99 protein-coding genes and 4 tRNA genes (2 of these 103 running past the window's edge) are annotated in these 113579 nt (G+C 68.0%); 52 read left to right on the top strand and 51 right to left on the bottom strand.

Features of this window, described 5'->3' with window-relative positions; translation table 11 throughout:
- Positions 1–937, bottom strand: partial view of a Bug family tripartite tricarboxylate transporter substrate binding protein gene (locus ACODTB_RS15870; RefSeq protein ID WP_291117212.1) — the 5' portion only. 50 nt of this gene lie to the left of the window's left edge; the window shows 937 of its 987 coding nt (coding positions 1–937); the start codon lies at positions 935–937; the stop codon falls past the left edge of the window.
- A 132-nt stretch (positions 938–1069) separates the two neighbouring features.
- Here ACODTB_RS15870 and ACODTB_RS15865 point away from each other — a divergent pair, with 132 nt between their 5' ends.
- Positions 1070–1972, top strand: a complete 903-nt coding sequence (locus tag ACODTB_RS15865) for a LysR substrate-binding domain-containing protein (protein ID WP_291117209.1) — start codon at positions 1070–1072, stop codon at positions 1970–1972.
- A gap of 13 nt (positions 1973–1985) precedes the next feature.
- Here the strand turns inward: ACODTB_RS15865 and ACODTB_RS15860 are convergent, their stop codons facing one another.
- Positions 1986–3032 (bottom strand): LacI family DNA-binding transcriptional regulator, encoded by a 1047-nt coding sequence (locus tag ACODTB_RS15860; RefSeq protein ID WP_291117206.1) that lies wholly within the window; start codon positions 3030–3032, stop codon positions 1986–1988.
- 50 nt (positions 3033–3082) lie between these two features.
- Between ACODTB_RS15860 and ACODTB_RS15855 the strand changes: the two genes are divergently transcribed.
- The 11 genes from ACODTB_RS15855 (at position 3083) to ACODTB_RS15805 (ending at position 13188) form a co-directional block, all read left to right on the top strand.
- Positions 3083–4072 carry a Bug family tripartite tricarboxylate transporter substrate binding protein gene (locus ACODTB_RS15855; protein ID WP_291117203.1) on the top strand — a complete coding sequence of 330 codons (990 nt, stop codon included), beginning with the start codon at positions 3083–3085 and terminating at the stop codon, positions 4070–4072.
- 142 nt (positions 4073–4214) lie between these two features.
- A complete protein-coding gene (locus tag ACODTB_RS15850) occupies positions 4215–5603 on the top strand; it encodes an ATP-binding protein (protein WP_291117200.1) in 1389 nt (462 codons plus the stop codon).
- A gap of 22 nt (positions 5604–5625) precedes the next feature.
- Positions 5626–6006, top strand: coding sequence for a response regulator (locus ACODTB_RS15845; RefSeq protein ID WP_291117197.1), 381 nt, complete (start codon positions 5626–5628; stop codon positions 6004–6006).
- A gap of 2 nt (positions 6007–6008) precedes the next feature.
- Positions 6009–7349 (top strand): ATP-binding protein, encoded by a 1341-nt coding sequence (locus ACODTB_RS15840; protein ID WP_291117241.1) that lies wholly within the window; start codon positions 6009–6011, stop codon positions 7347–7349.
- Entirely contained in the window at positions 7346–8143 is a 798-nt protein-coding gene (locus ACODTB_RS15835; protein WP_291117194.1) for an anti-sigma factor antagonist, read from the top strand. Before ACODTB_RS15840 ends, ACODTB_RS15835 begins: the two co-directional genes overlap by 4 nt.
- On the top strand, positions 8140–9036 hold the full coding sequence (locus ACODTB_RS15830; protein ID WP_291117191.1) for a patatin-like phospholipase family protein: 897 nt from the start codon (positions 8140–8142) through the stop codon (positions 9034–9036). Before ACODTB_RS15835 ends, ACODTB_RS15830 begins: the two co-directional genes overlap by 4 nt.
- Positions 9017–10225, top strand: a complete 1209-nt coding sequence (locus ACODTB_RS15825) for a PP2C family protein-serine/threonine phosphatase (RefSeq protein WP_291117189.1) — start codon at positions 9017–9019, stop codon at positions 10223–10225. The genes ACODTB_RS15830 and ACODTB_RS15825 overlap by 20 nt, the downstream gene beginning before the upstream one ends.
- Positions 10222–10725 (top strand): GNAT family N-acetyltransferase, encoded by a 504-nt coding sequence (locus ACODTB_RS15820; RefSeq protein ID WP_291117186.1) that lies wholly within the window; start codon positions 10222–10224, stop codon positions 10723–10725. Before ACODTB_RS15825 ends, ACODTB_RS15820 begins: the two co-directional genes overlap by 4 nt.
- 121 nt (positions 10726–10846) lie before the next feature.
- Positions 10847–11377, top strand: coding sequence for a hypothetical protein (locus tag ACODTB_RS15815; RefSeq protein WP_291117183.1), 531 nt, complete (start codon positions 10847–10849; stop codon positions 11375–11377).
- Between the two features lie 6 nt (positions 11378–11383).
- On the top strand, positions 11384–12433 hold the full coding sequence (locus ACODTB_RS15810) for an OmpA family protein (RefSeq protein ID WP_291117181.1): 1050 nt from the start codon (positions 11384–11386) through the stop codon (positions 12431–12433).
- The gene (locus tag ACODTB_RS15805; protein ID WP_291117178.1) at positions 12430–13188 is read left to right on the top strand and encodes an FkbM family methyltransferase; all 759 of its coding nucleotides are present in this window, start codon (positions 12430–12432) and stop codon (positions 13186–13188) included. The genes ACODTB_RS15810 and ACODTB_RS15805 overlap by 4 nt, the downstream gene beginning before the upstream one ends.
- A gap of 6 nt (positions 13189–13194) precedes the next feature.
- On the opposite strand, the gene ACODTB_RS15800 is transcribed toward ACODTB_RS15805, so the two are convergent.
- Genes ACODTB_RS15800 through ACODTB_RS15785 form a run of 4 tightly spaced genes read right to left on the bottom strand, consistent with a single transcriptional unit; the run spans position 13195 to position 16426 of the window.
- Complete coding sequence (locus tag ACODTB_RS15800; RefSeq protein WP_291117175.1) at positions 13195–14898, bottom strand: sulfatase-like hydrolase/transferase; 1704 nt, start codon at positions 14896–14898, stop codon at positions 13195–13197.
- Positions 14895–15512 carry a YceI family protein gene (locus ACODTB_RS15795; protein WP_291117172.1) on the bottom strand — a complete coding sequence of 206 codons (618 nt, stop codon included), beginning with the start codon at positions 15510–15512 and terminating at the stop codon, positions 14895–14897. Before ACODTB_RS15795 ends, ACODTB_RS15800 begins: the two co-directional genes overlap by 4 nt.
- A 3-nt stretch (positions 15513–15515) precedes the next feature.
- Positions 15516–16295, bottom strand: a complete 780-nt coding sequence (locus ACODTB_RS15790) for a CDP-alcohol phosphatidyltransferase family protein (protein ID WP_291117169.1) — start codon at positions 16293–16295, stop codon at positions 15516–15518.
- The gene (locus ACODTB_RS15785) at positions 16292–16426 is read right to left on the bottom strand and encodes a hypothetical protein (protein WP_488929473.1); all 135 of its coding nucleotides are present in this window, start codon (positions 16424–16426) and stop codon (positions 16292–16294) included. The genes ACODTB_RS15790 and ACODTB_RS15785 overlap by 4 nt, the downstream gene beginning before the upstream one ends.
- Positions 16427–16515: 89 nt before the next feature.
- On the opposite strand from ACODTB_RS15785, the gene ACODTB_RS15780 reads away from it, so the two are divergent.
- The 6 genes from ACODTB_RS15780 to ACODTB_RS15755 all read left to right on the top strand — a co-directional run bounded on the left by ACODTB_RS15780 (position 16516) and on the right by ACODTB_RS15755 (position 21046).
- On the top strand, positions 16516–17520 hold the full coding sequence (locus ACODTB_RS15780) for a zinc-dependent alcohol dehydrogenase (RefSeq protein ID WP_291117166.1): 1005 nt from the start codon (positions 16516–16518) through the stop codon (positions 17518–17520).
- A 31-nt stretch (positions 17521–17551) separates the two neighbouring features.
- A complete protein-coding gene (locus ACODTB_RS15775; RefSeq protein ID WP_291117163.1) occupies positions 17552–17974 on the top strand; it encodes a 6-pyruvoyl trahydropterin synthase family protein in 423 nt (140 codons plus the stop codon).
- A gap of 3 nt (positions 17975–17977) precedes the next feature.
- Entirely contained in the window at positions 17978–19033 is a 1056-nt protein-coding gene (locus ACODTB_RS15770; protein WP_488929466.1) for a glycosyltransferase family 4 protein, read from the top strand.
- The gene (locus tag ACODTB_RS15765) at positions 19030–19902 is read left to right on the top strand and encodes a class I SAM-dependent methyltransferase (protein ID WP_291117157.1); all 873 of its coding nucleotides are present in this window, start codon (positions 19030–19032) and stop codon (positions 19900–19902) included. Before ACODTB_RS15770 ends, ACODTB_RS15765 begins: the two co-directional genes overlap by 4 nt.
- A gap of 120 nt (positions 19903–20022) precedes the next feature.
- Entirely contained in the window at positions 20023–20667 is a 645-nt protein-coding gene (locus ACODTB_RS15760) for a LysE family translocator (protein ID WP_291117154.1), read from the top strand.
- A 19-nt stretch (positions 20668–20686) separates the two neighbouring features.
- Positions 20687–21046 (top strand): hypothetical protein, encoded by a 360-nt coding sequence (locus ACODTB_RS15755; RefSeq protein WP_291117151.1) that lies wholly within the window; start codon positions 20687–20689, stop codon positions 21044–21046.
- Between the two features lie 310 nt (positions 21047–21356).
- Here the strand turns inward: ACODTB_RS15755 and ACODTB_RS15750 are convergent, their stop codons facing one another.
- The 14 genes from ACODTB_RS15750 to ACODTB_RS15685 form a co-directional block, all read right to left on the bottom strand.
- Positions 21357–22067 (bottom strand): ABC transporter ATP-binding protein, encoded by a 711-nt coding sequence (locus ACODTB_RS15750; RefSeq protein ID WP_291117148.1) that lies wholly within the window; start codon positions 22065–22067, stop codon positions 21357–21359.
- Positions 22064–22828: an ABC transporter ATP-binding protein gene (locus ACODTB_RS15745; protein ID WP_291117146.1), complete on the bottom strand. Its 765-nt coding sequence runs from the start codon at positions 22826–22828 to the stop codon at positions 22064–22066. Before ACODTB_RS15745 ends, ACODTB_RS15750 begins: the two co-directional genes overlap by 4 nt.
- Positions 22825–23817, bottom strand: coding sequence for a branched-chain amino acid ABC transporter permease (locus tag ACODTB_RS15740; RefSeq protein ID WP_291117143.1), 993 nt, complete (start codon positions 23815–23817; stop codon positions 22825–22827). The genes ACODTB_RS15745 and ACODTB_RS15740 overlap by 4 nt, the downstream gene beginning before the upstream one ends.
- Positions 23814–24677, bottom strand: a complete 864-nt coding sequence (locus tag ACODTB_RS15735) for a branched-chain amino acid ABC transporter permease (RefSeq protein WP_291117141.1) — start codon at positions 24675–24677, stop codon at positions 23814–23816. Before ACODTB_RS15735 ends, ACODTB_RS15740 begins: the two co-directional genes overlap by 4 nt.
- A gap of 97 nt (positions 24678–24774) precedes the next feature.
- Positions 24775–25962 (bottom strand): ABC transporter substrate-binding protein, encoded by a 1188-nt coding sequence (locus tag ACODTB_RS15730; protein ID WP_291117138.1) that lies wholly within the window; start codon positions 25960–25962, stop codon positions 24775–24777.
- A gap of 110 nt (positions 25963–26072) precedes the next feature.
- Positions 26073–26546 (bottom strand): flavodoxin domain-containing protein, encoded by a 474-nt coding sequence (locus tag ACODTB_RS15725; protein ID WP_488929465.1) that lies wholly within the window; start codon positions 26544–26546, stop codon positions 26073–26075.
- Between the two features lie 66 nt (positions 26547–26612).
- Positions 26613–26689, bottom strand: a tRNA-Arg gene (locus tag ACODTB_RS15720).
- Positions 26690–26748: 59 nt separating this feature from the next.
- Positions 26749–26825: transfer RNA gene (locus tag ACODTB_RS15715), tRNA-Pro, on the bottom strand.
- 47 nt (positions 26826–26872) lie between these two features.
- Positions 26873–27577, bottom strand: a complete 705-nt coding sequence (locus ACODTB_RS15710; protein ID WP_291117132.1) for a glutathione binding-like protein — start codon at positions 27575–27577, stop codon at positions 26873–26875.
- 90 nt (positions 27578–27667) lie between these two features.
- Positions 27668–28927, bottom strand: coding sequence for an acyl-CoA dehydrogenase family protein (locus tag ACODTB_RS15705; protein ID WP_291117129.1), 1260 nt, complete (start codon positions 28925–28927; stop codon positions 27668–27670).
- Positions 28928–28966: 39 nt separating this feature from the next.
- The gene (locus ACODTB_RS15700; protein WP_291117126.1) at positions 28967–30052 is read right to left on the bottom strand and encodes a phosphotransferase family protein; all 1086 of its coding nucleotides are present in this window, start codon (positions 30050–30052) and stop codon (positions 28967–28969) included.
- 64 nt (positions 30053–30116) lie between these two features.
- On the bottom strand, positions 30117–30836 hold the full coding sequence (locus tag ACODTB_RS15695; RefSeq protein ID WP_291117123.1) for a Crp/Fnr family transcriptional regulator: 720 nt from the start codon (positions 30834–30836) through the stop codon (positions 30117–30119).
- An 85-nt stretch (positions 30837–30921) separates the two neighbouring features.
- Complete coding sequence (locus ACODTB_RS15690; protein ID WP_291117120.1) at positions 30922–31701, bottom strand: oxepin-CoA hydrolase, alternative type; 780 nt, start codon at positions 31699–31701, stop codon at positions 30922–30924.
- 26 nt (positions 31702–31727) lie between these two features.
- The gene (locus tag ACODTB_RS15685) at positions 31728–33248 is read right to left on the bottom strand and encodes a 3-hydroxyacyl-CoA dehydrogenase (protein ID WP_291117117.1); all 1521 of its coding nucleotides are present in this window, start codon (positions 33246–33248) and stop codon (positions 31728–31730) included.
- Positions 33249–33516: 268 nt separating this feature from the next.
- Between ACODTB_RS15685 and ACODTB_RS15680 the strand changes: the two genes are divergently transcribed.
- Entirely contained in the window at positions 33517–35448 is a 1932-nt protein-coding gene (locus ACODTB_RS15680; protein WP_291117114.1) for a type IV pilus assembly protein FimV, read from the top strand.
- A gap of 70 nt (positions 35449–35518) precedes the next feature.
- Here ACODTB_RS15680 and ACODTB_RS15675 read toward each other — a convergent pair whose 3' ends face one another.
- From ACODTB_RS15675 to lexA, 3 genes are all read right to left on the bottom strand, one after another.
- Positions 35519–36526 (bottom strand): D-2-hydroxyacid dehydrogenase family protein, encoded by a 1008-nt coding sequence (locus ACODTB_RS15675; protein WP_291117111.1) that lies wholly within the window; start codon positions 36524–36526, stop codon positions 35519–35521.
- A 114-nt stretch (positions 36527–36640) separates the two neighbouring features.
- On the bottom strand, positions 36641–37006 hold the full coding sequence (locus ACODTB_RS15670; RefSeq protein WP_291117108.1) for a hypothetical protein: 366 nt from the start codon (positions 37004–37006) through the stop codon (positions 36641–36643).
- A 141-nt stretch (positions 37007–37147) separates the two neighbouring features.
- Positions 37148–37825, bottom strand: a complete 678-nt coding sequence (lexA, locus tag ACODTB_RS15665) for a transcriptional repressor LexA (protein ID WP_382163966.1) — start codon at positions 37823–37825, stop codon at positions 37148–37150.
- 141 nt (positions 37826–37966) lie between these two features.
- Between lexA and ACODTB_RS15660 the strand changes: the two genes are divergently transcribed.
- Genes ACODTB_RS15660 through ACODTB_RS15650 form a run of 3 tightly spaced genes read left to right on the top strand, consistent with a single transcriptional unit; the run spans position 37967 to position 39843 of the window.
- A complete protein-coding gene (locus ACODTB_RS15660; protein ID WP_488929464.1) occupies positions 37967–38926 on the top strand; it encodes an asparaginase in 960 nt (319 codons plus the stop codon).
- A gap of 4 nt (positions 38927–38930) precedes the next feature.
- On the top strand, positions 38931–39350 hold the full coding sequence (locus ACODTB_RS15655) for a hypothetical protein (RefSeq protein ID WP_291117098.1): 420 nt from the start codon (positions 38931–38933) through the stop codon (positions 39348–39350).
- Between the two features lie 10 nt (positions 39351–39360).
- A complete protein-coding gene (locus ACODTB_RS15650) occupies positions 39361–39843 on the top strand; it encodes a DUF6152 family protein (protein ID WP_488929471.1) in 483 nt (160 codons plus the stop codon).
- Between the two features lie 61 nt (positions 39844–39904).
- Here the strand turns inward: ACODTB_RS15650 and adk are convergent, their stop codons facing one another.
- The 6 genes from adk to ACODTB_RS15620 all read right to left on the bottom strand — a co-directional run bounded on the left by adk (position 39905) and on the right by ACODTB_RS15620 (position 43910).
- The gene (gene adk, locus ACODTB_RS15645; RefSeq protein ID WP_291117094.1) at positions 39905–40561 is read right to left on the bottom strand and encodes an adenylate kinase; all 657 of its coding nucleotides are present in this window, start codon (positions 40559–40561) and stop codon (positions 39905–39907) included.
- A 156-nt stretch (positions 40562–40717) separates the two neighbouring features.
- Entirely contained in the window at positions 40718–41503 is a 786-nt protein-coding gene (gene kdsB / locus ACODTB_RS15640) for a 3-deoxy-manno-octulosonate cytidylyltransferase (protein WP_291117091.1), read from the bottom strand.
- A complete protein-coding gene (locus ACODTB_RS15635; protein ID WP_291117088.1) occupies positions 41500–41706 on the bottom strand; it encodes a Trm112 family protein in 207 nt (68 codons plus the stop codon). Before ACODTB_RS15635 ends, kdsB begins: the two co-directional genes overlap by 4 nt.
- A 35-nt stretch (positions 41707–41741) precedes the next feature.
- Positions 41742–42812, bottom strand: coding sequence for a tetraacyldisaccharide 4'-kinase (gene lpxK, locus ACODTB_RS15630; protein ID WP_291117085.1), 1071 nt, complete (start codon positions 42810–42812; stop codon positions 41742–41744).
- Positions 42813–42831: 19 nt separating this feature from the next.
- Positions 42832–43266 (bottom strand): ExbD/TolR family protein, encoded by a 435-nt coding sequence (locus ACODTB_RS15625; protein ID WP_291117082.1) that lies wholly within the window; start codon positions 43264–43266, stop codon positions 42832–42834.
- Positions 43263–43910, bottom strand: coding sequence for a MotA/TolQ/ExbB proton channel family protein (locus ACODTB_RS15620; protein ID WP_291117079.1), 648 nt, complete (start codon positions 43908–43910; stop codon positions 43263–43265). Before ACODTB_RS15620 ends, ACODTB_RS15625 begins: the two co-directional genes overlap by 4 nt.
- A 358-nt stretch (positions 43911–44268) precedes the next feature.
- Between ACODTB_RS15620 and xseA the strand changes: the two genes are divergently transcribed.
- From xseA to ACODTB_RS15605, 3 genes are all read left to right on the top strand, one after another.
- Positions 44269–45567, top strand: a complete 1299-nt coding sequence (xseA, locus tag ACODTB_RS15615) for an exodeoxyribonuclease VII large subunit (RefSeq protein ID WP_488929470.1) — start codon at positions 44269–44271, stop codon at positions 45565–45567.
- Positions 45568–45701: 134 nt separating this feature from the next.
- The gene (locus ACODTB_RS15610) at positions 45702–46283 is read left to right on the top strand and encodes a superoxide dismutase (protein ID WP_291117076.1); all 582 of its coding nucleotides are present in this window, start codon (positions 45702–45704) and stop codon (positions 46281–46283) included.
- 235 nt (positions 46284–46518) lie between these two features.
- Positions 46519–48756 carry an NADP-dependent isocitrate dehydrogenase gene (locus ACODTB_RS15605; protein ID WP_291117073.1) on the top strand — a complete coding sequence of 746 codons (2238 nt, stop codon included), beginning with the start codon at positions 46519–46521 and terminating at the stop codon, positions 48754–48756.
- 34 nt (positions 48757–48790) lie between these two features.
- On the opposite strand, the gene ACODTB_RS15600 is transcribed toward ACODTB_RS15605, so the two are convergent.
- Entirely contained in the window at positions 48791–49240 is a 450-nt protein-coding gene (locus ACODTB_RS15600) for a DUF192 domain-containing protein (RefSeq protein WP_291117070.1), read from the bottom strand.
- A gap of 130 nt (positions 49241–49370) precedes the next feature.
- Between ACODTB_RS15600 and icd the strand changes: the two genes are divergently transcribed.
- From icd to clpA, 3 genes are all read left to right on the top strand, one after another.
- Positions 49371–50624 carry an NADP-dependent isocitrate dehydrogenase gene (gene icd / locus ACODTB_RS15595; protein WP_291117235.1) on the top strand — a complete coding sequence of 418 codons (1254 nt, stop codon included), beginning with the start codon at positions 49371–49373 and terminating at the stop codon, positions 50622–50624.
- A gap of 235 nt (positions 50625–50859) precedes the next feature.
- Positions 50860–51219 (top strand): ATP-dependent Clp protease adapter ClpS, encoded by a 360-nt coding sequence (gene clpS / locus ACODTB_RS15590; RefSeq protein ID WP_291117066.1) that lies wholly within the window; start codon positions 50860–50862, stop codon positions 51217–51219.
- Positions 51220–51315: 96 nt separating this feature from the next.
- Positions 51316–53652 carry an ATP-dependent Clp protease ATP-binding subunit ClpA gene (gene clpA / locus ACODTB_RS15585; protein WP_291117064.1) on the top strand — a complete coding sequence of 779 codons (2337 nt, stop codon included), beginning with the start codon at positions 51316–51318 and terminating at the stop codon, positions 53650–53652.
- A gap of 67 nt (positions 53653–53719) precedes the next feature.
- Here the strand turns inward: clpA and ACODTB_RS15580 are convergent, their stop codons facing one another.
- Positions 53720–55270 (bottom strand): helicase HerA-like C-terminal domain-containing protein, encoded by a 1551-nt coding sequence (locus ACODTB_RS15580; RefSeq protein WP_291117061.1) that lies wholly within the window; start codon positions 55268–55270, stop codon positions 53720–53722.
- A 91-nt stretch (positions 55271–55361) separates the two neighbouring features.
- Here ACODTB_RS15580 and ACODTB_RS15575 point away from each other — a divergent pair, with 91 nt between their 5' ends.
- From ACODTB_RS15575 to ACODTB_RS15535, 9 genes are read left to right on the top strand one after another with little or no spacing between them, the layout of a single operon-like run.
- Positions 55362–56087 (top strand): YebC/PmpR family DNA-binding transcriptional regulator, encoded by a 726-nt coding sequence (locus ACODTB_RS15575; RefSeq protein WP_291117058.1) that lies wholly within the window; start codon positions 55362–55364, stop codon positions 56085–56087.
- Between the two features lie 12 nt (positions 56088–56099).
- Complete coding sequence (gene purD, locus ACODTB_RS15570; protein WP_291117056.1) at positions 56100–57377, top strand: phosphoribosylamine--glycine ligase; 1278 nt, start codon at positions 56100–56102, stop codon at positions 57375–57377.
- On the top strand, positions 57374–58015 hold the full coding sequence (locus tag ACODTB_RS15565) for a 1-acyl-sn-glycerol-3-phosphate acyltransferase (protein WP_291117054.1): 642 nt from the start codon (positions 57374–57376) through the stop codon (positions 58013–58015). Before purD ends, ACODTB_RS15565 begins: the two co-directional genes overlap by 4 nt.
- 2 nt (positions 58016–58017) lie before the next feature.
- Positions 58018–58935, top strand: a complete 918-nt coding sequence (gene hemF, locus ACODTB_RS15560; RefSeq protein ID WP_291117232.1) for an oxygen-dependent coproporphyrinogen oxidase — start codon at positions 58018–58020, stop codon at positions 58933–58935.
- Complete coding sequence (nadD, locus tag ACODTB_RS15555; RefSeq protein WP_291117052.1) at positions 58935–59579, top strand: nicotinate (nicotinamide) nucleotide adenylyltransferase; 645 nt, start codon at positions 58935–58937, stop codon at positions 59577–59579. The genes hemF and nadD overlap by 1 nt, the downstream gene beginning before the upstream one ends.
- Complete coding sequence (rsfS, locus tag ACODTB_RS15550; RefSeq protein WP_291117049.1) at positions 59576–60265, top strand: ribosome silencing factor; 690 nt, start codon at positions 59576–59578, stop codon at positions 60263–60265. Before nadD ends, rsfS begins: the two co-directional genes overlap by 4 nt.
- Positions 60262–60729, top strand: coding sequence for a 23S rRNA (pseudouridine(1915)-N(3))-methyltransferase RlmH (gene rlmH, locus ACODTB_RS15545; RefSeq protein ID WP_291117046.1), 468 nt, complete (start codon positions 60262–60264; stop codon positions 60727–60729). The genes rsfS and rlmH overlap by 4 nt, the downstream gene beginning before the upstream one ends.
- Entirely contained in the window at positions 60726–61343 is a 618-nt protein-coding gene (locus ACODTB_RS15540; protein ID WP_291117043.1) for a Maf family protein, read from the top strand. The genes rlmH and ACODTB_RS15540 overlap by 4 nt, the downstream gene beginning before the upstream one ends.
- Before the next feature lie 28 nt (positions 61344–61371).
- On the top strand, positions 61372–62934 hold the full coding sequence (locus ACODTB_RS15535) for an Rne/Rng family ribonuclease (protein WP_291117040.1): 1563 nt from the start codon (positions 61372–61374) through the stop codon (positions 62932–62934).
- A gap of 10 nt (positions 62935–62944) precedes the next feature.
- On the opposite strand, the gene msbA is transcribed toward ACODTB_RS15535, so the two are convergent.
- A complete protein-coding gene (gene msbA / locus ACODTB_RS15530) occupies positions 62945–64753 on the bottom strand; it encodes a lipid A export permease/ATP-binding protein MsbA (protein ID WP_488929469.1) in 1809 nt (602 codons plus the stop codon).
- A gap of 216 nt (positions 64754–64969) precedes the next feature.
- On the opposite strand from msbA, the gene tolB reads away from it, so the two are divergent.
- From tolB to ACODTB_RS15495, 7 genes are all read left to right on the top strand, one after another.
- Positions 64970–66262, top strand: a complete 1293-nt coding sequence (tolB, locus tag ACODTB_RS15525; RefSeq protein WP_291117034.1) for a Tol-Pal system beta propeller repeat protein TolB — start codon at positions 64970–64972, stop codon at positions 66260–66262.
- A 78-nt stretch (positions 66263–66340) separates the two neighbouring features.
- Positions 66341–66922 (top strand): peptidoglycan-associated lipoprotein Pal, encoded by a 582-nt coding sequence (pal, locus tag ACODTB_RS15520; protein ID WP_291117031.1) that lies wholly within the window; start codon positions 66341–66343, stop codon positions 66920–66922.
- A gap of 5 nt (positions 66923–66927) precedes the next feature.
- Complete coding sequence (gene ybgF, locus ACODTB_RS15515) at positions 66928–67710, top strand: tol-pal system protein YbgF (protein WP_291117028.1); 783 nt, start codon at positions 66928–66930, stop codon at positions 67708–67710.
- 79 nt (positions 67711–67789) lie between these two features.
- Entirely contained in the window at positions 67790–68902 is a 1113-nt protein-coding gene (locus tag ACODTB_RS15510; RefSeq protein ID WP_291117025.1) for a YeeE/YedE family protein, read from the top strand.
- Complete coding sequence (locus tag ACODTB_RS15505; protein ID WP_291117022.1) at positions 68899–69726, top strand: tRNA threonylcarbamoyladenosine dehydratase; 828 nt, start codon at positions 68899–68901, stop codon at positions 69724–69726. Before ACODTB_RS15510 ends, ACODTB_RS15505 begins: the two co-directional genes overlap by 4 nt.
- 74 nt (positions 69727–69800) lie before the next feature.
- Positions 69801–69876: transfer RNA gene (locus tag ACODTB_RS15500), tRNA-Lys, on the top strand.
- A 44-nt stretch (positions 69877–69920) separates the two neighbouring features.
- Positions 69921–69996 (top strand) — tRNA-Lys (locus ACODTB_RS15495).
- Between the two features lie 5 nt (positions 69997–70001).
- On the opposite strand, the gene ACODTB_RS15490 is transcribed toward ACODTB_RS15495, so the two are convergent.
- From ACODTB_RS15490 to dapC, 15 genes are all read right to left on the bottom strand, one after another.
- A complete protein-coding gene (locus ACODTB_RS15490) occupies positions 70002–71156 on the bottom strand; it encodes a sensor histidine kinase (RefSeq protein WP_291117019.1) in 1155 nt (384 codons plus the stop codon).
- A 3-nt stretch (positions 71157–71159) separates the two neighbouring features.
- A complete protein-coding gene (locus ACODTB_RS15485; protein ID WP_291117016.1) occupies positions 71160–72116 on the bottom strand; it encodes a diguanylate cyclase domain-containing protein in 957 nt (318 codons plus the stop codon).
- Positions 72113–73207, bottom strand: a complete 1095-nt coding sequence (locus ACODTB_RS15480) for an HD domain-containing phosphohydrolase (protein WP_291117013.1) — start codon at positions 73205–73207, stop codon at positions 72113–72115. The genes ACODTB_RS15485 and ACODTB_RS15480 overlap by 4 nt, the downstream gene beginning before the upstream one ends.
- Positions 73208–73230: 23 nt before the next feature.
- Entirely contained in the window at positions 73231–74808 is a 1578-nt protein-coding gene (bcsG, locus tag ACODTB_RS15475) for a cellulose biosynthesis protein BcsG (RefSeq protein ID WP_291117011.1), read from the bottom strand.
- Positions 74805–77195, bottom strand: coding sequence for a UDP-forming cellulose synthase catalytic subunit (gene bcsA / locus ACODTB_RS15470; RefSeq protein WP_488929463.1), 2391 nt, complete (start codon positions 77193–77195; stop codon positions 74805–74807). Before bcsA ends, bcsG begins: the two co-directional genes overlap by 4 nt.
- A complete protein-coding gene (locus ACODTB_RS15465; RefSeq protein ID WP_488929462.1) occupies positions 77182–79077 on the bottom strand; it encodes a cellulose synthase subunit BcsC-related outer membrane protein in 1896 nt (631 codons plus the stop codon). Before ACODTB_RS15465 ends, bcsA begins: the two co-directional genes overlap by 14 nt.
- A complete protein-coding gene (gene bcsZ, locus ACODTB_RS15460; protein WP_291121508.1) occupies positions 79056–80147 on the bottom strand; it encodes a cellulose synthase complex periplasmic endoglucanase BcsZ in 1092 nt (363 codons plus the stop codon). Before bcsZ ends, ACODTB_RS15465 begins: the two co-directional genes overlap by 22 nt.
- 95 nt (positions 80148–80242) lie before the next feature.
- Positions 80243–82402, bottom strand: a complete 2160-nt coding sequence (gene bcsB / locus ACODTB_RS15455; RefSeq protein ID WP_291121510.1) for a cellulose biosynthesis cyclic di-GMP-binding regulatory protein BcsB — start codon at positions 82400–82402, stop codon at positions 80243–80245.
- A 397-nt stretch (positions 82403–82799) separates the two neighbouring features.
- Entirely contained in the window at positions 82800–83048 is a 249-nt protein-coding gene (locus tag ACODTB_RS15450; protein WP_291121513.1) for a GlsB/YeaQ/YmgE family stress response membrane protein, read from the bottom strand.
- Positions 83049–83155: 107 nt separating this feature from the next.
- A complete protein-coding gene (locus ACODTB_RS15445; protein ID WP_291121516.1) occupies positions 83156–85162 on the bottom strand; it encodes an ABC-F family ATP-binding cassette domain-containing protein in 2007 nt (668 codons plus the stop codon).
- Positions 85159–86064 (bottom strand): 50S ribosomal protein L3 N(5)-glutamine methyltransferase, encoded by a 906-nt coding sequence (gene prmB / locus ACODTB_RS15440; protein ID WP_291121518.1) that lies wholly within the window; start codon positions 86062–86064, stop codon positions 85159–85161. Before prmB ends, ACODTB_RS15445 begins: the two co-directional genes overlap by 4 nt.
- A 7-nt stretch (positions 86065–86071) precedes the next feature.
- Positions 86072–87244, bottom strand: coding sequence for a succinyl-diaminopimelate desuccinylase (dapE, locus tag ACODTB_RS15435; RefSeq protein WP_291121520.1), 1173 nt, complete (start codon positions 87242–87244; stop codon positions 86072–86074).
- Positions 87245–87248: 4 nt separating this feature from the next.
- A complete protein-coding gene (locus ACODTB_RS15430; protein ID WP_291121522.1) occupies positions 87249–88409 on the bottom strand; it encodes a PilT/PilU family type 4a pilus ATPase in 1161 nt (386 codons plus the stop codon).
- Between the two features lie 145 nt (positions 88410–88554).
- On the bottom strand, positions 88555–89379 hold the full coding sequence (gene dapD, locus ACODTB_RS15425) for a 2,3,4,5-tetrahydropyridine-2,6-dicarboxylate N-succinyltransferase (protein ID WP_291121525.1): 825 nt from the start codon (positions 89377–89379) through the stop codon (positions 88555–88557).
- A 50-nt stretch (positions 89380–89429) separates the two neighbouring features.
- Complete coding sequence (gene dapC, locus ACODTB_RS15420) at positions 89430–90653, bottom strand: succinyldiaminopimelate transaminase (protein ID WP_291121527.1); 1224 nt, start codon at positions 90651–90653, stop codon at positions 89430–89432.
- A gap of 150 nt (positions 90654–90803) precedes the next feature.
- Here dapC and smc point away from each other — a divergent pair, with 150 nt between their 5' ends.
- The 3 genes from smc to ligA all read left to right on the top strand — a co-directional run bounded on the left by smc (position 90804) and on the right by ligA (position 97670).
- Positions 90804–94322 carry a chromosome segregation protein SMC gene (gene smc / locus ACODTB_RS15415; protein WP_291121528.1) on the top strand — a complete coding sequence of 1173 codons (3519 nt, stop codon included), beginning with the start codon at positions 90804–90806 and terminating at the stop codon, positions 94320–94322.
- A gap of 14 nt (positions 94323–94336) precedes the next feature.
- On the top strand, positions 94337–95473 hold the full coding sequence (locus ACODTB_RS15410) for a cell division protein ZipA C-terminal FtsZ-binding domain-containing protein (RefSeq protein WP_291121530.1): 1137 nt from the start codon (positions 94337–94339) through the stop codon (positions 95471–95473).
- Between the two features lie 115 nt (positions 95474–95588).
- Positions 95589–97670, top strand: a complete 2082-nt coding sequence (ligA, locus tag ACODTB_RS15405) for an NAD-dependent DNA ligase LigA (RefSeq protein ID WP_291121532.1) — start codon at positions 95589–95591, stop codon at positions 97668–97670.
- Between the two features lie 4 nt (positions 97671–97674).
- On the opposite strand, the gene ACODTB_RS15400 is transcribed toward ligA, so the two are convergent.
- Positions 97675–99372, bottom strand: a complete 1698-nt coding sequence (locus ACODTB_RS15400; protein WP_291121533.1) for a ShlB/FhaC/HecB family hemolysin secretion/activation protein — start codon at positions 99370–99372, stop codon at positions 97675–97677.
- 20 nt (positions 99373–99392) lie between these two features.
- Positions 99393–100856: a collagen-like triple helix repeat-containing protein gene (locus tag ACODTB_RS15395; protein ID WP_291121534.1), complete on the bottom strand. Its 1464-nt coding sequence runs from the start codon at positions 100854–100856 to the stop codon at positions 99393–99395.
- Positions 100857–101315: 459 nt separating this feature from the next.
- On the opposite strand from ACODTB_RS15395, the gene def reads away from it, so the two are divergent.
- The 4 genes from def to ACODTB_RS15375 all read left to right on the top strand — a co-directional run bounded on the left by def (position 101316) and on the right by ACODTB_RS15375 (position 107668).
- On the top strand, positions 101316–101855 hold the full coding sequence (gene def, locus ACODTB_RS15390) for a peptide deformylase (RefSeq protein ID WP_291121535.1): 540 nt from the start codon (positions 101316–101318) through the stop codon (positions 101853–101855).
- 121 nt (positions 101856–101976) lie between these two features.
- A complete protein-coding gene (locus tag ACODTB_RS15385; protein WP_291121536.1) occupies positions 101977–103407 on the top strand; it encodes an efflux transporter outer membrane subunit in 1431 nt (476 codons plus the stop codon).
- A complete protein-coding gene (locus tag ACODTB_RS15380; RefSeq protein ID WP_291121537.1) occupies positions 103404–104516 on the top strand; it encodes an efflux RND transporter periplasmic adaptor subunit in 1113 nt (370 codons plus the stop codon). The genes ACODTB_RS15385 and ACODTB_RS15380 overlap by 4 nt, the downstream gene beginning before the upstream one ends.
- Positions 104513–107668 (top strand): efflux RND transporter permease subunit, encoded by a 3156-nt coding sequence (locus ACODTB_RS15375; protein ID WP_488929461.1) that lies wholly within the window; start codon positions 104513–104515, stop codon positions 107666–107668. Before ACODTB_RS15380 ends, ACODTB_RS15375 begins: the two co-directional genes overlap by 4 nt.
- Positions 107669–107937: 269 nt before the next feature.
- On the opposite strand, the gene ACODTB_RS15370 is transcribed toward ACODTB_RS15375, so the two are convergent.
- A complete protein-coding gene (locus ACODTB_RS15370) occupies positions 107938–110625 on the bottom strand; it encodes a [protein-PII] uridylyltransferase (RefSeq protein ID WP_488929468.1) in 2688 nt (895 codons plus the stop codon).
- Positions 110626–110629: 4 nt separating this feature from the next.
- Complete coding sequence (gene map / locus ACODTB_RS15365) at positions 110630–111454, bottom strand: type I methionyl aminopeptidase (protein WP_488929460.1); 825 nt, start codon at positions 111452–111454, stop codon at positions 110630–110632.
- A gap of 127 nt (positions 111455–111581) precedes the next feature.
- On the opposite strand from map, the gene purL reads away from it, so the two are divergent.
- Positions 111582–113579, top strand: the 5' portion of a protein-coding gene (gene purL, locus ACODTB_RS15360) for a phosphoribosylformylglycinamidine synthase (protein WP_488929459.1). 2007 nt of this gene lie beyond the right edge of the window; 1998 of the gene's 4005 nt are visible here — the first part of the coding sequence; the start codon lies at positions 111582–111584; its stop codon lies beyond the right edge, outside the window.

Raw genomic sequence — 113579 nt, 5'->3', positions numbered from 1 at the left:
TCTCGGCCGCGACGAAGCGGGTGGCCGCCTCGCGGGTGTTGGCCACGGGCGTCATGCCTTGCGCGGCCAGCGCCTGCGTGAACGCCGGTGAGGAGACGATGGCCCGGATGTCGTTGCTCAGCTTGTTCGCCAGCGCATCCGGCACCTGGGCTCCCACGGCCACCGTGGTCCAGGAGGTCGCGAGGAACCCCGGGATGGCGGCTTCCGCCACGGTGGGCACGTCGGGCAGGGCCGGAGAACGGGTCTTGCCCGTGACGGCCAGCGCCTTCAGCCGGCCGTTGCGCACGTGGGCCAGCACGGTGGGCGGGTTTTCGAACATGAGCTGGATCTGCCCGCCCATCAAGTCGTTCAACGCGGCGGAACTCCCCTTGTAGGCGACGTGGGTCATGGGCACCTCGGCCGAGGCCTTGAACAGCTCGCCGATCATGTGCACGGACGACCCCACGCCCGCTGAGCCGAAGTTGAGCGCGTCGGGCGACTTGCGGCCCAGGGCAATCAGCGACTTCAGGTCCGTCACGGCCAGCGCTTCATTGGCCACCACCACATGCGGCATTTCCGCCAGGATGGTCAGCACCTTGAAGTCGGTGGCGGGGTTGTAGGGCAGCTTCCTGTACACGCCATAGGTGGCATGCAGGCCAATGGAGCCAAGCATCAGCGTGTAGCCATCGGGGGGTGCGTCGACCACCGCCTTGCCGCCGATGTGCCCGCCGGCGCCGGGCCGGTTTTCCACGACCACGGACTGCTTGTAGAGCTTGCCCAGGTGGTCGGCGAGCAGTCGCCCCTGCACGTCGGAGCTGCCGCCGGCCGTGAACGGCACGATGATGCGGATGGGGCGGTTCGGGAAGTCCTGCGCCCCGGCGGTGCCGGCCAGCGGGCCGAGGGCCAGGGCCGCCAGGCCGGCGGCGGCGAGGGTGCGGCGAGGGATGCGGGTGGTCATGGATGGTGCTCCTGTGAGGGCCCTCGGGGTGGGGCCTGGGAGAAAGTCTAGGGATCGGGCATCATTCCGAATAATTCATTCTTGCGAGTACGCCATGCGATGCTGGTATAGGGTGAAACCGACACCCCAGCCATGCCAAGACCCCTCAATTTCCGCGAAATCGAAGCCTTCCGCGCCGTCATGCAGACCGGCACCACCACGGCCGCGGCCGCCGTGCTCAACACCACCCAGCCCTCCGTCAGCCGCCTGTTGTCCCAGGTCGGCATGGCCACCGGCCTCAAGCTGTTCGACCACACCAAGGGCCGGCTGGTGCCCACCAAGGAGGCGAGGGAGCTGTTCGACTTCGTGCAGCGCCAGTTCCTGGGCCTGGACCGGGTGGAGCAGCATGTGGCCCAGCTGCGCAAGTCCGGCTCCGGTTCGCTGCGCATCGGCTGCACGCCCGCGCTGGGCCTCAGCGTGCTGCCGCGCGTCATCGGCGAGTTCTGCCGGCGCCACCCGCACGCGCATGTGGACCTGCAGACCACCAGCGCCCACCAGTTGCGCGAAGGCCTGCTGCACGGGAACTTCGATGCCGTGCTGTCCACGGCCGCCCAGGCCCATCCCGAGCTGGACGGCACCGTGCTGCATCAGGCCCCGATGGTGTGCGTGATGCCGCCGGGCCATGCGCTGGCCCAGCGGCCGCGCGTGCATGTGCGCGACCTGAAAGGGCAGTCCTTGCTCACCCTGAACGCCGACGACGAATCGCAGGTCCAGGTCCAGCGCCTGCTGCAGGCGCACGGGGTGGACGTCAGCGCGCGGGTGGCCACCAGCTACTCGTTCACCATCTGCCTGATGGCCGCCGAGGGGGCGGGCATCGGCATCGTGAACCCCTACGTGGCTTCGGTGTTTGCGCGGGACTTGCACGTGGCGCCCCTCGCGCCGCGTTGCCCTGTGCAGGTGCTCATGGCCTACCCGCAGCACGTCAGCCGCTCTCGGATGACCGAAGAGTTCACGGGCCTGATGGTGGCCGATCTGCAGAGATTTCCTCGAGGTTGACGCCGCCAACGCCTCAGGCCGAATCGCGCAGCACGAGTTCGAAAGGCAGTTCGACATTGCGGCCCGCCTCGGCCGCCTCGGCACCGTTCAGCCGGCCGATGAGCAGCTCGGCCGCCATGCGGCCGATCGACAGCTCGGATCGGCGCACCGTGGTCAAGGGCGGCTGCAGCAACTGGGCCACGGGAATGTCATCGAAGCCCGCCACGGCCACGTCTTCGGGAATGCGCCGCCCCGCCGCGCGCAAGGCCGACATGGCACCGATGGCCAGCAGGTCGTTGGCGGCAAAGACGGCGCTGCAGCGGAAGTCGCCGCCCGCGAGTTCGGCCACCATCGCGCGCGCACCAGCGGCCTGGGTGAAGTCATCGGCGGCGATGGTGCGGGCCGTCAGCCCGGCCTGCCGCATGGCCGCCCGAAAGCCGCGCTGCCGCTGCGCGCCCGGGCCCAGCGGGGCGGACAGCAGGGCGATGCGCCGGTGGCCCTTGTCGATCAGGGTCTGCGTCATGGCCTGCGCCGCCGCCGCGTTGTTGATGTAGAGCTTGTCGATGGTGCGCGATGGCTTGTGCGCCTGGCTTTCGATCTGCACCACGGCCACGCGCCCACGCGTGGCCTTCAGCAGCTCGGTTTCCTGCACGTGGAAGAACACCGCCATCACGCCGTCCACATGCCCCTGCGACAGCCATTGCAGCGCCCGCTGCTCGCGCTCGGGCGTGCCGTCGGTGTCGAAGATCATGGTGTCGTAACCCGCCGCATCGGCGGCGGACTGGAAGCCGCGGATCAGGGCCGGATAGGTCGGGTTCGTGATGTCGGGAACGATGCAGGCCAGCGTGCGCGTGCGCGCGGACTGCAGGTTGCGGGCCATGCGGTTGGGCACGTAGCCGAGCCGCCTGGCCGCTTCCTGGATGCGTTCGCGTGCCTCCGCCGACACGGTGGACGGCTCCACGCCGTTGAGCACCAGGGACACGGAGGTTTGCGACAGGCCGGTTGCCTGCGCAATGTCGCGCTGCGTCGGCCGTTTCTGGGGAGCCGCAGGCGCTGACGGGCCATTCTTGGGCTTCTTCATGTTGGGTTGCCATCCATAATGCTTGTTGCCATTTTTGCACGCCATTCCCCATGAACCTTTCGCGCCGCGCATTCGCTCTTTCGGGCATGGGGGCGGCTTCGCTCGCCGCGATGCCGCTCGGTGTGGCCCAGGCGCGCGCGCACCCGCTCACCGTGCTGGTGGCGCAACCCGCCGGCGGCGTGACCGATGCCTTCGCCCGCGCCGTGGCCCCCGCGCTGGGCCGGGGGCTCGGGCGCGCCGCGGTGGTGGAGAACGTCACCGGCGCCAGTGGCTCCATCGCCGCCAACCGCCTGCTGGCGGCCGCGCGCGACGGCTCCACGCTCTTCATCGGGTCGCCCTCCGAGACCGTGCTGGCGCCGCTCACGCTGCGCGCCGTCCGTTACAAGCCCACGGACTTTCGCCTGTTGGGCCTGGTCAACGATTCGCCGCTGGCGCTGTACGCGCGCACCGACCTGCCGGCCAACAACCTGGACGAGCTCGTGGCCCTGGCGCGCCAGGGTGGCGAGCGGCCCATGAGCTATGGCAGCACGGGGCAGGGCTCGCTGTTCCACCTCGTGACGGAGCGGCTGTTGTCCAGCGCCGGCATCCAGGCCACGCACGTGCCTTACCGTGGCGGCATGCCCATGCTGGCCGATCTGCGCAGCGGCGCCATCGATTTCACGGTGCTGCCCGTGGACGCCTTGCTGGGCAGCCTGGTGGCCGATGGCCGCATGAAGGTGCTGGGTGTGATGTCCGCGCAGCGGCTGGACCGGTTCCCCAACGCCGCGACTTTCGACGAAAGCCGGCTCGCGCCCGAGGTGGGCCACCCCAGCATCTGGGTGGGCGTGCTCGTGCCCGCCGCGATGGATGAAGACCTCAGCGCGCGCCTGCACCGCGTTGTCGTGGAGGCGCTGGGCAGCGCGGACGTGGGCCAGGCCGTGCAGGCCGTCGGCGGGCGTGTGCCACCCCGCATGTCGCTGCCGGAGGCCGCGCGCTTCTACGCGGCCGACACCGTGAAGTTGCAGGCCCTGGCCCAGGCCGCGCGCGTGAAACCTCTGTAAACGTCGAACCCGTTTCAACGGGCGGCGCACCGCGCGCCGGTCGATCGGTTGAACCCCAGACATAATACGTATTACAATCCAGGCCGACCCTGTCTCTCGCAGGGCAGGGAGGGTTTTGCTTCATGAACCACCGGGCTTCGCCTTGAGCACCGTCTCGTCAGAACTGCCGATCTCCGAGCCGACGCAGCGCGTGCATCCCACGGTGCGCCTGGACTACGGCCTGCGCATCGGCGGGCATGGCTTCTGTGCCGCCGTGGCGCTGTCGGTGCTGCAGCTGCGGCCCATCGCCGCCGGCACCCTCGCGTTGATCTGCACGATTGCCGTGCTGTGGCCGCACCTGGCGTATGCGATCGCCAGCCGCTCGCGCGACAGCAAGGGCGCCGAGCAGCGCAACCTGCTGGTGGACAGTTTCCTGATGGGCGTGTTCACTTTGCTCACCGGCCTCGATCTGTGGATCGGCGTGGTCTCGTTCACCGCCATCAACGCGGCCAACCTGAGCATCGGCGGGCTGCGCCTGGGGCTGATGGGCGCCGGGTGCTTTGTGCTCGGCGTGCTGGTGGCGGGGGCGGGCGCGGGCTTCGAGGTGCTGCCGGTGTCGCTGCTGGCGCAGGCCATGACGGCGCTGGCCGTGGTGGCCTACACCGCCGCGTTCGGCCTGGCTTCCCACTTCCAGACGCGCCAGGCCATCGGCGCCAAGCGCGAGCTTCGTGCGCGCAACGAGGTCATCGAGCAACAGAAGCGGGACCTGGAGCTGTCGCGGCTGGCGGCCGAGCAGGCGAGGGAGCAGGCCGAGGCCGCCAACCTCACCAAGAGCGCGTTCCTGGCGAACATGAGCCACGAGCTGCGCACGCCGCTCAACGCCGTCATCGGCTACACCGAGATGCTGGAGGAAGACTTCTCCGACCGGGGTGAACTCGATGCCGAGCTGGCCGACCTGGGCCGCATCAAGGGCGCTGCGCGGCACCTGCTGCAGATGATCAACGACGTGCTCGACCTCTCGAAGATCGAGGCCGGAAAGATCGAACTGCACGTCGTGTCCTTCGAGCTGGCCGAGCTGCTGGACCAGGTGGTCTCGACCACCCAGCCCCTGCTGGCCACCAACCGCAACACCTTGCAGGTGCATTGCGCGCAGGGCCTGGGCCGCATGCAGTCCGACCTGACCAAGCTGCGGCAGGTGCTGATCAACCTGGTGTCGAACGCGGCCAAGTTCACCCAGGACGGCCGCATCCTCATCGAAACCACCCGCGGGCTGGACGAAGAGGGCGGCGCCCTGGTGGTGTTCGAGGTCCGGGACACCGGCATCGGCATGACCCCTTCGCAACTGGGCCGCCTGTTCCAGCCTTTCGTGCAGGCCGATGCCGAGACCACGCGCAAGTACGGCGGCACCGGCCTGGGCCTGGCCATCAGCCGCCGCCTGTGCCGGCTGATGGGAGGCGACGTGACCGCCACCAGCACCCCGGGCGAGGGCAGCCTGTTCCGCGCGACCGTGGTCGCCCGCCTGCCTCTGGCCGAAACCTCCGCCACGGATTGACCCACAAGCACTGGAGACGCCCATGCCCAGGATCCTGCTGGTCGAGGACAACGAGCTCAACCGCGACATGCTGTCGCGGCGGCTGCTGCGGCGCGGCCACGAGGTGGTGATGGCCTTCGATGGCTCGCACGCCCTGAGCACCGCGGCGAGCACCCGGCCGGCGCTGATCCTGATGGACATGAGTCTGCCCGTCATGGACGGTTGGGAGGCCACGCGCCGCCTCAAGGCCCACCCAGAGCTGGGCGCGATTCCGGTGATCGCGCTCACCGCGCACGCCATGGAAGGGGACCGCCAGCGCGCGCTGGACGCCGGTTGCGACGACTTCGACACCAAGCCGATCGAACTCGACCGCCTGCTGGGCAAGATCGACGCGCTGCTGGCGCGGATCGAGGGGCCGCTGTGACGATGGCGCTGCCGGGCCTGCCCGAGCCCCGGCGCCTGTACGGCGGGGTGCGCGTGAACTACCCGGTGCGCATCGGCGCGCACCTGGCCGCCGGCCTGCTGCTCGGCTCGGTCTTTGCGATGCAGCCGCCGGCCACGCTGTGGTGGGCGCTGGCGGTCATGCTGACATGGCCCCACATCGCCTACTGGCTGAGCTGCCGTTCCAGCGACAGCCGGCGCAGCGAGATGCGCGCCTTGCTGATCGACTCTTTCCTGATCGGTGTCTATGGCGGGCTCTCGGGCCTGAACCCCTGGATCATCGTCGCGCTGGGCGGCGCCATGCACGCGTCCAACCTCGGCTCGGGCGGCGGTCGCCACGCGGTGCGTGGTGTGGTGGCCATGGTGATCGGCATCGCGGCGGGCGCGGCCGCGAACGGCTTCGAGTTCCGCCCCGACACCTCGCTGATGACGATCGCACTGTCGGCCGTGGCCGCGGCGATCTACCTCTCGCTGTTCGGGCACGCGATCTACGCCGAATCCCAGCGCACCGCCCGCACGCGCGCGGCGCTGGAAGAGCGCAACCGCGAGATCGAGGCCCAGGCCGTGCACCTCGAACAGGCGCGGGAGGAAGCCGAACAGGCCAACAAGGCCAAGAGCGCCTTTCTGGCGAACATGAGCCACGAGCTGCGCACACCGCTCAACGCCGTGATCGGCTATGCCGAGCTGCTCGAAGAAGAGCTGGCCGACAGCACGACCCCCGAGGCCCGCGCCGACCTCGGCCGCATCACGCGGTCGGCCAAGGACCTGCTGGCGATGATCAACGCGGTGCTCGACCTGACGAGGCTGGACGCCAACCGGATCCGGCTCAACCTGGAGGAGGCCGACCTGCGCGGCCTGCTGTCCTCCGTCGAGGCGGCCGTGCAGCCGCTGCTGAGCGCCAACGGCAACCGCCTGCAGGTGGACGTGCAGCCCGGCCTGGTGCTGGTGCATGCGGACGCGCTGCGCCTGCGGCAGGTGCTGATCGCGCTGGTGTCCAACGCCGCGAAGTTCACGGCGCAGGGTCAGGTTCTGCTGCGCGTCTTCACGCGCGAGTGCGAGCCTGGCGCGCCCATGCTGCGCTTCGAGGTGGAAGACACCGGCATCGGCCTGAGCGCCGAAGAGATCGGCCAGTTGTTCCAACCCTTCCTGCAGGCCGACGAAGGCACCACGCGCGCCTTCGGCGGCAGTGGCCTGGGGCTGGTGATCAGCCGCCGCCTGTGCCGCCTGATGGGGGGCGACATCGAGGTCACCAGCACACCGGGCCAGGGGTCGTGCTTCACCGCCTGGCTGCCCCAGCCGGTCCCGCCACCGGAGCACGGCGCATGAGCCGCCTCGAGTGCCCGGCGGAACCGGCCCAGCTGCCGGCGCTGCTGGCCCTGGTGACGGACCTGTGCCAGCGCGAGCGCATCGACGACGCCACCTGCCACGACCTTCAGCTCATCGTCGAAGAGGCCTGCGTCAACGTCATGCACCACGCCTATCCCGCAGGGCAGGCCGGTCCGCTCGCGCTGGAGGCGCGCGTCGTGCAGGACGGTGTTTCCCGCCGCATCGTGCTCACCCTGGAAGACCAGGGCCGGCCCTTCGACCCCATGTCTGTCGCGCCCCCGGACACCACGGCCGCCGCCGAGTCCCGTGCGCCCGGTGGCCTGGGCGTGCACCTGATCCGGCAGCTCTCGCACCGCCAGCGCTACCAGCGCCACCCGCGCCTGGGCAACGTCTTCACCATCGAAAAAGACCTGGTGCCGCCCGCACCCCACCGACCCCTGGAGAACCGCTTGCAGATCACCCTCACACCCCACGACACGATCGCCGTGCTGGCCATCACGGGCAGCATCGACAGCCTCAACGCCGACGAGCTGGCTCAGCGTTTCGCGCAGGCCATGGACCAGGGCCATGTGCGCCTGGTGGCCGACTTCTCGCTGGTGAACTACACCAGCAGCGCCGGCCTGAGGTCCTTGCTGGGCGCGGTGAAAAGTTGCCGCCTCGCCGGTGGCGACCTGCGCGTGGCCGCCGTGCAGCCCCAGGTGAACCGGGTGCTGGAGATCGCCGGTTTCACCAGCATCCTGAACATCTTCCCCGACGTGCGCCAAGCGGTGGACAGCTTCAAGGAGGCCGCATGACGCCGCGCGCCGCGCCATCGACGCAGGGCCCGGCGGTCACGCTGGTGATCGGTTCGGGCAGCGTCAAGTGCGCCGCCGCCATCGGCGTGGTCAAGGCGCTGGCCGATGCCGGCATCGGCATCGAGCGCGTGGTCGGCTGCAGCGGCGGCGCGCTGTTCGCGGCCGGGGTGGCGATGGGGTTCGACGCCGCGAAGATGGCCGACATCACCGTGCGCACCTGGACCCGCAAGATCACCTCCAGGCGCAACCACATGGGCTTTCTGCGCCTGCTGGCGCCCCGGCTGTTCGGCTTCCGGCCCGACAGCTTCGGCCTGCGCGACGACGCCCCGATGCTCGCCGCCTTTCGCGCCGTCTTCGGGCAACAGCGCATCGAGGACACGCCCATCCCGCTGCACATCACCGCCACCGATTTCCTGAACGGTGAGCTGGTGGACATCACGCGCGGCGACCTGGTCGAGGCGATCCGCGCCAGCGCCTCGCTGCCGCTGGCGTTCGCGCCGGTGAAGCTGGGCGACCGGCTGCTGATCGATGGCTACATGGCCGACCCGCTGCCGGTCAGCGTGGCGATGAAGAACGGCGGCCGCGTGATCGTGGCGGTGGGCTTCGAAAGCCCGTACCAGAACAACATCCGCAGCGCGGGGCGTTTCGCGGCGCAGCTCAGCGCCATCCTCGCGAACAACCTGCTCAAGTCGCGCCTGGCCTTCCAGAGCGCGGCCCACCATTCCGAGATGATCCTGATCCTGCCGGAGTTCAAGCAGCGCGTGGGCCTGTTCGACACCGCCAAGGTGCCGTACCTGATCGAAGAGGGCGAGCAGGCCGCCTTGCAGCAGCTGCCGTACCTCCATGCCTTGCTCGACGCGGAGCGCCAACGCCGTGAACCCCTCGCGGCCTGAGCCGCAGGCGCCGCTGGAGCGGCCGATGCGCATCCTGGTGGTCGACGACCTGGCGCTCAACCGCGACCTGCTGGCGCGCCGCATCCAGCGCCTGGGCCATGAGGCGGGCATTGCCGTCAACGGGCGCGATGCGCTGGACCAGCTCGAGCGGCAGGACTGGGACCTGGTGCTGCTGGACATCACCATGCCCGAGATGGACGGCTACGAAACCCTGAGCCGCATCCGGGCCAGCCCGCAGTCGGCGCAACTGCCCGTGGTGATGGTCTCGGCCATCGACGAGACCGAAAGCGTCGTGCGCTGCCTGGAGCTGGGCGCCGACGACTACCTGCCCAAGCCTTTCAACCCGGTGGTGCTGCAGGCGCGCATCGAGTCCTCGCTGGCCAAGAAGCGCCTGCAGGACCACAGGAGCCAGCTGCTGCAGGCCCTGTCGCGCGAGCTGCAGATCGGCCAGCGCATCCAGCTGGGCTTTCTGCCGATGGCATTGCCGTGCCTGCCGGGCTGGTCGCTGGGCGCGAGCTGCACGCCGGCCCGACAGGTCGGCGGCGATTTCTACGACGCCTACGCGCTGCCCGGGGGCGCGCTCGCCTGCGTGGTGGCCGACGTGTGCGACAAGGGCGTGGGCGCCGCGCTCTACATGGCGTTGTTTCGCACACTGCTGCGCGCCATGGCCACCCAGGCGGCGCCCGATGAGCCGCTGCCGCAGACGCTGGTGCGCAGCGTGGCCTTCGTCAACGACTACATCGCCACCGTGCATGGGCACGAGAACATGTTCGCCACCGTGTTCTTCGCGCTGCTGGAGCCGGGGAGCGGGCGCATGCACTACCTCAATGCCGGCCATGAGGCGCCCTATGTCCAGCAGGCACCCGGTGAAGCCCCGGTGCGCCTGGACACCACCGGCCCGGCCGTGGGGCTGGAGGCCGGCCGGCGCTGCACCGTGCAGACCCTCACTCTGCGGCCCGGCGCCCGGCTGCTCGTGTACACCGACGGCGCCAGCGACGCGCTCGGCGCGTCGGGGCCGTTGGGCGAAGCGGCCCTGGGGCAGGTGCTGACCCGCGAAACCGGCTCGGCGCAGGCCCTGGTCGATGCCGTGCGCGCGCGGCTGGCGGCCCACGTGGGCAGCTTCGAGCCGCACGACGACGTGACGCTCTTCGGCCTGGCGCGCGAAACCATGGAAGAGGTCGGCCCATGACGCCCACCGCAAGGCCGCCCGTCTTCGTGCGCCGCGTGCGCACCGAAGACTCGCAAACCATGCAGGGCTTCGTGCTGGGACTCAGCGGGTCCTCGCGCCGCAACCGCTTCCACGGCAGCGTGAACGGCGCCTCGCCCAAGCTGATCGCCTACCTCGTCAACGCCGACGGCGTGCGGCACGCGGCCTGGGTGGCCTGCATCTGGGGCCCGGACGGCGAGGAAATCATCGGCGAGGCGGGCTGGTTCGTCGTCGATGCCGAACAAGGCAGCGCCGAGCTGGCCCTGAGCGTGCTCGACGGCTGGCAGGGCTCCGGGGTGGCCAGCCGCCTGATGACCACCCTCATCGCCGGCGCGCGCGAGGCCGGTCTGCGCCATCTTTACGGCGACGTGCTCGACATCAACCTGCGCATGCTCGCCTTCATGCGCAAGCACGGCCTGGAGGCCGGTTTCGACGAGCCGCCCGACCGGGGCGTCGAGCGGGTCAGCTGTCTGCTGACCTGAGGTCTGCCGGCCGCCCTGGGTGTGCATTTGCAAACGAAGGTGATATTCTGCGACAGGCTGTGTCAGGGGACCCCGGCGGCCGGGATCCCCGTGACTTCCAGTGCCTGAGGAGGGACGCGGAATGTCGATCGAATACACCTTCACACCGTACGGCACGATTCAGATCCAGTGTGGACGGGACTGGATCGAAGTGAAGCTCCCCGGTGGCGGCGATGGCGGGGGCAGCGCCAAACCCAGCCCCGCCGCCAGCCCGGCCCCCGCGCCCTCGCCGGTGGCATCCCCCTCGCCACCACCGCCCAGGCCGCCCGCACCCGAACCGGCCACGCCGCCGGGGGTGATGTTCATCGAATCCAGCACGCAGGAGCCGTTCGACGCGCGCGAGCTCTTCGTGGTCGAGGTCGCCGGCATCGAGCGCTGGAAGCTTGCCGAATTCAAGGGCCTGGACCCGGAGAGCCTGCAGCGCCTGGTGCGCCAGCGGGTGACGCGCGTGAAGCCCCTGCGCTTCGGCGCGATCACGGTGCTGGACGTGGACGTCGGCACCCTGTCGTCGCCCGACGCCAGCCATGAGCTGGGCCGGCTGCAGAAGCTGCTGAAGGAGCCGGACCTGGGCCTGGACGTGCTGCGCTTCTGGCACAACGATCCGCTGGAGTAGGGCGCCATGGCCGCCGCCGATCCCTATGTCGTCGCCAAGGCCAGCCTGCGCGACAACGTCAAGACGCTGATCGCTGTGTTCGGCGGCATCGCCGGCGTGCTGCTGGCCGGTGCGCCGTTTTCCGGCTACGGCTCGCTCGAACTGTTCAGCCCGCGCTGGATCGTGGCCTCGCTGGCCTTGCTCGTGTCGTTGCTGCTGCTGGGCTGGTCCGTGCGCCGCCTGCTGTTCGTGCTCACGCCCGATCTGGCGTACACCAACCTGCTGATCGACACCACCCAGGACCCCGAGATCCTCGCCGTGCAGGCCGAGTTCGCGCGGCGCAAGGACGAGCTGCTGCCCAAGCGCAACCCCAACGACCCGAACAGCCCGCGCATCGATTCGGTGAGCCGCCTGATCGAAGAGAAGCGCATGGCCTGGGAGCACTACCAGGCCGACACCACGAAGGTCGATCGCAAGGAGGAGTACGACCGCCTGGCCGACGCGCTGGCGGCCGTCAACCACTGGAGCGCGTTCACGCGCCTGCATGTGCGCGTGTCCAGAGGCATCGATACCGTCTTCTGGGCCGGCCTGGCGGCGATCATCTCCATCGCCGTGTTCGCGGTGGCCTCCAACGCGCCGAAGAAGGAGGCGGCCAGCGCGCCCACGGTCTACGTGGTGCTGCCGTCGAGCCCCTCGCCGGTGGGGGCGGCCGACCCCTTGCCGGTGCTGCCGCCGGTGCTCTTCGCGACCGGCAAGGCCGAGCTCTCGCGGCAGGCCGTGGCGGACATCGACAAGGCCCGCGACCACCTGCGTGCGCACCCCGACGTGGGTGTCCTGATCGTGGCCCACACCGACACGGTCGGGGGCGATGCGCTCAACGACGCGCTCGCGATGCGCCGCGCCCGCAGCGTGGCCGAGCTGCTGCGCGAGCAGGGCGGCATTGGCGCGGCCCGCATCTTCGTGGCCCCGCTGGCGAAGAAAGACCTTCCGGCGCTGACGGCGCAGGACACCGAGAACCCGGCCAACCGGACCGTCCAGATGATCCTCATCCCCTTGCCCCCCCAGCGCCCGCGATGAGCCGCGCGATCGACCGTCCGCTCGGCCTGCTGCGCTCCTTCCTCGTGTACCGCGCCATCCCCTGGCGCGGCGCGCAGCTGCGGCGCTTCTACCGCCGCTTCCTGCCGGTGGGTGGTCTGGCGTTCGACGTCGGCGCCCATGCCGGCAACCGCGTGGCGGCGTTCCGCCAGCTCGGCGCGCGCGTGGTCGCGCTGGAGCCGCAGCCCGATTTCGTGCGGCTGCTCGGGCGCCGCTTCGGTCACGATGCGCAGGTGGCGCTGCTGCCGCAGGCCCTGGGTCGCGCGCCCGGCGAAGCCCGCCTGATGGCCAGCCCGCGCACGCCCACCGTGGCCACGCTTTCCACCGATTTTGTGCGGCGCGCGGGCGCGGCACCGTCGTTCCGCGGTGTGCGCTGGGAAGCCGGGCCACTCGTGCCCGTGACCACGCTGGACGCGCTGATTGCCACCCATGGGCGACCCGACTTCGTGAAGATCGATGTAGAGGGTTTCGAGCTGGAGGTGCTCATGGGCCTGAGCCAGCCCCTGCCGGCGCTGTCCTTCGAGTTCGTGCCGGCCGTGCGCGACGTGGCGCTGGGCTGCATCGACCGGCTCGAAGCCCTGGCCGGGCCCGGGCGCTACCGTTATGCGGCGTCGCTGGGCGAGCGGCAGCACCTGCTCCAGCCCGAAGGCGAGGTTGCCGAGGCGATGCGCGGCTGGCTGTGCGCCTTGCCGGCGGACGCGCCCTCGGGCGACGTGCACGCCTGGCTCGTGGCCTGAGCCGCCTCAGGACCCGGTGTGCGGCGCGCTGCTCGCGGGCGCGCCCACGTGCTCGAAGCCTTGCACCTCGTGTGCCCCGGGCGCGTTGAACACCGCCAGCAGCACCTCGGTCAGCCGCTGCATCGGCCCCAGCGCCTCCGCCGGCGGCGTGAGGCCGGGCGCGAAGCCGTTGCCCAGCAGGCGCTGCAGCAGGGCGCGGTCCTCGCTGATCACGTGCACCGGCACGTCCCACGACACCGCGGGCCCGCTCACCAGCGCGGGCGGCTGGTGGTCGCCCACCACCACCATCACCAGCGGTCGCGCCGAGCGCTGCTTCAGGTAGTCCGCCAGCCAGGCGTGCTGGTAGCGCAGGCTCTCCAGGTAGGGCGGCAGGGGCTCGCGCACCGCCAGCGGCGCCGCCTGCGCGGCCAGGGCCTGCGCTGCGCCGTAGGTCTGGGGGCCGGTGCGCAGCGAGCCGCCCGGCACGAAGGGCGCGAGCGGGTGAAACGGCGCGTGCGTGCTGGTGGTCGGAAACACCACGAAGCGCGGCGCGCGATCCGTGGTGGGCGCGAGTTCCTGCGTGTGCAGCAGCGCCAGCGCCGCCTGGTCGGGAATGCGCCAGTAGCCGAAGTCGGGTCCGGTGTAGCCCATGTCGGCGTCCTTCGCGAGGCGGTCGAAGCCGTAGAAGGCGCCCTCGGGCCAGGGGCGCTTGAGGCCGGGCATCCAGCCCACGGTGCGGTAGCCATGGCGCGCGAAATGGCGCACCAGCGTGGGCCGGTCGCTGGCGAGCAGCAGGTCGTGGTCGCCCGGGTCGCTGGTGTCCACGCCGGCCAGCAGCGCGGCGTGCGACAGCCACGAGGCACCGCCGAAGGTGGGCGCGGTGACGCGCGCGCTGACCACGGTGCGGCCGCCGGCGTGGATGGCTCCGTCCAGCGCTGCGCGCGCCGCCACCAGCCCGGCGGCCTGCTCGGGCCGGTCGAAGCTCACCGTGCCATAGGACTCGGCGAACACCAGCAGCACGTCCGCCGGGCCGCGTGGCCCCATCAGGCCGGAGAGATCGCCGTCGAAGGCCGGGCCCGCGCCCAGCACCGACTCGGCCGAGGCCGGCCGGGCCACGCGCGCCAGCAACTGGCCCTGGTGCACGAGCGTGGGTGTGAGCGGCAGCGAGAAGAACCAGCGGGTGTCGCGCTCACCTGGCACGTAGGCGGCGAAACTGAGCGTGCACGCGGCCACGGCGGCCAGCAGCCAGGGCCGGGGGCGCTCCCAAGCCAGGCACCGCGCCAGCACCAAGATCGCGTGGCGCACCAGGCCCACCAGCAGCACCGCGCCCAGCAGCAGCGCCAGCGCCAGGCCCAGCAGCTGCCAAGCGGGCAGGGTCTGGGCGGCCAGCCGCAGCAGTTCGGCGGCGTGGCGCCCGTCCCAATACACATTGACCGGTCGGCCCAGCACGGCCGGGGCCGTCACGTCCGCGTAACGCACCAGCACCAGGAAGACGAAGCCAAGGGACAACGCGGTGGCCGCGCGCGCCGAGAGCCGGCCGCGCCAGAGCACCCAGCCCATCAGCGCCACCACGGCCAGGCACAGCTCGAACGACAGGCGCGGCATGGTGCGCACGCCGAAACCCGGCCAGCGGTTCTCGAAGGTCCACAGCGCGTTGAGCAGCGCGAACGCCAGGCCGAAGCGCAGCAGCCACGGCAACCACCGCGGCGGCGCGGCGCGCGCGCCGCTCACTGGCGCACCGCTTCGAACTCGATGATCAGCGGCACCTCGTCACCGACCCAGCCGTTGGACACCGCGTAGTTCATGCCGTAGGCGCTGCGCTTGAAGCTGCCGCGCGCGGACACGCCCATGGTGTAGGGCTTGCGCAGCGGGCCGCCCATGGGCGACTCGGCGCTCTTGTTCCAGGTGGCCTGCAGCGTGAGGGGTTGCGACTTGCCCAGCAGCTCCAGTTGGCCGCTGATCTCGAAGTTGCGCTCGCTGGTGCGTTTGGCGCTGCTGGCGGTGAACACCATGCGCGGGAACTCGCCGCTGTTCAGGAAGTCGGGGCCCTTCAGATGCTCGTCGCGCTTGCGCTGGTTGCTGAAGACGCTGGCCGTCTCCACCTCGATGCGCACGTCCGACAACGTGGCCGTGGCCTCGTCGAAGCGGTAGCTGCCGCGCGCCGAGCGGAACATGCCCAGCACCTTGGCGTAGCCGATGTGGTCCACCAGGAACGCGATGGTGATGTGGTCCGGGTCCAGCTCGTACTTGGCCGCCTGGGCGTGCGCGGGCGCGGCGGCCAGCAGCTGGGCGCACAGCGCCAGTGGCAGGAGGAGGGAAGAAAAGGAGAAAGCAGAAGTGCGCATGGCTCAGGTCTCCGTGAGGGTGGGGCGCTGCCGCGCCAGGGTCCGGATGTCGACGGCGAACGAAAGGCTCAGCAAGGCCAGGCTGAAAGCGGCCAGCGAGGCCGCCAGCCAGGGTGGCACGATGGGCCCCAGGCAGATGATGAGCGCGGTGATCTGCACCACGCACACCGTCTGGCGGCGCTTGCTCGGCGGCAGGGCGCCGGCCAGCCAGGGCCAGGGCTTCGAGGCGCCCACGAAGGCATAGCGCATCAACCCCGACGCCAGCACCCAGGGCCCGGCCTGGCCGGCCTGCAGCACCAGCGCGCACAGCACCAGGGTGAACGCCGCGTCGGTCTCCATGTCGAAACGGGCGCCGAAGGCGCTGGCCAGGCCGCTGCGCCGGGCCAGCGCGCCGTCCACCGCATCGAGCAGGGCCGTGGTGGTGGCGATCACCACCAGCCACCAGGCCGCTGGGGCCATTGAAGCCAGGGGCGGGCGGGGCAGGGCCTCGCCCACCAGGGCCGCGAGCAGGGCCATTGAGCCCAGCCGCACCAGGGTCACGCGATTGGCGGGGCCGAAACGCGGATGCGGGTGGTGGGCCAGGGCGCGCCACACCAGCCAGGCGCCCAGGCCATACACCAGCCAGGTCTTGGCCATGTAGTCCAGGCCCAGGCCGCCCGCCGCGCCCAGCGCGCTGGCGAGCGCGCCCACCAGGGCCGCCACCACCGCCAGATCGCGCGCGGCGTCACGCCGCAGGCCGGCAAGGCCCGGGGCTGGGGCGAGGGAGGCTCCGGTGGTCTTCATGGTGGGCGGTTCCGGCGATCATGGCATGCGCCTCCTTCCGACACCACATTCGCCGATTCGTTCACCGGCGCCATGGCGGCGGCGCAGCGGTTGAAGCCGATGCCGAAGAAATCGGCCGAGACGGCGTTCACGGGGTCGGGCACCACCAGGGGCAGGCAGTGGTGTCGGCGATGATGGGTCAAACTACGCCCACCCCGCCGACACCACCCCCCCTTCGTCCATGCCCATCGCCTCCGATCCGTCCGCCGCCGTTTCCGCCCAGGCTTGCTGGGTGGTCAGCCCCGGCCTCGCCGAGATCCGCGACGAAACCCTGCCACCGCTTCCCGAAGGCTTCGCCCGCGTGCGCACCCTGCACACCGGCGTGAGCCGGGGCACCGAGGGCCTGGTGTTCCGGGGCGAGGTGCCCGCCAGCGAGGCGCAGCGCATGCGCGCGCCGTTCCAGGCGGGCGATTTCCCCGGCCCGGTGAAATACGGTTACGTGAACGTGGGTGTGGTCGAAGCCGGGCCGCCCGAGCTGCTCGGGCGCGAGGTGTTCTGCCTCTATCCGCACCAGACGGTGTTCCAGGTGCCCGCGTCCGTGCTGGTGCCGCTGCCCGCCGGGGTGCCCGCCGCGCGCGCCGTGCTGGCCGCGAACCTGGAAACCGCCATCAACGCCCTGTGGGACGGCCAGCCCAACCCAGGCGAGCACATCGCCGTGGTGGGCGGGGGCACGCTCGGCCTGCTGGTGGCCTGGCTCGCGGCGCGCCTGCCCCAAGGCCGCGTGCAGGTGGTGGACACGAACCCCGCGCGCGCGGGCATCGCGGCCACGCTCGGTGCCGGTTTTGCCCTGCCCGAAGCGGCGCAAGCCCAGGCCGATCTGGTCATCCACACCAGCGGCCAGTCGGCCGGGCTGGCCACCGCGCTGCGGCTTGCGGCCTTCGAGGCCACGGTGCTCGAACTCAGCTGGTACGGCAGTCGCCCGGTCAGCGTGCCGCTGGGCGAGGCCTTCCATTCGCAGCGGCTCACGCTCAAGAGCTCGCAGGTAGGCCATGTGGCCAAGCGCCAGCGCGACCGCTGGAGCCACCGCCAGCGCCTGGAACTCGCGCTCTCGCTGCTCACCGAGCCGGCGCTGGACGCGCTGGTCACCCACAGCGCACCCTTCGCCGAGCTGCCGCAGGTGCTCGCGCGGCTGGCCGGCGCCGGTGCGCCCGACACCCTGTGCCAGCGCATCGACTACCCTGCGTGATCCTTCCCGCCTTTCAAAGGACCCCCGACCGATGTACGCCGTCAACGTCAGAGACCATTTCATGATCGCCCACAGCTTCCAGGGCGCGGTGTTCGGGCCGGCCCAGCGCATGCACGGCGCCACCTACGTGGTGGACCTCGAACTGCGCCGCGAGGCGCTGGATGCCGACGGCATCGTGGTCGACATCGGCCTGGCTACGCAGGTGCTGCGCGAGACACTGGCCGTGCTCAACTTCCAGAACCTGGATGAGATGCCCGAGTTCAAGGGCCGCAACACCACGACCGAGTTCCTGGCGCGCGTGATCTTCGACCACATCGCCGTGCGCATCGCGGCCGGCGCGCTTGGTGCGCAGGCGCTGCCCACCGCGCAGTCGGCCGGCCTGCGGCAGATGAAGGTGACCCTGCACGAATCGCACGTGGCCTGGGCCTCGTACGAAGGCCCGCTGCCGGTCTGAGCCATGCCCGGCCAGCGCGTCTGCCACTTCCTGCTGCCGGGCGACTGGCACATCCCCACGGGCGGCTACACCTACGACCGCCGGCTCTCGCTCGCCCTGCGCGAGCACGGCTGGACGGTGCTGCCCGAGGTGCTGGAAGGCGCCTGGCCCTGGCCCGACGACAGCGACCTCTCGGCCGCCCGGGCCCGCATCGCGGCCCTGCCCGATGGCGCGCTGGTGATCGCCGACGGCCTGGCCTTCGGCGCCCTGGCGCGCGTGGTCCGGCCGCATGCCCAGCGCTTGCGCTGGGTTGCCCATGTGCACCACCCCCTGCACCTGGAAACAGGCCTGAGCGCGGCGGACAGCGCACACCTGCGCACGGCCGAGGCGCAAGCCCTGCAACTGGTGCGGCAGGTGGTGGTGCCCAGCCGCCGCACGCTCGACGACGTGGCCGCCCTGGGCGTCCCGCCCGAGCGCATCGCCGTGGTGGAGCCGGGCACCGACCCGTCGCTCCCACCGCCGCCCAACCCCCGGCGCGACGGCCCGGTGCAACTGCTTTGCGTGGCCACGCTCACGCCGCGCAAGGGCCATGCCCTGCTGCTGAAAGCGCTGGCCAGCCTCACGCCACTGCCATGGGTGCTGCACCTGGTGGGCAGCGCCGAGCGCGACCCCGGCACCGCCGCGCGCCTGCAGGCCCTGGCCGCGCCGCTGGGCGAGCGCGTCGTCTGGCACGGCGAGCTGCCGGGCCCAGCGCTGCGCGCGCACTACCTGGCGGCCGATGTCTTCGTTCTGCCCTCGCTCTACGAGGGCTACGGCATGGTGATCGCCGAGGCCATCGCCCACGGCCTGCCGGTGGTCACCACCGACGGCGGGGCGCTGGCCCACACGCTGCCGCCCGGCGCAGGCCTGCAGGCGCCTGCGGGTGACGGGCCAGCCCTGCGGGCCGCGCTGGAGCGCGTGCTGGCCGATGCCGGGCTGCGCGAGCGCCTGGGCGCTGGCGCGCGCGAAGCCGCCGCCGCGCTGCCCACCTGGCCGCAGCAGGCAGCGCGCTACGCGGCCGTGCTGGAGGCCATGGCATGAGCGCCGCGCAGGGCCGTTCCCAAGCAAGCTCCGCAGCCCGCGGCGCCCACTTCAGCGCCGACTGGCTGCAACAGCGCGAACCCTTCGACACGGCGGCGCGCGACGAGGCCGCCAGGCACCTGCAACTGGCCGCGCGGTTCCATGCCATGGCCCCACCCGCGGGCACACCCTGGCGCGTGATCGACCTGGGCTGCGGCACCGGCGCGAACCAGCGCTGGCTCGCGCCTCGCCTGGGCGGAGCGCAGCAATGGCTGGTGGTGGACCACGACGCCGCGTTGCTGCGCGGCTGGCCACCCGGCGCCAGCGGCCCGGGTTTCGAGGCGTCCATCGTCTGCCGGCAACTGGACCTCGCGCGGCATCTGGACACGCTGCCCTGGCACGCAGCCCACCTCGTCACCGCGTCGGCCTTGCTGGATCTCGTGAGCGCCGACTGGCTGCAACGGCTGGTGTCTCACGCCGTGGGCGCGCGCGCGGCCATGCTCTTCACGCTCAGCGTGGACGGCCGCCACGACTGGGAGCCGGGCGACCCGCTGGACTCGACCGTGGGCCGGCTCTTCGCCCGGCACCAGCGGCGCGACAAGGGCTTTGGCCCCGCGCTCGGTGCCGCCGCCGTGCCGGCCTTGCGCCGCGCGCTGCAGGGCAGCGGCTACCGCGTGTTCAGCGCGGCCAGCGACTGGCGCATCCACAGCCTGGAAAGCGCACAGGCCGGCGCGCTGCACCGCGCGCTGGTCGACGGCATCGCCCACGCCGCGTGCGAGCAGGAGCCCGCGTCCATCGCCGCGCTGGAAGCGTGGCGGCAACGGCGGCACGCGAAGGCCACCTCGGGCAGCCTGCGCGTGGGCCATGTGGACCTGCTCGCCTTGCCCTGACCGGCCCTCAACCCGCCGCTGCACGCGCGCGCCTGGCCGCGATCGGGCTCGTGTTCATCGACATCCTCGAGTTTTTTCCGGGCTGCGGCGATACTGGCGATCCCGATTCCTGGAGTTCCCATGCTTCCCGACACGCCTTTGCTTCTGGCTTTCGTGGGCGCCAGCCTGGTGCTGGCCCTGACCCCCGGTCCCGCCGTCGTCTACATCGTGGCCCGCACCCTGGCGCAAGGGCGCGCCTGCGGTCTTTCGTCCGTGCTGGGCGTGGCCCTCGGCAACCTCGCCAACGCCCTGGGCGCCGCGCTCGGGCTGGCCGCCCTGTTCGCCGTGTCGTCGGTGGCCTTCACGGTGGTGAAGTGGGCCGGCGCGGCCTACCTCGTGTACCTGGGCGTGCGCATGTGGACGGCGCCGCCACCGGTGGCCGACGGCGCCACGCCCAAGGTGCCGTCGCAACCCCTGCGGCGCGTCTTCCGCGATGGCTTCCTGGTGGCGCTGCTGAACCCGAAAACCACCCTGTTCTTCGCTGCTTTCCTGCCGCAGTTCATGGACGCGCACGGCGCCAGCCCCTTGCTGCAGACCCTGGCGCTCGGCGGCGTGTTCGTGGCCATCGCGTGCTGCACCGACATCCTCTACGTGCTCACCGCCAGCCTGGTCGCACCGCGCCTGGGCCGCGCGGCACGGCATGGTGTCTGGGGCAACCGGATCGCCGGCACGTCCTTCATCGGCCTGGGCGTGCTCACGGCGATGGGGTCGCGGCCTTCGCGTTGATGAAGGACCGACGCGCTGCATGATGAACCTCTACGAAGTCATCCGCTGGGGCAACGACTCGGACGACGTCTTCACCGGCGGTCCCAACGGCCCCGACACCTGTTTTCTCGTTCGCGCCGGCTCGGTGGAGCAGGCGGCCAGCCTGGCCGACGCCGAGTTGGCCAGGCGACCATCGCAGGTGGTTGAAAACTGGGCCGGCGCCGTCCACCTCCTGGGCTGCGAGCAGGCGAGGGAAGACGTCCCTCGGCTGCTGCGAGGACCCTACCTCCAGCACGCCTATACCCATGGCTGGCGCTGCTGGCATCGGGACGCTCCCTCGGACCCCTGGGTCGAACACCAGGTCGCTGCCGCCGACGTGGCGTCCAACGGACCCACATGAAGCGGTTGTCGTGCAGCCGCTGCCAGCGGCCTGTTTCTTTCACGCCCACAAGACGGGAGGAGTTGCGGCGGTGCCGGCAGTTCCTGGCATTCGCTGCGGCCCTGGCCGCCGTTGCCGTTGGGCTGTCCCTGGCCGGCGTTCCTCTGTGGCCCTGGTGGGTCGGTGCGATGGCGGCCTTTGTGCTGAGCCAGGCCGCGCTCAAATGGCAGGCCAGCCGATGGGCCTTCTGCGATCCCTGCCAGCAGGGCCGTTATGTCTACCGGCGCGCGACGAGCCCCCGCGATGAATAGGGCCGGGTCGTTGCCGCGGCTCAGACGCCCAGGTACTGTTCCAGCAACTCCGGCTGCGCGTGCAGCTGTTCCGAGCTGCCTTCGAAGACCACCTCTCCTTTGACGAGGATCACGTTGCGGTCGGTGATCTGGGTGACGTGCTTCCAGTTCTTGTCCACGATCACGCTGCTGATGCCGCTCTCCCGGATCAGGCCGCAGATGCGCCAGATTTCGCGCGCGATCAGGGGCGCCAGGCCCTCGGTGGCCTCGTCGAGGATGAGCAGATCGGGGTTGGTCATGAGCGCGCGGCCGATGGTGAGCATCTGCTGCTCGCCGCCGCTGAGCTGCTGTCCACCGTGGTTAAGGCGTTCGGCCAGGCGGGGGAAGGTCTGCAGCACGCGGTCGTAGGTCCATTCGCGCTGGCCCTGTGTGCCGGCCCGGGCCGACATCACCAGGTTCTCGCGCACGCTCAGGTTGCCGAAGATGCCACGGCCTTCGGGCACATAGGCGATGCCCAGGCGGGCGATCTCGAAGGTGGGGGCGCCGGTCATGTCCTGGCCCTTCACATGCACCTTGCCACCGCTGGGCTTGACGATGCCCATGATCGACTTGAGCAGGGTTGTCTTGCCCATGCCGTTGCGGCCCATCAGTCCGATGGTCTGGCCTTTGTCGACGGTGAAGTCCACGCCGCGCAGGATGTGGCTCGCGCCGTAGTGGGTGTGCAGGCCCCTGGCCTGGATCAGCGCGCTCATTCGTGCTCCTCGCCGAGGTAGGCCGCCTGCACGCCCGCGTCGGCGCGGACTTCGGCCGGCGTGCCACTGGCGATCACCTGGCCGTTGACCATGACGGTGAGCCGGTCGGCCAGGGTGAACACGGCATCCATGTCGTGCTCCACGAGCATCATGGCGTGGTCCTTCTTGATTCTCAGCAGCAGCTCCACCATGCGCTCGGCCTCGGCGTGGCCCATGCCGGCCAGAGGCTCGTCGAGCAGCAGCACGGTGGGTTCGGTGGCCAGGGTCATGGCAATCTCCAGCTGGCGCTGCTCGCCATGGCTGGTGGTGCCCGCAATGGCGCCCACGCGGGCCGTGAGGCCGGCGAGTTCGATGGCGCGTTCGCAGCGGCGGTTGACGTCGGTCATCGCGCTGGCCGCCGAGAGCCAGCGCAGCGGGTTCCACGGGCCATGCCGTTCACGCGACTGGGCGGCCAGGCGCACGTTGTCCCACACGGTGAAGGGCAGGAAGATGTTGGTCTTCTGGTAGCTGCGGCCCAGGCCCAGGCGCGAGATGCGTTCGGGGTTCTTGCCGGCCGTTTCGGTGCCGTTGAGCGTGATGCGGCCGGAGGTGGGAGGCAGGTCGCCCGAAAGCAGGTTGGTCAAGGTGGACTTGCCCGCGCCGTTGGGGCCTATGACGGCGTGGATGCGGTCGCGGTGCAGGTCCACCGACACGTCGTTGACGGCGGCCAGGCCACCGAAGCGCTTGGTGAGGCTTTTCGCCGAGAGCAGGAGCTCGCTCATGGGGCACCTCGCTTGCGGGAGAACTGCGCCACCAGACCCAGCAAGCCGCGCGGCGCGAACACCACGATCAGCACGATGAAGCTGCCCATCAGCAACTGCCAGTGCTTGGTGAGGTCCTTGAAGAAGTGCATGACGTACTCGAACGCGAAGGCCCCCACGATGGCGCCCGCGAAATTGCCCATGCCGCCGAGGATGACCATCATGATGGCGTGCGCGCTCATGTGAAAGCCCATGAGTTCGGGGTTCACGTAGCCGGTCTGCGCGGCCCACAGGAAGCCTGCCACACCGGCCAGCGCACCGGCGAGGGTGAAGGCGGCGAGCTTGTAGCCGAAGGTGCCGTAGCCCACCGCGCGCATGCGGTGCTCGTTCACGCGGATGCCGGCGAGCACGCGCCCGAAGGGCGAGAACAGCAGGCGCCGCAGGAAGGCGTAGACCAGCACCAGCAGCAGCAGGGTGAAGTAATAGAAGGTGGTCTTGTTTTCCAGGTCGATGCCGGTCCAGCCGAACAGCGAGGCGTCGGGCCGGAAGTTCACGTACAGGCCGTCGGAGCCGCCGAGCGCCTTGTTGTCGAAGAACAGGAAGAACACCATCTGCGCGAACGCCATGGTGACCATGATGAAATAGATGCCGTGCGTGCGCACCACGAAGAAGCCGATGATCAGCGCCGCCAGGCCCGCGCCCAGGGCCGAGACGGGCAGCGCCCACCACAGGCTGATGGGCGTGTCGGCCGGCGTGAGGAACGCCAGGGCGTAACCCGCCAGACCGAAGTAGGCGGCGTGGCCGAGCGAGACCAGGCCGGTCACGCCCTGCAGCAGATCGAGGCTCATCGCGAAGATGGCCAGGATCATCATCTGCGAGAGCATCTGCAGGTAGAAGTCGACACCCGTCAGGGGCATGAGCGGAAAGGCGGCGAGGGCGATGGCGCCCAGCAGCAGGATCACCTGCATGCTGCGCGGCAGCTTTTCCAGCTGGGCTTTGGGCGAACTCATTGTTTGAACAGCCCTTCAGGCTTGTAAAGCAGCACGGCGGCCATGAGCATGTACACGGCCATGCCGGCGATCTGCGGCACCAGCACCTTGCCGAAGGTGTCCACCAGGCCCACCAGCAGCGCGGCCACGAGGGCCCCGCGCACCGAGCCGATGCCACCGATGACGACCACCACGAAGCACATGATCAGCACCGAGCTGCCCATGCCGGGGTACACGCTGGAAACGGGCGAGGCGATCATGCCGGCGATGGCCGCCAGGGCCACGCCCAGCGCGAACACCACGCCATGGATGAGGCGGATGTTGATGCCGAGCGACTCGGTCATCTCGCGGTTGAAGGCGCCCGCGCGGATCTTCATGCCCAGGCGGGTCCTGGAGATGAGCAGGTACAGGCCGAGGGCGAGCGCGATGCACACGCCCGACATCACCAGCCGGTAGACCGGGTAGGACAGGTTGTCGGTCAGCGGGATCGACCAGTTGAGCAGCTCGGGCACCGGCACCGAGTGCACATCGTCGCCCCAGAGAATGGAGCGCACTTCCTCGAAGATGTAGATCAGGCCGAAGGTCAGCAGCACCTGGTCCAGGTGGTCGCGGTGGTAGAAGTGGCGGAACAGCAGCCACTCCAGCAACCAGCCCAACGCCACGGCGATGACCGTGCCGAGCACGATGGCCAGCACCAGGCTGTCGAGTTGCGACACCAGGAACCAGGCCAGGTAGGCGCCCAGCATGTAGAAGCTGCCATGCGCGAGATTGACCACGCCCATGATGCCGAAGATCAGGGTGAGCCCGGCCGCCAGCATGAACAGCAACAGGCCGTACTGCAGGCTGTTGAGCAACTGGATCAGGAAGTTGGCGAAGTCCATGAAGCGGGGCGGTGAGGATCAGGCCAGGAGGGCGAGCAAAAACCAGACCAGCGCCTGTGGGCGCCGGTCTGTGGAGGCACGAGTGAGGCGGGGGCGATCAGCCCATGCGGCAGCCGGTGGCCGGGTCGGCCACGGCTTTCTGCGCGATGCCGATCACCTTGTTTTCCTTGTTCTCGACCTTGCGCATGTAGATGTCCTGGATCGGGTTGTGGGCCTTGCTCATGGTCCACTTGCCGCGCGGGCTGTCGATGGTGGCGCCTTCCATGGCGGCGTACAGCGCCTTCTTGTTGTTGAGGTCGCCATTGACGGCGTTGGCGCCCTTGATCAGCAGCAGGCCAGTGTCGTAGCCCTGCACGGCATACACGTCGGGCTGCAGGCGGAAGGCCTTGGCGTACTCCAGGCGGAACTGCTTGTCGCGCGGCGTGTTGAGCGAGTCGCCGTAGTGCATGGTGGTGAGCACGCCGTTGGCTGCGGGGCCTGCGGCCTCCAGCGTGCCTTCGGTCAGGAAGCCCGAGCCGTACAGCTGGATGCTCTTGTTCAGCCCGGCCGCGGCGAAGTCGGTCATGAACTTGGCGGCACCGCCACCGGCGAAGAAGCAAGCCACGGCATCGGGCTTGAGCGAGGCGATCTCGGTCAGCAGCGCCTGGAATTCCACGTTCGGGAAGGGCAGGCCCAGCTTCTTCATGATGGTGCCGCCCGCCGCGGTGTAGCTCTGCTCGAAGCCCTCGAAGGCTTCGTCGCCGGCCGCGTAGTTCCAGGTGATCCACACGGCTTTCTTGTGGCCGTTGGCCACCATGGCCTTGCCCAGCGCCAGCGTGGGCTGCGAGTTGGTGAACGAGGTGCGGAACACGTTGGGGGCGCACTGGGCGCGGGTGGCCACGTGCACGCCTGCGTTCGGGATCAGGTTGAGCACGCCGGTGTCGCGCGCCACCTTGTGGATGCCCATCTGCACGCCCGAGTGCACGGTGCCCACGAGCACGTCCACCTTGTCGCGCTGCACCAGGCGGGTCGCGTTCTCGATGCCCTTGGCGGGGTTGGACTCGTCGTCCACCTTGAAGTACTCGACTTCACGGCCACCGAGCTTGCCGCCTTGCTCGTTGAGGGCCATGCGGAAACCATTCTCGATCGCCACGCCGAGTTGGGCGAAGGTGCCGGTGTACGGCAGCATGAAACCCACGCGCACCTTGTCCGACTGCGCACGTGCCAACTCGGGCAGCAGCAGACCGGTGGATGCGGCGCCGATCACGGCGGCGCTGCGGGTCAGGACGATTCGGCGGGTGGTCATGGAGTTCTCCTGTGGGTGGTTGCCGGAATGCGGTTCACTGTAGACGCGGGGTAGGGGGTTGACGATCCAGAATTACCCGTACTTGAGGTCTAAAACATTTATGTGTGAATTTAAGAGGGCTGCAGAGCCTGTGCCAGCCAGTCGCGGCACCAGGCCACGCCGGCCGCCACGGCCTCGGTGCCGTCGGAGGCATCGTGGCGAAACACGTCGCCGATGCGCACGGCGCCCAGGTCGGCCAGGCGCTCGTCGAAGCGCAGGCCGCCGTTGCAGAAGGTCTGGGTGTAACTGCTGTCGCCCAGGGCGATCACGCCATAACGCACATGGCCCAGGTACCTGGGCTCGCTGTCCAGGGACTGGTAGAGCGCTTGCGCGTTCTCGGGCACATCACCGGCACCGTGGGTGGATGAGCATATGACATATAGTGCATCCCGGTCGAAGGCGCGGATGTCCAGGCCGTCCATGCGCTGAACTTCGATGGGATGGATCAGGTCGGCGCAGTCCATCTCGATGGCACGTGCCACGTTCTCGGCGGTGCTGGTCACCGTGCCGACGAGGATGATGAGGGGACTGGAAGCGGCGTTCATGATGCAGAATCTGCAATATACTTCATGAACTTTCGGCTGAGCACCGGGTAAACCCGAGGTGGTGCTTGGCCTGCCCGGAGGGACTCGAACCCCCGACCTGCTGCTTAGAAGGCAGCTGCTCTATCCGGTTGAGCTACGGGCAGACAGGGCGACTGACGATGTAAAAAAGGCCCACACTGTGGGCCTTTTTGTTCTTGATGAATGGTCGGAGCGGCGGGATTCGAACTCGCGACCCTCTGCTCCCAAAGCAGATGCGCTACCAGGCTGCGCTACGCTCCGACTAAGCGGCGAATTGTACCTGCTGAAACGCGGTGTTCCGGCCGGGCTCAGCGTTTTTCGTATTGCGTCTTGCCAAACAGCACTTCGCGCGACTGGTCATCGGTGATCGGTTTGCGCGCGTCGGCCAGCACCGCCACGCCGCGTTGCACCGCGGGGCGGGCCGCAATGGTGTCGAACCACTGTTTCAGGTGCGGGAAGTCGGCCCAGTCGATGCCCTGGTTCTGCCAATTGCGCAGCCAGGGGAAGATCGCGATGTCGGCGATGCTGTACTGGTTGCCGGCGATGAACTTCTGCGCCTCGAGCTGCCGGTCCATGACGCCGTAGAGCCGCCTGGCTTCGTTGGTGTAGCGATCGATGGCATAGCCGATCTTTTCGGGCGCGTACTGCCGGAAGTGGTGGTTCTGGCCGAGCATGGGGCCCACACCGCCCATCTGGAACATCAGCCACTCCAGCACCTTGAACTTGGCGCGGTCGCTCTTGGGCAGGAACTTGCCAGTCTTGGCCGCGAGGTAGAGCAGGATCGCGCCCGACTCGAACAGGCTGATGGGCTGGCCATCGGGACCGTCGGGGTCGACCAGTGCCGGAATCTTGTTGTTCGGGCTGATCTTGAGAAAGGCCGGTTCGAACTGATCGCCCTTGCCGATGTTGACGGGGTGGACCCGCCAGTCCCGGCCGAGCCGCAGTCCACACTCCTCCAGCATGATGTGAACCTTGTGTCCATTGGGGGTTGGCCAGGAGTGGACGTCGATCATGGAACTTGCCTTTCTTGCGGGAGGGTGGCTGAGGAGCAGGCCACTCTACGGGAATTCAAAAACCCGTGCTCACCCTCCCGGCATGCCGGCTCAGAAACCGCGCGTGACAGGCATCTCGACCTCGGTCTTCACCAGCATGTGCTTGGCCAGTTCCAGCTTGGCGATGGACTGGCGGTGCACCTCGTCGGGGCCGTCGGCCAGGCGCAGGGTGCGCTGGCCGGCGTAGGCGTAGGCCAGTGGGAAATCGTCGCTCACGCCGCCGCCGCCATGGGCCTGGATGGCCATGTCGATGATGTCGCAGGCCATGTTGGGCGCCACCACCTTGATCATGGCGATTTCGGCCTTGGCCACCTTGTTGCCGACGGTGTCCATCATGTAGGCCGCCTTGAGCGTGAGCAGGCGCGCCATTTCGATGCGGCAGCGCGCATCGGCGATGCGCTCGTGCCAGACCGATTGGGCCGACACCGGCTTGCCGAAGGCCACGCGGCTGTTCAGGCGCTTGCACATCAGCTCCAGCGCGCGCTCGGCCGCGCCGATGGAGCGCATGCAGTGATGGATGCGGCCCGGGCCGAGGCGGCCTTGCGCGATCTCGAACCCCCGGCCTTCGCCGAGCAGGATGTTGCCCACCGGCACGCGCACGTCCTTGAGCACCACTTCCATGTGGCCGTGCGGTGCGTCGTCGTAGCCGAACACCGACAGCGGCCGCACCACGGTGATGCCTTTGCTGTTGGCCGGCACGATGATCATGGACTGTTGCGAGTGGCGCGGCGCTTCGGGGTTGGTCTTGCCCATCACGATGTAGACCGCGCAGCGCGGGTCACCGGCGCCGGAGGACCACCACTTGCGCCCGTTGATGACGTAGTGGTCGCCGTCGCGCTCGATGCGGCACTGGATGTTGGTGGCGTCCGACGAGGCGACCTCGGGTTCGGTCATCAGGAAGGCCGAGCGGATCTCGCCGCGCAGCAGCGGCTCCAGCCACTCGTCCTTGAGCTCTTCGCTGGCGTAGCGCTCGAAGGTTTCCATGTTGCCGGTGTCGGGGGCCGAGCAGTTGAAGACCTCGGCCGCGAAGGGCACGCGGCCCATGATCTCGCACATGGGCGCGTATTCGAGGTTGGACAGGCCCTGCGGCGCGCGCGGGCTGCGCGGCAGGAACAGGTTCCACAGGCCGGCCTTGAGCGCCTTGGGCTTGAGTTCCTCGATGATCGTGGTGGGCAGCCAGGGGTTGCCCTTGGCGCGGTTGGCGGCGATCTCGGCGAAGAAGCGCGCTTCGTTGGGGTAGATGTGCTCGTCCATGAACGCCAGCAAACGCTCGCGCATGTCCTTGACCTTGTCGGTGTAGTCGAAATTCATCTTGGCTCCAGTGGAAAAAGGGTGTGGGCGTGAAGGGGTTCAGCGGGCGCTGGCAAACCCCCAGGCCATCTCGGCCAGGGGGCGGGCGCCGGCGGCGGATTTCACCGCCTGTTCGTTGGACGCGGTGCCGGTTTCCACCCGCTTGGCAATGCCCTGCAGGATGGCCGCGAGGCGGAACATGTTGTAGGCGAGGTAGAAGTTCCAGTCCGCCTTGAGCTGCCCGGGGCTGGCGATACCGGTGCGTTCGCAGTAGCGCGAGATGTAGGCGTCTTCGGAAGGGATGCCCAGCTCGGCCAGGTCCAGCCCCTGGATGCCGCGGAACATGCCGGGCGGGATGTGCCAGGACATGCAGTGGTAGCTGAAATCGGCCAGCGGGTGGCCCAGCGTCGAGAGTTCCCAGTCGAGCACGGCGAGCACGCGCGGCTCGGTGGCGTGGAACATCAGGTTGTCGAGGCGGAAGTCGCCATGCACCACCGACACCATGGACTCGTCGCGCGCCATGGCCGGGATGTTCTGTGGAAGCCATTCCATGAGGCGGTCCATCTCCGGGATGGGCTGCGTGATGGAGGCCTGGTACTGCTTGCTCCAGCGGCCGATCTGGCGCTCGAAATAGTTGCCGGGCTTGCCATAGTCGGCCAGGCCGATCGCGTCGGGCTTGACGGTGTGCAGCGCTGCCATGACGCGGTTCATCTCGTCGTAGAGGGCGGCGCGTTGCGCGCGGTCCATGCCGGGCAGCGACTGTTCCCAGAGCACGCGCCCGTCCACGCACTCCATGACGTAGAAGGCCCGGCCGATCACCGATTCGTCTTCGCACAGCACGTGCATCCGCGCCACCGGCACACCCGTGCCGTGCAGCGCGCTCATCACGCGGAACTCACGCTCGATCGCATGGGCCGAGGGCAGCAGCTTGGCCACGGGCCCGGGCTTGGCCCGCATCACGTAGGCGCGTTGCGGCGTGATGAGCTTGTAGGTGGGGTTGGACTGGCCGCCCTTGAACATCTCCACCGAGAGCGGGCCGGCGAAGCCCGGCAGCCGGTCTGTCAGCCAGCGTTCGAGGGCCGGGACGTCGAAGGTGTGTTGTGCCGCAACGGGCCGGGTGCCGACGAAATTCTGAGTGTCGCTCATGGTGTGCGGCTCAAGGCCGTTGTGGGTTGACGGGCCTGAAGCAGCAGTGGCGACAACGCCGGGGTCAGGACTCGGCTTCGGCGATGCGCATGAGCATGTCGCGGTTGCGCACCACCACACCGCCTTGTTCGATGCGGATCGCGTCCTCGCGCTCCATCGACTTGAGCTCCTGGTTCACGCGCTGCCGCGAGGCGCCCAGCAGTTGCGCCAGTTCCTCCTGCGCGAGTTGCAGGCCGATGCGCATTTCGCTGCCGTCGGCCAGGCAGGGCACGCCGTAGCTGCGCACCAGGTGCAGCAGCTGTTTGGCCAGCCGCGCGCGCAGGGGCAGGGTGTTGAGGTCTTCCACCAGGCCGAACAGCGTGCGGATGCGCCGCGCCTGCAGTCGCATGAGCGCTTCGTACAGCTCCACATGCGCGGCCAGGATCTTCTGGAAATCGGTGCGCGCCACGCACAGCAAGGTGGTGGCGCCATGCGCGTAGGCATCGTGCGTGCGCTGGTCGCCGTCGAACATGGCCACATCGCCGAACCACACCCCGGGCTCCACGTAGGTCAGCGTGATCTGCTTGCCCGAGAGCGAAGTCGAACTGACGCGCACCGCCCCACGGGCGACCGCCGACCATTCGGTCGGTGGGTCGCCGCGTGCGACGATGAGGTCGCCGTCCTTGAATCGCTTGACGTGGGCGCATCGGAGGATGTCGTGACGCAGGGAAGGTGAGAGGCTGCTGAACCAGCGACCGTTGTTGATCGCCTCGCGTTCTTCCATTGTCAGAATCGGTTCGTCCATGGGCTGTCTTTTGAGTGACTGAGGGTGGCCTTCATTGTCGCCACTGGGACGCGGCGGACAGATCAGGGTATGCGCGCAGACCGCGTCAACGGTAGTTGGCGGCCCGCTTTTCCATGAAGGCCGTGATGCCTTCGCCTGCGTTGGCGTGGTGCAGGTTGCGCACGAAATGATCGCGCTCGGCCGAAAGCTGCGCGTGCAGGGTGACTGTCGGGGCGTCGTTGGCGAGTTCCTTGATGCTGCTGAGCGCGTTGGGCGCGCGCGCATTGAGGCGTTCGCACAGCGTCAGCGCGTCGTGCAGCGCTTCCCCTGGCGTGCTGGTCTGGGTGATGACGCCCAGTTGCTGCAGCCGCTCGGCGCCGATGCGTTCACCGCACAACAGCAACTGCAGCGCCGTGGCCCGGGGCAGGGCGCGCATCAGGCTCCAGGTGGCCCCGCCGTCGGGCGACAGGCCCACGCTGCTGTACGACATCGCGAACACGCTGTTCTGCGCGGCGATCACCAAATCGCAGGCAAGCGCCAGCGAAAAACCGGCACCGGCGCACGCGCCTTCCACGGCCGCCACCACGGGCTTGGGGAAGGCGCGGATGGTCTCGATCCAGTTGTGCAAACCCTCGATGCTCTGCGCCTGCACCTCGGGCGGCTGCTGCCGGTTGGCCAGCAGCCGCTGCAGGTTGCCGCCGGCACAGAAGTGCGCGCCCTCGCCCGTGAGCACCACGCTGCGCACATCGGGGCTGCTTTCGGCCACGTTGAGCGCTTCCACGCCAGCGGCGTACATGTCGGGGCCGAGGGCGTTGCGGTGTTCCGGGTTGCTGATGGTCAGCACCATGGTCTGGCCATGGCTGTGGCTCTTGAGGCTGGCGGTCATGCGGTGTCGGTCCTTGCGGTCGGGATTCACGCTTCTTCGTGCGTCAGGCTCAGGCCCAGCGCGCCACGGCGGCGCAGCCAGGGGGAAGGGCGGTAACGCGGGTCGCCATACACCGTCTGCAGGTTGAACAGGACCTCCAGCACGTTGGTGGGACCGATGCGGTCGCCCATCGCCAGCGGTCCCATCGGGTAGCCCAGGCCGAGCGTGACCGCCACGTCCAGGTCGGCTGGCGAGCAGATGCCCTGCTGGCACATGTCGGCCGCGATGTTGACGATGGTGGCCACCACGCGCTGCGTGACGAAACCACCGCTGTCGCGCACCACGCTCACGGCCTTGCCGTCGCTGGCGAACAGGGCGTGAGCGGCGTCGCGCATGTCGGCCCGGGTGGCGGGGTTGGTGGCCAGCACGCGGCGGCGGGTGGAGGCGTCGTCGAGCATCATGTCGATGCCCACGGTGCGCGACGCGTCCAGGCGTTCCACGGCGGCCAGCGTGGTCACGTCCAGGCCCAGCGGCGCGACCAGGATGAGCGCGGCGGCCGACGGTGCAGCGGCTGTCTCGATCTGCGCGCCCAGGTCCTTGAGCAGCTGATAGAGCTCCGCCCGGCGCGCGGCCTTGGGCGAGACCCAGATCGGTGGCAGTTCCGCCACGGTTGGCGCGGCCACGTCGGCCGGCACCTGGGCCACGCCCTTGTCGTAGGCATAGAAGCCTTCGCCGACCTTCTTGCCCACCACGCCCCCAGCCAGACGCTGGGCGGTGATCACGCTGGGGCGGTAGCGCGGCTCCTCGAAATACTGGTGGTAGATCGACTCCATCACGGGGTGCGACACGTCCAGCGCCGTCAGGTCCATCAGTTCGAACGGGCCGAGCTTGAAGCCCATCTGGTCCTTGAGGATGCGGTCGATGGTGGCGAAATCGGCCACGCGTTCGCCCACCACGCGCAGAGCTTCGGTGCCGTAGCCGCGGCCGGCGTGGTTGACGATGAAGCCCGGCGTGTCTTGTGCCGACACCGGCGTGTGGCCGAACTGGCGGGTGTAGTCCGTCAGGCGCTGGCAGACCGTGGCGCTGGTCTTGAGGCCGGCAATGACCTCGACCACCTTCATCAGGGGCACCGGGTTGAAGAAGTGGTAGCCAGCGAGTTGGGCCGGGCGCTTGAGCGCGGCGCCGATCGAGGTGACCGAGAGCGACGAGGTGTTGGTGGCCAGCACCGCATCGGGTTGGACGATGGCTTCGAGATCGGCAAACAGGCGTTGCTTGACGTCGAGCCGTTCGACGATGGCTTCCACCACCAGATCGCAGGGCGCGAGGTCGGTCAGCGCGCCGGCCAGGTGTACCCGTGCCAGGCAGTCTTCCATCTGGCTGGCCTCCATGCGGTTCTTGCCCACCAGCGTCTGCCAGGTGCCTTGAAGGGCGGCGCGGGCCGCCTCCGCCGCGCCGGCTTGTACGTCGAAGAGCCAGACCTGGCTGCCGGCCTGGGCCGCCATCTGGGCAATGCCGCGGCCCATGGCACCGGTCCCGACGATGCCCGTATGAAGAAATATGGGTTGCATAAGTGTGTTGTATTTGGAATGAGGGTGCCTGGAGCTATGACAAAATGATCCAACGAAAGAACGAAGGGCTTCCAACGTGCGCCAGACATGGACAGGCTGTATTTTGCTATTAACTGCGCTGGGCAGTTCGGCGGCCACGCTGGGGCGGCACAGCGGTGCAGCTGTCATCGGACAACCTCTCGATGTCCGGGTCCAGGTTCTTCTCGCTCCGGGTGAGGATCTTGCCAACCAGTGCCTCAATGCGGATGTCTTCTTTGGCGACACGCAAGTGTCGCCCGGTCTGGTTCGCAGCACGCCCCAGAAAGCCGAGACCGAGTCCTCGGTGCGCATCCAGACCCGGCAGCCCATCAACGAACCCATCGTCACCTTGTACGTGCGTGCCGGCTGCGGCACCGCCTTCACCCGCCGCTTCGTGCTGCTGGCCGACCCGCTCAACGAGCCGATGGCATCGGTCGACCGGTCCAACAACCCGGTGGCCGTGGCGCCCCCGGCGGTGGTGCAGGCACCTTCCATGCCTGCGGGCCCCGGTGTCGCGGGCGGCAGCCCGGTAGGGAGCGGCACCGCCAGCGCTCGGCCACCCGTTGCGGCTGGGCCTGAGGCTTCGCCATCGGCACGGCCTGCGCCCAAGCCCGCCGCGAAACCGGGTGCCTCTGCATCGCCCCGTGCGAGCAGTGTCGTGCGCCGTCCACCGGCACCCCCTGCGGCGCCCCGCCTGCAGCTGGACCCGATCGATCTGGATGCGGGCATCGAGCGCGACCCGACGCTCAAGCTCTCGCCCGTCTTGCTGAGTGAGCCCGCCACCTCCGAAGAAGCCCGCGCCGCCGCCGGCCAGCTCTGGAAGTCTCTCAGCGCCTCGCCGGAAGACATCCTGCGGGACGCCCGGAAACTCGCGGCGCTGGAGGCGGAAACCGAGCAATTGCGCAGCGCCCGCGCCCAGAGCCAGAACAGCATTGGAGAGCTGAACGCCCAGCTGAACGAGGCGCGTGACCAGCGCTACCGCAACTGGCTGGTGTACCTGCTGGGCGCGCTGCTGTTGCTGACGCTTCTGGCGCTGCTGATGGCGTCGCGCCGCCGTCCAGCCCACGCCGGGTCCGAGGCGTCCCGTGCGTGGTGGTCCTCGACGCCTGAAGACAAAACCATGCCGGCACAGCTTCGCAAACCCGTGCGCCAGGGCGCCCCGACGGTGGCGGCACCCGCACCCGGCGGGGTGGAACTCGACCTCCACCTGGACCAGGATTCGTCGCTGGACGATTTGCAGGCCCTTGATGGCGCCGCTGCGCGCAAGAGCGATGCACAGCCGGAATCGGCGGCTGCGCTGCCATCGCGCGACCGTCGGGATTTTTCACCGAGCGCCTTGGGCATCTCCCGTTCGGTGGCCACGGAAGAGCTGTTCGACGTGCAGCAGCAGGCCGACTTTTTCGTGTCTCTGGGTGAGGACGAACAGGCCATCCAGGTGCTGCGCAACCACCTGGCAGAGAGCCATGAGCCCAGCCCCCTCGCTTACCTGGATCTGTTCAAGCTTTATCACCGCCTGGGGCGTCGCGAAGACTACGACGCCCTGCGCGACGAGTTCAACCACGTCTTCAATGCCGGCGCGCCGCCCTTCAACCGCTACACGGACGGTGGCCGAGGCCTTGAGGCCTACGAAACGGCCTTCAGCCGCATTCAGTCGCTGTGGCCCGAACCCCGGGTGCTGGACCTGATCGAGGAGTCGATCTTCCGGGACGCCAGCGACGACGAAGTCGAGGTGTTCGATCTCGAGGCGTACCGCGAGCTGTTGCTGCTGCACGCGATGGCCAAGGAGCTGATCAAGCGAGACGATCCGCCTGCGGCAAAGCACAGCGAATTCCGGCACACGAGCATGCAACCGCTGAAGGCCGACGGTCGGCGTCCGGGCTCGCCAGCCGGCAGGAAGCCCCCTGTCGCTGAAGAGCCTGCTGGCGGCCGCAACACCCAGCCGATGGACCTGGGTGTGCTGGTGCCTGCGTCGTCCCACCTGGGCCTGGACATCAACCTGAACGACCTCTCCGAGTTCTCCGCCTTCGAGGCCTTGCTGCCAGAGGTGTCGCCGCCCGTGGAGCCGACCGCCAAGGCGGGTGACGCCCAGGACCTGCCCCTGAGCAACCTGATCGATTTCGAGGTGTTGGACTTCATGCCACCCGACGACGAACCAGGCTCGAAGCCGGATGGCAACCGCTGACTCCCTTGGTACCCAGAAAAAACGCCGGTGACAACCGGCGTTTTTTCTGGGGTGAGGTCGATCGCCGTCATCAGCGTCGAACCTGCAGCGCGCCTGGATTGACGATATTGGTCGGTGTGCCCTTGATGTAGTTGACCACGTTGTCGAACGCGGAGGAGAAGTACATCTCGTAGCTGTCCTGCTCGACATAGCCGATGTGGGGCGTGCAGATGCAGTTTTCGAGCCGCAACAGGGCATGGCCTTGCAGGATGGGCTCGGATTCGAACACGTCGATCGCGGCCATGCCAGGGCGTCCCCGGTTCAGTGCGGCGATCAGCGCCTCGGGCTGGATGAGCTCGGCGCGGGAGGTGTTGACCAACAGCGCGGAGGTCTTCATAGCCGCGAGGTCTTCGGGTGTCACACAGCCCGCGTTGGTCTCGCTCAGCCGCAAATGCAGGCTCAGCACGTCGGCCGTTTCAAACAGGGCGGCCTTGCTGGGGGCCACGTCGAAACCATCGGACGCGGCGCGGGCACGGCTTTCTTCGCTGCCCCACACGACCACGCGCATGCCGAAGGCCCGCCCGTAACCTGCCACCATCTGCCCGATGCGGCCGTAGCTCCAGATGCCCAGCGTCTTGCCACGCAGCACCATGCCCACGCCGAAATTGGCGGGCATGGCCGCAGCCTTCAGCCCGGCCTGTTGCCAGGCGCCATGCTTGAGGTTGGAGACGTATTGCGGGATGCGGCGCATGGCCGCAAGCATCAGGGCCCATGTGAGCTCGGCGGTGGAGACGGGTGACCCCACACCTTCGGCCACCGCGATGCCGCGCTCGGTGCAGGCATTGACGTCCACATGCCCGCCCACGCGCCCGGTCTGGGCAATGAGTTTGAGGCGGGGGAGTTTTTCAACCAGCTGACGGGTGATGGCGGTGCGTTCCCGGATCAGGACCAGCACATCGGCATCGCGCAATCGGATGGACAGCTGGCCCACGCCCTTGACCGTGTTGGTGAAGACTTTGGCCGGGTAAGGCTCCAGTTTCTCGGCACACCGCAGTTTGCGCACAGCGTCCTGATAGTCATCAAGGATCACAATATTCATGACCCTATTGTGCCTTCACCTCCCAGGCCTTCCGGGCCGCTGACCCCTGGTTACAAGCAGGCAAGGCGCACCGGGAGCCTGGCGGGTGGCCGCGTGCTCTGGCGGCGGCCGAGTTCAGGCCGCGCGCGTGGACAGCTGGCGTTCCTGGTCGGCAAGTCGATCGAGTTCGGCGCACACATCGTTGATGCGGCCCGATATCACCAGCCTGACACCGGCTCGGTGCGCTGCCACAGGGCCGGTCTGCTGCAGCACGCGCACACGAGGCACAGGGTCCGCTGCCGGTGGCACGGCCCGCAAGACAGGTGGCGTGCGGGCCGTGCTGGCGCGCTTGAGCCACCCGGCACGCGCAAAGCGCTGCACAGCCCGCGTGGCCACGGGCTCGTTGGCGGCCGGTGCCCGGCGAAGGGCGGGAGAGGGCAACCAGCAGTCGATCAACTGCAAAGGGGCGCGCCACGTGTTGGTGTTGAAAATTTTTCCCATGCGAAACTCCATTGGGTGGGGTTGAACACAGGCAGGATTGCAAAATCAAACGCCTTCGCAGGGATGTGTCCTTGTGGTGGGTTGCGCACACACCGGGACCAAACGCCCGCCACCTGCTGAGGCGACACGGACCGGGGTCGGTCAGAGCTGGAAGCTGTTGCGTATCAGGCCCACGGCGAGTCCTTCGATTTCGAATGGCTCGCCCGGCTCGACGACGATGGTCTTGTAGTCGGGGTTTTCCGCGTGCAATTCAATCAGGTGCTGGCGCCGCATGAAGCGTTTGACGGTGACGTCGTCACCCAGGCGGGCCACCACGATCTGGCCGTTCTTGGCTTCCTTCGTGGCTTGCACGGCGAGCAGGTCGCCGTCCATGATGCCGATGTCGCGCATGGACATGCCACGCACCTTGAGCAGGTAGTCAGGCGTGCGCTGGAACAGGCTGCGCTCGACCTGGTAGGTCTGGTCCACATGCTCCTGCGCCAGGATGGGCGAGCCGGCCGCGACGCGACCGATCAGGGGGAGCACCAGCTGGGCCAGGCTGGGGATCGGCAGTGTAAGCTGGCGCCCGCGCGAATCGTTGATGGACTGCAGGTCTTCGCTGCGCAGGCGGATGCCACGCGAAGTGCCACTGACCAGTTCGATCACGCCCTTGCGCGCCAGCGCTTGCAGATGCTCTTCGGCGGCATTGGCCGACTTGAACCCGAGTTCGCTGGCAATTTCGGCACGGGTGGGCGGTGCGCCGGTGCGCGCGATCGCCGTCTGGATCAATTCCAGAATCTGTTGCTGCCGGGCGGTGAGCTTCGGTGCGGTATGGGGCATGTCGAGCATGAGGACCTCGTCGGGACGTGGTGGCCAAGGGGAACGCCATCTGGGGAAGCAGGAGCAACGCGGGAAGTGGCTGATACCTGTTTTCTTATCCAGTATCTGTATTTTTAACCAGTTTTCAAGGATTGGCAAGTGGTGGACACAAATCAGGGCCGGCGGCTCGTGATCCTGGGCACGGGCGGCACCATCGCCGGGCGTGCGGCGCAGGCGGGGGACAACGTGGGCTACGTGGCGGGGCAGGTCGGCGTTGCCGATCTGGTGGCGGCGGTGCCGGCTTTGGCCGGCGTGCCGTTGGAGGTGGAACAGGTCGCCCAGGTCGACAGCAAGGACATGGGCCTGCCGGTGTGGCGGGCGCTGGTGGCAAGACTCCGGGCACATCTGGACGATCCCCAGGTGTCGGCGGTGATCGTGACGCACGGCACCGACACCCTGGAGGAAACGGCGTTCGTGCTCCAGCGCCTGCTCCAGCCCACCAAGCCCGTGGTGCTGACCTGCGCGATGCGCCCGGCTTCCGCGCTGGTGCCGGATGGGCCGCAGAATCTTGCTGATGCGCTGGCCGTGGTGCGGCAGGGGGAGGCCGGCGTGGTGGTGGTGTGTGCCGGGCTGGTGCATGGGGCGCTGGAGGTGGCGAAGGTGCACACCTACCGCCTGGACGCTTTTGACTCCGGAGACGCGGGGCCGCTGGCTTGTGTGGAGGAGGGTGAGGTGCGCCGTTTCCGACACCGGGGTGCCTCTGTACCTTCCCACGATCCAGCCCTCCTGGCCCGCTTCCTGGCGGCCGATGCCCTGCCTCGGGTCGAACTGGTGACCAGTCATGCCGACGCGGACGGCAGCCTGGTGCGGGCCTTGATGGCGCCTGGCGCCGCTCGTCCCTTGCGGGGCATCGTGGTGGCCGGCACGGGCAACGGCACCGTTCACCAGGCGCTGTCCGATGCACTGAATGCCGCGCAGACGCAAGGGGTGCGGGTGGTGCTCGCAACGCGTTGTGCGCGCGGAAGGGTGGTGCCGCACGCTGGCCTGCCGTTCGAGCACTCGGCCGGGCTTTCGCCGGTCAAGGCCCGGTTGGCGCTGGCGCTGGACCTGCTGATGGATTGATGCGATGTTCGCCGCGCTCGGTGCCCACGCCTGGGCTTACCCCATGCTGGAAGTGGCCCATCTGCTGGGCGTGGCGCTGTTGCTGGGCAACCTGACGCTGCTGGAGCTGCGGGTGTTCGGCTGGGGCCAGAGTCTGCCTGTGGAGCCTCTGGCGAAACTGAGTCTGGGCCTGGTGGCGGTGGGTTTTGCGCTGGCCGCTGCTTCGGGTCTTCTGATGTTCGGTACCCAGGCCGGGGAACTGCTGGCCAATCGCGTGTTCACAGCGAAGATGGTGTTGATCATGCTGGCGGGGTGCAACGCCGGCTGGTTCCACGCCCGCCGATCGCTGCAGCGCCAGGACCGCGCCGCGCGCCTCCTGATGCTGCTGTCGTCGGCCTTGTGGCTGCTGGTGCTGACCTGCGGCCGTTGGATCGGTTACGTGTGATGGGAAGGAGATCTCCGTGCAAAGACGTGATGTGATTCGGACCGGCGCCTGGCTGGGTCTGGGGTGGGCGGGTGGGGCGCTGGCCCACCATGGCTGGAGCAGCTTCGACCAGGACCGGCCGATCTACCTGGAGGGGCGGGTGGTCGACGTGAAGTGGCGCAACCCGCACGCCGAGCTGGTGCTGGAGCTGCCCGAGGCCCTGCGCCTGCCGGCCGACCTTGGCCAGCGCCCTTTGCCTGCCCAGACGGCGGGCATCGACGGGCCCGCGCTGCTGGCCAAGACCGCGCTGCCCACGCGCCGCGACCGGCGCTGGGAGATCGAACTGGCGCCGCTGTTCCGCCTGGGGCAATGGCAGATGCCTGAGGTCAAGATCGGGGCCTCCCTGTCCACCGTGGGTTTCACGTTCAAGGACGAGAAGGGCGAAGCGATCCTGCGCGCCGAGTACGTGTTTCTGGATGGCAAGGTCTACGGCCTGCGCTCCAGTCCGGCTTGAGCTCCCATGAAAGCAGAACACCCGGCACGTGGCCGGGTGTTCTGCGGGAAGCCGGGGTGGCTTACTTCGACAGTGCCTCGAAGGCGCGTGCCGTGATGTCCTCGACCGAGCCCATACCGCTGATGGCGCGGTACTTGGGCGCGGCGGCCGCATCCGCGCGCGCCCAGCTGCTGTAGTAGTCGACGAGGGGGCGGGTCTGTGCGCTGTAGACCTCGAGCCGCTTTTTCACGGTCTCTTCCTTGTCGTCTTCGCGCTGGATCAGCGGTTCGCCGGTCACGTCGTCCTTGCCTTCCACCTTGGGCGGGTTGAACTTGACGTGGTAGGTGCGGCCCGAGGCGGGGTGCGAACGGCGGCCGCTCATGCGTTCGATGATGGCGTCGAACGGCACGTCGATTTCCAGCACGTAGTCCAGCTTCACGCCGGCGGACTTCATGGCATCGGCCTGCGGAATGGTGCGCGGGAAGCCGTCGAAGAGGAAGCCGTTGGCGCAGTCGGACTGGGCAATGCGTTCCTTGACCAGATTGATGATGAGGTCGTCGCTGACCAGACCGCCGGATTCCATCACGGCCTTGGCTTGCAGCCCCAGGGGGGTGCCGGCCTTCACAGCCGCGCGCAGCATGTCGCCGGTGGAGATCTGGGGGATGCCGTATTTTTGGCAAATGAACGTGGCTTGCGTTCCTTTGCCGGCACCCGGGGCGCCCAACAGAATCAGTCTCATCGCTTTCCTTTTTTCAGAGTTTCAATGGCTTGGCCGCTTGCCTCGAGCGGCGGCCCCAGGGCGTGGGAGCCGGGGCGACCGGTCGAGGATAGCACGGGCACCCTTCGCTCTGGCTGACAGGAAAAGGGCTTCGCCGCCCGCCGCAAGCCCCGTAATTCAGGCCTTGGCGAGCAGCTCGCGCACCCGTTGAAGATCTTGCGGCGTGTCCACGCCGGGGCCCGGTGCATGGGCCGTCATGTGCACCGCGATGCGGTGGCCGTGCCAGAGCACGCGCAATTGCTCCAGCGACTCGATGGCTTCCAGCGACGAAGGCTCCAGCTGGGGAAACTGCCGCAGGAAGCCGGCGCGATAGGCGTAGATGCCGACGTGGCGCAGTGGCGCAGGGGTCGGCAGCGCGCTCATGGGCTGGCCAGATGCCATGCCATCGCGCCACCAGGCGATGGGTGCGCGACTGAAGTACAGCGCGGTGCCCATGCGGTCGAGCACCACCTTCACCACATTGGGATTGAGGAAGTCGGTCGTGCTGTCGAGGACGTGGGCGGCGGTGCTCATCACGCAATCGTCGCGGCGCCGCAGTTCGGCTGCCACGGCGTCGATCAGCGTCGGCTCGATCAGTGGTTCGTCGCCTTGCACATTGACCACCAATGCCTCATCCGCCAGGCCGAGCAGGGCGCAGGCTTCGGCCAGGCGGTCGCTGCCGGAGGGGTGGTCGGTCCGCGTGAGCAGGGCTTGCACGCCGTGGGCGGCGCAGGCGTCGACGATGCGCGGATCGTCGGCCGCCACCACGCAGCGCGACGCGCCGCTCAGCATGGCGCGCTGCGCCACGCGCACCACCATGGGCACGCCAGCGATGTCGGCAAGGGGTTTGTCGGGCAGGCGTGTGGACGCCAGCCGGGCGGGAATGAGGACGGTGAAGTCGGCCGCCGCGATGGGCAGGCTCATGCGAGCGGGGCGGGGGCCGATGGGCGCGCCGCTTCCTCTTCGCTGATCGTGCGGGCCTCGTGTTCGAGCAGGATGGGAATGCCATCGCGCACCGGGTAGGCCAGGCGCGCGCTGCGCGAGAGCAGTTCCTGCTTGTCGCGGTCGAAGATCAGAGGGCCCTTGGTGACCGGGCAGACCAGCAGTTCGAGCAGTTTGGTGTCCATGGCGGAATGATAGTCGCGCCGGCTGGATCCGGGTTTCAAGGCGCGGGGCGCCAGGCGGCCAGATGCGCGTCGACCGCCTCGAAAAATGCCGGGTCGGGCGTGAGTTCGAGCGGGACCGCCCAGGCTTGCACGGAGCCGTCTGCCGGCAAAAGGGCAAAGAGTTTGGTCGCATCCTTCTCGGTGCAGACCAAGGGGTGCCGCGCGCCGTGCACCAGCTCGGCGTAGGCCGCCGGATCGGCGTGGTCCGGCAGGGCCACCTGCTGCGCGGGGGCGAGGCCGGCCTCCCGCAGCATGTCAAAGAACACCTCGGGCCGGGCGATGCCGGCCACCGCGCTCAGTGGCTCGCCCTTCAATTGCGACAGTTCGATGCGCTCGCCCCGGGGGCCGATGGCATGGGCGGCCAGTTGCCGCACTGCCCCGAATGCGGGCATGTCCGGCGCCGCCACACCCTTGGGGGCCGGTGCACCCGCGCGGCCTTGCCGCAGGAGAAGGTCGGGCCTGAACGGCGCGTGGCGCGCGGGCGGCCAGGGTTCGCGCAGCAGGCCGGCGGGCAGCAGCCAGCCATTGCCCACGCCGCGGTCGTCAAACACCGCGATGGCCAGTTGCCTTGCCAACGCGAGGTGCTGCAGCCCGTCGTCGCACACCAGCACATCCACGTCGGGGTGGGTGGCTTGCAGCGCGCGCGCGGCATCGATCCGGCGAGCCGCCACGAAGACGGGGACGCTGGTGCGCTGGTGAATCAGGAGAGGCTCGTCCCCGGCTTCGCTGGTTGGCGTGTCGGCGAGCACATGGGTCACGACGGTGGCGTGCCGGCCATGACCCCGCGAGACCACACCTGGATGCCAGCCCTGCGCCTGAAGGTGCTTGACCAGCGCGATGGTGCAGGGCGTCTTGCCCGCACCGCCGACCACCACGTTGCCGACCACGACGACCGGCACATCCATCTGGTGAACCTTCAGCAGCCCACGGGCATACAGCCAGCGGCGCAGGGCCATGAGCGAGCGGTACAGCAGGGAGACGGGCCAGAGCAGGCAGGACAGCGGGCCGCGCTGCTGGGCGCGCCGCAGCCAGGCGGCTTCCCGCGTCTGCCCCTGGGCCTGGCTCATGGCGGGCACCCGTGGCGTGTCAGGGTTTGCCGCGGGCGGGGGCACCCGTCTGCTGGGTGGCGAACGTGATCTGCACCAGGCCGGCCCGGCGGGCGGCGTCCATCACATTGATGACCGACTGGTGGGTGGCGGCGGCGTCCGCGCTGATGACGATGACCGTGTCGCGGTTGTCCTGTGAGGCTTCCGAGAGCACGCGCGTGAGGACCTCGACGCCCGCGCCCTCGAGCACCTGCCGGTTGATGGAGTAGCGGCCGTCGCTGCCCACCGCCACCACGATCTCGCGCGGGTTCTGCTTGGGCGCCTGCGCGTCGGCCACGGGAAGGTTCACCTTCAGTTCGGTGAACTTGCTGTAGGTGGTGGTGAGCATCAGGAAGATCAGCACCACCAGCAAGATGTCGATGAACGGGATCAGGTTGATCTCGGGCTCGTCGTGCTCACCGGTGCGGAAGTTCATAGCGTGGGCTTCCGCAGGCTCAGCAGGTGCCGGGCGAAGCGCTCGGCCGCGAGTTCCATGGCCAGCAGGTAGCTGTCCACCCGGGCGCGGAAGTAGCGCCAGAAGATCAGCGCGGGAATGGCGATGATCAGGCCGAACGCGGTGTTGTATAGCGCGATCGAGATGCCGTGCGCGAGCTGGCCGGGGTTGCCCATGCCGGGCACGGCACCAACGGTGTCCACCGCCTGCGAGCCAAAGATCTCGATCATGCCGATGACGGTGCCGAGCAGGCCGAGCAGGGGCGCGGCCGACGCGATCGTGGCCAGCGCGCCCAGGTAGCGCTGCAGCTTGGCGGCGGCCTCGCGGCCCGCGCCTTCCAGGCTGGCGCGCAGGTCGTCTTCGGTGGCGCGCGGGTTGACGTTGTAGGTGCGGAAACCGGTGGCGAGCACCGTGCCCAGCACGGAGTTCTGTTCAAGCTGCTTGACCACGTCCGGGCCCGGGATGCCGTTGCGCGAGACCATGATGGCTTCGTCGAGCAGCTTGGGCGGGAAGATCTTGCGCGTTTTGAGGCTGACGAAGCGTTCGATGACCAGGGCCATGCCGAGCACGGAACAGGCGATCAGGGGCCAGATGGGCCAGCCAGCGGCTTGTATGATGGAAAACAAATCAGAACTCCAGGCTAGTGCCACCGGACGCGGGTGGCCTTGAGGGTGCGAACGATTATGTCTCAGGCCCATGTGCGGCCCTCTGAAGGGACCGACCATTCGGCCCCTGCCCATGCCGTCCAGCCAGTCGGGCCCGATTCCCCTCCCCGATGCACAAATTCTGTGGATAACTTTGTGAAAAACTCACCCGAGATGCGCACGAACCCCCGTCCTGGCAGGGCCTGCGACACGTCGATCACAAAACAGGCACTGCAAATGTCTTTGGAATCAAGGCTCTTGGCGGCATCGCACGGCGCCATTGAAGGGTGTTTCGACATCGCCAGCAACGGCGCGGCTTGTGGACACATTTGCCCCGGAGATGCGCGTGGCTGAATCATTGTTCGATGCCGATCAGCCGTCTGCGCGGCGTGTGTGGGCAGTTGGCCCGCTGATGCGAGCCGTGGCCGACACCGTCTCGGCCCGATTCAATCCGGTGGCGGTTCGGGGGGAGCTTTCGGGCTTTTCGAGGGCGGCCAGCGGCCATTGTTATTTTTCGCTCAAGGACGACATCGGCCAGGTGCGTTGCGCCATGTTCAGGCGCTCGGCCGAGCAGTTGAGTTTTGCCCCGCGCGATGGCCAGCTGGTCGAGGCGCGTGGCAAGCTCGATGTCTACGGTGCGCGCGGCGATCTGCAGCTCATTGTCGAGTCGCTGCAGCCCGCGGGGCAAGGCGCGCTGTTCGAACAATTCCTCAAGCTCAAGGCCCAGCTGGAGGCCGAGGGTCTGTTCGAGGAGGCCCGCAAACGTCCGCTGCCCGCGCAGCCGCGCAGCATCGGCATCGTCACGTCTCTGGGTGCGGCGGCCTTGCGCGATGTGGTCACGGCGTTGAGGCGGCGGGTGCCCCACATCCCGGTGGTCATCTACCCGGCGGCCGTGCAGGGCGCACAGGCGCCTGCCGAGCTGTGCATCGCGCTGCAGGCCGCTTACCGCCGGCATGCCGACACCGGTGAAAGCGAGGTGCTGCTGCTCGTGCGCGGCGGCGGGTCGCTGGAAGACCTGTGGTCATTCAACGACCCGGTGCTGGTGCGCACCATCGCGCAGGCCCCGATGCCCGTGGTGTGCGGCGTCGGACATGAGACCGACTTCACTTTGGCCGATTTCGTGGCCGACCTTCGCGCGCCCACGCCGACGGCGGCGGCCGAGCTGTGCGCGCCCACGAAAGTGCAACGCCTCGGTGAACTGGCCTACCTGCAGGAACGCCTGAGCGATGGCGCCTATTCGGACATCGATCAGCGCGGTCAGCGGCTTGACCGCCTGGCCCAGCGCCTGGGGCGGCCCTCCGGGCGCATCCACGACAGCCTGCGGCACCTGGCCAGCCTGGAGCACGGCTTGCAGCGCAGCGGTTCGCTGGCGATCCAGCGCCAGCACAACCGCCTGCAGACCTTGCAGACCCAGTTGCCGCCATCCTTGCGGCGTGCGCTGGAGGCGCAGCGGCAGCGGTTGCAGCGCGGCCAGGCTGCGCTGGGCCTGCTCGATCCGCAACTCGTGCTGCAGCGGGGCTATGCCTTTCTCACCGACGAACATGGTGCTGCGCTCACGCGCGCCGCTCAAGCCCGGCCCGGGCAATCGCTGCGCGCGACGCTGGCCGATGGCCCGCTGGATGTGAGGGTGGAAGGCTGAATCCCCGAGGGCCGAGAAACCCTGATCGCTCTGCCGTCACTGGCCTTGCCTACAATGCGGAGGCCCGATTGCCTTGTGCCCCGCTTCCCGCGGCCAAGCGCGCCATTTCACAACACCAACGCAAGAGGAACCCCATGGAACACACGCTGCCCAAACTGCCCTACGACCTGGACGCCCTGGCCCCGCACTACAGCCGCGAGACGCTCGAGTACCACCACGGCAAGCACCACAACGCGTATGTGGTCAACCTGAACAACCTGCAAAAGGGCACGGAGTTCGAGAACATGGACCTCGAGTCCATCATCAAGAAGTCCAGCGGCGGCATCTACAACAACTCGGCCCAGATCTGGAACCACACCTTCTTCTGGAACTGCATGAAGCCCAACGGCGGTGGTGAGCCTTCCGGCGCGCTGGCCGCGGCCATCACGGCCAAGTGGGGCAGCTATGCCGCGTTCAAGGAAGCCTTCGTCAAGTCCGCCGTGGGCAACTTCGGCTCGGGCTGGACCTGGCTGGTGAAGAAGGCCGACGGCTCGGTCGACATCGTCAACATGGGCGCAGCCGGCACCCCGCTGACCACGGGCGACAAGGCCCTGCTGACCGTGGACGTGTGGGAGCACGCCTACTACATCGACTACCGCAATCTGCGCCCCAAGTTCGTCGAGACCTTCCTCGACAAACTGGTGAATTGGTCGTTCGCCGAAGCCAACTTCGCCTGATCGCATGCGCCAGCATCAAGGGCTCGGAGGGTGACCTTCGGGCCCTTTTTGCTGTCTGGCGGCATGAAAGCATGCAATTTTTTTTGCGCGTGTTTTGTATTGTGGGAATGTGATCCCAAAAACGAATGCCTGGTCCTTGCGCTGAAAGCACAATCACGGGATACCGATCACCGTATCCGCGCGACCTGCGTGGATGCCGGTCGGCACCGCACCCAACAACCTCTGGAGATAAGCAATGAGCAGCCAGCAACCCACCATCATCTACACCCTGACGGACGAGGCCCCCTTGCTGGCCACCAGTGCGTTCCTCCCCGTCATCCGCACCTTCGCGGCGCCCGCGGGCATCAACGTCACCACCGCCGACATCTCGGTGGCCGGGCGCGTGCTGGCGGCTTTCCCTGAGTACCTGTCCGAAGAACAGCGCGTCAGCGACGACTTGGCCGCGCTGGGCAAACTCACGCTCAAGCCTGAGGCCAACATCATCAAGCTGCCCAACATCAGCGCGTCGGTGGCGCAGCTGAAGGCCGCCATCAGCGAGCTGCAGCAAAAGGGCTACAAGATCCCGGACTTCCCCGAGAGCCCGAAGACGGACGAGGAAAAGGACATCCGCGCCCGCTACAACAAGTGCACCGGCAGTGCGGTGAACCCGGTGCTGCGCGAGGGCAACTCGGACCGCCGCGCCCCCAAGGCGGTGAAGGAATACGCCCGCAAGAACCCGCACAGCATGGGTGAGTGGAGCCAGGCTTCGCGTTCGCACGTCTCGCACATGCACCACGGCGACTTCTACCACGGTGAGAAGTCCATGACCCTGGACAAGGCGCGCGACGTCAAGATGGAGCTGATCACCAAGAGCGGCAAGACCATCGTGCTCAAGCCCAAGGTCGCGCTGCTGGACCGTGAGGTGATCGACTCGATGTTCATGAGCAAGAAGGCGCTGCTGGCCTTCTACGAAAAGGAGATCGAGGACGCGCGCAAGACCGGCGTGATGTTCTCGCTGCACGTCAAGGCCACCATGATGAAGGTGTCGCACCCCATCGTGTTCGGCCACTGCGTGCGCATCTTCTACCGCGAAGCCTTCGAAAAACACGGCAAGCTGTTCGACGAACTGGGCGTGAACGTCAACAACGGCATGGTGGATCTGTACAACAAGATCGCCACGCTGCCGCAGAGCAAGCAGGACGAGATCAAGCGCGACCTGCACGCCTGCCACGAAGGCCGCCCCGAGCTGGCCATGGTCGACTCGGCCAAGGGCATCACCAACTTCCATTCGCCCAATGACGTGATCGTCGACGCCTCCATGCCGGCGATGATCCGCAACAGCGGCAAGATGTGGGGCGCCGACGGCCGCCTGAAGGATGTCAAGGCCGTGATGCCCGAATCGACCTTCGCCCGCATCTACCAGGAGATGATCAACTTCTGCAAATGGCACGGCGCGTTCGACCCCAAGACGATGGGCACTGTGCCCAACGTGGGCCTGATGGCCCAGCAGGCCGAGGAATATGGCTCGCACGACAAGACCTTCGAGATCCCCGAAGACGGCGTGGCCAACATCACCGACCTGGCCACCGGCGAAGTGCTGATGAGCCAGGACGTGGAGCAGGGCGACATCTGGCGCATGTGCCAGGTCAAGGACGCCGCCATCCGCGACTGGGTCAAATTGGCCGTGACCCGCGCGCGCAACTCGGGCATGCCCGTGGTGTTCTGGCTCGATGCCTACCGCCCGCACGAAGCCCAGCTGATCACCAAGGTCAAGATGTACCTGCACGAGCACAACACGGCCGGTCTGGACATCCAGATCATGAGCCAGGTGCGCGCCATGCGTTACACCCTGGAGCGCGTGATCCGCGGACAGGACACCATCAGCGCCACCGGCAACATCCTGCGCGACTACCTGACCGACCTGTTCCCGATCATGGAACTGGGCACCAGCGCCAAGATGCTGTCCATCGTGCCCCTGATGGCTGGTGGCGGCATGTACGAAACCGGTGCCGGCGGCTCCGCCCCCAAGCACGTGCAGCAGCTGGTGGAAGAGAACCACCTGCGCTGGGATTCCCTGGGTGAGTTCCTGGCCTTGGCCGTGAGCTTCGAGGACCTGGGCCTGAAGAACAACAACGCCTCCGCCAAGCTGCTGGCCAAGACCCTGGACGCGGCCACCGGCAAGCTGCTGGACAACAACAAGAACCCGTCGCCCAAGACCGGCCAGCTCGACAACCGGGGCAGCCAGTTCTACCTGGCGCTGTACTGGGCCCAGGAACTGGCCGCGCAGACCGAAGACAAGGCGCTGGCCGACAAGTTCGCGCCCCTGGCCAAGGCGCTGGCCGACAACGAGAAGACCATCGTCAAGGAACTGGCCGACGTGCAGGGCAAGCCAGTCGACATCGGCGGTTACTACAAGCCCGACTTCGCCAAGCTGGAGACCATCATGCGCCCCAGCAAGACGTTCAACGCGGCGCTGGCCTTGCTGAAGGCCTGACGCAGAAAGAAGGCCACCGGAAACGGTGGCTTTCTTACTTGGTGAACGGGGCGCCGCTCAGGCGCGAGCCGGCCTTGATGCCGCGCTTGTCGAACCAGCCCTGGTGCATTTCGAGCACGTAGCGCACCGGCTTGGCCGAGCAGTGCGAGTCCAGGCTCTGGGGCTGCATGTTCGCGAGGTTGACGATGGTGCCGTCGTCGGCCACGAACGCGGCCGTCAGCGGCAGCAGCGTATTTTTCATCCAGAAGCACTGGCCGGAGGGCTGCTCGAACACGAACAGCATGCCTTCGTTGACCGGCATCTCCTTGCGGAACATCAGCCCCACGGCGCGCTCCTGCGGCGTGGCCGCGACCTGCGCCTGGATCAGGTGCATGCCGGCCGACAGGCCGACACGGGGCAACTGGAGCTGGGGCCCTTCCTGAGACCAGGCCGGCCCCGACAGCAGGAAGAACAGGCAGATCAGGCGGGTGAGCAGGCGTTTCATGCGGTGAAGCGGGTAAGTCGGGTCAGGCCCGCATTGTCTGCCATCGGGGCACGGCCAGGCGGGGGCTGAAGCTCCGAGTCTAGAATTCGCGCTCTTGTTCCCTTCCTCAGCCCTCTGGACCCCCATCGACATGTACCAGTACATCCGCGTGCCCGCCCAAGGTCAGAAGATCACCGTCAATGCCGACATGTCGCTCCAGGTGCCTGACGAACCCATCGTGCCTTACATCGAAGGCGACGGCACCGGCCTGGACATCACGCCGGTGATGCTCAAGGTGGTGGACGCCGCCGTGGCCAAGGCCTATGGTGGCCGCCGCAAAATCCACTGGATGGAGGTCTATGTCGGCCAGAAGGCCACCCAGGTCTACGGGCCGGACGTCTGGCTGCCGGAGGAAACCCTGGACGCCTTGCGCGCTCACGTGGTGTCCATCAAAGGTCCCTTGTCCACGCCTGCCGGTGGGCCGTTCCGCTCGCTGAACGTGGCGCTGCGCCAGGCGCTCGACCTCTATGTCTGCCTGCGTCCTGTGCAGTACTTCGAGGGCGTTCCGTCACCGCTGAAGGAGCCCGAGAAAACCAACATGGTGGTGTTCCGCGAGAACTCGGAAGACATCTATGCCGGGATCGAGTACGAGGCCGGCTCTCCTCAGGCGCAAAGCCTGATTCGCCTGCTTCAGGAAGAAATGGGCGTGATCAGCATCCGTTTCCCGGCCACCTCGGGCATCGGCATCAAGACCGTGTCCATGGAGGGTACCGAGCGCCTGATGCGCAAGGCGATCCAGTACGCCATCGACCACGACAAGCCCAGCGTGACCATCGTGCACAAGGGCAACATCATGCGCTACACGGAAGGCGGCTTCCGCGACTGGGCCTACGCGCTGGCCCAGAAGGAATTCGGCGCGGCCTTGCTCGACGGCGGGCCGTGGTGCCAGTTCCGCAACCCGAAGACCGGCCGGGACATCGTCATCAAGGACTGTTTTGCCGACGACTTCCTGCAACAGATCCTGTTGCGCCCGCTGGACTTCTCGGTGGTGGCCACGCTCAACCTCAACGGCGACTACATCGCCGACGCGCTGGCGGCCCAGGTGGGCGGCATCGGCATTGCGCCGGGTGCCAACCTGTCCGATTCCCTGGCGTGCTTCGAGCCCACCCACGGCCCCGTGCCCAGGTTCGCGGGCAAGGACTACGCCAACCCATGCGCCGAAATCCTTGCCGCCGAGATGATGCTTCGGCACCTGGGTTGGAAGGAGGCCGCCGACGTGGTCATCGCCGCCCTGCGCAGCGCCATCGACAGCAAGCAGGTGACCCACGACTTCGCGCGGCTGATGTCCGGCGCCACCCAGGTCAGCTGCTCCGGTTTTGGCGACGTGATGATCGAGAGCATGTAAATCGCGCCCGGGCGGCCGATCCGTTCCCCCCGCCCAGGCGTGCGGTGGGAAGAAGCGCACGAATGCCGCCCAACTCGGTGGTTTTCAAGTCAGCTTTCGCTTCACAATGACGCATGGCTGATGCAGGTTGCCACACCCCCCGCCGACCCGAAGGCACTGCTGTTTCGGGCCGTCGGGAGGCTGTTGTATTCCCGCACGATGTGGCGGTGCAACGCGCACCGCTAGAATCATTTTCATGGCCACCCAGAACCCCAAGAAACCGCCCAACCCTGTCGTCTCGCCCCCCAGCACGGGCAGCGACGACTCGGTGGTGCTGGAGCGGCGCGCGCAGCGCACCCAACCTCCCCAGATGTTCCAGGTGGTGCTGCTCAACGACGATTTCACGCCCATGGAGTTCGTGGTGCACGTCATCCAGGAGTTTTTCAGCAAGGACCGGGAGACCGCCACCCAGATCATGCTCAAGATCCATCTGGAAGGAAAAGGCATCTGCGGCGTGTATTCGCGCGATGTCGCCAGCACCAAAGTGGATCAGGTGCTCCAGGCCGCCCGGGCGGCGGGGCATCCATTGCAATGTCTGAGTGAACCGGTTGAATAAATCCGAATCCACCCCATCTGAGCCCTAGTCAGCCCTCTTGACCTTTTTGAACCAGACGATTGCCTCTCCGATCACCCAGCCCAAAGGACGTGCCCAATGATTGCCCAGGAACTTGAAGTCAGCTTGCATATGGCCTTTGTCGAGGCCCGGCAGCAGCGGCACGAATTCATCACGGTGGAGCACCTGTTGCTCGCGCTGCTGGACAACCCCAGCGCCGCCGAGGTTTTGCGCGCCTGCTCGGCCAACATCGACGACCTTCGCAAATCCTTGACGAACTTCATCAAGGACAACACCCCGCAGGTGGCCGGCACCGACGAGGTGGACACCCAGCCCACGCTGGGCTTTCAGCGCGTCATCCAGCGCGCCATCATGCACGTGCAGTCCACCGGCAACGGCAAGAAGGAAGTCACCGGCGCCAACGTGCTGGTGGCCATCTTCGGCGAGAAGGACTCGCACGCCGTTTACTACCTGCACCAGCAGGGCGTGACGCGCCTGGACGTGGTGAACTTCATCGCCCACGGCATCCGCAAGAGCGACCCACCGGAGCCCACCAAGTCGGGCGAGAGCGCGGCCGAGAACGAGGAAGCCAGCGAAGCCAAGGGCAACGAGAAAGCCTCGCCCCTGGAGCAGTTCACCCAGAACCTGAACCAGATGGCCAAGGATGGCAAGATCGACCCGCTGATCGGCCGCGAGTACGAGGTCGAGCGCGTGATCCAGATCCTGTGCCGCCGCCGCAAGAACAACCCACTGCTGGTGGGCGAAGCCGGCGTGGGCAAGACCGCCATCGCCGAGGGCCTGGCCTGGCGCATCACCCAGGGCGACGTGCCCGAGATCCTCGCCGAGTCTGCCGTCTACTCGCTCGACATGGGCGCTTTGCTGGCCGGCACCAAGTACCGCGGTGATTTCGAGCAACGCCTCAAGGGTGTGCTCAAGTCGCTCAAGGACAAGCCCAACGCCATCCTGTTCATCGACGAGATCCACACGCTGATCGGTGCGGGAGCCGCCTCGGGGGGCACGCTGGACGCGTCCAACCTGCTCAAGCCGGCGCTCTCCAGCGGCCAGCTCAAGTGCATCGGCGCCACCACCTTCAGCGAGTACCGCGGCATCTTCGAAAAAGACGCGGCGTTGTCGCGCCGTTTCCAGAAGGTCGACGTGGTCGAGCCGACGGTGGCCGAGACGGTGGACATCCTCAAGGGGCTGAAGTCGCGCTTTGAAGAGCACCATGGCGTGAAATACGCCGTGGCCGCCTTGCAGGCCGCCGCCGAACTCAGCGCGAAATACATCAACGACCGCCACCTGCCCGACAAGGCCATCGACGTGATCGACGAGGCCGGCGCCGCCCAGCGCATCCTGCCGGTGTCCAAGCGCAAGAAGACCATCAGCAAGGCCGAGGTCGAGGAAATCGTGGCCAAGATCGCCCGCATTCCCCCGGCGAACGTGTCCAACGACGACCGCAGCAAGCTGCAGACGCTGGAGCGCGACCTCAAGAGCGTGGTGTTCGGCCAGGACAAGGCTCTGGAAGTGCTGGCGTCGTCGGTCAAGATGGCGCGTTCGGGCCTGGGCAAGGCAGACAAGCCGATTGGTGCCTTCCTGTTCAGCGGCCCCACCGGCGTCGGCAAGACCGAAGCCGCCAAGCAGCTGGCCTACATCATGGGCATCGACCTGATCCGCTTCGACATGTCGGAGTACATGGAGCGCCATGCCGTGAGCCGCCTGATCGGTGCGCCCCCCGGCTACGTGGGCTTCGACCAGGGTGGCCTGCTGACCGAGGCCATCACCAAGAAGCCGCACTGCGTGCTGCTGCTCGACGAAATCGAGAAGGCGCACCCGGACATCTTCAACGTGCTGCTGCAGGTGATGGACCATGGCACGCTGACCGACAACAACGGGCGCAAGGCCGACTTCCGCAACGTCATCATCATCATGACGACGAACGCGGGTGCCGAGACCATGAACAAGGCGACCATCGGTTTCACGAACCCGCGAGAAGCGGGCGACGAGATGGCCGACATCAAGCGCCTGTTCACGCCCGAGTTCCGCAACCGCCTGGATGCGACCGTCAGCTTCAAGGCGCTGGATGAGAACATCATCATGCGCGTGGTCGACAAGTTCCTGCTCCAGCTGGAAACGCAACTGGCCGAGAAGAAGGTCGAGGTCACGTTCACCGACGGGCTTCGCAAGCACCTGGCGAAGAAGGGCTTCGACCCGCTGATGGGCGCGCGCCCGATGCAGCGCCTGATTCAGGACACGATCCGCCGCGCCCTGGCCGACGAACTGCTGTTCGGGCGCCTCACCGAAGGTGGGCGCCTGACGGTGGACATCGAGACCAAGCAGGACGAAGCGGGCAAGGAAACGCAGGAGGTCATGCTCGACATCCAGCCTTTGTCGAAGAAGGAAGGCAAGGCCAAGCCCGAGGAAGCCACGGCGGGCTGAGTTCCGACGACGTCTGAATGAAGAAGGCCCGGTCATACCGGGCCTTTTTTCTTGGGCGATCGCCGGATCAGCGCTTCTTGCTGCCACCCAGCAGGCCACCGAGCATGCCGCGCACGATCTGGCGGCCCAGGCCACTGGCCACGCTGCGGGCCGCCGTCTTGGCCATGGTCTGCACCAGGCCGTCGTATTGCCCGCCACGTGGGCCGGTGCGGCCGAACAGCGCTTCGTTGACCATGTTGCCGAAGCCGCCGCTCTCGGCCGGTGCCTGCTGCTTGTCCGCGCCCGGAATGCGGGGCGTCTTCGCGGCCGAGGACGCTTCGGTGGGTTCCTCCGCGCCGCGTTTTCCGGCGTGGTTGGCAAACATCTCGTAGGCGCTTTCGCGGTCCACCACCTTTTCGTACACACCCGCCACCAGCGAGTTCTGGCGCAGTTGCTGGCGCTGGGCGTCGGTGATGGGGCCCAGCTGGCTGCCTGGCGGCACCACGAAGACGCGCTCGGTCTCGGTCGGGCGGCCCTTGGGGTCGAGCAAGCTGACCAGGGCTTCGCCCACGGCCAGCTCGGTGATCGCGGCTTCGATGTCCAGTCCCGCCTTGGGACGCATGGTCTGGGCGGTGGATTTCACGGCCTTCTGGTCGCGGGGCGTGAAGGCGCGCAGCGCGTGCTGCACGCGGTTGCCGAGCTGACCGAGCACGCTGTCGGGAATGTCAAGCGGGTTCTGCGTGACGAAATAGACCCCCACACCCTTGGAGCGCACCAGCCGCACCACGAGCTCGATGCGCTCGATCAGCACCTTGGGTGCTTCGTTGAACAGCAGGTGGGCTTCGTCGAAGAAGAAGACCAGCTTGGGCTTGTCCGGGTCGCCGATCTCGGGCAGGGTCTCGAACAGCTCGGACAGCATCCACAGCAGGAAGGTGGCGTACAGGCGCGGCGCGTTCATCAGCTTGTCGGCCGCCAGCACATTGATCACGCCCTTGCCGTCCACCGTCTGCATGAAGTCGCTGATGTCGAGCATGGGCTCGCCGAAGAACTTGTCGCCCCCTTGCTGCTCGACCTGCATCAGCCCGCGCTGGATGGCTCCGATGCTGGCGGCGCTGATGTTGCCGTACTCGGTGGTGAACTGCTTGGCGTTGTCGCCGATGTGCTGCAGCATGGCCCGCAGGTCTTTCATGTCGAGAAGCAGCAGGCCGTTGTCGTCGGCGATCTTGAACACCAGGTTGAGCACGCCGGCCTGGGTGTCGTTGAGGTTGAGCATGCGCGCGAGCAGCAGCGGGCCCATGTCGCTGATGGTGGCGCGCACCGGGTGGCCCAGCTCGCCGAACACGTCCCACAGCGTGGTGGGGCAGGCGTGCGAGGCGGGTGGGGTGATGCCCCGGTCTTTCAGGATGGCGCTCATCTTCTCGCCGAAGCTGCCCGGCTGGCTGATGCCGGAAAGGTCACCCTTGACGTCGGCCATGAACACCGGCACGCCGATGTTCGAGAACTGCTCGGCCAGCGTCTGCAGGGTCACGGTCTTGCCCGTGCCCGTGGCGCCGGTGATCAGGCCATGGCGGTTCGCGAGCCCGGGCAACAGCTGGCAGGTGGTGGTGGCGTTCTGGGCGATCAGCATCGGTTCGGCCATGGCAAGGGTTCCTCAGGGAAGGCGGTTCGGGTGAAAACGTAAAATCGCAGGCTTATTAGATCAAAGCCAGAACGGGCAAAAGGACAATTTCGTGGCCGGACACAGCAAATGGGCAAATATTCAGCACCGCAAGGGTCGCCAGGATGAAAAGCGCGGAAAGATCTGGACGCGCGTGATCCGCGAGATCACCGTGGCGGCCCGCCAGGGCGGCGGGGACCCGGCGATGAACCCGCGGCTGCGGCTGGCCATCGACAAGGCCAAGGCCGCCAACATGCCGGCCGACCGCATCAAATACAACGTGGACAAGGCCTCGGGCAACCTGGAAGGCCAGGCCCTGGAAGAAATCCGCTACGAGGGCTACGGCATCGGCGGTGCGGCCGTGATCGTCGACACCATGACCGACAACCGCGTGCGCACGGTGGCCGAGGTGCGGCACGCTTTCAGCAAGTACGGCGGCAACCTGGGCACCGATGGCTCGGTGTCGTTCCAGTTCAAGCTCTGCGGCCAGTTGGTGTTCGCGCCGGGCACGTCCGAAGACAAGGTCATGGAAATCGCGCTGGAGGCGGGTGCCGACGACGTGATCAGCGACGGCGATGGCGCGATTGAGGTACTGACCTCGCCGGTGACCTTCGAGGCCGTCAGGAACGCGCTGGAGGCCGCCGGTCTCAAGCCCGAGGTGGCCGAGGTCACGATGCGGGCCGAAAACACCATCGAGCTGACGGGCGACGACGCCGCGCGCATGCAGAAGCTGCTGGACGTGCTGGAGGACCTGGACGACGTGCAGGACGTGTTCCACAACGCCGAAATCGGCGAATAAAGGTCGGCCCGGATGAAAGTACTCGTGATTGGCGGCGGTGGCCGCGAACATGCGCTGGCCTGGAAGCTGGCTCAAGCCGAAGGCGTGCAACAGGTTTTCGTGGCGCCCGGCAATGCCGGCACCGCGCGCGACCCGGTGCTGACGAACCTCGATATCACCGACAAGGCGGCGCTGCGTGCCTGGGCGCAAGGGCAGAGCATCGCCCTCACGGTGGTGGGCCCGGAGGCGCCCCTGGCGGCTGGTGTGGTGGATGAATTCCGTGCCCATGGCCTGCCCATCTTCGGCCCGACCAAGGCCGCCGCGCAGCTGGAGAGTTCCAAGGCGTTTTCCAAGGCGTTCATGCAGCGCCATGGCATTCCCACGGCGAAGTACCAGGCCTTCACCGATCCGGCCGCCGCGCACGCCTACGTGGACGCCGAGGGCGCGCCCATCGTGATCAAGGCCGATGGCCTGGCCGCTGGCAAGGGCGTGGTGGTGGCCATGACCGCAGCCGAAGCGCACGAGGCGATCGACTTCATGCTGGTCGACAACACCCTGGGCGTGGCCCACAACGAGGGTGGGGCGCGCGTCGTGATCGAGGAATTCCTCGTGGGTGAGGAAGCCAGCTTCATCGTGCTGTGCGACGGCGAGCACGCCCTGGCCCTGGCGACCAGCCAGGACCACAAGCGCCTGCTGGACGCCGACCAGGGCCCCAACACCGGTGGCATGGGGGCGTACTCCCCCGCGCCGGTGGTCACGCCGGCGGTGCACGAGCGCGCCATGAACGAGGTGATCCTGCCCACGCTGCGCGGCATGAAGGCCGACGGCATTCCCTACACCGGCTTCCTCTACGCGGGCCTGATGATCACGCCCGACGGGCAGGTCAAGACGCTGGAGTTCAACTGCCGCATGGGCGACCCGGAGACACAGCCCATCATGATGCGGCTGCGCAGCAATCTGGCCCAGGTGCTGCTCTCGGCCACCCGAGGCGAGCTCGATCGCGTGGCGCTGGACTGGGACCCCCGTGTGGCGCTGGGCGTGGTGCTGGCCGCCGCCGGTTACCCGCTGAGCCCGCGCAAGGGCGACGCCATCAGCGGCCTGCCGGCCGACGAAGCCGATCGCATGGTCTTCCATGCCGGCACCAGCAGCGGTGCACAAGGCGCGGTGCAGGTGTCGGGCGGGCGCGTGCTCTGCGTGACGGCGCTGGCGAACACGGTGGCCGAGGCGCGGCAACGCGCCTACGAGGTGGTGGACGCGATCCACTTCGACGGCATGCAGTGCCGCCGCGACATCGGGTACCGCGCACTTTGAACCCCTCCGCCGACTACCCCGGGCCACACGCGGTCCGGTTCCGTGGTTCTTCGCTGTCGCGCTGGCTGCTGTCCCGCCTGGGCTGGCAGTTGCGCTTTGATGGTTTTCCTCGCCTGCAGGGCGTGGCCATCGTCTATCCCCACACCAGCAACTGGGACTTCATCGTGATGCTGCTGGCCAAGTGGGCCATTGGCGTGCCGGCGCGCTTCTGGGGCAAGGACACGCTGTTCCGCGTGCCGGTGCTGGGCGCCTGGATGCGGTGGCTGGGCGGCATCCCACTCGATCGCCAGTCGCCTCGCGGCGTGGTGGGGGAGATGGTGGCCGTGATGACCCGGCATCGGCAGGAGGGGCGCCTGCTGTGGCTGGCGCTCTCGCCCGAAGGCACACGCCGGCGCGCGCCAGGATGGCGCAGCGGCTTCTACCAGGTGGCGCTGGGTGCGGACGTGCCTGTGGCCCTCATCCAGCTCGATTACAGTCGCAAGCAGGTGAACGTCACCGACTTCATCCGCCTGAGCGGCGACGAGGCGGCGGACTACGCCCGCATGGCCGCGTCGTACGAGAGCGTGCGCGGCCTGCATCCCGAACTCGCCAGCCCCGTGCAACCTTTGTCCAGGCCCCTTTCCGTCGATCCGGCATGAGCATGCAACAGACCCCCACGTCCTTTGTGCGTGAGTACCTCACCGATCTGCAGGACCGCATCGTCTCCACCGTGGCGCTGGTCGATGGGGGCAGCTTCGTGGTGGACCGCTGGACCAAGCCGGCCGGCGAGCCGCTGCAGGGCAGTGGGGTCACGCAGATACTCGAGGACGGTGCCGTCTTCGAGCGCGCCGGTTGCGGTTTTTCCCACGTCACCGGGCCCCGCCTGCCGCCTTCGGCCACGCAGCACCGACCCGAGCTGAGCGGTGCGCCCTTCGAGGCCATGGGTGTTTCGCTGGTGTTCCACCCGCGCAATCCCTATGTGCCCACGGTGCACATGAACGTGCGCATGATCGCCGCCACGCCCGAGGGGGGCGAGCCCGTGTGCTGGTTCGGCGGCGGCATGGACCTGACGCCGTACTACGGTTTTGAAGAGGACGCGGTGCATTTCCACCGCTCGGCGAAGAACGCGCTCGATCCCTTCGGTGTGGACAAGTACCCGCGCTTCAAGACCTGGTGCGACGAGTATTTCCATCTCAAGCACCGCGATGAGCAGCGCGGCATCGGTGGGGTGTTCTTCGACGATTTCTCCGAGTTGGGCTTCGATGGCAGCTTCGCCATGATTAGTTCGGTGGGTGACGCCTTCCTGGACGCCTACCTGCCCATCGTCGACCGCCGCAAGAACACGCCCTACGGCGAGCGCGAGCGCAGCTTCCAGCTGTACCGGCGCGGCCGCTACGTGGAGTTCAACCTCGTCTGGGATCGAGGCACGCATTTCGGGCTGCAGTCCGGCGGACGGGCCGAGTCGATCCTGCTGTCCATGCCGCCGCTGGTGAGCTGGGCCTACAACCGCAAGACGAAAAAAGGCACGCCGGAAGACCGGCTGTACAAGGAGTTTCTGGTGCGCAAGGACTGGATCTGATGGCCTCTACCTCGCCACCCCGGCGCGTGGGCATGTTCGGTGGGGCGTTCGACCCCCCGCATTGGGCGCACCGCGCGCTGGCCGAAACCGCGCTCAAGCAACTTGGCCTCGATGCGCTGCACATCCTGCCCACGGGCCATGCCTGGCACAAGTCGCGCGTGCTGTCGCCCGCCGATGACCGCGTGGCCATGTGCGAACTTGCCTTTGGCGATCTGCCGCACGTGCAGCTGGACCAGCGCGAAATCCACCGCGAAGGCCCGAGCTACACCGCCGACACCTTGCGCGAACTCAAGCGCGAGTACCCGCAGGCCCAGCTGTTCCTGATCCTCGGCGCCGACCAGTTGCTGGCGTTCAAGAACTGGGTGCGCTGGCAGGAGGTGCTCGACCTGGCCACGCTGGCCGTGGCCAACCGGGCCACCAATATCGGTGCCGATCTCCCTCTCGACCAGGCCATCGAAACCGATCTCTCCAGCGTCGATCTTCCCTTCGAGCTGCTCAACATGCCCCTGAAGAACATCAGCGCGACGGCCGTGCGCGCCCGCGTGGGCCAACCCGCGCAGAGCACCGGCGCGCTGGATGTTCTGGTGCCCGAGCCCGTCGCACGCTATATTTCACAACACCACCTCTACCAGCCTCCTACATGACCAGCGAAACCACAGCCAAGAAAGACATCCAGCGACTCCAGAGGGCCATCGTCGATGGGCTCGAGGACGTCAAGGGTCAGGACATCGTGGTTTTCAACACCGAGTACCTCTCCCCCCTGTTCGAGCGGGTCATCGTGGCCAGCGGCACGTCCAACCGCCAGACCAAGGCACTCGCCGCCAGCGTGCGCGATGCCGTGCGTGAAGCGGGCTTCGACAAGCCGCGCATCGAGGGTGAAGACAACGGCGAATGGATCATCGTGGACTGCGGCGCCGCCGTGGCGCACGTGATGCAGCCCGTGATCCGCCAGTACTACCGCCTGGAAGAAATCTGGGGCGCCAAGCCCGTGCGCCTCAAGCACGGCACCGAAAAGCCGGCCGCGCCGGCCAAGCCCGCCGCCAAGAAGAGGGCTGCCAAGGCGCCTGAGGCCGCCCCCGTTTCTGCCAAGAAGGTGGTGCGCAAGGCGGCCGCCAAAGCCGCGCCGCCCGCGCCCGCGAAGAAGAGCCCGGCCAGCACCAGCAAGGCCGCCGCACCCAAGCGCGGCGCCACCGCCGCCAAGAAGGCGCCCCTGCCCAAGGTGGTGGTCGGCAAACCCGTGGCCAAGAAGACCGCCAAGCCCGCCGCCAAGTCGGTGGCCAAACCCGCGGCCAGGAAAACCAGCCAACCGGCCGCCAAGAAGAAGGCATGAGGCTGCTGATCGTCGCGGTCGGGCAGCGGGTGCCTGACTGGGCCCAGACCGCCTACGACGATTACGCCAAGCGCTTCCCGCCCGAGCTGCGGGTGGAGCTCAAGTCCGTGAAGACCGAGCCCCGCGGCTCCAAGACCCTGGAGACGCTGCTCGCCGCGGAGCGCGAGCGCATCGAGGCCGCCATTCCCCGTGGCAGCCGCGTGGTCGCGCTCGATGAACGCGGTACCACGCTTACCACCAAGGCCCTGGCGCAGCAACTGCAGCAGTGGCAGCTGGAGGGCGATGACGTTGCCCTGGTGATCGGTGGGCCCGACGGCCTGGAGCCGGCCTTCCGCGCCGCGGCCCACCAGCGCATCCGCCTGTCCGACCTGACCCTGCCGCACGCCATGGTGCGGGTGCTGCTGATCGAGCAGCTGTACCGCGCCTGGTCGGTCAACGCCAACCATCCTTATCACCGCGAATGACCGATTTCATCTACCTGGCTTCCCAGAGCCCGCGCCGTCGGCAGCTGCTGGAGCAGTGGGGGGTGCGCTGCGAACTGCTGTTGCCCGATGCCGAGGAGGATGTGGAGTCGCTGGAGGCGGTGCTGCCGGGTGAGGCGCCCACGACCTACGTGCGACGGGTTACCGCGCTCAAGCTGGAAGCCTCGCTGGCGCGTTTGAAGCGCCGCCGCCTGCCGAGTGCCCCCGTGCTGTGCGCGGACACCACCGTGGCGCTGGGCCGCCGCATCCTTGGCAAGCCCGCCGATGAAGCCGAGGCCGCCCGCATGCTGGCCGATCTGGCGGGCCGGCAACACCGGGTTCTGACGGCGGTCGCCGTGGGCAAACCGGGTGCCCGGGGCGATCGCACCTGGCTGGCCTTGTGCACGTCCCGCGTCACGTTCGAACCGCTGAGCGCCGCACAGATCCGCCGCTACGTGGCCACCGGCGAGCCCATGGGCAAGGCCGGCGCCTATGGCATCCAGGGGCGCGCGGGTTTGTGGGTCAGCCACATCAGCGGCAGTTATTCGGGCATCATGGGCTTGCCTGCGCACGAGACGGCGCAGGTGCTGCACGCCGCGGGCGTGCGGTTGATCTGAGACACCAAACGCCACGGAGAAGGGCTTCATGAGCCAGGACATTCTGATCAATTGGTCTCCCCAGGAGACGCGCGTGGCCGTGGTGGAGCAGGGGGCCGTGCAGGAGGTGCACCTCGAGCGCACCCTGGAACGAGGCCTCGTGGGCAACATCTACCTGGGCAAGGTGTCGCGCGTGCTGCCCGGCATGCAGTCGGCCTTCATCGACATCGGCCTGGACCGGGCGGCCTTTCTCCATGTGGCCGATCTGATGCCCAACATCGCGGCCAAACACGCCGCGCCGCGCGAACGACCTCTGACGCCGTCGGCCAACGAGGTGGATCCGGCAGCAGCCGGCGTCCCGGTGAATGCCGGCGCCAAGCTGCTCGCGCCCAATCCCGTGCTGCCCATCGAGCGCCAGATCTTCGAGGGCCAGGCCCTGATGGTGCAGGTGCTCAAGGACCCGATCGGCACCAAGGGCGCGCGCCTCACGGCCCAGATCAGCATCGCCGGCCGCCTGCTGGTGTTCCTGCCGCAGGACAACCACATCGGTGTGTCGCAGAAGATCCCGCCCGCCCAGCGCGAGGCCTTGCGCCAGCGGCTCGTGCGGCTGACCGCCACCGCCGACGGCAGCCCGGCGGGTGGCTTCATCCTGCGCACCAACGCCGAGGACGCCACCGACGAGGAGCTGGTGGACGACACCGCCTACCTGCGCAAGACTTGGCTGCGCATCAAGGAAGCCGCCACGCGCCAGCCCCCGGCCACCTTGCTGCACGAAGACCTGAACCTGATGCAGCGCGTGCTGCGCGACCTGGTGGGCGCCGACACGCAATCGATCCGCATCGATTCGCGCGAGCAGCACGGCCTGCTGGTGGGCTTCGCCGCCGAGTTCATGCCTGACACCGTCGGCAAGCTGCAGCACTACAGCGGCGAGCGCCCGATCTTCGACCTGTTCAGCATCGACGAGGACATCGCCCGCGCGCTCAGCCGCCGGGTGGACCTGAAGTCGGGCGGCTACCTGGTGATCGACCAGACCGAGGCCCTGACCACGGTGGACGTGAACACCGGCGGTTTCGTGGGCGCGCGCAATTTCGACGACACCGTGTTCCGCACCAACCTGGAAGCGGCCCAGGCCATCGCGCGCCAGCTGCGCCTGCGCAACCTGGGCGGCATCGTCATCGTGGATTTCATCGACATGGTGCGCGACGACCACCGCGAGGCGGTGCTCACCGAGTTCCGCAAGCAACTCGCTCGCGACCGGGTGAAGACCATGACAGGGGGCTTTTCTCAGCTCGGCCTGGTGGAGATGACGCGCAAGCGCACGCGCGAATCCCTGGCCCACATGTTGAGCGAGTCCTGCGAGGCCTGCAGCGGGCGCGGCGCGGTGAAGACGGCGCGCAGCGTCTGCTACGACATCCTGCGCGAGATCCTGCGCGAGGCGCGTGCCTTCAACCCGCGCGAATTCCGGGTGGTGGGCTCGCCCAAGGTGATCGAGCTGTTCCTGGATGAGGAGCGTGCCCACCTGGCAGGCCTGTCGGACTTCATCGGCAAGCCGATCTCCCTGCAGAGCGAAAGCTCGATGACGCAGGAGCAGTACGACATCGTTCTGCTCTGAGCCCGGGGGCTCAGGCCTCGGGGCGGAAGCTCTGCGCGTGCAGGCGCGCGTACAGCCCGTCGGCCTGCAGCAGCTCGCGGTGCGAGCCCTGTTCCCGGATGCGACCGTCGGCCAGCACGACCACGCGGTCCGCGTGCTCGATGGTGGAGAGGCGGTGCGCGATCACCAGGGTGGTGCGGCCCTTCATGAGGCGGGCCAGGGCGTCCTGCACCAGCCGTTCCGACTCGTTGTCCAGCGCCGAGGTGGCCTCGTCCAGGATCAGCACGGGCGCGTCCTTGTAGATCGCGCGGGCGATCGCCAGGCGCTGGCGCTGGCCGCCCGAGAGCTCGGCCGCGTTGTGGCCCACGGTGCTGTGGATGCCCTGGGGCAGGCGCTGGATGAGCTCGCCGAGATTGGCCGAGACGAGCGCCGCGCGCACGCGCATTTCATCGATCTGATCGTCCGCTGCCCCCAGCGCCACGTTGGCGGCCAGCGTGTCGTTGAGCATCACCACGTCCTGGCTCACCATGGCGTACTGACGGCGCAGGCTGCGCAGCTCCCATTCGGGGAGCGGCACGCCGTCGAGCAGCACCTCGCCGCGCTCGATTTCGACGAAGCGCGGCAGCAGGTTCACCAGCGTGGTCTTGCCCGAGCCCGAGGGGCCCACGAAGGCCACCACCTCGCCGGGCCGGATCTCCAGCGACACGCCCCGAAGGGCGATCAGGCTGTCGTCGTCCCCACGGACGGGGCCGCCGTCTTTTGCGGGGTAACGCACCCAGACGTCGCGCAGCGAAATCGAGCCCGAGACCCGGTCGGCGGTGTGCGTGCCCCCGGTCTGCTCGGGCGTGTGCTCGATGAGTTCCAGGCCCCGTTCAAGCGCGGCCAGCCCGCGCGTGATGGGCGCGGCGATCTCGGCCAGGTGCCGGATGGGGGTGATCAGCATCAGCATCGCGGTGACGAAGGCCACGAAGTTGCCCACCGTCACGCCGCTGGTGCTGCTTTGCCAGAGCGCCACCGCGATCACGGCCGACAGCGCGGCAGACGCCAGCAGCTGGGTCAGGGGGGTCATGGCGGCCGAGGAGATGGTGGACTTGAGCGCAAGGCGCCGCAAGGCCACGCTCAGGCGGTCGAACCGCTGGCTCTGCCGCGCCTGGGCACCGTGCAGGCGCACCATGCGGTGGGCGAGCACGTTTTCTTCCACCACATACGCCAGTTCGTCGGTGGCCTGCTGGCTGTCGCGGGTCAGCTTGTAGAAACGGCGCGAGAGCACCCGCATGATCAGGATCAGGCCCGGGAACACCATCAGCACGATGAGCGTGAGTTTCCAGTTCAGGTAGAGCAGGTAGCCCATGAGGGCCACCACGGCCAGGCTGTCCTTGGTGAGCGTGAGGAAGGCCGTCACCAGCAGCTGCGAGCCGGTCTGCACCTCGTACACCAGGGTGTTGGAGAGCTTGCTCGCGTTTTGCCGGGCAAACAGGGTCATCTGGGCATCGTTGAGCTTGACGAACATGGCGCGGCGCAGGTTCAGCAGGCCCAGGCTGGCCGTGTACGACAGCGCGTACTGGGCGGTGAAGCCGGCCACGCCCCGGATGCCGAACAGCCCCATCAGCGCCACCGGCACCATCCACAGCTCGACATTGCCCTGGGCGAAGCCGCGGTCCAGCAAGGTCTTGAGCAGGGCAGGGATCAGGGGCTCGGTCAGCGCCCCGATCAGGGTGGCCGCGGCTGCGAGGACAATGCCGGTCTTGGCCGAGCGGAAGTAGGGCCACAGGCGCAACAGGCGCTGCGTGAGGGTGCCGTCCAGGGGCTTTTGCGGTTGGGCGGTATCGGTCAAGGGCAGGTCGCTTCAGGAAATCTTGCAGATCGGCGGAACAATGTGGCGCCACGGGAATCAAGCAGCGGATGCATGCCGGGCAGGCAGCGGCGTGCACACATCTTGTCACGGAAGGCCCAGTGCCCTCCGTTATTATCAGTTGGTTGGCTGCGACGCATTCTCAGCGCCGCAACCCAAGGCACAGGCGACACACACAGGATGCAGGATTTGACTCGACACGACATGCAGGCCCCCCTTCCCAGGCGATCCGTTCTCGGGCTCGTTTCCTCCTTACCTCTGCTGACGTGGCCGCTGTCGCCCGCTCACGCCCAGTTCCGGGTAGAGGTGGCGGGTGTGGGCCTGACGCAGTTCCCGTTTTCCGTGGTCGGATTCCGCGGCAACGATGTGGCCAGCGAAAACATCGCCGCCATCGTGCGCGCCGACCTGGAGCGCAGCGGCCAGTTCCGTTTTGTCGATCCGGTGTCCGGTGGCCTGGACGAAACCTCGCGCCCCGACCTCGGACCCTGGCGCGAACGCGGCTCGGATTCGCTGCTGACCGGCAGCGTCACCCGCCTGGCCGACGGCCGCTTCGACGTGCGCTTCCGCCTTTGGGATGTGGTGCGTGGCCAGGACCTCGGCGGCCTGAGCTACCCCGTGGGCGCCACCGACCTGCGCCTGGCAGCCCACCGCATCGCCGACCATGTGTTCGAGAAGATCACCGGCGTCAAGGGCGTGTTCTCCACCCGCATCGCCTATGTCACCAAGGCCGGCCAGCGCTACAACCTCTGGGTGGCCGATGCCGACGGCGAGAACGCACGCGCCGCGCTCACCAGCCCCGAGCCCATCATCTCGCCGAGCTGGGCGCCCGGCGGCGGCCAACTGGCCTATGTGTCGTTCGAGGCACGCAAGCCGGTGATCTACGCGCACGACGTCGCCACCGGCAAGCGCCGCCTGCTGGCCAACTTCAAGGGCTCCAACAGCGCGCCCTCCTGGTCGCCCGACGGCCGCTCGGTGGTGGCCACGCTCTCGATCTCGGGCAACGCCCAGATCTACACCATGGACGCCAACGGCGGCGAACCCCGGCGCCTGAGCCAGTCGGCCAGCATCGACACCGAGCCCGTGTTCAGCCCCGATGGCAAGAGCATCTATTTCGTGAGCGACCGGGGCGGCTCCCCCCAGGTCTACCGCATGGGTGCGCAGGGCGGCAACGCCCAGCGCCTTACGTTCACCGGCAACTACAACATCTCTCCCGCACCCAGTCCGGACGGCCGCTGGCTTGCCTTCATCTCCCGCATCAACGGCGCCTTCCGCCTGCACGTGATGGACCTGGGCAGCGGCACGGTCACTGCCTTGAGCGAATCCAGTGGCGACGAAAGCCCGAGCTTTGCGGCCAACAGCCGCATGATCATCTACGCCACCCGCGACAAGGGCCAGGAAGCGCTCATGACCACCACCGTCGACGGTCGCATCAAGACCCGGCTGGCTGGTGCCCAGGGCGACATCCGCGAACCCGAATGGGGCCCCTTCCTCAAATGAGCGGCAGCGCACAGCAAGTCTGAGCAGCGTCCGCTATCGTCCATCCAGCTTCTTTTCTATTTCCCAAAGGAATTTTCCATGTCCAACAACAACACTTCCGCCAACTCGTTTCCTCACACCTCGGGCCGTTGGCTGCGCCTGATCGCCGGCATCACCCTGGTGGCGGCCCTGGCAGCCTGCAGCTCCGGCGTGAAGCTTGACAACGTGCCGGTGGAAGACCGCACGGGTTCGGCCGCCGGTGCCGGTGGCGCGGGAGGCCAATCGGGCGCGGTGGATCCGCGTGGCGTCTCGGGCGTGTCGGTCAATGGTGCGGACTCGGCCCAGCCGAACGCCCTGAGCCGCGTGATCTACTTCGACTACGACAGTTTCGAAGTGAAGGCCGACTCGGCCGCCACGCTGGAAGCCAATGCGCGCTACCTCAACGCCAACCGCACGCGCCGCGTGAACCTCGAAGGCCACACCGACGAGCGCGGCGGCCGTGAGTACAACCTGGCCCTGGGTCAGAAGCGCGCCGAGGCCGTTCGCCGCGCCCTGTCGCTGCTGGGCGTGCCCGAAAGCCAGATGGAGGCCGTGAGCTTCGGTGAAGAGAAGCCCGCTCAGACCGGTTTCGACGAAGCGGCATTCAGCAAGAACCGCCGCGTTGAACTGACCTACCGTTGAGCCCCATGGTGACCCGCTTGCGTTTTGCCTCCAGCCTGCTGGGTGCGGGCTCCCTGGCGGCGGCCGCGTTGTGGCCGCTGCAGGCACACGCCCTGTTTGGCGACGATGAAGCCCGCCGGGCCATCATCGAATTGCGCCAGAAGGTCGATGCCAACCAGCAGGCCGACGAAGCCGCCAAAACCGAGGCTCGCGAAAGCAATGCGGCCACCCGCCGCAGCCTGCTAGAACTCTCCAACCAGATCGAGCAGTTGCGCGCCGAGCTCGCCCGCATGCGCGGACAGAACGAGCAACTGGCCCGCGAAGTGTCGGAGCTGCAGCGCCAGCAGAAGGACGTGCAGGCGGGCGTGGACGAGCGCTTGCGCAAGGTGGAGCCGCTGCGCATCGATCACGATGGCCAGAGCTTCACGGTCGCGCCCAATGAAAAGCGCGACTTCGATGCCGCCATGGACCTGCTGCGCAAATCCGAGTTCGGCCCGGCGGCGAGTGCGTACAACGCCTTTCTGGTGCGCTATCCCGCCAGCGGCTACCGGCCTTCGTTGCTGTACTGGCTGGGCAACGCGCAGTACGCGAGCCGTGCCTACAAGGAAGCGGTGGATACCCACCGCCGCCTCGTGACCGAGTTCCCGACCCACATGCGCACGCCCGAAGCCATGCTGGCCATGGCCAACAGCCAGATCGAACTCAAGGACACCAAGGGCTCGCGCAAGACGCTCGAGGATCTGGTGAAGGCGCACCCGAATTCGGAAGCCGCCGCGGCTGGCCGCGAACGCCTCGCGCGCCTGCGCTGAGGCGCAGGGCACACGGCGCCAGCGCGGTGCCGTGGCCTTCGCCGAATGAGGTCGTTGGCCGCCTCCTACAATGGCGGCCATGGAATTAGCCGACTTTCTCAAACTGCAGACCCAGGTTCTCTGGGCTGCCTTCGCCGTGGCCGTGGCCTTTGGCTTCATCGCCCAGCGCACCCATTTCTGCACCATGGGCGCGATCAGCGACATCGTCAACATGGGCGACTGGACGCGCATGCGCATGTGGGGCATGGCCGTCGGCGTGGCCGTGCTCGGCTTCTACGGCATGGCGTGGCTGGGATGGATCGACGCGGGCAAATCCATCTACACCTCCGGCCGGATCATCTGGCTCTCGGCCCTGGTGGGCGGCGTGCTGTTCGGTTTCGGCATGGTGCTGGCCTCGGGTTGCGGCAGCAAGACGCTGGTGCGCATCGGCGCGGGCAGCCTGAAATCCCTGGTGGTCTTCTTCGTCATGGGCTTCGCGGCCTTCGCGACCTTGCGCGGCGTGCTGGCCGTGCTTCGCGTCAACACGGTCGACAAGGTGGCTTTCGACATCCCCGCTGGCGGCGCCATTCCCATGTGGGTGTCCAGCGGGCTGGGCATGGAGCCCGCGCTCGCCGGCCTGTTGCTGGCGGTGCTGGTGGGAGGTGCGCTGGTGGTGTGGGCGCTGCTCGGCACCGAGTTCCGCAGCTTCAACAATGTGCTGGGTGGCCTGGGCATTGGCCTGGTGATCGTGGCCATGTGGTGGGTCAGCGGTCACCTGGGTTTCGTGGCCGAGCACCCCGAGACCCTCGATGCGGTCTACCTGGCCTCCAACTCGGGGCGCATGGAGTCGCTCACCTTCACCGCGCCGATGGCCTACACGCTGGACTGGATCATCTTCTTCAGCGATACGTCCAAGTTGCTCACCTTCGGCGTGGTCACTGTCGCGGGCGTGGTCGTGGGCTCTCTCGCCTGCGCCTTGATCGAAGGAAGCTTCCGCTGGGAAGGCTTTCGCAGCACGCAGGACACCGCATTGCATATCGCGGGCGCGGCCTGCATGGGCGTGGGTGGCGTGACCGCCCTGGGCTGTACCGTGGGGCAGGGCCTCTCCGGTCTGTCCACCCTGAGCTTCCTCAGCATGATCGCCGTTACTGGCATCGTGCTCGGTGCCATCGGCGGTTTCCGCTTCCAGATGTGGCTGCTGGACCGCGAGTGAGCACCCTCACGCCCGAGGTGTTCGAGCGCCGTTTCGGCGGGCTCCGGCGCCTGTATGGCGTTGACGGCGCACAGCGCATCTTCGATGCCCATGTGGCGGTGGTCGGCATCGGCGGGGTGGGGTCCTGGGCGGTCGAAGCACTGGCGCGCAGCGGCGTCCGGCGGCTCACGCTGATCGACCTGGACCACGTGTCCGAGTCCAACATCAACCGCCAGATTCACGCGCTGGAGCCCACGCTGGGGCAAGCCAAGGCCGATGCCATGCGCGAACGCATCGCGCTCTTCCACCCCGACTGTGTGGTGGATGTGATCGACGAGTTCGTGACACCGGACAACTGGCCCGGCCTGCTGGAGGCGCTGCCTCAGGGCGCGGGGCAACTTTCCGCGCTGATCGATGCCTGCGACCAGGTGCGCGCCAAGACCACGCTGGCGGACTGGTCGGTGTCCCAGGGTGTGCCCTTCGTGACGGTGGGCGCTGCTGGGGGCAAACGCCTGGCCCAGGCCGTGGAGGTGGCCGACCTGGCCGACACCACGCACGACCCCTTGCTGGCCCAGCTGCGCTATCGGTTGCGCAAGCAACATGGCGGTTCTCGCACCGGCCGGATGGGAGTGGCCTGCGTGTTCAGCCGGGAGGCGGTGGCACCGCCGGATGCATCCTGCGGGCTGGACGACAACGATGGCTCGCTCAATTGCCACGGCTATGGTTCGGCCGTGAGCGTGACCGCCACATTTGGCCTGTGCGCAGCAGGCTGGGTGATGAATGCGCTGGCCGCTGACGCAAAAAAATCGCGGCATCTTCAAAGACCCGTAACAACCACGCTATAATTTGAGGCTTGGCGCAGCAGTCGACAAGACTCGAATCCAGTGCATGTCACTGGCATTCACGCAGATTCCCTTCGGGGGCGTTAGCTCAGTTGGTAGAGCAGCGGACTCTTAATCCGTAGGTCGAGTGTTCGAGTCACTCACGCCCCACCACCGTGTTTCAGCGGTTGCCCCACGGCAGCCAGACCATTTTTGATGGGACGTTAGCTCAGTTGGTAGAGCAGCGGACTTTTAATCCGTTGGTCGGCAGTTCGAGCCTGCCACGTCCTACCAAAGATCTAGGGGCTTAGCCGCAGGGCTAAGCCCCTTTTTCTTGCCTCCGCGCGATCGGACGCCATCTCACCGAAGCGCAAGATGGCCGTGGTTGTTTCGTTGGGCGCCTGGGTGATCCGGAAGTCGCCCTGCAGGCTTCGCATCACGCGTTGACAGAGCACCAGGCGCATGCCAAGACCTCCCGACCCCTGGGGGCGGCTGGCGGTCAGTGCATCCAGGGCTTCGGCGGGTGGACGCCTTCCGTTGTGCGATAGGCGAATGCAGGCCTCGCCTTCGTGAGGACCCACGGTGATTCGCAGGCTTGGCTGTGCCATGCCGTGCAAGGCGCTCAGCGCCGTGCGCATCAGTGTGAAGAGCACCAGATGCAACAACCCGGCCTTCGAAGGAAGAGGGAAATCGCGCTCGACGTCGATCGAAATCCAGTCGCGTTCCTCGCCCACGAAAGGATAGCCTTCCAGCATCACCGACACCCGCCCGGAGGCCGAGATGGGGGCCGATCCCCCACGGATACAAGCGTTTTGGGCCGTTTCCGCGAGCCACGTCATCAGGGACTGGCAATGCCTTGCACTTCGTTCTGTGACTTCCAGCGCCTGTCTCACGGCGTCCGTGGGAGCCGGTACCGTGGAGAAGGCGCCCAAGCCATGGGTCATCGCATGGGTGTAGCCCTGAATCAGGGACAACGGGGTGTTGATTTCGTGGGCGAGGAAGGCAAGCGCATCGCGCAAGCCCGTGCCACCGTCCGCGCATCGCAGCGACTCCAGACGCCGCCTGCTGTAAAGGTTCATCGCCTCGCGAAGGTGTCGGCCCGTTGTGTGGGGCGCCAGGGGCTTTTGCAGGATTCGGAACACCGATGTCTCGTTGATTGCCGCGAAATCGGCTCGTGGGTCATGCCCATCGGTGATCAGCAGACGGACCAGATGGCCATGGCGCGTCTGGTCGTTGTGCGACAGCCTGGACGCCATGCGCCGCAGCAGGCGGTGGTCGGCCGCGATCACCGCCAGGCCAAGGCTTGGGCTGCGCAGAAGCTGCAAGGCCTCGTCTTCACCATGCGCGACACGGACAGGCCATCTCTCCGCGCGCATCGAGGCCATGAATCCATTTGGCAATGGCGTCGGGTCCGCCCACAGGATTTCGGGGGATGAGCAGGGCTGGGTGCTCATGCCTCAATCCTCGGAAGGAAGCACGTCGAACCCGGTGTCGAAGCGCAGGGGGACTTGAGTGTGCTGCTGGATGAACTCGTGCACGGAGCCCTTGCGGGAGTTCTTGGCGTGGTACATCGCTCGGTCCGCCAGCTGCAGCAGCGTCTTGCTGGAGCGGCCGTGCAGAGGTGCGTAGGCGATGCCGATGGAGGTGCTGATGACCAGCTGGTGGCGCTCGTCAGGCTGCCAGGGCACGTTCATCAGCTCACTGATGCTGGTGGCGATGCGCCGTGCCTGGTCGCACTCGGCGATGGAGAGCAGGATCACGAACTCGTCGCCGCCGATGCGTGCCACCAGCGGCTCGGACGCAGCCGGGTGGGCGCCCGCATGCTGACTGTGCCGCACGGCCACCCCCAGGCGACGGGCCACTTCGCACAGACACAAGTCGCCGATGTGGTGGCCGAGGGTGTCGTTGATGTGCTTGAGGTCGTCCACGTCCACGAAGAGCAGCGCGTATTGCAGCTCCTCGTGGCACAGGAGGTTCAAGTGGGCGTCCAGCTGCTGCATGAAATGGGAGCGGTTGAACAAGCCCGTCAGGGAGTCATGTTGCGAGAGCTCGATGAGGCGTGCTTCGGTCTGCTTGCGTTGGGAGATGTCGGACATGACGCAGGCATGTCGGAAGCCGTTCGCGTCGTGATAGCGGTCCACCACCAGCCGCACGGGCAAGGATCCCGCATCGGTGCGTCGCAGCCAGATGTCGCCGTTCCAATGGCCCTGGACCACCAGATGACTTTCGATGGTGGCGGCCAGGGCGGCGCTGCGATCGTCGAGCATGTGCCTCAGCGACATGTCGGTGGGGGTTGCCCCTTCAAAACCCATCATGCGCAAGGCCGCGGGATTGGCGAATTCGAGCCGCAGATCCTCCGACATTACCAGGACGGCCTCCGAGGTGTTGAGCAAGGGCAGGTGGTAGTCGATCATGCGGCCACGGACGATCTCTCGCCATCTCGATGGATGTGCACGATTTCGGCGAACCGCTCGCTCAGATCCACAAACGCATCGACGATGTCCGGATCGAACTGCGTGCCGCTGCCCTGTTGAATGATGTCGAAGGCGACTTTCTGCGGAAATGCCTCCTTGTAGACCCGCTTGGAGATGAGCGCGTCGAAGACGTCGGCCACCGCCATGAGCCTGGCGGCCACGGGAATGGCGTCGCCCTTGAGCCCGTAGGGGTAGCCTTTGCCGTCCCACCGTTCATGGTGGCCGATGACGATGTCCTTGGCATAGCGGAGGAAGTCGACGCGCCGGTCGTACAGCCTTTCGGCGTCCTCCAGCGCCTGCAGCCCCAGCGTGGTGTGGGTGCGCATGATGGTCATTTCCTCGGGCGTGAGGGCGCCCGGCTTGCGCAGGATGTGATCGGGAATGCCGATCTTGCCGATGTCGTGCAAGGGAGCGGATTGCGTGATCAACCGGATGGCGTTGGGCGTCAGTTCGGCGCTGAAGCGGGGGTGCTCGCGAAGCCGCTCTGCCAGCATGCGAACGTAGGCCTGCGTGCGCACGATGTGGCCACCGGTCTCCGTGTCCCGTGTGCGGGCCAGATTGACCAGCGCCAGCAGAGCGACATGCTGGGTGAGCTCGATGTGTTCGGTGCGTCGTCGGACTTCCTGTTCGAGTGCCGCCTCTCGATCGCGGTTGAGATCCTGGGCGGCTTTCAGCGACAGCTGCACCTGGATGCGGGAGGCCGCAATCCGTTCGTTGATGGGCTTTCGCAGGCAATCGGACGCGCCCACCTCGAAGGCTCGCGCCTCCCCCTCGGTGTCGATGTACGCCGACATGAGAACCACGGGAATGTGGCGCGTCGAGGCCTGTTCCTTCAGGCGTTCGCACACGGTGTAGCCGTCCGTGCCTTCCATGCACACGTCGAGCAGGATGAGGTCGGGCAGGCGCTCCATGGCGATGGCCAGGCCCGTTTCGCCGTTGTCGGCCTGGCTGAGCTCGTAGTTGGGCGCAAGCATCATTCCCAGGTGGTCCAGCATCTCGCGCGAGTCGTCGATGACGAGGATGTGTGGCATCCGAGGCGGTGAAATTTCGCGCATCAAGGTTCCTCCCGGTGAGTTCGTGGTGCAGGGGCTTCAGGCTGCGACAGGTGTTGCCAGCCGCTGGAGGCCGTGCGCAGCCACATGGCTTTTTCATCGAGCGTGACGAGGGTTTCGCCGTTGTCCGAGACGAAGGCCACGCGGGGCAGCGCCTGCGGCGCGGCCCGAAGCACTTGCCACGGATCGGATTGGGCCATGAGGTCCGTCAGGAGCGCCGCGAACGACAGGTAGCTGGTGGGTCCGGACACCCGGATGGGGTGAACCAGATCGGCCGGCCGTTGCGCGTCCAGACCGATGAGCTTGACGGCCACCGGCACGCGCGTGATCTCGGGCCAGGGGGTCTCGCGCAGACCCGCAATGTGTTGCGCGCCCTTGCGCAAGGCCGCGCCGTGTTCCGGCATCAGCACGACGAGCGTGGGACGCCCGGAGCGCTCGATGTCCCCGATGAAGCGGTCGATGTCGTGCAGCAGGACCTCGAGGCGCTGGCGGTAGCTGTCCATCATGTCCAGCGCGGGCGCATCGGGCACACGGTTGCCGTCGTGCAGGGTGACGGTGTTGTAGTAGAGCGCCTGGGGCGGTGCCGATGCACTCAGGCTGGTGCGCCAGGCGGTCAGCGCCGCATGGTCGCCGGCGATCGGCGAGCCATCGAAGGCTTTCATGGCCGCCGGCGTGCCTGGCCAGCGAACCGGCGTCTGGATCCTGACCGTGGTTTCGCCCTGGAGGGCCTCGGCAAATCCATCGAACTGGCCATCGTGGTTGAGATAGGCCTGAACCTGATAGCCGGCCAGATGGAGTTGCTGCAACAGGCCGCACCGGTCGGGCGCGGGCTTGTAGAGCGTGTCGTGGGGCATCTGCCCACAGTTCGCACGCATCAGGCGCAGCATGGAAGGGCCGCTGTAGCTGGTGACCGAGTTGAACTGATCGAACACAAGGTCGAACCGGCCAAACACATCCCTGCCACCCAAGCCCAGGGCATCGAGGTCGTCCCAGGACAGGGAGCACACATGCAACAGCACGACGTCGAAAGGGGGTTGCCGACCCGGCGCGAACGGGTAGCTGCGTTGCTGCTCGCCTTGCCAGAAGTCCCGTACCTTCGCCTGCGGATCCATGGCCGGCCCTCCGGGCGCGGCGGTCCGGGCCTCCACCTCGGAAGCGCCGGCCTCGACGACACGTTGCAGGACGTTTGACAAGGGCAGTGTCAGCAGCGCGAGGCACAGCAGGACGTCCAGCCGCAGCCATCGATTGAGCCAGAGGCAGGTCAGCAGCAGGACCACCAGCGCGGGCAGTGCATGGACGTCGAGCAGGCGAAGGCCCAGCTCCAGGGCATAGCCCGACGAAAAACCGGACAGCTGACCCAGCTGCAGCAGCAGACGCCCGCTCAGACCGATCCCGGCTTCATGGAGCACCAGGGCGAGCGCCGCAGGCCAGGCCAACAGCGCACGGGCCAGGCGCCAGCGGCGGCGCGGCAATGGCCAGTAGGCGATCAGGGCCAGAGGAAAGTTCAGCCACACCTGCAGGTGCAGGAGGTCTTGCGCGGCCAACCCCAGTTTGGACGCGAAGTAGAGATGCCAGATCACGGTGCGCTCTCCCGGTTCCATCGGTTGACGATGCGGTGCTTCGCGTCGCGCAGAACCAGCATGAACACGTGCAGATAGCCATTCACGCCGGTGCGCAGCAACTGCCACAGCTCCCACCCGGGACGGTCGCGGTGGCGCAGCGCGGACTGTCGGCGCCAAAGATCGGGGCGCGAGAAAGTGCAGGCCATGAGCGCGCGTTGCTCGGCGATGTCGAGCGGATCGATCCGGACGCCCAGCGAGGTGCCGCGAACGCGGGAAATGGTGGCGGGGAATGCATGCCAGGCCCGCCCGTCGTGCAGGTGCGCATGGCAAGCCTGGCCCGGTTGACAGGGCAGAGCCGCCAGGATCTCCAGTCCCACGCCTTCGAGCGAGAAATCGACCAGGCTGGCATGGTGTAGCGAAGCGCCGTTCACCTGCAGCCGGGCCGGCAGGCGGTGGGCGAGCCGGATCCGTGGCGCGCTTCGGACTTGGCGGGTCTCGGTGGCCACGCGCACCGCGACGCCCAGCAGCAGGAGGTTGAACACCGCCCACCCCATGTTCAGAGACACCGCGGCGCTGTCGAGCCGGCCGGTCTCCATCAGGCTGGCCACGCCGAAGAGCAAGGCGAGCAGGTTGGCTGAGATGAGAACGACGTAGGGTGTGGCGATGTGCCAGTCGAAGAATTCGTGTTCGATGCGGCCGCCTTTGGCTGTGACATTGAAGCGGCCCAGGCGCGGCGCGATGAGCGCCACGAGGGTGGGGCGCATGATGTACCAGGCGAGCACGGTTTCGTACACGCTGCCCCAGGAGGAAGCGCGAAACGGTCCCATCACCCGCTTCTCGAAAATCTTTCCCATCAGCAGGTGCGGCAGCAGGTAGGCCATCAGCGTGGGCACGGCGGCATCGAGCAACTGCAGGCCGAAGACGAGGTAGGCGATGGGTGCGGTCAACAGGATCAGACGAGGCAAGCCGTTGAAGAAGTGCAGCATGGCGTTGCAGTAGCACAGGCGCTGCATCAGGGTGAGCCCCTTGCCTCGCAGGGGGTTGTCGAGCCGGAAGATCTGGGCCATGCCCCGCGCCCAGCGGATGCGCTGTCCGATGTGGCCGGCGAGACTCTCCGTGGCGAGTCCTGCGGCGAGGATGCGCGGGAGGTAGGTGGTCGTGTAGCCGAGGCGATGCAGTTTCAGCGCGGTGTGCGCGTCTTCGGTGACGGTTTCCACCGCGATCCCGCCGATGGCCTCCAGGGCGCTGCGGCGCAGGACAGCGCACGACCCGCAGAAAAAGGTGGCGTTCCAGAGATCATTGCCGCTCTGTACAGGTCCGTAGAAGAGTTTTCCTTCGTTGGGGATGCCGCGTTCCAGGCGCGTGTTGCGCTCCATGGGGTCTTGTGAGAACAGGTGATGCGGCGTCTGCACCATGGCGCAGTCGGGCTTGTCGACCAGCCAACCCATGGTGGCGCGCAGGAAGTCCCGCACCGGGATGTGGTCGCAGTCGAAGATGGCGACGAATTCGCCCGATGTCCGCCCCAGTGCGTGGTTGATGTTGCCGGCTTTGGCGTGGCGGTTGTCCGTGCGGCGCACGTAGTTCACGCCCACGGCGCGGGCGAAGGCCTCGAATTCGTCGCGCCGGCCGTCGTCGAGCAAATGGATGTGCAACTTGTCGGCCGGCCAGTCCAGGTTCTGGGCCGCCAGCAGGGTGGGGCGCACCACGTGCAGCGGCTCGTTGTAGGTGGGGATGAAGACGTCCACATGCGGCAGTTCGGCCGCGGGCCGGTGGACCGGTGCTTTCGTGCGCCGCAGGGGCCACGCCGCCTGCGCGTGGCTGAGCAGCAGCACCAGCCAGTAGTAGACCTCGGCCGTGAGCAGCAACAGGCCGACCACGGTTTCCGCAACACCATTGAACTGCAGGGTTTGCGTGACCCGCCACCAGGCGTATCGGCCCGCGAGCAGCACGGAAATCCCCATGAGGAGCAGCACCTGTGAGCGGTCATCGGAACCCCTGGGCGCCCCGGCGCACAACCCGGCCACGGCCAGCAAGGCAGCCCCCAGCAGGCACTGCTGCGCGTTCGATGTGGGCGTGAGCACCATCGCCATCAGGACGAACAGCCCCAGGCAGGTCGCGACCCGCCAGGCCAGCTCGGGCGGATGGGCCATCCAGGGGTGCTCGGCGGCCTTGCGGCTGGCTGGGAGGCGCCTGCGCGCGGCGGCGAGGCGCGCAGGCTGGTACCCGGTCACGGGCTTGCTGGGCTCCTGCAGCGCTTTCAGCGCGGCACGCTCGGGCCCCGACAACACGGCGCCGGTCCAGCGCAGCAGGGCTGCGAGAGCCCGAGGACGCAGCACCCACAGGCTCAGGCGCCAGTGGGTCGGCAGACGATGGGCGCTGCGGGGGAAAGGTTCAAACGCCAGCATGGGGCATCACCGTTGAAGGCCACAGGGGCACGGGACCGCGCTGGGGTTTCTCTTGCCATCGCAGGTAGAGGTGAACCTGCTCCTTGGCGTAGTCGGGTGAACGCTCGGCCGCCACCCGAAAACCGGTGGTCCAGTGCGCGTTCATGCGGTACTCCCATGTGCTTTGCCATGCCCAGCCGGCACCCGGCCCACGGCTGCTGCCATACGTGCCTTGGCCCTGTGCGGCGGCCTGGGCCTGAAGGTCGGCTCGCGTAGGGAAGCGCGGCGCGCTCGTGGTGCTCGACTGGCTCCAGGATGGCGCCACGCGAACCACCCAGGAAAGATCGGTGCCGCGCATCGCCGCCTGCACCGGAACGCTCACCGTGGTGCTGCGTTGGGGGCTGTAGTAGCCACCATGACCCACGCTGTAGTGGTTCTGGTTGTTGTCGAAGGCGCGCAGGCGAAGCACCGGACCCACGGCCAGATAGTGGTCCGCACCACGGCTCAGGGCCCAGTCCACGCCCATGGCGGCCGCTTGCTCGCGGTTGGGCAGAACCTCGTGTCCGCGGTAGGTCGCCCATTCGAGTTGGGCAAAAGGCTCCAGCCCCCTCCAGGTGGTGGCCAATTGCAAAAGTGCCGACGTTCGGCGCACCGCACCCCAGCGGATGCCCGAAAACAGGTCGCGTTGGCCGCCGTAGGACAGCAGGCTTCCTGTGACGGGGCGGTGGGCCAGCGAGACGCCCCAGTCCGCCGAGCCCACGCGGCCCTTCAGGTCCAGGCCCGCGGCGAGGCCGGCGAATTCAAAGCCGAGCGGCGTGGTGCCGATGTCGGCGCGCCAACGGTCGGCTTCATAGCCGATCACCAGGGCGCGGCCCTGGGCGTGGGCGTGCATGGGCGTTCCGCCTGGACTCGGCGGTTGCCGCAATGCGGCGCTGCCCCAGTCGCCCGAGCGGATGAGCTGTGCGGCGTCCGCTCGCCCGGCTTCCAGCCGGACCGAGTCAAGCTGCCCGAACCAATGGCCATGGTCGCCCCAGGGCTGGCGCACCCGCAGGCTCGCGACCCGGGAGTCCAGCCGCGAGACGGCCTCATCGCCGGGCTTGTACACCCAGGTCAGTCCCGTGGCCACTTCGGGTTGTCGGCGTGCGTCCAATGCCTGCAAGGCGTTTCGGGATTCCCGGGCCACCCATTGAAGAGAGGCCGGTGCCTCCAGCGATTGCCGCACGGCCTGTTCGAGGCCCAGGCGAGCCTCGCCGCGCAAGCCTGCATCCCGCAGCGCCAAGGCGAGGGCGCGGGTGACATCGGGGCGCTCGGGATACCGTTCGCTGAGCGCCCGTCCGAGCCGCACCCCGTCCGCGGCGCGGCGCTGATCCAGGGCCTCCCACACCGCTTGAAGATCCGGTTCAGCGCGGGCGGGTGGTTCTTCTTCCGCCCGTGCTTCACCCACGTCGACCCGGGGGATACCTGCGTCGGCGGGCGCCTCGGGCAGGGCGGCTGGCGGCACATGGGCGATCACAGCTTGTGCAGGCTGCGCGATGGGTGTTCGCGCGGCCCTTGCCAGTGCGAGCGCTGATGGCGCGGGCCGCGCCGTTCTGGGTCGGGTGGACGTGGTTGGCACCCGTGAGTTGGCGGGCGCCAGCGCACCCCGCCGCGGCGGTGAGCCTGGGTTGGCCGCCAGGCCCAGCGTTTCCAGCGCCTCGGGGTGGCGCGGCTGGATGGCCAGCAGCTTGCGCATCAGTTGGCGAACCAAGTCCGGCCGCTGGCGTCCGGCCCAATACTGGGCGCTCTCGAGCAACTGCCGCACCTCGGGCGCATCGGCCGGTGCTTTCGCGTGAGATCCAGGCAGCCACAGGCCCCACACCAGCAGCACGAGGGCCACACGCATCACCGTCCCCGTGGCTCGCATGCGCTGTCCGGCAGGAGCAGTGCTCCTTGGGGCGTGAACCGGTAGCGACCCTCCATCCAGCCCAGCCCGAAGAGGGCCAGCGCATGGCTGTAGTAGCCGGGCGACTGGCGCGACAGGCTGGCGTCGATCCTCGTCTGCAAGTGCCGCTTCAGGGTGGTGAAGCCCAGGCTGTCGGCCAACACCAGCGCCGCGACATCGAACCCCGTAGGACCCTCCCGGGGCGTCTGCTCCGTGCTGAAGCAGGTGGCCGCGTTGAGTGCTTCCGGGGCATGGCCGTTTTGGCCCACCCAGTGCAACCAGGGAAGGAATGCCAGCGCGAGCCGTTCGAAAGCGGGGTCGTTGAGGGACAGACCCGTCCAGAGGTACGTGCGGATCGCGTTGTAGCTGCCCATCCCGTCGCTTTGCGGGTCGGCGTGCCACCCGCTGCGGGCATCCCAGATCGCCCATTCGGGCGAGATGCCGTGCGGCGCGGATTCCACCATCAGGCGCAAGGTGGGTTCGACCATTTCCAGCCATGCGTGCTGGCCCGTGAAGGCGGACAGGCCCCGGAGCAAGGGCACCGGGGCATAGCTTGGGTTGAGGCGCCATCGGTCGGGTCCAACTTGAAAGCCGATCGGAGCGGGCAGCAGGCTGCGCCCCAAGGCAGGCAACACGGCGCTGGCGTCCCGCAGCAGGCGGGCTGCGAGGCTTTGTCCCAGCCGCGTGTAGGCCTCGTCGTGCCAGAGCTGGCCTGCCGCCAGAAGGGTGTAGGCCAGCCACAGGTCGGCGTCGCTGGCGGGGTTGCTGTCGAGCAGTACCCACTGGCCCGAGGCCGATCGTCCCCAATGCCAGCCGGGGGCGAACTGGTGCAGGTTGCCTCGGGCCAGGTTGTTCCGGGTCCACTCGAGCAAGCTCGAGAACTGCTGCCTGTCACCCGCGACCAGGGCGAAGAACAGTGCGTACGCCTGTCCTTCCGAAACCGTGGGCTTGTGGGGCTGGTCAAGATCCTGCACCCGCGCATCGGGGCTGATGTAGGTCTTGCGAAAGGACTCCCACAAGGGCCAGTCGGCACAGGGAGCGGCCAGCGACATTCCGGGCAGGCCTGCGATCGCCAGGGCCAGGGCGCCTGTTGCGCCACGGCCCCAGCGGGTGACTCGGTGGAGCCGGATGGACCGTGTCGGTGGTGTCATGGCTCGGTCGGTGTCACCCTGGTGGTCTTGAGGCGCCGCGCAGCGTACAGCTTGAGGCGGATGCGGGCCGCCCACACCAGCAGGCCCAATGCCAGGGCCAGGGCCGCGGCCGCCAGCCAGGGATACATGGACAGGAACAGGGACATGCGTGCTGTCCAGGGAAGTTGGCCGGTGTGATAGACGGACGCACTCTCGTAGGACCGCACCTCCTGCTCGCGAACCACGGTAAGCCCCCCCTGGATTTGTGCAGCTTGCGCGGACTTGAGCAGGGCGGCCGATATCCAGTTCAGGCCCAGGGTCTGATCGCTGCTCAAGGCCACCACCGATCGGCCGGCCTGCAGGGGCGACTCGAAGCCGGCGATCACCGCCAAGCTGCCAGGTGCTTCCACCTGGAGTGGGGCCAGCGGTGGGTTCGCCGGCGTGTCGGCGCCTTCACGGGCAGGGCGCAGCCAGGAGCGCCAGCCGGCCACCTGAGTGGCTGGACCGCGCGTGTCCCTGCGATGGGCGTCGAGCGCAAGCATCGGACCCTTCTGCCAACCCTTGAGCAAGGTGTGCAACTGCGGCCCACCGACCAGCAGGAGGTCGCGGTCACGGACCTGCTCAAGCCTGTCGGGCGTGGTGATCTCGAAGTGCCAGGCGGGCGTGCCGGTCCATCGGCCGAAACTGCCCATCACCGCCAGCAGGGTTTCGATCTCGTGGTCGTCAGGTTGTGGGGGCAACACGATGGCGGTTTGGGCCAGATCCGCGTAACGCGTGAAAGGAAAGCCCGCTCCTGCGAAAGCCGCCAGATCGGGCATCTGCAGGAAATGCGGCAGTGCCGAGAAATCCAGCGTGGACTCGGCGTCCACCGAGGCCCGGGTGGACTCGGCGCGCCAGGCGCAGTCGCCGGCCTGGGGCTTCATGCCCAGTGGCAGTTGCACTTCGAGCGTGTTGCTTTGTCGTGGCTGGAACTCGGGGAGCTGCACGCGCACCGACCCCGACGCCTCGTCCGCGTCACCCAGCCATCGGCCCAGTCCGCCCAGGGCGTCTGAGGAAGAAGCGGCGGCCAGGCGCCAGGCGCGCACGAAGCTGTCGTTGAGTGCCAGACTCATGAGCGCGTGGTCCGTTGGCGCGGGCACGGCGGTGCGGTAGCGCAGGTTCAGCAGCGCGCTGCGGCCTGGGCCTTGCCAAAGATCGGGCGGTGTGCGCCAGCGCACCCGCACGGCGTCGGGATGGGCGCCCTGGAGTTGGAGCGCGGCGCGCTCCGGCACCAGCTCCCCCAGGCGAACGGGCTTGTCCGTGGCGACCCAGTTGGGCGCGTCGTAGGGCGGGCGGACGGGGATCGGCGCGAGCTCGTGAACCAGGACCGTGCTCCCGCTCATGGCCTGGCGGCCGAGGATCAGGCCCAGGGCCGCCGTGCGGAGCTCCTGCTCGTTGCGCCCTTGCAGCACCAGCAGTTTGACGTGGGGCAGTTTCGGATGGCGCATCAGCCGCACCGTGGGGCCCAGTGCCTCGGGCAGTTCAAGGCCTTCGGGGCCTGGTTGTTGCGGGCTGACCAGCACGATGGCATGGCGATCGGGCAGGCGGTCGCGCCGCACCGGGAAGACCGCGCCGCGCTCCCCCGCGAGCGAGCCCAGCCACGAGGCCATGATGGACGCGGTGCTCAGGCGGTCGCGGTCCGGCTGGGGCCCGAGGACCATGGGCACCTCGACACGGCCGGCGCCACGGCGATCGAACCAGGGCGCGGGAAACAGGGCCAGCTCGTCTTCCAGGGCGAGCGGTCGGATCGCGAGTTCGAAGCCCGTCGCGTCCACATCCACTTCGGCCCACAGGCTGTTGTGCAGCGGGTCTTCGCACGCCAGGGTGTAGTGCCCGACCAGGCGCAGGCTGAGCCAGTTGTCGTCCACGAACAGACGCGGGTCGAGTTCGATGGTCCGCACGATCCGCTCACCCGAGTGGTCCGCGCGAATGGGAACGACGGACAACAGTTTGTCGTTGAGGCGGACCTGAAGGTGGGACAGGGTGGGCAGCAGGGCCGGGGAGGGCGTGACTGCGAGGTTCAGGCGGGCGCGCACCACCATTTCATCGAGTCGCACGCCCAGGTGGATGCGTTGCTCGCTGTGCGCGCCCCGAAGCGTCAGGCGGTTGCCCGTGAGCTGCCGCAATGGCAGTTGCACGGTGCGCCAGGCGTCGGTGTTCTCAGGTGGAGGAGAAGGGGGCTGGGCCCAGGCGGGGCCCTGCGAGGCAGCCCAGATGCCGGCGAGCACGAGTGTCAGTCGCAGGCCGCGGGAGAAAGTGGAAACGGGGATGGAACGGGTAAACGGGGTAGGAGCGGCGAGGAGGAGGGGCACTGGACGCTGGGGCATGGGGCGAATGGCTGCGAACCATATCGCAGGCCATGCGCACAGCAGTCACAGGAGAATGAAGCGCTCCTATTCGGGAATCAGATGCTTGTTTTCATGGCCCAAGCGCACTTTTGAGGCTCCCAGCCACGGCCCCCACACCCGACGACCGTGCCAGATCCGGTGATGGAGACGTGGGGGTTTCATGCCAGCCGCGATGGACCCGCAAAGTTCACTTCTTCTTGAAGAAGCCGTAGATCACCAGCAGCAGGATCGCACCGATGACGGAGGCGATGAAGCCTACCGGCTCGCCCTGTTGGTAGAAGCCGAGCGTGGAGCCCAGGTAGCCGGCGACGAAGGCGCCTGCCACACCGAGGATGGCGGTCATGATCCAGCCCATGCCATCGTCGCCGGGCTTGAGCGCGCGGGCGATGAAGCCGGCAATGAGACCGATGAAAAGCGTGCCGAGAATGGACATCATGTTGAGGGACCCTCCTGGTTTGTGTGAGAAAGGCCGGTCCGCTTGACCGGCTTGCACAGGATACTCCAGCGCCTCCCGCCAGGGCCTACAGGGTTGTCCCGCCCGGCTCAGGCGGCTGCCGCCGCCTCGATCGCCTCGTGCAGTTCCAGCCAGCGCGCCTCCAGCGTGTCGTTCTCATCGTTCACGGCCTTGAGGCGGCGGCCCGATTCGGCGATGTCGGCCGGGCTGGCGGGCTGGCTCATGGCGGCTTCCAGGCGCGTTTTCTCCTGGGCGAGTTGCGCCATGCGCTTCTCGGTTTGTTCGAGTTCCTTTTTCAAGGGCTTGGTCTTTTCCGCCACCTGCTGGCGGCGCTGCGCGTCCTGGCGCTTCTGTTCCGGCGTGCGAGCGGGCTCCGGCGCCTTGGGGGCGGCCACCGGAGCGGCTGCGGGCGGTGGCGCGGGGCTGCGCGACTGCCCACGCTGCTCCTGGCGTTGCGCCTCGCGCGACTGCTTGGCCACGTCGAGCAGGTAGCGCTGGTAGTCGTCGAGGTCGCCGTCAAAGGGTTCGATGCCACCGCGCGAGACCAGCCAGAACTCGTCGCACACGGCGCGCAGCAGGGCGCGATCGTGGCTGACCAGCATGACGGTGCCTTCGAATTCGTTGAGCGCCACGGACAGGGCTTCGCGTGTGGCCAGGTCCAGGTGGTTGGTGGGCTCGTCGAGCAGCAGCAGGTTGGGGCGTTGCCAGACGATCATGCACAGCACCAGCCGCGCCTTTTCGCCGCCGCTCATGCTGCCCACACTCTGCTTGACCTGGTCGCCCGTGAAGTTGAAGTTGCCCAGGAAGCTGCGCAGGTCCTGCTCGCGCGTGGGCTGGCCGCTCAGGCGCCCTTGCGCGGTGCAGTCGCGCACCAGGCGGATCATGTGCTCCAGCGGGGTGTCGGCGGGGCGCAGCACGTCGAGTTCCTGCTGGGCGAAGTAGCCGATGTTGAGGCCCTTGCCTTCGGTGATCTGGCCCGCCAGCGCCTGCAGATCGCGGGCGATGGTCTTGACCACCGTGGACTTGCCCTGGCCGTTGGCGCCCAGGATGCCGATGCGCTGGCCGGCCAGCACCGAGCGGCTGATGCCGCGCACGATGGCCACCGGCTCGCCGCCGGGCTCGCGCGGTGGGTAGCCGAAGGTGACGCCTTCCATGGCCAGCATGGGGTTGGGCAGGTTCTGCGGTTCGCTGAATTCGAAGTTGAAGTCGGCCTCGGCGAGCACGGGCCCGATCTTCTCCATGCGCTCCAGCGCCTTGACCCGGCTCTGCGCCTGCTTGGCCTTGCTGGCCTTGGCCTTGAAGCGGTCGATGAACTTCTGCAGGTGGGCCATCTTCTCCTGCTGGCGCGCGTACGACGTGGCCTGCAGCGCCATCTGCTCGGCGCGCATGTCCTCGAAGCGGCTGTAGTTGCCGCCATAGCGGTTGAGCAGCGCACGCTCGATGTGCACGGTGACGTTGGTGATGGCATCGAGGAACTCGCGGTCGTGGCTGATCACGAGCAGGGTGCCGTCGTAGCGCTTGAGCCAAGCTTCGAGCCAGACCAGGGCGTCCAGGTCCAAGTGGTTGGTGGGTTCGTCGAGCAGCAGCAGTTCGCTGGGGCACATGAGGGCGCGCGCGAGCTGCAGGCGCATGCGCCAGCCGCCGGAGAAGCTGTCGACCGGGCGCTCCAGCTCGTCTGTGCGGAAACCCAGGCCGAGGATCAGGGCCTGAGCACGCGCGGGCGCGTCGTGCGCGCCGGCATCGTGCAAGGCCATGTAGGCGTGGGCCATGCGCTCGCCATCACCGCTGTCTTCGGCGGCGGTCACTTCCTGCTGGGCTTTGAGCAGCGTGGAGTCGCCTTCGATGACGAACTGCGTGGCGGACATGTCGGTCTCGGGCATGTCCTGCGCGACCTGCGCCATGCGCCATTGCGGGGGCACGTAGAAGTCCCCCTTGTCTTCGTGCAGGGTGCCATCGAGCAGGCGGAACAGGCTGGACTTGCCGGCGCCGTTGCGGCCCACCAGGCCGACTTTTTCCCCGGGGTTGATGGTGCAGGAGGCGCCATCGAGCAAGACCTTCGCCCCGCGGCGAAGGACAACATTCTTCAAAGTGATCATGGAGCGGGCGCCTGCGAGATGGGCAGCGCCAAAAGGGATTCAAGGGTGAGCAGCAGGACCTGGTTGTCGCCTGCGCTGGTTTCGAGCCAGATGGCTTCGAGCTGAGGGAAGGCCGCTTCGAAATGCCCGCGTTCATTGCCGATTTCGAGCACCAGCACACCGGCAGGCTTCAGGCAGCGCGCCGCGTCGCGCAGCAGGGTGCGCACGAAGTCCATGCCGTCGCGGCTGCCGGCCGTGTTGCCGTCCAGCGCCAGACCGGGCTCGGCCAGGTACTCGGGCGGCAGCGTGGCCATGCTCTGCGCGCTCACGTAGGGTGGGTTGCACAGGATCAGGTCCCAGGGGCCGCGGCAGGCGGTCAGCCCGTCGGACTCGACCAGCCGGATGCGGTGCTGCAGCCCATGCCGATCCACGTTGATGCGGGCCACGGCCAGCGCATCGGGCGAAATGTCGGCGCCGGTGACACGCACATCGGGGTAGGCCATGGCGGCAAGCACGGCCAGGCTGCCGTTGCCGGTGCACAGGTCGAGTACATCGCGGGACCGCTCGTCCAGCCAGGGGTCGATCGAGCCTTCGGCCAGCAGTTCGGCGATGAAGCTGCGCGGCACGATGGCCCGCCGGTCCACGTAGAAGGGCACGCCCTGCAGCCAGGCCTCGCCGGTGAGGTAGGCCGCGGGCTCGCGCGTGTCGATGCGGCGCTGGATCAGGGCCAGCACGGCGGACTGTTCTTCGGTCGTCACGCGGCGCCTGGCCAGGGCTTCCAGGTCGCTGTCCAGCGGCAGGCCGAGTTGCCAGAGGACCAGCCAGGCGGCCTCGTCCTGGGCGTTGGTCGTGCCGTGGCCATAGGCCAGCTGCGCGGCCTCCAGGCGTTGGCGGGCTTGGATGAGGAGTTCGTTCAGGTTCACGGTGGGCTCAAGCAGGCGCACGGGCCAGGGCGTCGAGATGCTCCAGCGTGCGGCGGTAGATGTTCTTGAGCGGTTCGATGTCGGCCAGGGCCACGTGCTCGTCGATCTTGTGGATGGTGGCGTTGGGCGGGCCCAGCTCGATCACCTGTGGGCAGACCTGCGCGATGAAGCGGCCGTCGCTGGTGCCGCCGGTGGTGGACAGCGTGGTGGCCACGCCGACCTCGTCGTGGATGGCCGCGCGCACCGCGTCGACCAGCGTGCCCGGTGGCGTGAGGAAGGGCCGGCCTCCGAGCGTCCAGTCGAGATCGAAGTCGGCGCCGGGCTGCAGGCCGTGCCGCTGCAGCAGCTCGCCCACCCGCTGCTGAAGGCCCTCGGGCGTGGACTCGGTGGAGAAACGGAAATTGAAATCGATCACCACCGTGCCCGGGATCACATTGCTCGCGCCGGTGCCGCCGTGGATGTTGCTGACCTGCCAGCTGGTCGGCGGGAAGAATTCATTGCCTCCGTCCCATACCGTGGCCGCGAGTTCGGCCAGCGCGGGGGCGGCGAGGTGGATCGGGTTCTTCGCCAGGTGGGGGTAGGCAATGTGGCCCTGGATGCCCTTGACGGTGAGCTTGCCGCTCATGGTCCCGCGGCGCCCGTTCTTGATCATGTCGCCGGTGCGCTCGACCGAGGTCGGCTCACCCACGATGCACCAGTCCAGCCGCTCGCCGCGCTGTTGGAGGGTATTGCAGACGATCACCGTGCCGTCCAGCGCGGGGCCTTCCTCGTCGCTCGTGAGCAGGAAGGCCACGTCGATGGCGGGCGCCGGGTTCGCGGCCACGAACTCTTCGCAGGCCACCACCATGGCCGCCAGCGAGGTCTTCATGTCGGCCGTGCCCCGGCCGAACAGCTTGCCGTCGCGGTGGCTGGGCACGAAGGGGTCGCTGGCCCAGGCGGTCAGCGGGCCGGTGGGCACCACGTCGGTGTGGCCGGCGAACACCAGGGTGGGCCGCCGGCCCTGGCCCAGGCGGGCCCAGAGGTTGGTCACACGAAAGTCGGCCGGGCCGCTCTCGATGGTCTCGCAGGCGAAGCCCAGCCGCGCCAGCCGCGCGCCGATCAGCGCCTGGCAACCTTCGTCGCAGGGGGTGACGGAGGGGCAGGCGATCAGGGCTTCGGTCAGGCGCAGGGTGTCGGTCATCGGATCAGAATTTGACGTCGAGCGTGAACTCGGTGAAGGTGGCGCTGTCGCCCCCGTCCTCTTCGCTGGCCTGCGCGGCTTCGCTCGCCTTGGTGGCGTTGAAGTCGTTCTGCAGGCGCCAGAGCAGGTTGTTGGGCGAATCGGCATGGGCCAGGCCCTCATTGCGCGCGACCAGGCCATCGTTGATCAGGCGGGCCAGGTCCTGCTCGAAGCTTTGCGAACCTTCGGCCAGCGACTTCTCCATGGCTTCGCGCACACCCGAAAAGTCGGCCTTCTGAATCAGGTCGGCAATCAGCGAGGTGTTGAGCATCACCTCCGTCGCCGGCACGCGCCCACCGGTGTGGGTGCGCAGCAGGCGTTGCGAGACGATGGCGCGCAGCGCGGCGGCCAGGTCGCCCAGCAGCGTGGGGCGCACCTCGACCGGGTAGAAGCTCAGGATGCGGTTGAGTGCCTGGTAGCTGTTGCTGGCGTGCAGCGTGGCCAGGCACAGGTGGCCTGACTGCGCATAGGAAATGGCGGCCGACATGGTCTCGCGGTCGCGGATCTCGCCGATCAGGATCACGTCCGGCGCCTGGCGCAAGGCATTCTTCAGGGCGACCTGCAGCGAGGCGGTGTCTGGCCCGATCTCGCGCTGGTTCACCACCGACTTCTTGTTGCGGTAGACGTACTCGATCGGGTCTTCGATCGTCAGGATGTGACCCGTGGCGCGCTCGTTGCGGTGGTCGATCATGGCCGCCAGCGTGGTGCTCTTGCCGGCGCCGGTGGCGCCGACCATGAGCATGAGCCCGCGTTTTTCCATGATGAGATCGGCCAGCACGGGCGCCACGTTGAGCGAATCCAGCGGGGGGATCTCGCTCGACACGAATCGGATCACCACCGCGACGTGGCCGCGCTGGCGGAACGCGCTGACGCGGAAGTTGCCCAGGTTCTCCAGCGGCACGGCCATGTTGAGCTCGCCGGTTTCCTGCAGCTCTTCCATGCGGGTGGGCGGCACGATCTCGGCCAACAGGTTGCGCGGCGCCTCCGGCGGCAGCACCTGGCTGTTGACGGGGATGGTCTGGCCGTTGATCTTGATCATGGCCGGCGCGTGCGCCGTCAGGTACACGTCCGAAGCCTTCTTGTCGGCCATCAGGCGCAGGATGCGCTCCATCGTTCCGCTGCTCATACCGAACCTTTCATGCCATCAAACAAGAGAGAGACACGTCAACGAAAGGCCGCCGGCCCAGAAGCACCGCCGAACCGGCTTTGCCGGGCGGCAGGTGCTGCCCCCTCGAAGGGGGTCGCGCGGAGCGCGGCGGGGGTGGTCATGGTCAATCGCGCAGGAGGTCGTTCAGGCTGGTCTTGGCGCGGGTCTGCGCATCCACGCGCTTGACGATGATCGCCGCGTACAGGCTGTATTTGCCGCCGTCCTTGGGCAGGTTGCCGCTGATCACGACCGAACCGGCCGGCACGCGGCCGTAGCTCACCTCGCCGGTGGCGCGGTCGTAGATCGGGGTGCTCTGGCCGATGTACACGCCCATGGAGATGACCGAGTTCTCTTCGATCACCACGCCTTCGACGACTTCGGAACGGGCGCCGATGAAGCAGTTGTCTTCGATGATGGTGGGGCCGGCCTGCAGCGGCTCCAGCACGCCGCCGATGCCCACGCCGCCCGAGAGGTGCACGTTCTTGCCGATCTGCGCGCAGGAGCCCACCGTGGCCCAGGTGTCAACCATGGTGTTCTCGTCCACGTAGGCGCCGATGTTCACGTAGCTGGGCATGAGGATCGCGCCCTTGGCGATGTAGCTGCCGCGGCGGGCCACGGCCGGCGGCACCACGCGCACGCCGGTGGCCTTCATCTCGGCTTCGCTCAGGTGGGCGAACTTGGTCTTGACCTTGTCGAAGAAGCCGAGGTCGCCGGCGCGCATGACTTCGTTGTCCTTCAGGCGGAAGGAGAGCAGCACGGCCTTCTTGATCCACTGGTGCACCGTCCACTGGCCCACGCCTTCGCGCGTGGCCACGCGCAGCTTGCCGTTGTTGAGTTCGGAGATCACATGCTCCACCGCGTCCACCACTTCCTTGGGAGCGGAGGCGGGGGAGAGTTCGGCACGGTTGTCCCAGGCGTTGTCGATCAGGGTTTGCAGTTGTTGGGTCATGGTCTCAGAGGAGCAAGGGTGAAGAAAAGAAAAAGCGGGAGGGCGCGGCGTCAGGCGCGGCGCGACAGGAAGGCCTGGATGCGCGCGGCGGCTTCCAGGCACTCGGCGGGTTCGGCCACCAGGGCCATGCGCACGCGGCCGGTGCCCGGGTTCACGCCGCCGACCTCGCGGGCCAGGTAGCTGCCGGGCAGCACCGTCACATTGTATTGAGCCAGCAGCTCGCGGGCGAAAGCCTCGTCGGCGCTGAGGCCGGTAGCTGCGTCGGCAAACGAGGCCGGCACGGCGGCCCACAGGTAAAAGGAGGCGTCGGGCAGGGCCACGTCGAGCACCTGGGCCAGCAGCGGCGTGACCTGGGCGAATTTCTCGCGGTACTGGCGCCGGTTGTCCACCACGTGGCCTTCATCGCCCCAGGCCGCCACGCTGGCCGCCTGCACCACCGGGCTCATGGCGCCACCGTGGTAGGTGCGGTAGAGCAGGAAGGGCTTGATCAGCGAGGCGTCGCCCGCCACGAAGCCGCTGCGCAGGCCGGGCACGTTGCTGCGCTTGGACAGGCTGGTGAACATCATCAGGCGGTGCAAGTCGGTGCGGCCCAGGCGTTGCGCGGCTTCCAGGCCGCCCAGCGGGGCGTCGTCGCGGAAGTAGATCTCGCTGTAGCACTCGTCGGAGGCGATCACGAAGCCGTGGCGGTCGCTCAACTCGAACAGGCGCTGCCATTCGTCCAGCGGCATCACGGCGCCGGCGGGGTTGCCGGGCGAGCAGACGAACAGCAACTGTGTGCGCGCCCAGACCGTCGCAGGCACGCTGTCCCAGTCGGCCGCGAAATTGCGCGCGGGATCGCAGGCCACGTAGTGCGGTTCGGCTCCGCCCAGGAAGGCCGCGCCTTCGTAGATTTGGTAGAACGGGTTGGGCATCACCACGGTGGCGCCCGGGCGCGTCGGGTCGATCACGGTCTGCGCGAACGCGAACAGCGCCTCGCGCGAACCGTTGACGGGCAGCACCTGGGTGGCCGCGTCCAGCGCCACGCCGTAGCGCCGCTGCACCCAGGCGGCACAGGCTTCGCGCAACGCCGGGGTGCCCGCAGTGGCCGGGTAGCTGCTCAAGCCGGTGTCGAGCGAGGCGGCCAGGGCCTGTTTCAGGAAGTCGGGCGCGGCGTGCTTGGGCTCGCCGATCCCCAGGCTGATGGGGCGCAGGGCGGGGTTGGGGGTGATGTCGGCAAAGAGCTTGCGCAGCCGCTCGAAGGGGTAGGGCTGCAGGCGCGAGAGCAAGGGGTTCATGGCCGACGATTATCGGGCTTGGCGCAAAGGGTGCACCGTACCGTACCCCGGGGCGCATGCACGGTATCATCACCCACCCCTCCATCGCGCCTGCGACGGGGGAAATGCCTTTGAAATCAAACACTTGGCTATGCCAGGGGGCCTCCCAGCGTGCGTCTCAACTCGATCAAGCTCTCCGGCTTCAAGTCCTTCGCCGAACCCACCAACTTCATGCTCCCGGGCCAGCTCGTGGGTGTGGTCGGGCCCAACGGCTGCGGCAAGTCCAACATCATGGACGCGGTGCGCTGGGTGCTGGGCGAGTCCAAGGCTTCCGAGCTGCGCGGCGAATCCATGCAGGACGTGATCTTCAACGGCACGACCTCGCGCAAACCCGCCAGCCGTTCCAGCGTCGAACTGGTGTTCGACAACAGCGACCACCGCGCGGGCGGCCAGTGGGGCCAGTTTGGCGAGATCGCGGTCAAGCGCGTGCTCACGCGCGACGGCACCAGCAGCTACTACATCAACAACCAGCCGGTGCGCCGCCGCGACGTGCAGGACGTGTTCCTGGGCACCGGCCTGGGCCCTCGCGCCTACGCCATCATCGGCCAGGGCACCATCAGCCGCATCATCGAGAGCAAGCCCGAGGAACTGCGCCTGTTCCTGGAAGAGGCCGCAGGCGTCTCCAAGTACAAGGAACGCCGCCGCGAGACTGCGCACCGCCTGGCCGACACGCGCGAGAACCTCACGCGGGTGGAAGACATCCTGCGCGAACTCAACGCCAACCTCGACAAGCTGGAGAAGCAGGCCGAGGTGGCCGCGCGCTACAACCACCTGCAGGCCAGCGCCACGCTCAAGCAGCAGCAGCTGTGGTTCCTCAAGCGCAGCGAGGCCGAGTCGGACCAGGTCAAGGTGAAGACCGATGCCGCCCAGGCGGTCAACGACCTCGAATCGCGCACCGCCGACCTGCGCCGCATCGAATCCGAGCTCGAAACCATCCGCCAGGCCCATTACGCGGCCGGCGACCAGGTGAACCAGGCCCAGGGCAAGCTGTACGAGGCCAGTGCCGAGGTCGGCAAGCTCGAGGCCGAGATCCGCTTCGTGGTCGAGGGCCGCCAGCGCGTCGAACAGCGCCTGGTGCAGCTGAAAGAACAGATGGGCTCCTGGGCCACGCGCAGCCAGGACGCGGCGGTGGAGCTGGAGCAGCTCGCCGAATCCATGGTGCAGGCCGAGGACCAGTCGGTCGTGCTGGCCGCGCAGGGCGAGGAGCAGTCGGGCGCCTTGCCCGCGCTGGAAGACAGCCTGCGCCAGGCCCAGACCCGGGCCAACGAGCAGCGCGCCAGCGTGACGCAGGTGCAGCAGCAGATCCAGGTGCTGGCCGCCGAGCAGCGCAACGTCGAAGAACAGAGCCGCACGCTCAACCAGCGCCGCGAGCGCCTGGTGGCCGACCGCAATGCCCTGGCCGCACCCGACGAGGCGCGCCTGCTCGGCGCCCAGACCCAGCTGGCCAGCGCGCAGGAGACCGCCGAACTCAACGACGCCGTGCTGCACGAGCTGCAGGACAGCGTGCCCCAGCTCGACGAGGCGCGCCGCGCCGCACAGCAGGCGGTGAACCAGGAGTCTGCGAAACAGGCCGACCTGTCGGCCCGCATGGAAGCGCTCAAGGCGCTGCAGGACAAGGTCAAGACCGACGGCAAGTTGAAGCCCTGGCTGGCCAAGCACGGCCTGGACAGCCTGCAGGGTTTGTGGAGCCGCATCCACATCGAGACCGGCTGGGAAAACGCCCTGGAAGCCGCGCTGCGCGAACGCCTGAGTGCGCTGGAGGTCTCGCGCCTGGACATGGTGCGCGCCTTCGGCAACGACGCGCCTCCGGCCAAGCTGGCGTTCTACAGCCCGCCGCCCGGCGCGGCGGCCAGCGGCAGCGCCACTGGCCTCAAACCCCTGGTGCAATGGCTGCGCCTGAACGACGCTGGCCAGCAGGCCCTGCTGGCCGAGTGGCTGCACGGCTGCCTGACGGCCTCCAGCCTGGAAGAGGCGCTCGCCCAGCGCGCCCAACTGCAGGCCGGCGAGGTGATCTTCGTCGCCAGCGGCCACGCCGTCACCGCGCACAGCGTGAGCTTCTACGCGCCCGACAGCGAGCAGGCCGGCCTGCTGGCGCGGGCCCAGGAAATCGAGAACATCGACAAGCAGCTCAAGGCCCAGGCGCTGATCGCCGAGCAGGCGCGCTCTTCCCTGATCCGCGCCGAGGCGGCCTACACGGACGCCTCGCAGCGCCTGGTGAGCGCGCGCCGCGACGCAGCCGAATCGCGCAGCCGCGCGCACGAGTTGCAGGTGGAGGCCCTGCGCCTGACGCAGCTGGCCGAGCAGACCCGTGCGCGCAGCGAGCAGATCGGTGCCGACCTGGCCGAGGTGGACGCTCAACTCGAAGAGCTGCAGGAACGCCGCGTGACGGCCGAGGCCCGCTTCGAGGAACTGGACATGCAGCTGGCCGACAGCCAGGAGCGCCACGCACAGTTCGACGACAAGGTGATCGAGGCCGAGCGCGCGCTGAACCAGGCGCGTGAACAGCAGCGCTCGCTGGAGCGCACCGCGCAGGAAGCGGTGTTCGCGCTGCGCAGCCTGCAGGCGCGCCAGAGCGAGCTGCAGCGGGCGATGGAAACCGCGGCCTCGCAGGAGAAATCGCTGGCCGACGAGCAGCAGCGCGCCAGCGACGAACTCGCCCGGCTGAACGACGCCGCGGCCCAGGCCGGCCTGCAGAACGCCCTGGCCATGAAACTGGAGCGCGAGCAGGCCCTGGGTGCGCTGCGCAGCCAGTACGACGAACTCACCGCCAAGCTGCGCGCCAGCGACGAGCGCCGCCTGCAGCTGGAACGCGAACTCGAACCGCTGCGCAACCGCATCACCGATTTCCAGCTCAAGGAGCAGGCCGCCCGCCTGGGCGTGGAGCAGTACAGCCAGTTGCTCGAGGAGGCCCAGGCCGATCTGGCGGCGGTGGCGCAGAGCATCACCGAAGGCAATGTGCGCCTGAGCGGCCTGCAGGGCGAAATCGACCGGCTGCACCGCGAAATCCAGTCGCTCGGTGCGGTCAACCTCGCCGCGCTCGACGAACTCACCGCAGCGCGCGAGCGCAAGACGTTCCTCGACGCGCAGTCGGCCGACCTGATCGAAGCCATGAACACGCTGGAAGACGCGATCAAGAAGATCGACAACGAAACCCGCGAACTGCTGGGCAGCACCTTCGAGACCGTCAACGGCCACTTCGGCCGCATGTTCCCCGAGCTGTTCGGTGGCGGCAACGCCAGGCTGGTGATGACGGGCGAGGAGATCCTCGATGCCGGCGTGCAGGTGATGGCGCAGCCGCCCGGCAAGAAGAACCAGACCATCCACCTGCTCTCGGGCGGCGAGAAGGCGCTGACCGCCATCGCGCTGGTGTTCGCCATCTTCCAGCTCAACCCCGCGCCGTTCTGTCTGCTGGACGAGGTGGACGCGCCGCTGGACGACGCCAACACCGAACGCTATGCGAAACTGGTGACCGCCATGGCCAAGGAAACCCAGTTCCTGTTCATCAGCCACAACAAGATCGCCATGGAAATGGCCGAGCAGTTGATCGGCGTGACCATGCAGGAGCAGGGCGTCTCCCGCATCGTGGCGGTGGACATGGAATCGGCCGCCGGCATGCTCGAACCCACCTGATCACACTCCACACCATGAGCACATTGCAAATCGGTCTGGCCATCATGGGCGGTCTCGTACTGGCGGGCCTGGTGGCCTACAACGCCTGGACGACCAGCCGCAGCGCGCCGCGCACGGCCCGTGAACGCAGCGAAACGCCGCGCGACGAAGTGGCTGGCGACGAGACCCTGCCCTACACGCCGGCCGACCTCTCCGAGCACGAGATCCAGCGCATCGACCCGGTGCTCGGCGACATGCCGGGCGCCCCCGCGCCACCCGATCCGGCGGCGATCGCGCAAGCGGCCGCGGCGGTGAGCCTCAACCCCCTGATGACCCAGCCGCCCGAAAAGCGGCCGGGCCTGGACGCGCTGATCGATGTCATCGCACCGCTGTTGCTGGAACACGAGGTCTCTGGCGACGCCTTGCTCGCCGCGCTGCCAGGCACGCGGCGCGTGGGCAGCAAGCCGTTTGCTGTCGAAGGCCAGAGCGAGACCACCGGCGAATGGGAAAGCCCCCGCCTGGGCCAGCGCTACCGCGCGCTGCAGGCCGGTGTGCAGCTGGCCAACCGCTCGGGGCCGCTCAACGACATCGAGTTCTCCGAATTCGTGGTGAAGGCACAGGCCTTTGCCGACGCGGTCGGCGCCTCGCCCGATTTCCCCGACATGCGCGCCGAGGTAGCCCGGGCCCGCGAGCTGGATGCTTTCGCCAGTGGGCACGACGCCCAGCTGGGCTTCACGCTGCGCGCGCGCCGCACCGCCTGGAGCCCGGGCTACGTCGCGCAGCACGCGTCCAAGCTCGGCTTCGTCGCGGGTGCCTTGCCCGGGCGCATGGTGCTCTCGGGCAGCCACAGCGGCCAGGCACCGATCCTCAGCCTCATGTTCGATCCGCAGGCCGCCATGGCCGAAGACCCCGAACAGACCGCGCTGCGCGAGATCGCGCTCTCGCTCGAAGTCACCCACGTGCCGCGCAGCGAACAACCCTTCGTGCGCATGCGCCAGGCCGCCACGGCGCTGGCCGAGGCCATGGAAGGGGTCGTCACCGACGACGGCGGCCAGCCGCTGTCCACCGAGACCATGGACCGCATCGGTGCCGACCTCGAAAGCCTGTACGACGCGCTCGACAGCCGCGACCTCTCCGCCGGCTCCCCGCAAGCCCGCCGATTGTTTTCATGACTCCCCCCCGTTGCTTGCTCACTTCGTGTAGCCGCATACCCCCTCAAGGGGGCAACACCAGCGGCCCGGCAAAGCCGGCTCCGCGGTGTTTCTGACAAAGACACCGATCGCCAACATGCCTTCCCAGGAAAAGCTGGACTTTGCCGAGCCGCCGTCGCCGGCCGCGCGCGCCGCCGAATTGCGCGCGCAACTGCACCACCACGCCCACCGTTACTACACGCTCGACGAACCGGAGATCCCCGACGCCGAGTACGACAGGCTGTTTCGCGAGTTGCAGGCCATCGAGGCCGAGCACCCCGAACTGCGCATGCCCGACTCGCCGACCCAGCGCGTGGGCGGTGCGATCCTGAAGGAACTGGTGCCCGTGCGCCACGCGGTGCCGATGCTCAGCATCCGCACCGAGACCGACACCGAGGCCACGGGGGCGGTGGCCTTCGACGCGCGCGTGCGGCGCGAACTCAAGCTGAGCGACACCGATCCGCCCGTCGACTACCTGGCCGAATTGAAGTTCGACGGCCTGGCCATGAGCCTGCGCTACGAGCAGGGCGTGCTGGTGACGGCCGCCACGCGCGGTGACGGCGAGACCGGCGAGGACGTGACCCACAACGTGCGCACCATCGGGCAGATCCCGCTGCGCCTGCCCGAGGGCGTGCCGGAGGTGCTCGAGGTGCGTGGCGAGGTGTACATGCGCCGCGACCAGTTCGAGCAGCTCAACGAACGCCAGCGCGAGAAGATCGCCAGTGGCGCGAAGGGCGAAAAGACCTTCGTCAATCCGCGCAACGCCGCCGCCGGCGCCGTGCGGCAACTCGACTCCAAGATCACTCGCGACCGCCCGTTGAGCTTCTTCGCCTACTCCTGGGGCGAGGTGCGGGGCGATGCCGAGCCGCCGGCCACCCAGTACGACTGGCTCATGCGCCTGAAGGCCTGGGGGTTCCCGGTCGCCGAGCAGACCACGCGCTGCCGCGGTGCCGATGAGCTTGTGGCCTTTCACCGCCGCATCGGTGAACTGCGCGACACGCTGCCCTTCGACATCGACGGCGTGGTCTACAAGGTCGATTCCCTGGCGCAGCAGAAGCAGATGGGCTTTGTCACGCGCGAGCCGCGCTGGGCCGTGGCGCACAAGTACCCGGCGCAAGAACAATTGACCACCGTCCAGGCCATCGACGTGCAGGTCGGCCGCACCGGCAAGCTCACGCCGGTGGCCAAACTGGCACCGGTGTTCGTGGGCGGCGTCACGGTGACGAACGCCACCCTGCACAACGAGATGGAGGCGCGCCGCAAGGACGTGCGCGTGGGCGACACGGTGATCGTGCGCCGCGCGGGGGATGTGATTCCCGAGGTCGTCTCGGTGCTGATCGACAAGCGCGTCGGCGATCCGCCGCCGTTCACCATGCCCGCCCAATGCCCGGTGTGCGGCAGCGACGCGGTGCGGGAAGAGGGCGAGGCCGATCACCGCTGCACCGGCGGCCTGTTCTGTGCCGCGCAGCGCAAAGAGGCCATCCTGCACTTCGCGCACCGCCGCGCCGTGGAGATCGAGGGCCTGGGCGACAAGCTGGTGGAGCAACTGGTCGACAGTGGCCTGATCAAGACGCTGCCCGATCTCTACAAGCTCGGCTTCACCGCTCTGGCCGGGCTGGACCGCATGGCCGAGAAGTCGGCCAACAACATCGTGGCCGCGCTCGAGAAATCCAAGCAGACCACGCTGCCGCGCTTCCTGTTCGGCCTGGGCATCCGCCACGTGGGCGAGGCCACGGCCAAGGAACTGGCGCGCCACTTCGGCCAGCTCGACCGCATCATGGACGCCAGCGTCGAAGCTCTCTCTGAGGTCAACGACGTGGGCCCGGTGGTGGCGCAGAGCATCCACACCTTCTTCGAGCAACCGCACAACCGCGAAGTGGTGGAGCAGCTGCGCGCCTGCGGCCTGAGCTGGGAAGAGGGCGAGCCCGCCGCGCGTGCGCCGCAACCCCTGGCCGGCAAGACCTTCGTGCTCACCGGCACCTTCCCCACGCTCAGCCGAGACCAGGCCAAGGACCTGCTCGAAGCCGCCGGCGCCAAGGTGGCCGGTTCGGTGAGCAAGAAGACCGACTACGTCGTGGCCGGCACCGAGGCCGGCAGCAAGCTGGAGAAAGCGCAGACGCTGGGCGTGGCGGTGATCGACGAAGCGGCCATGCTGGCCATGCTGGGCACCGAGGCCTGACGCCTCACTCGCCCAGCCGATAGCTCAGTGTGAGGTTCGCGCGCCAGTGGCGCTGCGTGTTCTCCAGCGGCAAGTCCCCAGTCGGCTTCGACACGGCCAGGTCCAGGTTGTAGTGTTTGTGGTTGGTCAGCCGCAAGCCCAGGCTCACCGAACGCAGGCGCGCGGGCATCGGCGTGGCGAGGCGCGCATGCACGCGGGCAGCCTCCAGCAGCACATAGGGCTGCCACTGCCGCAGCCAGGTGCCGTCGACGGCGAACACGCGGTTGAGCTCCAGCCCCAGGCCCCAGCCCGAGTCGCCCACGGCTTCACCGGCGCCGTAGCCGCGCGCGAAACGGTTGCCGCCGAAAGACAGCTTCTCGCTGCTGGGCAGGTTGTGCGGGCTGTATTGCATGGCGAAGGACACCGCGGTGCCGAAGCGGTTGGCGAAGCGGTGCTGGTGGCTGGCCTCGGCCTGCAGGCGGGCGAAGTCCAGCTTCACCGCGCTGGGGCCTGAGAGCCCGGGCACGTTGCTGGTGATGCCCGCGTCGGCGCCGAGGCCCGAGAGGCCATGGGTCAGCCGCAGGTTGAGCTGCACGCTGTCGTTGGGCTTCTGCGCGGTGTAGCTCAACTGGCCGAACACGGCGCGCACCTGGGTTCCGTCGGTCAATTGCGCGCCGTTGGCGGGGTTGGCGAGGCTGTCGCGCGTGTTCACGCCGTACAGCCCGGTGCTGGCCACCCAGCTGGTTTCCCGTGAAAGTTTCAACGGCAGGCTGGCCGTGAGTTCGGCCCGCTCGACCTCGGTTCTTCGCTGCAGCGGGTTGCTCACCCCGAGTTGCTCGTCGGGATCGCCCCGGTAGTGCGAAAGCGAGCCTCTGACCGACCATCCCCGGCTGCCGAGGACCTGCTCGTAGTGCAGGGCGTTGTAGCGGTCGTTGTCCGCCGTGGACAACAGGGTGGAGACGCCGAGCTGGCTGCCGGCCACGAGGGGGTCGTTCAGCACGCCGGTGACCACGGCGCGCGGATTCGGCTTGCGCGTCTCCAGGCCCACGGCGATGTCATAGGGCTTCTGGTTCGCCTGGATGACCAGTGTGCTGGCCCCGTCGGTGCTCGTGGGCAGTTGCACCTGCGCCTGGATGCCCATGCCCGGCAGGCGGCCGAGCAGGGCGGTGAAGTGTTCGAAAGTGGCCGTGCGCAGCGGCTTCTCATGGCGGATGTGCTCGGCGATCTCGCGCAAGCTGGCCTCGGCTTTGCCGGGATGGCCTTCGATGCGCACCGTCTGCACATGGCCTTCCACGGCCACCACGCGCACCACGCCGTGCGGGAAGTCCTGCTTGGGCACGAAGAAGAACGAGAGCGCGTAGCCGCGCTGCTGGTACAGCGCGGTCGCCTGCTGGGCGCGCGCCACGATGTCGCCCACCGTGACCGGCTGCCCGGCCAGCGGCGCGAACAGCGCGGCCACCGTCTCGAAGGGAATCGACTGCACGCCCTCGATGTCGAACTTGCGCAGCGTGAGCCGCGCGTTCAGCACCTCGGCGTCCGGTGGGGCGGGGGCCTGCACATCCACATCCACCCGCCCATCCGCGCCCGGCTGCGTGGGCAGCGCGGGGCGGGGCAGGGTGTCCAGCGGGCTGCCGACCGGGGCGAGGGCTTGCGCCCCCGCACCCGTGGCCACCCACCAGGCGGCCCCCGCCAGCAGCAGTGGTCGCGTGAACGGGCTTGGCATGTGCTCCCGCCCTCCGTGCGTCAGCGGCGCAGCGCGCCGGTCAGGCCACCGGTGATGCCACCGAGGGTGTTGGTCAGGGTGGTCGTCAGCGGGGTGGAGGTGCCACCACCGGCCGCGGCGCCGCCACCCACGGTGGCGGTGATGCCTCCAGTCAGCGCGCCGACGGTGTTGACCACGGGCGCGAGCACGTTGACCGCACCGCCCGTGCCGCCGCCGCCAACGGCGCCACCGGTCAGGCCGCTCACGGCACCGACGACGGGTGCCAGCACGCCCCCCGCGCCGCCGCCACCGCCCGTGGTGCCGCCCACGGCCCCGCCGATGTTGGCGACCAGGCCGCCGGTCTGGTTGACCACCTCACCCAGGCTGTTGACCACGGGTTGGCTGCCGTTGCCCTGCACACCCACACCCAGTTGTTGCACCGCGCCGCCGGTGCTCACCAGCAGGTTGCCGACGGGTGTGCCGACGCCGGTGGCATCGTTCACCCGGGTCGCCACTTGCGTCACGCCGGTGGTGATGGGCACGATCGCGGTGTTGATCGCGCGGCCCACCTGTTCGACCGGGCTGGCGGCGCCGCCGTTGGCGGGCCCGCTCACCAGGTCACCCGTGTGGCCAAGCGTGCGCGAGGTGTTGCCGAGGACCTCGCCCACTTCCCGGGTGAGCGGCGTGTTGCTGCCCGCGAGCTGCCCGCCCGCCTGGCCCACGGCCGCCGAAACGGGGTCGATGACGCGGTCCACCACGGGACCCAGGCCCGTGGCCGTGCCCACAGTCTGCGTGGCGCCCACGCCGGTGTTCACCACCGTCTCCACCACCTTGCTGGCGCCGCCCAGCAACTGGTTGGCCGGGCCGGTGCTCAACTGCGTTTCCAGACCCTGACCCACGCGGCTGACCACCTGGCCGGCCTGATCCACGGCCTGGCCCGCGACGTTGGTCACAGGGCGCAGGGCCGAAGTGGCCGGGTTCTGGCCCAGGCCGGTGACGACGTCACCCGCGCTGGACACCGCGTTGCCCGCCTGATCCACCGCGCCGCCCAAGCCGGCCGCGGTGACGCCCAGCGGGTTGTCGACCTTGCCGATCTGGCCGACGCCGTTGGCCACCGCCGAGCCCACGGCGCTGACCACGCCGCCGGTGTGGCCGACCACGCCATCCACGCCTTGCGCCGAGGCAGCGCCCACCAGGGGTTTGACCACGTTGGACACCGTGCCGCCGAGGCCGGAGACGGCCTGGCCCAAGTCGGTGACCGTGTTGCCTTGCTCGCGCACGACCGCGGCCAGCGGGGAGCTGCTGGTGCCGCCACCGCTTCCCCCACCGCCATTGCCGCCACCACCACCACCACCCGAGCCTCCGCCCGAGGAAACGGCCGCGCCGTCGCCGGCGGTGTTGAGTGAACCCGTGCCAGAGCACCCGCCAAGGACCAGCAAGGCCGCAGCGAGCACGGTCAAGCCGGCCCGAGCCGGGCCGTGGGAACGATCGATAATCCTTTTCATGGACATCCTCCTGGAGAAAAATAAAGCAAGTACAGACACCCCCGGCCAATTCCGGGGGCGGTTGCCAGCAATTCATCGACGGGTCGGGAAACAACATTAATTTGTTTCACCTTGCCTTGGAATTAATTCCCGGTGCGGACACCCGGCGCGAAATGGCTGACTCCCACGACCAGTCTAGGGACTGTCGTTGCCATTCGCTGCAGGGTTTTCTGGCGCAGGAAGCGCCGCTGAATCGCTGTGGGTACGCAGTGCATTGGGCCCTTTGACGAAGGGAAAGCTGTATTGCAACGGGAAATGCAAACTTTATTCATCAGGACAATCTGTCTTTCATTTCAATTTCCGCAGAATGATTTTCCAATTGGTCAGATTTGAGCGGCCGGCAGAAATCCCAATGTCCCGCGACTTTTGACACGGCAGCAGAACCACCCATTTCCACCTCCAATTCCACATCGAAGCGACATGAGCATTCAGACCATCCTCAAAATGGGGGATCCGCGCCTGCTGCGGCACGCCCAGCCCGTCACCGCGTTCGACACCCCGGAGCTGCACCAGCTCGTGGTCGACCTGCAGGACACCATGGCCGCGGCCCACGGCGCCGGCCTGGCCGCGCCGCAGATCGGGATTGATCTGCAGGTGGTGCTGTTCGGCAGCGGCCTGCCCAACCCGCGCTACCCCGATGCGCCGCCGGTGCCGCGCACGGTGCTGATCAACCCCGTGATCACGCCGCTGGGAGACGAAGAGGAGGAGGACTGGGAAGGTTGCCTGTCGGTGCCGGGCATGCGTGGCGTGGTGCCGCGCTGGCGGCGCATCCGCTACCAGGGCTTTGACGTGCAGGGCCGTTCGATCGACCGCGAAGCCGAAGGCTTTCACGCCCGCGTGGTGCAGCACGAATGCGACCACCTCTGGGGCGCGCTCTACCCGATGCGGGTGCGCGACTTCCGCCGCTTCGGCTTCACCGAGGTGCTGTTCCCCGGTCTGGCGGCCACCGAAGACGACTGAAAAACCGCCTCCAAACGGCTGTTACAAACCGCGCCGCAGTTGAAACGTATTGAAATATCCAGTCAGCGAAATCGACTAGAGTCAGTCCCCGGAATAACAACCGAACAGGGACTCCCTTTCCATGAAGCGAATGCTTGTCGTGGCGGCCAGCGCGGCCGTACTGAGCGCCTGCAGCGTGACCAAGCCGCCCGCCACTGTGCCGGTGGACTTGCCGTCCACCTGGTACGCACCGCCTCTGGCACACCAGGGCAGCACCGAACAGCTCACCGCCTGGTGGAGCCGGTTCGATGACCCGGTGCTGACCGACTGGGTGGCGCGCGCACAGGCCCGAAGCCCTTCCGCCGCGTCGGCGCGCGCACAGGTGTTTGCCGCCCGCGCGGCACGCCTGGGCGTGCAAGCCGAGACTGGCCCGCAGCTCAACGCGGTGGCCAATGCGAGCCGCGGCCGCACCGACCCGACCATGCCGCTGGGCACGTCGTTGAATGCCGGCCTGCAGGCCTCATGGGCGATCGACCTGTGGGGCGGCAACGAGGCCCGCCGCAGCAGCGCCGAGGCACAACAGGAGGCGGCCGGCGCTGGCTGGCACCAGGCCCGCGTGCTGGTGGCCTCGGAACTCGCGCAGCTGTACTTCGCCCAGCGCCTGTGCCGCGAGCAACTGGCGGTGGCCGCGCGCGACCGCGACTCGCGCGCCGTCACCGCCGAGAACAACGCGGTCTCCGAACGCGCCGGCCTCACGGCACCGGCCGTGGCCGCTTTGGCGCGCGCCAGCGGTGCCGAAGGCGCCGCGCGTTTCCGGCAACAGGACGAGGTCTGCGAGCGCCAGGTGAAGTCGCTCACCGCGCTCACCGGCGTGCCCGAGCCCGACGTGCGCCAGCGCCTCGCCGCCGCGCCCGATCTGCAGGCGCTGCTGCAGTCCCCCCGCATGGACCAGTTGCTCTCGGTGAACGCCGTGCCGGCCGAGGTGATCCGCCAGCGCCCCGACGTGTACCGGGCCCAGCGCGACCTGGTGGCGGCGAGCGAAGAGGTGGGCGTGGCCCGCGCCGCCTTGCTGCCCAGCCTGTCGCTCTCGGGCAGCCTGCTGCGCAACCGCTTCTCGGGCGGCGGCAACGAAGGCACGTTCAACACCTGGTCGGTCGGCCCGCTCACGCTGAGCATGCCGCTGCTCGGGCGCGATGCCCTGCGCGCCAACACCGACAGTGCCCAGGCGCGCTACGAAGCCGCCGCCATCGCCTACGCCGGCACCTTGCGCCAGGCCGTGGCCGAGGTGGAGCAGGCGCTGGTGAGCATTTCCAGCCTGCGCGAGCGCGTGGCCTCCACCGACACCGCCGTGGCCGGCTACGGCCAATCCTTCCAGGCCACCGAGGCGCGCTACCGCGTGGGCCTGGCCAGCCTGAACGAGCTGGAAGAGGCACGCCGCCTCAAGCTGGCGGCCGACAGCAGCGCCGTGGCCCTGCAGCAGGAGCGCATCAACGCCTGGATCCAGTTGTACGTCGCCCTCGGTGGCGGCTTCGACCCCGTGAACAACCCCGACGCTCTCAAAGACCCATCATGAACGCCGTTCCTCCGCAATCGCGCAAACGCTGGCTCTGGCTGGCCATCGCCCTGGCCGTCGTCCTTCTGGGCGTGTTCTGGGTCTTCATCAAGAAACCGGCCGAACCGAAACCCGAAGCCGAGGCCGCGCCCCGGCCCTCGCTGACCGTCACCGTGGCCAAGCCCACGCGCGGCAACCTGCCGATCCGCCTTCAGGCCAACGGCAACATCACCGCCTGGCAGGAAGCCAGCGTGGGCGCCGAGGTCAACGGCCTGCGCCTGGCCTCGGTGAACGTGAACGTGGGCGACGTGGTGCGCAAGGGCCAGGTGCTGGCCGTGTTCGCCAACGAAACCACCAAGGCCGACAGCCTGCAGAGCCAGGCCAGTCTGGCGCAGGCCGAGGCCAGCTTCGAGAACGCCAAGGCCGACGCCGACCGCGCGCGCTCGATCCAGGACACCGGTGCGCTGTCCAAATCCCAGGTGGCGCAGTACCTCACGCAGGAACGCGTGGCGCGTGCCCAGCTGGAAGCCGCCAAGGCCGCGTTCGGCGCGACCGAGGTGCGCCTGGGCAATACCCGCGTGCTCGCGCCCGACGACGGCGTGATCTCTGCGCGCACGGCCACCGTGGGTGCGGTGGTGGGGGCCGGGCAGGAGCTGTTTCGCATGGTGCGCCAGAGCCGCATGGAATGGCGTGGCGAGGTCACGCCCAACGAGGTGGGCCGTGTGCGCGTCGGCCAGAAGGTGCAGGTGACGGCGGCCACCGGCCTGGAAATCACCGGCCAGGTGCGTGCCATCGCGCCCAGCGCCGACCCGCAGACGCGCAACATCCTGGTCTTCGTGGACCTCCCGCGCCACGCCGAGCTCAAGGCGGGCACCTTCGCCAAGGGCAGCTTCGACCTCGGGCAAAGCGATGCGCTCACCGTGCCCAGCCAGGCCATCGTGGTGCGCGACGGCAGCAACTACGTGTTCGTGATCGACGCACAGAGCAAGGCCAACCAGCGCAAGGTGCAGACCGGGCGCCGGGTGGACGACCGCGTCGAGGTGCTCGATGGCCTCAAACCGGACGAGGCGGTGGCGGTGCAGGGCGCGGGCTTCCTGAACGAAGCCGACCTGGTGAAGGTGGTGCAATGAACGTCTCGGCCTGGTCCATCAGGAACCCCATCCCGGCGGCGATGCTGTTCGTCATGCTCACGCTGGCGGGCCTGTTCTCCTTCAAGCAGATGAAGGTGCAGAACTTCCCCGACCTGGACCTGCCCACCATCACCGTGGTGGCGGCGCTGCCGGGCGCCTCGCCCAACCAGCTCGAAAACGACGTCGCGCGCATTATCGAGAACAGCCTGGCCTCGCTGCAGGGCCTGAAGCACATCTACACCAAGGTGCAGGACGGCACGGTCTCGCTGACGGTGGAGTTCCGCATCGAGAAGAACACGCAGGAGGCGCTGGACGACGTGCGCTCGGCGGTGGCCAAGGTGCGCAGCGAGCTGCCCACCGACCTGCGCGATCCCATCGTCAACAAGGTGGAGCTGGCCGGCGGTGCGGTGCTGGCCTACACCGTGTCCTCCGACAAGATGGACGCCGAGGCCCTGTCCTGGTTCGTCGACAACGATGTGTCCAAGCAGCTGCTGTCGGTGACCGGCGTGGGCGCCGTCAGCCGCGTGGGCGGCGTGGACCGCGAGGTGCAGGTGCTGCTCGACCCGCTCAAGCTGCAGTCGCTGGGCACCACGGCCACCGACGTGTCGCGCCAGCTCGCGCGCGTGCAGATCGAGAGCGCAGGCGGCCGGGTAGACCTGGGTGGCAGCCAGCAGCCGCTGCGCACCTTGTCGCAGCTGGCCTCGGCCGAAGCGCTGTCGAAGATGGAAATCTCGCTCAGCGATGGCCGCCGCATCCGCCTGGACCAGATCGCCGAGGTGCGCGACACCGTGGCCGAGCCGACCGCCGCCGCCTTCCTGGACGGCAAGCCGGTGGTGGGCTTCGAGGTCGCGCGCAGCCGGGGGGCGAGCGAGATCGAGGTCGGCGACGGCGTGCGTGCGCGCCTCAAGGACCTGCAGACGGCGCGGCCCGACCTGAAGATCACCGAATCGTTCGACTTCGTGACGCCGGTGAAAGAAGAGTTCGACGCCTCCATGACGCTGCTCTACGAGGGCGCCCTGCTCGCCGTGCTGGTGGTGTGGCTCTTCCTGCGCGACATCCGCGCCACCATCGTCTCGGCCGTGGCGCTGCCGCTGTCGGCCATCCCGGCCTTCATCGGCATGTACTACATGGGCTTCACCATCAACGTCGTGACGCTGCTGGCGCTCTCGCTGGTGATCGGCATCCTGGTGGACGACGCCATCGTGGAGGTGGAGAACATCGTGCGCCACATGCGCATGGGCAAGTCCCCGTACCAGGCCGCGATGGAGGCGGCCGACGAGATCGGCCTAGCGGTGATCGCGACCACCTTCACCCTGATCGCGGTGTTCCTGCCCACGGCCTTCATGGCGGGCATTCCGGGCAAGTTCTTCAAGCAGTTCGGCTGGACCGCCGCGCTCGCGGTGTTCGCTTCGCTGGTGGTGGCGCGCGCGCTCACCCCGATGATGGCGGCCTACATCCTCAAGCCCTTCGTGTCCCGGGAGACGCCGCGCTGGGCGGCGTCCAACCGCGTCACCGCCGCCTTCTGGCGCTGGAACAACAACCAGGAAGAACCGGGCTGGCTCAACACCTACCAGAACTGGGCTCGCTGGTGCATCCGCCACCGCTGGATCACCAGCCTCGGCGCGGGCCTGTTCTTTGTCGGCTCGCTGATGCTGATCCCGCTGCTGCCGCAGGGCTTCATTCCGCCCGACGACAACTCGCAGACCCAGGTGTTCCTGGAGCTCTCGCCCGGCGCCACGCTGGAGCAGACCATCGCCACGGCCGAGCGCGCTCGCGTGCTGGTGGCGGCGGTGCCGCACGTGCGCTCGGTCTACACCACCATCGGTTCGGGCACCGCCGGTACCGACCCGTTTGCGCCACAGGGCGCGGCCGAGTCGCGCAAGGCCGCGCTGACCATCCAGCTCGACCCGCGCGGCGAGCGGCCGCGCAAGCAGGGCATTGAAAACCAGCTGCGCGAGGCGATGTCGAACCTGCCGGGCGTGCGCAGCAAGGTGGGCCTGGGCGGCTCTGGCGAGAAATACATCCTCACCCTCACCGGCAGCGATGCCCATGCGCTGAGCACCGCGGCGCGCGCCATCGAACGCGACCTGCGAACCATCCAGGGCGTGGGCAGCATCCAGTCCACGGCGGCGCTGGTGCGCACGGAAATCATCGTCACGCCCGATCTCGCTCGAGCGGCAGAGCTCGGTGTGACCAGTTCGGCGATTGCCGAGACCCTGCGCATCGCCACCGTGGGCGATTACGACAACGCCTTGCCCAAGATGAACCTGCCCGAGCGGCAGATCCCCATCGTGGTCAAGCTCGACGTGGGCGCGCGGCACGACCTGGAGGTGCTCAACCGCCTCGCGGTGCCGGGCAGCAAGGGGCCGGTGATGCTGGGGCAGGTGGCCCGGCTCGACTTCGGCGGTGGGCCGGCGGTGATAGACCGCTACGACCGGGCGCGCAACATCAACTTCGAGGTCGAACTCGCGGGCATCGCGCTGGGCGACATGAAGATGGCGGTGGAAAAGCTGCCCAGCCTGCGCAACCTGCCACCGGGCGTGTCGGTGCTGGAGATCGGCGACGCGGAAGTGCAGGGCGAGCTGTTCGCCAGCTTCGGTCTGGCGATGCTGACCGGCGTGCTGTGCATCTACATCGTGCTGGTGCTGCTGTTCAAGGCTTTCCTGCACCCGGCGACCATCCTGGCGGCACTGCCGCTGTCGCTGGGCGGTGCGTTCGTGGCGCTGCTGCTGGCGAACAAGAGTTTCTCGATGCCCTCGCTGATCGGTCTGATCATGCTGATGGGGGTGGCGACGAAGAACTCCATCCTGCTGGTGGAGTACGCGATCGAGGCGCGGCGCGAGCACGGGATGAACCGGCTCGACGCGATCCTGGACGCCTGCCACAAGCGCGCCCGGCCGATCGTGATGACGACCATTGCCATGGGCGCGGGCATGTTGCCGATCGCGATCGGCTGGGGCGCGGCCGATGGCAGTTTCCGTTCACCGATGGCGGTGGCGGTGATCGGGGGCCTGATCACCTCGACCTTCCTCAGCTTGTTGGTGATTCCGGCGGTGTTCACCATCGTGGACGATGTGTCGCTGTGGTTCGCCGGTCTGCTCAGGCGCAAGTCGGGGGACGGGACTGTGGAGCCGGGGACCCTTCGCGCCTGACGGGTCTGGGGGCTCAGGAGGGCGGCGGGGCGCTCAGCTCCGCGAATGTCCCCCGACCCGGCTTCGCCGGGTCTCCTCCTTTACTTCGCTGCGCTGAACGCCCCGCCACCCTCCTGAGCCTGCGGACGCATTGGGCGTCTTCGTGCCAACAACACTTCCGAGCCTGCGAGGCCGGGTGTTCTGCGCAGCGGGGTAAAGGAGGAGGCGGCACCAGCCGCCGGGGGACACCCGCGGAGCAGAGCACCCGGCCTCGCGGGCCGCCAAAAGCCTCAGCCCTCCAGTGTCTCCAACAACTCGGTTTCCAGCTCTATCTGCCGCTTGTTCATCTGCAGCTGGGCCCCGCTGATGAGGAAGGTGTCTTCCACCCGTTCCCCCAGGGTGGTGACCTTGGCGAGCTGCACGTTGATGTCGTAGCGCGCCAGCACCCGCGTGATGCCATAAAGCAACCCGGCGCGGTCACTCGCCGAGACCGACAGCAGCCAGCGCTGCGCCTTCTCGTCCGGCCGCAGATCCACCCGCGGCGTGATGGGGAAACTCTTCACCCGCCGCGAAAGCCGGCCCTTGGTCGGCGCGGGCAAGGGGCCGCGTTCGTCGATCGTCTGCGCCAGGTTGTTCTCCACCATCGCGATCAGCTCGCGGTAGTGCTCCGACATCGTCGGTGCCACCACCTGGAAGGTGTCCAGCGCATGGCCGGTCAGCGTGGTGTGCACGCGCGCGTCCAGGATGCTGAAGTGCGAACTGTCGAAATAACCGCAGATGCGCACGAACAAATCGGGCTGGTCGGGCGCATACACCAGCACCTGCAGGCCCTCACCCTCGGGCGAGATGCGCGCGCGCACGATGCACTTGTCAATCGGCTTCTCGGCCCCTTCTTCCAGCTTGGCCGCGGGCTTGGCCGCCGCCTGCGCGATCTGGCGAGAGAGCACCCGCGTGTGCCACGCGATCTCGTCGGCCTGGTGGCGCATGAAGTAGCTCACGTCCAGCGTGTCCCACAGCGCCTTGTGCGCCTGGTGGGGCAGGGCGTGCAGGGCCAGCATGGACAGGGCTTCGCGCTTGCGGCCCTCGATCACCGCCCCGGGGTCGGGCGCCCGGCCACCGAGCGCGCGAAGGGTGTAGCGGTACAGGTCTTCCAGCAGCTTGCCCTTCCAGGCGTTCCACACCTTGGGGCTGGTGCCCCGGATGTCGGCCACCGTGAGCAGGTACAGCGCCGTCAGGTAGCGCTCGTTGCCCACGCGCCTGGCGAAGGCGGCGATCACGTCGGGGTCGCTCAGGTCTTCTTTCTGCGCCATGCGGCTCATCGTGAGGTGCTCGGCCACCAGGTACTGGATCAGCTTGGTGTCTTCGCGATCGATGCCGTGCTGGTGGCAGAAGGTGCGCACGTCGCGCGCGCCCAGGTCGGAGTGGTCGCCGCCCCGGCCCTTGGCGATGTCGTGGAACAGCGCCGCAATGTAAAGAATCCAGGGCTTGTCCCAGCCGGCGGCCAGCTGGGAGCAGAACGGGTACTCGTGCGAGTGCTCGGCGATGAAGAAGCGGCGCACGTTGCGCAGCACCATCAGGATGTGCTGGTCCACCGTGTAGACGTGGAACAGGTCGTGCTGCATCTGCCCCACGATATGGCGGAACACCCAGAGGTAGCGCCCGAGCACGGAGGTCTGGTTCATCAGCCGCATGGCGTGCGTGATGCCCTCGGGCTCCTTCAGGATCTGCAGGAACTGCGCGCGGTTGACCGGGTCGGCGCGAAAGCGCGCGTTCATCACCGGCCGGGCGTTGTACAGCGCGCGCAGGGTGCGAGCCGACAGGCCCTTGATGCCCACCGTGGTCTGGTAGAGGTGGAAGGTTTCCAGGATGGCGTGCGGCTGCTGCACGTACAGGTTGTCGCTCGCCACCTCGAGCATGCCGCCCTTGTCGAAGAAACGCTCGTTGAGCGGGCGCAGGCGGTCCACGCCGGCCACATCGCTCTGCAGGCGCTCCTGGATGTTGAGCAGCAGGATCTGGTTCAACTGGGTCACGGCCTTGGCCGCCCAGTAGTAGCGCTTCATCAGCGCTTCGCTGGCGCGGCGCGTGCCCTTGGCGGTGGGGCCGCCGCCGGCGGGCACCTGGGCCTTGAAGCCGAAGGACTCGGCCACGGCGTTCTGCAGGTCGAACACCAGCCGGTCCTCGCGGCGGTGGGCCAGCAGGTGCAGGCGCGCGCGGATCAGGCTCAGCAGCGCCTCATTGGCCTTGATCTGCCGTGCCTCCAGGGGCGTGGCCAGGCCCTTGCGGGCGAGTTCGTCCCAGCTGCGGCCCAGGCCGGCGGCCTTGGCCACCCACAGAATGATCTGCAGGTCGCGCAGGCCACCAGGCGACTCCTTGCAGTTGGGTTCGAGCGAGTAGGGGGTGTTCTCGAACTTGGTGTGGCGCTGGCGCATTTCCAGCGTCTTGGCCACGAAGAAGGCCTTGGGGTCCATCGCCTCGGCCAACTGGTTCACCAGGGTGGAGAAGGCGTTCTTGCTGCCCGCGATGAGCCGGCATTCGAGCAGCGAGGTCTGCACCGTCACGTCTTTCGCCGCCTCGTCCACGCAGTCGGCGATGGTGCGCACGCTGGAGCCGATCTCCAGGCCCAGGTCCCAGCAAGCGCCGATGAAGCCTTCCAGGCGGGTCTTGAGCGCGGCGTCGTCGTCGGGCCGGCTGCCGTCGGGCAGCAGCACCAGCACGTCCACGTCGGAATGGGGGAACAGCTCGCCGCGCCCGAAACCGCCCACGGCGATGAGGGAGAAACCGGGCCCGAAGCCCGCCAGGGACCACAGCTCGCGCAGGGTCTGGTCCGTCAGGCGGGAGAGCTGCTGCAGCGCCTTGCGCACGCCCCGGGTGGACGAGCCCTGCACACCCAGCTGGTCAAGCAGGGCGGCCTTGTCCATGCGGTACTGCTGCCGCAGGGTGCCTAGGTCGGGCGCGGCGGGCACCGGCGCGGGCGCCATGGCCTCAGGCAAGGGCGGGCGCCGGTGTGACGAAGGCGGGCGCCGGCAGGCTGCCGGCCGACAGGGTGAGCACCTCGTAACCCGTCTCAGTGACCAGCACGGTGTGTTCCCACTGCGCCGAGAGCGAGCGGTCGCGCGTGACGATGGTCCAGCCGTCGCCCAGTTCCTTGATGTCGCGCTTGCCGGCGTTGATCATGGGCTCGATGGTGAAGGTCATGCCGGGTTTGAGCTCGTCCAGCGTGCCGGGGCGGCCGTAGTGCAGCACCTGCGGGTCTTCGTGGAAGCGCTGGCCGATGCCGTGGCCGCAGAACTCGCGCACCACCGAGAAGCCGTTGCCCTCGGCAAAGGTCTGGATCGCGTGGCCGATATCGCCCAGGCGGATGCCGGGGCGCACCATCACGATGCCCTTCCACATGGCCTCGTAGGTCACCTGGCAGAGCCGGCGCGCCTGCACCGAGCAGGCGGCCTCGCCGCCGATCAGGAACATGCGGCTGTTGTCGCCGAACCAGCCGTCCTTGATCACCGTCACGTCGACGTTGAGGATGTCGCCCTTCTTGAGTGGTTTCTCGTTCGGGATGCCATGGCAGACCACGTGGTTGATGGACGTGCACAGATGGCCCGGGTAGGGCGGGTAGCCGCTGGGCTGGTAGCCGATGGTGGCCGAGACGGTGCCCTGCTGCTTCATGTACTCGGCCGCCAGGCGGTCGATTTCCAGCGTGGTGATGCCCGGCTGGATCAGCGGCGTGAGGTAGTCCAGCACTTCGGACGCCAGGCGGCAGGCCGTGCGCATGCCCGCGATGCCGGCTTCGTCTTTGTAGGTGATGCTCATGGGGCGCGATTATCCCATCTGACCCTGTCTGGAGGGCCCCCGGCAAGGCAAGGCCATGGGGGCGGCCGGGTAAAATTCCGGGTTTTCCACCTGCCGCCGGCGGGTCAACGCACCTCAGGCTCCCAACGTGTCCCTGCACCTGCGCTTTTTTGAAGGCGGCAACGCCGTCAGCGACTTCAAAGTCCAGCAGCTCCTGCCCCGCCTCGCGGGCATTTCCGACAAGATCAACGGCCTTTCGGCCCGCTTCGTCCACCTGGCGAGCTTCGACGGCGAGCCCGACGCGGCCACGCTGCAGCGCGTGGGCGAGCTGCTGACCTACGGCGAACCCGGCAACCCGGCGCACGCTCAGCTGGAAGCGGCCGGCGCGCCGGCCCTGCTGGTGATGCCGCGCCTGGGCACCGTCTCGCCCTGGGCCTCCAAAGCGACCGACATCGCCCACAACTGCGGTTTGAGCCTGCACCGGGTGGAGCGCCTGGTCGAGTACCGCATCGGCCTCAAATCCGGTCTGCTCGGCAAGAAGGCCAGCCTCTCGGAAGAGCAATTGCGCGCCGTGGCCGACCTGCTGCACGACCGCATGACGGAAAACGTCTCGCTCGACCGCGGCCAGGCGCAGGCCCTGTTCACCGAGCTGCACCCCGCGCCGATGGAGCAGGTGGACGTGCTCGGGGGTGGCCGCTCGGCGCTGGAGCGCGCCAACGCCGACTGGGGCCTGGCCCTGGCCGACGACGAGATCGACTACCTCGTCAACGCCTTCAACGGCCTGAAGCGCAACCCGACCGACGTCGAGCTGATGATGTTCGCGCAGGCCAACAGCGAGCACTGCCGCCACAAGATCTTCAACGCGCAGTTCACCATCGACGGCGTGGCGCAGGACAAGAGCCTGTTCGGCATGATCCGCCACACCCACCAGCAGGCCCCGCAGCACACGGTGGTGGCCTACTCGGACAACGCCTCCATCATGGAAGGCAGCGTGGTCGAGCGCTTCGTGGCCCGCGCCGGCGGCAACGCGTCGCCGGCCTATGCCGCCGAGACCGCCACGCACCACGTGCTGATGAAGGTGGAAACGCACAACCACCCGACCGCCATCTCGCCGTTTCCCGGCGCCTCCACCGGCGCGGGTGGCGAGATCCGCGACGAAGGGGCCACCGGCCGAGGGTCCAAGCCCAAGGCCGGCCTGACCGGCTTCACCGTCGGCAAGCTCTGGGGCGGCCTCTCCGACCAGCCGGGCGGCAAGCCCGAGCACATCGCCAGTCCCCTGCAGATCATGACCGAGGGCCCCCTGGGCGGCGCGGCCTTCAACAACGAGTTCGGCCGGCCCAACCTGCTGGGCTACTTCCGCGAGTACGAGCTGGCGGTGGACGGCGTGCAGCGCGGGTACCACAAACCCATCATGATCGCGGGCGGCGTCGGCGTGATCGACGCCATCCAGACGAAGAAGATCGAATTCCCGGCCGGCTCGCTGCTCATCCAGCTCGGCGGCCCGGGCATGAAGATCGGCATGGGCGGCAGCGCGGCCAGCTCCATGGCCACCGGCACCAACGCCGCCTCGCTGGACTTCGACTCCGTGCAGCGCGGCAACCCCGAAATCGAGCGCCGCGCGCAGGAGGTCATCAACCACTGCTGGCAGCAGGGCGAGAACAACCCCATCCTGGCGATCCACGACGTGGGTGCGGGCGGCCTCTCCAACGCCTTCCCCGAACTCACCAACGACGCCGGCCGGGGCGCTCGCTTCGACCTGCGCGCCGTACCGCTGGAAGAAAGCGGCCTGGCGCCCAAGGAAATCTGGTGCAACGAGAGCCAGGAGCGTTATGTGCTGGCGATCGCGCCCGAATCGCTGCCGCTCTTCAAGGCCTTCTGCGAGCGCGAGCGCTGCCCGTTCGCCGTGATCGGTGTCGCCACCGAAGAGCGCCAGCTGGTGCTGGCGGACGAGGGAGCACAGAGCCCGGTGGACATGCCGATGAACGTGCTGCTGGGCAAACCCCCCAAGATGCACCGCGACGTGAAAAGCGTGGCGCGTCAGGCGACCCCGCTGGAACTCACCGGCGTGAACCTGCAGCAGGCCGTGATCGACGTGCTGAGCCATCCGACCGTGGCCTCCAAGCGCTTCCTCATCACCATCGGCGAC

This window comes from Hydrogenophaga sp. FG152 (genome assembly GCF_057809615.1).
This window is presented reverse-complemented; position numbering and strand designations above follow the sequence as displayed.

Coding starts and splice junctions, on each gene's coding strand:
- dapE (WP_291121520.1), bottom strand. CDS start 87,244: ATGACCGACACCCTGCGCCTGACCGAAGCCCTGATCGCCTGCCCCTCC.
- ACODTB_RS15625 (WP_291117082.1), bottom strand. CDS start 43,266: ATGAACTTCCGCACCGGTGAGCACGACGAGCCCGAGATCAACCTGATC.
- xseA (WP_488929470.1), top strand. CDS start 44,269: ATGCGCGTGGCTGAATCATTGTTCGATGCCGATCAGCCGTCTGCGCGG.
- nadD (WP_291117052.1), top strand. CDS start 58,935: ATGGCCTCTACCTCGCCACCCCGGCGCGTGGGCATGTTCGGTGGGGCG.
- ACODTB_RS15760 (WP_291117154.1), top strand. CDS start 20,023: ATGCTTCCCGACACGCCTTTGCTTCTGGCTTTCGTGGGCGCCAGCCTG.
- pal (WP_291117031.1), top strand. CDS start 66,341: ATGTCCAACAACAACACTTCCGCCAACTCGTTTCCTCACACCTCGGGC.
- ACODTB_RS15840 (WP_291117241.1), top strand. CDS start 6,009: ATGGCGCTGCCGGGCCTGCCCGAGCCCCGGCGCCTGTACGGCGGGGTG.
- ligA (WP_291121532.1), top strand. CDS start 95,589: ATGCCTTCCCAGGAAAAGCTGGACTTTGCCGAGCCGCCGTCGCCGGCC.
- ACODTB_RS15855 (WP_291117203.1), top strand. CDS start 3,083: ATGAACCTTTCGCGCCGCGCATTCGCTCTTTCGGGCATGGGGGCGGCT.
- ACODTB_RS15600 (WP_291117070.1), bottom strand. CDS start 49,240: ATGAAACGCCTGCTCACCCGCCTGATCTGCCTGTTCTTCCTGCTGTCG.
- dapC (WP_291121527.1), bottom strand. CDS start 90,653: ATGAACCCCTTGCTCTCGCGCCTGCAGCCCTACCCCTTCGAGCGGCTG.
- purD (WP_291117056.1), top strand. CDS start 56,100: ATGAAAGTACTCGTGATTGGCGGCGGTGGCCGCGAACATGCGCTGGCC.
- ACODTB_RS15605 (WP_291117073.1), top strand. CDS start 46,519: ATGAGCAGCCAGCAACCCACCATCATCTACACCCTGACGGACGAGGCC.
- ACODTB_RS15755 (WP_291117151.1), top strand. CDS start 20,687: ATGATGAACCTCTACGAAGTCATCCGCTGGGGCAACGACTCGGACGAC.
- ACODTB_RS15580 (WP_291117061.1), bottom strand. CDS start 55,270: ATGGCCGAACCGATGCTGATCGCCCAGAACGCCACCACCACCTGCCAG.
- ACODTB_RS15780 (WP_291117166.1), top strand. CDS start 16,516: ATGCCCATCGCCTCCGATCCGTCCGCCGCCGTTTCCGCCCAGGCTTGC.
- ACODTB_RS15795 (WP_291117172.1), bottom strand. CDS start 15,512: ATGCGCACTTCTGCTTTCTCCTTTTCTTCCCTCCTCCTGCCACTGGCG.
- ACODTB_RS15740 (WP_291117143.1), bottom strand. CDS start 23,817: ATGAGTTCGCCCAAAGCCCAGCTGGAAAAGCTGCCGCGCAGCATGCAG.
- ACODTB_RS15815 (WP_291117183.1), top strand. CDS start 10,847: ATGTCGATCGAATACACCTTCACACCGTACGGCACGATTCAGATCCAG.
- ACODTB_RS15810 (WP_291117181.1), top strand. CDS start 11,384: ATGGCCGCCGCCGATCCCTATGTCGTCGCCAAGGCCAGCCTGCGCGAC.
- dapD (WP_291121525.1), bottom strand. CDS start 89,379: ATGACCCAACAACTGCAAACCCTGATCGACAACGCCTGGGACAACCGT.
- ACODTB_RS15375 (WP_488929461.1), top strand. CDS start 104,513: ATGAACGTCTCGGCCTGGTCCATCAGGAACCCCATCCCGGCGGCGATG.
- ACODTB_RS15820 (WP_291117186.1), top strand. CDS start 10,222: ATGACGCCCACCGCAAGGCCGCCCGTCTTCGTGCGCCGCGTGCGCACC.
- ACODTB_RS15540 (WP_291117043.1), top strand. CDS start 60,726: ATGACCGATTTCATCTACCTGGCTTCCCAGAGCCCGCGCCGTCGGCAG.
- ACODTB_RS15670 (WP_291117108.1), bottom strand. CDS start 37,006: ATGGGAAAAATTTTCAACACCAACACGTGGCGCGCCCCTTTGCAGTTG.
- kdsB (WP_291117091.1), bottom strand. CDS start 41,503: ATGAGCCTGCCCATCGCGGCGGCCGACTTCACCGTCCTCATTCCCGCC.
- ACODTB_RS15845 (WP_291117197.1), top strand. CDS start 5,626: ATGCCCAGGATCCTGCTGGTCGAGGACAACGAGCTCAACCGCGACATG.
- ACODTB_RS15635 (WP_291117088.1), bottom strand. CDS start 41,706: ATGGACACCAAACTGCTCGAACTGCTGGTCTGCCCGGTCACCAAGGGC.
- ACODTB_RS15535 (WP_291117040.1), top strand. CDS start 61,372: ATGAGCCAGGACATTCTGATCAATTGGTCTCCCCAGGAGACGCGCGTG.
- ACODTB_RS15745 (WP_291117146.1), bottom strand. CDS start 22,828: ATGAGCGAGCTCCTGCTCTCGGCGAAAAGCCTCACCAAGCGCTTCGGT.
- tolB (WP_291117034.1), top strand. CDS start 64,970: ATGCAGGCCCCCCTTCCCAGGCGATCCGTTCTCGGGCTCGTTTCCTCC.
- ACODTB_RS15750 (WP_291117148.1), bottom strand. CDS start 22,067: ATGAGCGCGCTGATCCAGGCCAGGGGCCTGCACACCCACTACGGCGCG.
- ACODTB_RS15865 (WP_291117209.1), top strand. CDS start 1,070: ATGCCAAGACCCCTCAATTTCCGCGAAATCGAAGCCTTCCGCGCCGTC.
- ACODTB_RS15480 (WP_291117013.1), bottom strand. CDS start 73,207: ATGCCACACATCCTCGTCATCGACGACTCGCGCGAGATGCTGGACCAC.
- rlmH (WP_291117046.1), top strand. CDS start 60,262: ATGAGGCTGCTGATCGTCGCGGTCGGGCAGCGGGTGCCTGACTGGGCC.
- ACODTB_RS15790 (WP_291117169.1), bottom strand. CDS start 16,295: ATGAAGACCACCGGAGCCTCCCTCGCCCCAGCCCCGGGCCTTGCCGGC.
- clpA (WP_291117064.1), top strand. CDS start 51,316: ATGATTGCCCAGGAACTTGAAGTCAGCTTGCATATGGCCTTTGTCGAG.
- icd (WP_291117235.1), top strand. CDS start 49,371: ATGTACCAGTACATCCGCGTGCCCGCCCAAGGTCAGAAGATCACCGTC.
- ACODTB_RS15510 (WP_291117025.1), top strand. CDS start 67,790: ATGGAATTAGCCGACTTTCTCAAACTGCAGACCCAGGTTCTCTGGGCT.
- clpS (WP_291117066.1), top strand. CDS start 50,860: ATGGCCACCCAGAACCCCAAGAAACCGCCCAACCCTGTCGTCTCGCCC.
- ACODTB_RS15410 (WP_291121530.1), top strand. CDS start 94,337: ATGAGCACATTGCAAATCGGTCTGGCCATCATGGGCGGTCTCGTACTG.
- ACODTB_RS15485 (WP_291117016.1), bottom strand. CDS start 72,116: ATGATCGACTACCACCTGCCCTTGCTCAACACCTCGGAGGCCGTCCTG.
- ACODTB_RS15490 (WP_291117019.1), bottom strand. CDS start 71,156: ATGAGCACCCAGCCCTGCTCATCCCCCGAAATCCTGTGGGCGGACCCG.
- ACODTB_RS15610 (WP_291117076.1), top strand. CDS start 45,702: ATGGAACACACGCTGCCCAAACTGCCCTACGACCTGGACGCCCTGGCC.
- ACODTB_RS15450 (WP_291121513.1), bottom strand. CDS start 83,048: ATGATGTCCATTCTCGGCACGCTTTTCATCGGTCTCATTGCCGGCTTC.
- lpxK (WP_291117085.1), bottom strand. CDS start 42,812: ATGAGCCAGGCCCAGGGGCAGACGCGGGAAGCCGCCTGGCTGCGGCGC.
- ACODTB_RS15705 (WP_291117129.1), bottom strand. CDS start 28,927: ATGAATTTCGACTACACCGACAAGGTCAAGGACATGCGCGAGCGTTTG.
- ACODTB_RS15385 (WP_291121536.1), top strand. CDS start 101,977: ATGAAGCGAATGCTTGTCGTGGCGGCCAGCGCGGCCGTACTGAGCGCC.
- ACODTB_RS15725 (WP_488929465.1), bottom strand. CDS start 26,546: ATGAACGCCGCTTCCAGTCCCCTCATCATCCTCGTCGGCACGGTGACC.
- ACODTB_RS15860 (WP_291117206.1), bottom strand. CDS start 3,032: ATGAAGAAGCCCAAGAATGGCCCGTCAGCGCCTGCGGCTCCCCAGAAA.
- ACODTB_RS15835 (WP_291117194.1), top strand. CDS start 7,346: ATGAGCCGCCTCGAGTGCCCGGCGGAACCGGCCCAGCTGCCGGCGCTG.
- ACODTB_RS15710 (WP_291117132.1), bottom strand. CDS start 27,577: ATGATCGACGTCCACTCCTGGCCAACCCCCAATGGACACAAGGTTCAC.
- ACODTB_RS15370 (WP_488929468.1), bottom strand. CDS start 110,625: ATGGCGCCCGCGCCGGTGCCCGCCGCGCCCGACCTAGGCACCCTGCGG.
- ACODTB_RS15690 (WP_291117120.1), bottom strand. CDS start 31,701: ATGACCGCCAGCCTCAAGAGCCACAGCCATGGCCAGACCATGGTGCTG.
- ACODTB_RS15700 (WP_291117126.1), bottom strand. CDS start 30,052: ATGAGCGACACTCAGAATTTCGTCGGCACCCGGCCCGTTGCGGCACAA.
- ACODTB_RS15735 (WP_291117141.1), bottom strand. CDS start 24,677: ATGGACTTCGCCAACTTCCTGATCCAGTTGCTCAACAGCCTGCAGTAC.
- def (WP_291121535.1), top strand. CDS start 101,316: ATGAGCATTCAGACCATCCTCAAAATGGGGGATCCGCGCCTGCTGCGG.
- hemF (WP_291117232.1), top strand. CDS start 58,018: ATGCAACAGACCCCCACGTCCTTTGTGCGTGAGTACCTCACCGATCTG.
- ACODTB_RS15400 (WP_291121533.1), bottom strand. CDS start 99,372: ATGCCAAGCCCGTTCACGCGACCACTGCTGCTGGCGGGGGCCGCCTGG.
- bcsZ (WP_291121508.1), bottom strand. CDS start 80,147: ATGTCGCTGGCCGCTCCCTGTGCCGACTGGCCCTTGTGGGAGTCCTTT.
- ACODTB_RS15765 (WP_291117157.1), top strand. CDS start 19,030: ATGAGCGCCGCGCAGGGCCGTTCCCAAGCAAGCTCCGCAGCCCGCGGC.
- ybgF (WP_291117028.1), top strand. CDS start 66,928: ATGGTGACCCGCTTGCGTTTTGCCTCCAGCCTGCTGGGTGCGGGCTCC.
- ACODTB_RS15770 (WP_488929466.1), top strand. CDS start 17,978: ATGCCCGGCCAGCGCGTCTGCCACTTCCTGCTGCCGGGCGACTGGCAC.
- ACODTB_RS15395 (WP_291121534.1), bottom strand. CDS start 100,856: ATGAAAAGGATTATCGATCGTTCCCACGGCCCGGCTCGGGCCGGCTTG.
- ACODTB_RS15730 (WP_291117138.1), bottom strand. CDS start 25,962: ATGACCACCCGCCGAATCGTCCTGACCCGCAGCGCCGCCGTGATCGGC.
- ACODTB_RS15805 (WP_291117178.1), top strand. CDS start 12,430: ATGAGCCGCGCGATCGACCGTCCGCTCGGCCTGCTGCGCTCCTTCCTC.
- ACODTB_RS15685 (WP_291117117.1), bottom strand. CDS start 33,248: ATGCAACCCATATTTCTTCATACGGGCATCGTCGGGACCGGTGCCATG.
- ACODTB_RS15675 (WP_291117111.1), bottom strand. CDS start 36,526: ATGAATATTGTGATCCTTGATGACTATCAGGACGCTGTGCGCAAACTG.
- ACODTB_RS15695 (WP_291117123.1), bottom strand. CDS start 30,836: ATGGACGAACCGATTCTGACAATGGAAGAACGCGAGGCGATCAACAAC.
- bcsA (WP_488929463.1), bottom strand. CDS start 77,195: ATGCTGGCGTTTGAACCTTTCCCCCGCAGCGCCCATCGTCTGCCGACC.
- lexA (WP_382163966.1), bottom strand. CDS start 37,825: ATGCCCCATACCGCACCGAAGCTCACCGCCCGGCAGCAACAGATTCTG.
- rsfS (WP_291117049.1), top strand. CDS start 59,576: ATGACCAGCGAAACCACAGCCAAGAAAGACATCCAGCGACTCCAGAGG.
- adk (WP_291117094.1), bottom strand. CDS start 40,561: ATGAGACTGATTCTGTTGGGCGCCCCGGGTGCCGGCAAAGGAACGCAA.
- ACODTB_RS15430 (WP_291121522.1), bottom strand. CDS start 88,409: ATGAGCAGCGGAACGATGGAGCGCATCCTGCGCCTGATGGCCGACAAG.
- ACODTB_RS15380 (WP_291121537.1), top strand. CDS start 103,404: ATGAACGCCGTTCCTCCGCAATCGCGCAAACGCTGGCTCTGGCTGGCC.
- map (WP_488929460.1), bottom strand. CDS start 111,454: ATGAGCATCACCTACAAAGACGAAGCCGGCATCGCGGGCATGCGCACG.
- ACODTB_RS15655 (WP_291117098.1), top strand. CDS start 38,931: ATGTTCGCCGCGCTCGGTGCCCACGCCTGGGCTTACCCCATGCTGGAA.
- ACODTB_RS15445 (WP_291121516.1), bottom strand. CDS start 85,162: ATGATCACTTTGAAGAATGTTGTCCTTCGCCGCGGGGCGAAGGTCTTG.
- ACODTB_RS15465 (WP_488929462.1), bottom strand. CDS start 79,077: ATGCGAGCCACGGGGACGGTGATGCGTGTGGCCCTCGTGCTGCTGGTG.
- ACODTB_RS15775 (WP_291117163.1), top strand. CDS start 17,552: ATGTACGCCGTCAACGTCAGAGACCATTTCATGATCGCCCACAGCTTC.
- ACODTB_RS15830 (WP_291117191.1), top strand. CDS start 8,140: ATGACGCCGCGCGCCGCGCCATCGACGCAGGGCCCGGCGGTCACGCTG.